Source organism: Ruegeria sp. CDSC021 (assembly GCF_059610845.1).
In genome coordinates this window covers 110,882-196,542 of record NZ_JBXWOK010000007.1, presented here as the reverse complement: position 1 = coordinate 196,542, position 85,661 = coordinate 110,882, and the positions used below count along the sequence as shown (strand labels likewise).

General features: G+C 55.3%; 88 protein-coding genes, 1 tRNA gene and 1 pseudogene (1 of these 90 cut by a window edge). 50 read left to right on the top strand and 40 right to left on the bottom strand.

Translation table 11 applies throughout. The features are described 5' to 3' along the window. Positions 1–218 precede the first annotated feature (218 nt). Positions 219–842 carry a protein-methionine-sulfoxide reductase heme-binding subunit MsrQ gene (gene msrQ, locus AC2FGB_RS13015; protein ID WP_271951856.1) on the bottom strand — a complete coding sequence of 208 codons (624 nt, stop codon included), beginning with the start codon at positions 840–842 and terminating at the stop codon, positions 219–221. 4 nt (positions 843–846) lie between these two features. Further along, positions 847–1,749 carry a protein-methionine-sulfoxide reductase catalytic subunit MsrP gene (msrP, locus tag AC2FGB_RS13010; RefSeq protein WP_496694129.1) on the bottom strand — a complete coding sequence of 301 codons (903 nt, stop codon included), beginning with the start codon at positions 1,747–1,749 and terminating at the stop codon, positions 847–849. Positions 1,750–2,004: 255 nt separating this feature from the next. Between msrP and AC2FGB_RS13005 the strand changes: the two genes are divergently transcribed. Further along, positions 2,005–2,820, top strand: a complete 816-nt coding sequence (locus AC2FGB_RS13005; protein ID WP_496694128.1) for a cyclase family protein — start codon at positions 2,005–2,007, stop codon at positions 2,818–2,820. A gap of 46 nt (positions 2,821–2,866) precedes the next feature. Next, positions 2,867–3,490 carry a class I SAM-dependent methyltransferase gene (locus tag AC2FGB_RS13000; RefSeq protein WP_496694127.1) on the top strand — a complete coding sequence of 208 codons (624 nt, stop codon included), beginning with the start codon at positions 2,867–2,869 and terminating at the stop codon, positions 3,488–3,490. A gap of 53 nt (positions 3,491–3,543) precedes the next feature. Here AC2FGB_RS13000 and clpB read toward each other — a convergent pair whose 3' ends face one another. Then, positions 3,544–6,162 carry an ATP-dependent chaperone ClpB gene (gene clpB, locus AC2FGB_RS12995; RefSeq protein WP_142639513.1) on the bottom strand — a complete coding sequence of 873 codons (2,619 nt, stop codon included), beginning with the start codon at positions 6,160–6,162 and terminating at the stop codon, positions 3,544–3,546. 125 nt (positions 6,163–6,287) lie between these two features. After that, positions 6,288–6,620: a hypothetical protein gene (locus tag AC2FGB_RS12990; RefSeq protein WP_142639515.1), complete on the bottom strand. Its 333-nt coding sequence runs from the start codon at positions 6,618–6,620 to the stop codon at positions 6,288–6,290. Positions 6,621–6,759: 139 nt separating this feature from the next. Here AC2FGB_RS12990 and pyrF point away from each other — a divergent pair, with 139 nt between their 5' ends. Beyond that, positions 6,760–7,464 carry an orotidine-5'-phosphate decarboxylase gene (pyrF, locus tag AC2FGB_RS12985; RefSeq protein ID WP_142639517.1) on the top strand — a complete coding sequence of 235 codons (705 nt, stop codon included), beginning with the start codon at positions 6,760–6,762 and terminating at the stop codon, positions 7,462–7,464. A 359-nt stretch (positions 7,465–7,823) separates the two neighbouring features. Beyond that, positions 7,824–9,077: a DNA polymerase IV gene (locus AC2FGB_RS12980; RefSeq protein WP_496694126.1), complete on the top strand. Its 1,254-nt coding sequence runs from the start codon at positions 7,824–7,826 to the stop codon at positions 9,075–9,077. Between the two features lie 2 nt (positions 9,078–9,079). Here the strand turns inward: AC2FGB_RS12980 and AC2FGB_RS12975 are convergent, their stop codons facing one another. Then, on the bottom strand, positions 9,080–9,940 hold the full coding sequence (locus tag AC2FGB_RS12975) for an N-formylglutamate amidohydrolase (protein WP_142639521.1): 861 nt from the start codon (positions 9,938–9,940) through the stop codon (positions 9,080–9,082). Positions 9,941–10,088: 148 nt separating this feature from the next. Here AC2FGB_RS12975 and AC2FGB_RS12970 point away from each other — a divergent pair. From AC2FGB_RS12970 to AC2FGB_RS12935, 8 genes are all read left to right on the top strand, one after another. Continuing rightward, positions 10,089–10,163, top strand: a tRNA-Val gene (locus tag AC2FGB_RS12970). A gap of 90 nt (positions 10,164–10,253) precedes the next feature. After that, positions 10,254–10,379 (top strand): type B 50S ribosomal protein L36, encoded by a 126-nt coding sequence (gene ykgO, locus AC2FGB_RS12965; RefSeq protein WP_008562923.1) that lies wholly within the window; start codon positions 10,254–10,256, stop codon positions 10,377–10,379. A gap of 184 nt (positions 10,380–10,563) precedes the next feature. After that, on the top strand, positions 10,564–10,950 hold the full coding sequence (locus AC2FGB_RS12960; protein WP_271951870.1) for a hypothetical protein: 387 nt from the start codon (positions 10,564–10,566) through the stop codon (positions 10,948–10,950). Beyond that, entirely contained in the window at positions 10,940–11,461 is a 522-nt protein-coding gene (locus AC2FGB_RS12955; protein WP_142639525.1) for a hypothetical protein, read from the top strand. The genes AC2FGB_RS12960 and AC2FGB_RS12955 overlap by 11 nt, the downstream gene beginning before the upstream one ends. A gap of 20 nt (positions 11,462–11,481) precedes the next feature. Further along, on the top strand, positions 11,482–12,048 hold the full coding sequence (locus AC2FGB_RS12950; RefSeq protein WP_271951874.1) for a hypothetical protein: 567 nt from the start codon (positions 11,482–11,484) through the stop codon (positions 12,046–12,048). A gap of 247 nt (positions 12,049–12,295) precedes the next feature. Further along, positions 12,296–13,312: a Fe(3+) ABC transporter substrate-binding protein gene (locus tag AC2FGB_RS12945; RefSeq protein ID WP_496694125.1), complete on the top strand. Its 1,017-nt coding sequence runs from the start codon at positions 12,296–12,298 to the stop codon at positions 13,310–13,312. Positions 13,313–13,424: 112 nt separating this feature from the next. Further along, positions 13,425–13,979 carry a helix-turn-helix domain-containing protein gene (locus tag AC2FGB_RS12940; RefSeq protein WP_271951877.1) on the top strand — a complete coding sequence of 185 codons (555 nt, stop codon included), beginning with the start codon at positions 13,425–13,427 and terminating at the stop codon, positions 13,977–13,979. Beyond that, on the top strand, positions 13,976–14,494 hold the full coding sequence (locus AC2FGB_RS12935; protein ID WP_281973692.1) for a GNAT family N-acetyltransferase: 519 nt from the start codon (positions 13,976–13,978) through the stop codon (positions 14,492–14,494). The genes AC2FGB_RS12940 and AC2FGB_RS12935 overlap by 4 nt, the downstream gene beginning before the upstream one ends. 8 nt (positions 14,495–14,502) lie before the next feature. On the opposite strand, the gene xylB is transcribed toward AC2FGB_RS12935, so the two are convergent. Further along, complete coding sequence (gene xylB / locus AC2FGB_RS12930) at positions 14,503–15,939, bottom strand: xylulokinase (RefSeq protein ID WP_496689816.1); 1,437 nt, start codon at positions 15,937–15,939, stop codon at positions 14,503–14,505. 113 nt (positions 15,940–16,052) lie between these two features. On the opposite strand from xylB, the gene AC2FGB_RS12925 reads away from it, so the two are divergent. The 7 genes from AC2FGB_RS12925 to AC2FGB_RS12895 all read left to right on the top strand — a co-directional run bounded on the left by AC2FGB_RS12925 (position 16,053) and on the right by AC2FGB_RS12895 (position 23,587). Then, a complete protein-coding gene (locus tag AC2FGB_RS12925; RefSeq protein ID WP_271951883.1) occupies positions 16,053–17,078 on the top strand; it encodes a LacI family DNA-binding transcriptional regulator in 1,026 nt (341 codons plus the stop codon). 92 nt (positions 17,079–17,170) lie between these two features. After that, entirely contained in the window at positions 17,171–18,472 is a 1,302-nt protein-coding gene (locus tag AC2FGB_RS12920) for an ABC transporter substrate-binding protein (RefSeq protein WP_142639538.1), read from the top strand. Between the two features lie 107 nt (positions 18,473–18,579). Beyond that, positions 18,580–19,446 (top strand): carbohydrate ABC transporter permease, encoded by an 867-nt coding sequence (locus AC2FGB_RS12915; protein WP_142639539.1) that lies wholly within the window; start codon positions 18,580–18,582, stop codon positions 19,444–19,446. Between the two features lie 12 nt (positions 19,447–19,458). Then, positions 19,459–20,289, top strand: a complete 831-nt coding sequence (locus AC2FGB_RS12910; protein ID WP_142639541.1) for a carbohydrate ABC transporter permease — start codon at positions 19,459–19,461, stop codon at positions 20,287–20,289. A 12-nt stretch (positions 20,290–20,301) separates the two neighbouring features. Beyond that, positions 20,302–21,306 (top strand): ABC transporter ATP-binding protein, encoded by a 1,005-nt coding sequence (locus AC2FGB_RS12905; protein WP_142639543.1) that lies wholly within the window; start codon positions 20,302–20,304, stop codon positions 21,304–21,306. Next, positions 21,303–22,076, top strand: coding sequence for an L-iditol 2-dehydrogenase (locus AC2FGB_RS12900; protein WP_496694124.1), 774 nt, complete (start codon positions 21,303–21,305; stop codon positions 22,074–22,076). The genes AC2FGB_RS12905 and AC2FGB_RS12900 overlap by 4 nt, the downstream gene beginning before the upstream one ends. Beyond that, a complete protein-coding gene (locus AC2FGB_RS12895) occupies positions 22,076–23,587 on the top strand; it encodes a mannitol dehydrogenase family protein (protein WP_496694123.1) in 1,512 nt (503 codons plus the stop codon). Before AC2FGB_RS12900 ends, AC2FGB_RS12895 begins: the two co-directional genes overlap by 1 nt. A gap of 471 nt (positions 23,588–24,058) precedes the next feature. Here AC2FGB_RS12895 and AC2FGB_RS12890 read toward each other — a convergent pair whose 3' ends face one another. Both AC2FGB_RS12890 and AC2FGB_RS12885 read right to left on the bottom strand, forming a co-directional pair. Next, complete coding sequence (locus AC2FGB_RS12890; protein ID WP_496694122.1) at positions 24,059–25,165, bottom strand: alkene reductase; 1,107 nt, start codon at positions 25,163–25,165, stop codon at positions 24,059–24,061. A 121-nt stretch (positions 25,166–25,286) separates the two neighbouring features. Then, entirely contained in the window at positions 25,287–25,883 is a 597-nt protein-coding gene (locus AC2FGB_RS12885) for a TetR/AcrR family transcriptional regulator (RefSeq protein ID WP_281995997.1), read from the bottom strand. Between the two features lie 621 nt (positions 25,884–26,504). Here AC2FGB_RS12885 and AC2FGB_RS12880 point away from each other — a divergent pair. Next, a complete protein-coding gene (locus AC2FGB_RS12880) occupies positions 26,505–26,873 on the top strand; it encodes a hypothetical protein (protein ID WP_142639554.1) in 369 nt (122 codons plus the stop codon). A 215-nt stretch (positions 26,874–27,088) separates the two neighbouring features. Beyond that, positions 27,089–27,747, top strand: a pseudogene (locus tag AC2FGB_RS12875) (transposase); the annotation flags it as partial. A 436-nt stretch (positions 27,748–28,183) separates the two neighbouring features. On the opposite strand, the gene otnC reads toward AC2FGB_RS12875, so the two are convergent. Genes otnC through AC2FGB_RS12840 form a run of 7 tightly spaced genes read right to left on the bottom strand, consistent with a single transcriptional unit; the run spans position 28,184 to position 34,507 of the window. Then, on the bottom strand, positions 28,184–28,825 hold the full coding sequence (gene otnC, locus AC2FGB_RS12870) for a 3-oxo-tetronate 4-phosphate decarboxylase (protein ID WP_496689821.1): 642 nt from the start codon (positions 28,823–28,825) through the stop codon (positions 28,184–28,186). Further along, positions 28,822–30,099, bottom strand: coding sequence for a 3-oxo-tetronate kinase (otnK, locus tag AC2FGB_RS12865; protein WP_271951899.1), 1,278 nt, complete (start codon positions 30,097–30,099; stop codon positions 28,822–28,824). The genes otnC and otnK overlap by 4 nt, the downstream gene beginning before the upstream one ends. Next, positions 30,096–30,893: an N-acyl homoserine lactonase family protein gene (locus AC2FGB_RS12860; protein ID WP_496694121.1), complete on the bottom strand. Its 798-nt coding sequence runs from the start codon at positions 30,891–30,893 to the stop codon at positions 30,096–30,098. Before AC2FGB_RS12860 ends, otnK begins: the two co-directional genes overlap by 4 nt. Continuing rightward, positions 30,890–31,177, bottom strand: coding sequence for a putative quinol monooxygenase (locus AC2FGB_RS12855; RefSeq protein ID WP_496694120.1), 288 nt, complete (start codon positions 31,175–31,177; stop codon positions 30,890–30,892). The genes AC2FGB_RS12860 and AC2FGB_RS12855 overlap by 4 nt, the downstream gene beginning before the upstream one ends. Next, positions 31,177–32,688, bottom strand: a complete 1,512-nt coding sequence (locus AC2FGB_RS12850) for a tripartite tricarboxylate transporter permease (RefSeq protein ID WP_271951903.1) — start codon at positions 32,686–32,688, stop codon at positions 31,177–31,179. The genes AC2FGB_RS12855 and AC2FGB_RS12850 overlap by 1 nt, the downstream gene beginning before the upstream one ends. A 4-nt stretch (positions 32,689–32,692) precedes the next feature. Beyond that, positions 32,693–33,442, bottom strand: a complete 750-nt coding sequence (locus AC2FGB_RS12845; RefSeq protein ID WP_281973682.1) for a hypothetical protein — start codon at positions 33,440–33,442, stop codon at positions 32,693–32,695. Between the two features lie 57 nt (positions 33,443–33,499). Further along, the gene (locus AC2FGB_RS12840; protein WP_496694119.1) at positions 33,500–34,507 is read right to left on the bottom strand and encodes a Bug family tripartite tricarboxylate transporter substrate binding protein; all 1,008 of its coding nucleotides are present in this window, start codon (positions 34,505–34,507) and stop codon (positions 33,500–33,502) included. A 135-nt stretch (positions 34,508–34,642) separates the two neighbouring features. On the opposite strand from AC2FGB_RS12840, the gene AC2FGB_RS12835 reads away from it, so the two are divergent. From AC2FGB_RS12835 to AC2FGB_RS12825, 3 genes are read left to right on the top strand one after another with little or no spacing between them, the layout of a single operon-like run. Beyond that, positions 34,643–35,731: an isocitrate/isopropylmalate dehydrogenase family protein gene (locus AC2FGB_RS12835; protein ID WP_496694118.1), complete on the top strand. Its 1,089-nt coding sequence runs from the start codon at positions 34,643–34,645 to the stop codon at positions 35,729–35,731. Next, entirely contained in the window at positions 35,728–36,759 is a 1,032-nt protein-coding gene (locus tag AC2FGB_RS12830; RefSeq protein WP_142639572.1) for a Gfo/Idh/MocA family protein, read from the top strand. The genes AC2FGB_RS12835 and AC2FGB_RS12830 overlap by 4 nt, the downstream gene beginning before the upstream one ends. Beyond that, positions 36,756–37,433, top strand: coding sequence for a GntR family transcriptional regulator (locus tag AC2FGB_RS12825; protein WP_496694117.1), 678 nt, complete (start codon positions 36,756–36,758; stop codon positions 37,431–37,433). The genes AC2FGB_RS12830 and AC2FGB_RS12825 overlap by 4 nt, the downstream gene beginning before the upstream one ends. A gap of 241 nt (positions 37,434–37,674) precedes the next feature. Here AC2FGB_RS12825 and AC2FGB_RS12820 read toward each other — a convergent pair whose 3' ends face one another. Further along, on the bottom strand, positions 37,675–37,869 hold the full coding sequence (locus AC2FGB_RS12820; RefSeq protein ID WP_496689825.1) for a DUF1059 domain-containing protein: 195 nt from the start codon (positions 37,867–37,869) through the stop codon (positions 37,675–37,677). 31 nt (positions 37,870–37,900) lie between these two features. Continuing rightward, complete coding sequence (locus AC2FGB_RS12815) at positions 37,901–38,311, bottom strand: GFA family protein (RefSeq protein ID WP_496694116.1); 411 nt, start codon at positions 38,309–38,311, stop codon at positions 37,901–37,903. 159 nt (positions 38,312–38,470) lie between these two features. Here AC2FGB_RS12815 and AC2FGB_RS12810 point away from each other — a divergent pair, with 159 nt between their 5' ends. Continuing rightward, entirely contained in the window at positions 38,471–39,367 is an 897-nt protein-coding gene (locus AC2FGB_RS12810; RefSeq protein ID WP_496694115.1) for a LysR family transcriptional regulator, read from the top strand. A 59-nt stretch (positions 39,368–39,426) separates the two neighbouring features. On the opposite strand, the gene AC2FGB_RS12805 is transcribed toward AC2FGB_RS12810, so the two are convergent. The 3 genes from AC2FGB_RS12805 to AC2FGB_RS12795 form a co-directional block, all read right to left on the bottom strand. Then, on the bottom strand, positions 39,427–39,822 hold the full coding sequence (locus tag AC2FGB_RS12805) for a rhodanese-like domain-containing protein (protein ID WP_496710124.1): 396 nt from the start codon (positions 39,820–39,822) through the stop codon (positions 39,427–39,429). A 186-nt stretch (positions 39,823–40,008) separates the two neighbouring features. Next, positions 40,009–41,655: a tetratricopeptide repeat protein gene (locus tag AC2FGB_RS12800; RefSeq protein WP_282027846.1), complete on the bottom strand. Its 1,647-nt coding sequence runs from the start codon at positions 41,653–41,655 to the stop codon at positions 40,009–40,011. A gap of 384 nt (positions 41,656–42,039) precedes the next feature. After that, positions 42,040–43,320: a tetratricopeptide repeat protein gene (locus tag AC2FGB_RS12795; protein WP_496694113.1), complete on the bottom strand. Its 1,281-nt coding sequence runs from the start codon at positions 43,318–43,320 to the stop codon at positions 42,040–42,042. A gap of 266 nt (positions 43,321–43,586) precedes the next feature. Between AC2FGB_RS12795 and AC2FGB_RS12790 the strand changes: the two genes are divergently transcribed. The 4 genes from AC2FGB_RS12790 to AC2FGB_RS12775 all read left to right on the top strand — a co-directional run bounded on the left by AC2FGB_RS12790 (position 43,587) and on the right by AC2FGB_RS12775 (position 45,939). After that, positions 43,587–44,507: a sulfurtransferase gene (locus tag AC2FGB_RS12790; RefSeq protein WP_496689829.1), complete on the top strand. Its 921-nt coding sequence runs from the start codon at positions 43,587–43,589 to the stop codon at positions 44,505–44,507. A gap of 64 nt (positions 44,508–44,571) precedes the next feature. Continuing rightward, a complete protein-coding gene (locus AC2FGB_RS12785) occupies positions 44,572–44,988 on the top strand; it encodes a class I SAM-dependent methyltransferase (protein WP_496694112.1) in 417 nt (138 codons plus the stop codon). A 222-nt stretch (positions 44,989–45,210) separates the two neighbouring features. Further along, positions 45,211–45,363, top strand: a complete 153-nt coding sequence (locus tag AC2FGB_RS12780) for a hypothetical protein (protein ID WP_496694111.1) — start codon at positions 45,211–45,213, stop codon at positions 45,361–45,363. A 66-nt stretch (positions 45,364–45,429) separates the two neighbouring features. Then, entirely contained in the window at positions 45,430–45,939 is a 510-nt protein-coding gene (locus AC2FGB_RS12775) for a MaoC family dehydratase (protein WP_496689831.1), read from the top strand. Between the two features lie 164 nt (positions 45,940–46,103). Here the strand turns inward: AC2FGB_RS12775 and AC2FGB_RS12770 are convergent, their stop codons facing one another. After that, positions 46,104–46,991 carry a LysR family transcriptional regulator gene (locus AC2FGB_RS12770; protein ID WP_496694110.1) on the bottom strand — a complete coding sequence of 296 codons (888 nt, stop codon included), beginning with the start codon at positions 46,989–46,991 and terminating at the stop codon, positions 46,104–46,106. Positions 46,992–47,088: 97 nt separating this feature from the next. Here AC2FGB_RS12770 and AC2FGB_RS12765 point away from each other — a divergent pair, with 97 nt between their 5' ends. Next, positions 47,089–47,310 carry a hypothetical protein gene (locus AC2FGB_RS12765; protein ID WP_271951927.1) on the top strand — a complete coding sequence of 74 codons (222 nt, stop codon included), beginning with the start codon at positions 47,089–47,091 and terminating at the stop codon, positions 47,308–47,310. A 329-nt stretch (positions 47,311–47,639) separates the two neighbouring features. On the opposite strand, the gene AC2FGB_RS12760 is transcribed toward AC2FGB_RS12765, so the two are convergent. The 5 genes from AC2FGB_RS12760 to AC2FGB_RS12740 form a co-directional block, all read right to left on the bottom strand. After that, positions 47,640–48,419 carry a methyltransferase domain-containing protein gene (locus AC2FGB_RS12760; protein WP_271951929.1) on the bottom strand — a complete coding sequence of 260 codons (780 nt, stop codon included), beginning with the start codon at positions 48,417–48,419 and terminating at the stop codon, positions 47,640–47,642. After that, positions 48,383–48,565, bottom strand: coding sequence for a hypothetical protein (locus AC2FGB_RS12755; RefSeq protein WP_496694109.1), 183 nt, complete (start codon positions 48,563–48,565; stop codon positions 48,383–48,385). Before AC2FGB_RS12755 ends, AC2FGB_RS12760 begins: the two co-directional genes overlap by 37 nt. 795 nt (positions 48,566–49,360) lie before the next feature. Further along, positions 49,361–49,720, bottom strand: a complete 360-nt coding sequence (locus AC2FGB_RS12750) for a YybH family protein (protein ID WP_496694108.1) — start codon at positions 49,718–49,720, stop codon at positions 49,361–49,363. A gap of 501 nt (positions 49,721–50,221) precedes the next feature. Further along, complete coding sequence (locus AC2FGB_RS12745) at positions 50,222–50,920, bottom strand: hypothetical protein (protein ID WP_281973611.1); 699 nt, start codon at positions 50,918–50,920, stop codon at positions 50,222–50,224. A 435-nt stretch (positions 50,921–51,355) separates the two neighbouring features. Further along, on the bottom strand, positions 51,356–52,201 hold the full coding sequence (locus tag AC2FGB_RS12740) for a LysR family transcriptional regulator (protein WP_281973610.1): 846 nt from the start codon (positions 52,199–52,201) through the stop codon (positions 51,356–51,358). An 86-nt stretch (positions 52,202–52,287) separates the two neighbouring features. Here AC2FGB_RS12740 and AC2FGB_RS12735 point away from each other — a divergent pair, with 86 nt between their 5' ends. The 4 genes from AC2FGB_RS12735 (at position 52,288) to AC2FGB_RS12720 (ending at position 55,635) form a co-directional block, all read left to right on the top strand. Next, on the top strand, positions 52,288–52,755 hold the full coding sequence (locus tag AC2FGB_RS12735; RefSeq protein ID WP_281973609.1) for a c-type cytochrome: 468 nt from the start codon (positions 52,288–52,290) through the stop codon (positions 52,753–52,755). A gap of 13 nt (positions 52,756–52,768) precedes the next feature. Beyond that, positions 52,769–53,677: a c-type cytochrome gene (locus tag AC2FGB_RS12730; protein WP_281973607.1), complete on the top strand. Its 909-nt coding sequence runs from the start codon at positions 52,769–52,771 to the stop codon at positions 53,675–53,677. Positions 53,678–53,889: 212 nt separating this feature from the next. Further along, positions 53,890–54,723, top strand: a complete 834-nt coding sequence (locus tag AC2FGB_RS12725) for a cation diffusion facilitator family transporter (protein ID WP_425595612.1) — start codon at positions 53,890–53,892, stop codon at positions 54,721–54,723. 159 nt (positions 54,724–54,882) lie between these two features. Then, entirely contained in the window at positions 54,883–55,635 is a 753-nt protein-coding gene (locus AC2FGB_RS12720) for a hypothetical protein (protein WP_281973606.1), read from the top strand. 74 nt (positions 55,636–55,709) lie between these two features. Here AC2FGB_RS12720 and AC2FGB_RS12715 read toward each other — a convergent pair whose 3' ends face one another. From AC2FGB_RS12715 to AC2FGB_RS12705, 3 genes are all read right to left on the bottom strand, one after another. Beyond that, positions 55,710–56,357, bottom strand: coding sequence for a response regulator (locus AC2FGB_RS12715; RefSeq protein ID WP_281973605.1), 648 nt, complete (start codon positions 56,355–56,357; stop codon positions 55,710–55,712). After that, positions 56,354–57,757, bottom strand: coding sequence for a sensor histidine kinase (locus AC2FGB_RS12710; protein WP_282022459.1), 1,404 nt, complete (start codon positions 57,755–57,757; stop codon positions 56,354–56,356). The genes AC2FGB_RS12715 and AC2FGB_RS12710 overlap by 4 nt, the downstream gene beginning before the upstream one ends. A gap of 103 nt (positions 57,758–57,860) precedes the next feature. Beyond that, entirely contained in the window at positions 57,861–58,259 is a 399-nt protein-coding gene (locus AC2FGB_RS12705; protein WP_281973603.1) for a MerR family transcriptional regulator, read from the bottom strand. Positions 58,260–58,358: 99 nt separating this feature from the next. Here AC2FGB_RS12705 and AC2FGB_RS12700 point away from each other — a divergent pair, with 99 nt between their 5' ends. The 4 genes from AC2FGB_RS12700 to AC2FGB_RS12685 all read left to right on the top strand — a co-directional run bounded on the left by AC2FGB_RS12700 (position 58,359) and on the right by AC2FGB_RS12685 (position 61,777). Then, on the top strand, positions 58,359–58,682 hold the full coding sequence (locus AC2FGB_RS12700) for a hypothetical protein (RefSeq protein ID WP_142635987.1): 324 nt from the start codon (positions 58,359–58,361) through the stop codon (positions 58,680–58,682). A gap of 4 nt (positions 58,683–58,686) precedes the next feature. After that, on the top strand, positions 58,687–58,905 hold the full coding sequence (locus AC2FGB_RS12695; protein WP_281973601.1) for a GDCCVxC domain-containing (seleno)protein: 219 nt from the start codon (positions 58,687–58,689) through the stop codon (positions 58,903–58,905). A 342-nt stretch (positions 58,906–59,247) separates the two neighbouring features. After that, on the top strand, positions 59,248–60,630 hold the full coding sequence (locus tag AC2FGB_RS12690) for an IS1182 family transposase (protein WP_281973996.1): 1,383 nt from the start codon (positions 59,248–59,250) through the stop codon (positions 60,628–60,630). Between the two features lie 247 nt (positions 60,631–60,877). Beyond that, the gene (locus AC2FGB_RS12685; RefSeq protein ID WP_496689894.1) at positions 60,878–61,777 is read left to right on the top strand and encodes a sterol desaturase family protein; all 900 of its coding nucleotides are present in this window, start codon (positions 60,878–60,880) and stop codon (positions 61,775–61,777) included. A 306-nt stretch (positions 61,778–62,083) separates the two neighbouring features. Here the strand turns inward: AC2FGB_RS12685 and AC2FGB_RS12680 are convergent, their stop codons facing one another. Beyond that, a complete protein-coding gene (locus AC2FGB_RS12680; protein WP_142639611.1) occupies positions 62,084–62,956 on the bottom strand; it encodes a bile acid:sodium symporter family protein in 873 nt (290 codons plus the stop codon). A gap of 227 nt (positions 62,957–63,183) precedes the next feature. On the opposite strand from AC2FGB_RS12680, the gene AC2FGB_RS12675 reads away from it, so the two are divergent. From AC2FGB_RS12675 to AC2FGB_RS12660, 4 genes are all read left to right on the top strand, one after another. Continuing rightward, complete coding sequence (locus AC2FGB_RS12675; RefSeq protein WP_246097325.1) at positions 63,184–64,161, top strand: AraC family transcriptional regulator; 978 nt, start codon at positions 63,184–63,186, stop codon at positions 64,159–64,161. 161 nt (positions 64,162–64,322) lie between these two features. Next, on the top strand, positions 64,323–65,189 hold the full coding sequence (locus AC2FGB_RS12670) for a cysteine hydrolase family protein (protein ID WP_058282012.1): 867 nt from the start codon (positions 64,323–64,325) through the stop codon (positions 65,187–65,189). 48 nt (positions 65,190–65,237) lie between these two features. Next, complete coding sequence (locus AC2FGB_RS12665) at positions 65,238–65,723, top strand: YHS domain-containing (seleno)protein (protein WP_142639615.1); 486 nt, start codon at positions 65,238–65,240, stop codon at positions 65,721–65,723. Positions 65,724–65,860: 137 nt separating this feature from the next. Next, positions 65,861–66,430, top strand: a complete 570-nt coding sequence (locus AC2FGB_RS12660; protein WP_142639617.1) for a carboxymuconolactone decarboxylase family protein — start codon at positions 65,861–65,863, stop codon at positions 66,428–66,430. Positions 66,431–66,449: 19 nt separating this feature from the next. On the opposite strand, the gene AC2FGB_RS12655 is transcribed toward AC2FGB_RS12660, so the two are convergent. After that, on the bottom strand, positions 66,450–67,415 hold the full coding sequence (locus tag AC2FGB_RS12655) for a LysR family transcriptional regulator (RefSeq protein WP_246097326.1): 966 nt from the start codon (positions 67,413–67,415) through the stop codon (positions 66,450–66,452). 82 nt (positions 67,416–67,497) lie between these two features. Between AC2FGB_RS12655 and AC2FGB_RS12650 the strand changes: the two genes are divergently transcribed. Genes AC2FGB_RS12650 through AC2FGB_RS12640 form a run of 3 tightly spaced genes read left to right on the top strand, consistent with a single transcriptional unit; the run spans position 67,498 to position 70,131 of the window. Next, positions 67,498–68,124 carry a pyridoxamine 5'-phosphate oxidase family protein gene (locus tag AC2FGB_RS12650; protein WP_496694107.1) on the top strand — a complete coding sequence of 209 codons (627 nt, stop codon included), beginning with the start codon at positions 67,498–67,500 and terminating at the stop codon, positions 68,122–68,124. 60 nt (positions 68,125–68,184) lie between these two features. Then, a complete protein-coding gene (locus AC2FGB_RS12645; protein WP_496694106.1) occupies positions 68,185–69,165 on the top strand; it encodes an alpha/beta fold hydrolase in 981 nt (326 codons plus the stop codon). Positions 69,166–69,183: 18 nt separating this feature from the next. Next, on the top strand, positions 69,184–70,131 hold the full coding sequence (locus tag AC2FGB_RS12640; protein ID WP_496694105.1) for a PhzF family phenazine biosynthesis protein: 948 nt from the start codon (positions 69,184–69,186) through the stop codon (positions 70,129–70,131). A 417-nt stretch (positions 70,132–70,548) separates the two neighbouring features. On the opposite strand, the gene gyrB is transcribed toward AC2FGB_RS12640, so the two are convergent. Together gyrB and AC2FGB_RS12630 are read right to left on the bottom strand one after the other, a co-directional pair. Further along, positions 70,549–72,966: a DNA topoisomerase (ATP-hydrolyzing) subunit B gene (gyrB, locus tag AC2FGB_RS12635; protein ID WP_142638216.1), complete on the bottom strand. Its 2,418-nt coding sequence runs from the start codon at positions 72,964–72,966 to the stop codon at positions 70,549–70,551. Between the two features lie 101 nt (positions 72,967–73,067). Next, positions 73,068–73,640: a TetR/AcrR family transcriptional regulator gene (locus AC2FGB_RS12630; RefSeq protein WP_496694132.1), complete on the bottom strand. Its 573-nt coding sequence runs from the start codon at positions 73,638–73,640 to the stop codon at positions 73,068–73,070. 99 nt (positions 73,641–73,739) lie between these two features. Here AC2FGB_RS12630 and AC2FGB_RS12625 point away from each other — a divergent pair, with 99 nt between their 5' ends. Continuing rightward, positions 73,740–74,306, top strand: coding sequence for a carboxymuconolactone decarboxylase family protein (locus AC2FGB_RS12625; RefSeq protein ID WP_496694104.1), 567 nt, complete (start codon positions 73,740–73,742; stop codon positions 74,304–74,306). Here AC2FGB_RS12625 and recF read toward each other — a convergent pair. From recF to mutM, 6 genes are all read right to left on the bottom strand, one after another. Continuing rightward, a complete protein-coding gene (gene recF, locus AC2FGB_RS12620; protein ID WP_496694103.1) occupies positions 74,303–75,397 on the bottom strand; it encodes a DNA replication/repair protein RecF in 1,095 nt (364 codons plus the stop codon). The two genes, AC2FGB_RS12625 and recF, sit on opposite strands and share 4 nt — an antisense overlap. Before the next feature lie 39 nt (positions 75,398–75,436). Beyond that, on the bottom strand, positions 75,437–76,558 hold the full coding sequence (gene dnaN, locus AC2FGB_RS12615; protein WP_271950744.1) for a DNA polymerase III subunit beta: 1,122 nt from the start codon (positions 76,556–76,558) through the stop codon (positions 75,437–75,439). Positions 76,559–76,785: 227 nt separating this feature from the next. Next, the gene (gene dnaA / locus AC2FGB_RS12610; RefSeq protein ID WP_142638224.1) at positions 76,786–78,171 is read right to left on the bottom strand and encodes a chromosomal replication initiator protein DnaA; all 1,386 of its coding nucleotides are present in this window, start codon (positions 78,169–78,171) and stop codon (positions 76,786–76,788) included. Positions 78,172–78,720: 549 nt separating this feature from the next. Then, positions 78,721–78,984: a 30S ribosomal protein S20 gene (rpsT, locus tag AC2FGB_RS12605; RefSeq protein WP_142638226.1), complete on the bottom strand. Its 264-nt coding sequence runs from the start codon at positions 78,982–78,984 to the stop codon at positions 78,721–78,723. Positions 78,985–79,211: 227 nt separating this feature from the next. After that, on the bottom strand, positions 79,212–79,988 hold the full coding sequence (acuK, locus tag AC2FGB_RS12600; protein ID WP_496689845.1) for an acryloyl-CoA hydratase: 777 nt from the start codon (positions 79,986–79,988) through the stop codon (positions 79,212–79,214). 65 nt (positions 79,989–80,053) lie between these two features. After that, positions 80,054–80,905 (bottom strand): bifunctional DNA-formamidopyrimidine glycosylase/DNA-(apurinic or apyrimidinic site) lyase, encoded by an 852-nt coding sequence (gene mutM, locus AC2FGB_RS12595; RefSeq protein ID WP_496694102.1) that lies wholly within the window; start codon positions 80,903–80,905, stop codon positions 80,054–80,056. Positions 80,906–80,991: 86 nt separating this feature from the next. On the opposite strand from mutM, the gene ubiE reads away from it, so the two are divergent. After that, positions 80,992–81,744, top strand: a complete 753-nt coding sequence (gene ubiE / locus AC2FGB_RS12590; protein WP_142638232.1) for a bifunctional demethylmenaquinone methyltransferase/2-methoxy-6-polyprenyl-1,4-benzoquinol methylase UbiE — start codon at positions 80,992–80,994, stop codon at positions 81,742–81,744. Next, positions 81,744–83,273: a 2-polyprenylphenol 6-hydroxylase gene (gene ubiB, locus AC2FGB_RS12585; protein WP_282022492.1), complete on the top strand. Its 1,530-nt coding sequence runs from the start codon at positions 81,744–81,746 to the stop codon at positions 83,271–83,273. The genes ubiE and ubiB overlap by 1 nt, the downstream gene beginning before the upstream one ends. 97 nt (positions 83,274–83,370) lie before the next feature. Here ubiB and AC2FGB_RS12580 read toward each other — a convergent pair whose 3' ends face one another. Further along, the gene (locus AC2FGB_RS12580; RefSeq protein ID WP_281973592.1) at positions 83,371–84,546 is read right to left on the bottom strand and encodes an acetyl-CoA C-acyltransferase family protein; all 1,176 of its coding nucleotides are present in this window, start codon (positions 84,544–84,546) and stop codon (positions 83,371–83,373) included. Positions 84,547–84,664: 118 nt separating this feature from the next. Between AC2FGB_RS12580 and AC2FGB_RS12575 the strand changes: the two genes are divergently transcribed. Further along, positions 84,665–85,228, top strand: coding sequence for a helix-turn-helix domain-containing protein (locus AC2FGB_RS12575; protein ID WP_271950762.1), 564 nt, complete (start codon positions 84,665–84,667; stop codon positions 85,226–85,228). A 110-nt stretch (positions 85,229–85,338) separates the two neighbouring features. Next, on the top strand, positions 85,339–85,661 hold the 5' portion of the coding sequence (locus AC2FGB_RS12570; RefSeq protein WP_281973591.1) for a glycine C-acetyltransferase. 862 nt of this gene lie beyond the right edge of the window; the window shows 323 of its 1,185 coding nt (coding positions 1–323); the start codon lies at positions 85,339–85,341; its stop codon lies beyond the right edge, outside the window.

Genomic DNA, 85,661 nt, shown 5'->3' with positions numbered 1-85,661 from the left:
CAGTGTGTCACAAGCGCCTCAGCAGCGCCGGTGAAGGGGGTTCTAAGCATTACAAACATACACCGCAAGCAGAAAATTCCCGAAACTCTCGAAAATCTTCAAAACAATTATTTACTGAAATAAAACAAATGCTTACAAATAGAACCGCGCCCAAATACGGCGACCAACCGCCAAGATGCGTACGGAAAATTGTGTTTCGCACAGGCTTGCTGGCAGACTCAGGCCGAGTCGGGCGGAATCGCACCTCGGAATCGGCTCATCAGGGTCGAGATCGGTAGGCGCAAAGCAAGCAAAGCCAAAATCACGGACAAATAGATCAAGGGTTCGATCTGAAATCCTTTGGCCTGCATTACATAATGCACGCCCCCCAGAACTGCTGCCGGATAGACCAAACGCTGAAGCGCGCGCCAGCCCGGGCCAAGCTGCCGTACTGAAAAGTTGTTCGACGTCACGGCCAGTGGCAGCGTCAGAACAAATGCCGCCATACCCACAGTTATATAGGGGCGCTTCAGGATGTCCGCCCAGATCTGCCCGGGGGCCTGCACATCCAATACCAGCCAAACCAAAAGATGCAGACTGATATATATAAATGTCAAAACGCCCAGCGCCCGCCTGAACTTGATCAGGTTCACGCCGACAAACCTGCGCAGGGGCGATATAGCCAGAACAACAATCAAAAACTGCAATGCCAGTTTGCCGTACTTATGCTCAAGAGCCTCAATCGGGTCGGCACCCAAACCTCCGGTCAGCCCTTGATAGAACAGCCAGGGTGCCGGCAGGACCCCCAGCAAATAGACGGCCCAAACAGGGATCCGACGGAATATCTGGTTCAGCGCGCTCATACTCTCAATAATGCTTGGACAGATCCATGCCTTCGTAAAGCCCGGCGACCTCGTCCTCGTAGCCATTGAACATGAGCGTCGGGATGCGCTTGGCAAACAGCCCACCGCCGATTTGGCGCTCCGAGGCCTGCGACCAGCGCGGGTGATCCACATTGGGGTTCACGTTACTATAGAAACCATATTCGCGCGGACCGGCCATGTTCCAGCTTGTCGGCGGCTCAACATCTGACACCGTAATGCGAACGATCGACTTGATGGATTTGAACCCGTATTTCCACGGAACCACCAGACGCAACGGTGCGCCGTTCTGGTTCGGGATCGGCCGGTCATAAATACCAGTGGCCATCAGGGTCAGCGGGTGCATAGCTTCGTCCAGCCGCAGACCTTCACGGTACGGCCAGTCCAGAACCGGATACTGAACACCCGGCATTTCATCTGGACGATAAGCGGTTTCAAAGGCCACGTATTTGGCGCCTTCCTGAACACCGGCCATGTTCAGCAGATCGGCCAGTTCAAACCCGTTCCAAGGGATCACCATCGACCATGCCTCGACACAGCGAAACCGGTATATCCGTTCTTCGACGGTCATTTCGGACAGGATGTCCTTGAAATTGTAATCGCCGGGCTTGTCCACCAGACCGTCAATCTTGATGCTCCACGGCTCAGTAACAAGAGTATAGGCGTATTTTGCAGGATCTTCTTTCCGCGTACCAAACTCGTAATAATTGTTATAACCGGTGATCTCTTCCCAGGTATTCGGCTCCAGCGCCTCTTGCGCGGCTGCCCCCTGCGCCAGCCCTGCCAATCCGACACCCGCCATCCCGGCCATCATCTGGCGCCGGTTCAGAAACGCCGCCCGGGGGGTGACGTCGGCATGTGTCAATGTGTTGGTCCAGCGATGCGCCATCTAAGTCTCCGTCTTCATACATCCTCTGAGGTGAGGTAGTCCGCTGATAGCACAGAGCCAAGGAAACAGGCCTCACGATTGAGCGACCAGTTTGTAACGTATCAGGGGGGGTGAGGCTGTTGTCGCGGCACCACCTGTGGTCACCACCTTTACAACGCAGGCCTCAAAAATGCAGGCTGGGCCGCAGGTATTACCAACAAGGGAAAAGATGGACGACCCATCCAACGATTGAAATCCACCAGTGGGAGAAGAAGAATGTGTGACATCTGCGTTATGAATGCCGTCAAAGACAGGATGCTGTCGCGGCGAAATTTCTTCAAGGCCGCTGCGGCCACGGGCGTTGCGGCAGCAACCACCGGAGCGATTGCCCCGGCAGCGTTGGCGGCAGGTCATGGCGGGGTCGAGGACATGACCCATACGCTCAGCCCAGACTTCCCCACCTGGGGAGGGGAGCCGGGCATTTCCGCCGAACAGGCGTTCAACTTCGCGGATCACGGCTTTAACCTGTTCAATCTGTCGATCAACGAACATACCGGCACGCATATAGATGCGCCTCTGCATTTTTCCGCGGATGGTATGTCGGTCGATGAGATACCGGTGACTGATCTGGTTACACCGCTTTGTGTCGTCAATATCGCCGCCCGCGCGGCCGAAGACGCCGACACCCGCGTTACCCCGGATGATCTGAAGGCGTGGATTGCGGCCAACGGAGACATCCCCGACGGCGCTTGCGTAGCGATGCATTCCGGTTGGTCTGGCAAGACCGCCACGGACGGGTTCCGCAATTTCGACGGTGAGGCGCAGCACTATCCCGGGTTTCACGTCGAAGCGGCGCAGATGTTAATGGAAGACACCGGCGCGCGGTCGATAGCGGTGGATACCCTGTCGCTGGATCACGGCATGTCTGCTGATTTCGCCACCCACTATGCCTGGCTGCCCTCGGGCCGGTTTGGCATCGAATGCCTTGCGGGCCTGGATCGGGTTCCGGCCGCAGGGGCCACGCTGGTCATCGGCGCACCGAAACATGCTGGCGGCACCGGAGGTCCGGCACGGATATTCGCCTTGGTCTAAAGCCACGATGCACTAGTGATACAGCATACCTTCAAAGCACGGACCGATGTCCAAACCCATTGCCGAAATCACGCATCGCTACGATACAGCCGCGCCCCGGTGGCGGGACAAGATGCGCGCGCTTGGGTACTATGATGGCTACCTAGAATTCCTGACCTCGGGATTGCCTGTCGCTGACGAAGTGACACATGTGGTCGATATTGGGGCTGGCACTGCGTCCTTCGCCGAGGCCTGGGTAGCGGTCCACGGAAAACCGGCCAGGATAACCTTACTTGAACCCAGCGCGGGGATGATCAGGCAAGGCCAAAAGGCTCTGCGGGCGCGGGGGGTCGAACCAGAACTAGCCCAAGGGGTGCTAGGTAATGTCAATCTAGACCCCGTAGGCGTAGCTCTTGCGGCCCATGTGATTGAACATTGCGCAGATCCGTCCCAAGCCTTGCAAGACATTCACAGACTGCTGCGCCCGGGGGGTCGCCTGTTTTTGGTGGTATCAAAGCCACATTGGTGTAACGCCATCATCTGGTTGCAATGGCGACATAAAACGTTTCAGCGCGCGGAGATCTTAGAGCTGCTAGATGAAGCAGGTTTTGATTGCGAAACGGTCTATTCTTTCCCATCTGGCCCACCCTCTCGGACAAGCCGGGGGTTAGTCGCAAAAAAACGCGGGTAAATTCAAGAATGGACCCACCAGTCAAGCGGGTCCATTCAACAATCAGTTTAGGTTCAATGCACCACGGCATCATCCGGTCGTGGTCGCTCAGACGTGCCCAGCCGATCGCCTATGATCAGGCCCTCGGCCCCGGCGGTGACCGGAATAGACTCACCATCCTTGATCTCACCCGCCAGCAGCGCCTCGGCCAGCGGGTTCTGCAAGGCGCGTTGGATCACGCGTTTCAGCGGGCGAGCACCGAAGACCGGGTCATAGCCCTCGTTGGCCAGCCATTCCTTAGCCCCGTCGTCCAGAACCAGCTCGATCTTCCGCGCGGCCAGACGTTTTTGCAGGCGTGCCATTTGGATATCGACAATGCCATCCATATCACCCCGCTTGAGGCGGTCGAAGATGATCGTTTCGTCCAGACGGTTCAGGAATTCGGGCCGGAAATGCGCCCGGACCGCGTCCATCACATCCCGCCGTGCCTGTGCACTGTCGGCACCGTCGGGCAACTGGCTGAGCGCCTGAGAGCCGAGGTTCGAGGTCAGGATGATCAGCGTCTGCTTGAAGTCCACCGTACGGCCCTGACCATCGGTCAGCACACCATCATCCAGTACCTGCAACAGCACGTTGAACACATCCGGATGCGCCTTTTCGACCTCATCGAACAGCACAACCTGATAGGGCCTGCGCCGCACGGCTTCGGTCAGCACACCGCCTTCGTCATAGCCGACATAGCCCGGAGGCGCCCCGATCAGACGGGCAACCGCGTGTTTCTCCATGAACTCGGACATGTCGATGCGCACCATCGCGTTGTCGTCGTCGAACAGGAAGTTCGCCACCGCCTTGGTCAGCTCGGTTTTCCCCACGCCGGTTGGTCCGAGGAACAGGAACGAACCCAACGGACGGCCTTCGTCGTTCAAACCTGCACGAGCACGGCGCACAGCGTTGGACACGGCGGTCACCGCTGCATCCTGACCGATCACGCGTGAATGCAGATCGTCTTCCATCCGCAGCAGCTTTTCGCGCTCACCTTCCAGCATTTTCGAGGTCGGGATTCCCGTCCAGCGTTCGACAACGCTTGCGATCTGTTCGGGGCGCACCGTTTCTTCGGCCATCATCTGGCTGCTTTCGGCGTTTTCGGCTTCGGTCAGCTTCTTCTCAAGCTCGGGGATGACGCCATAGGACAGCTCACCCGCCTTGGCGAGGTTGCCTTCGCGCTTGGCGATTTCCAGATCGGCCCGTGCCTTGTCGAGCTGTTCCTTCAGATCGCGCGCACCAGCCAGCTTGTCACGTTCGGCTTGCCACTGGGCAGTCATCTCGGCAGATTGCTCCTGCAGATCGGCCAGATCCTTTTGCAAGGTTTCCAGACGATCCTTCGATGCCGCATCATCTTCGAGCTTCAGCGCCTGTTCCTCGATCTGCATCTGCAGAATCTGGCGATCCAGCTGATCGAGTTCTTCGGGCTTGCTGTCCACTTCCATCCGCAAGCGAGCCGACGCTTCATCGACAAGGTCGATAGCTTTATCGGGCAGGAAGCGATCAGTGATGTAGCGATGCGACAGGGTCGCTGCCGACACCAAAGCCGAGTCCGAGATACGCACACCATGGTGCAACTCGTACTTTTCCTTGATACCGCGCAGGATGCTGATCGTGTCCTCGACAGTCGGTTCCTGAACCACAACCGGCTGGAACCGGCGCGCCAAAGCCGCGTCTTTTTCCACGTATTTACGATACTCATCCAGCGTGGTGGCACCGATACAATGCAGCTCACCCCGGGCAAGCGCAGGCTTGATCAGGTTGGCAGCATCCATCGCGCCGTCGGATTTGCCCGCACCCACTAGCGTGTGCATCTCATCAATGAACAAGATGATTTCACCGGCGGCTTCGGTCACTTCGGTCAAAACCGCCTTGAGGCGTTCTTCGAACTCACCACGGTATTTCGCACCTGCGATCAGCGCACCCATGTCGAGCGCGAGCAGCTTTTTATCCTTTAGCGATTCCGGCACATCCCCATTGATGATGCGCAGGGCCATACCTTCGGCAATCGCGGTTTTACCCACGCCGGGCTCGCCGATTAGAACGGGGTTGTTCTTGGTGCGGCGCGACAGAACCTGCATCGAGCGGCGGATTTCCTCATCCCGCCCGATAATCGGGTCGATCTTGCCCTCAGCCGCCGCTTCGGTCAGGTCACGCGCGTATTTCTTGAGCGCATCATAGCCCTCTTCCGCCGATGCGGTGTCAGCAGTGCGGCCCTTGCGGATGTCATTGATGGCTTCGTTCAGTTTCTGCGCCGTCACCGCGCCATCTTCCAAAGCATCCTTGGCTTTGGATTTCACCATGCAAAGCGCCATCAGAATACGTTCAACCGGCACGAAACTATCGCCTGCCTTGGTGGCGATCTTTTCAGCTTCATCCAGAACTTTGGCGGTCTGACCATCCAGATAAACCTGGCCCGCATCGCCACTGACCTTGGGAATTTTGGCCATGGACGCATCCAGTGCGTTAACGACACGGCTGGGCGCTCCGCCTGCGCGGGTGATCAGATTGCTGGCCAGCCCCTGATCATCGTCCATCAAGGCTTTGAGTATATGTTCAGGGGTCAACCTCTGGTGCCCCTCGCGCATCGCAATCGTTTGCGCTGCCTGCACGAAACCTCGTGCCCGCTCGGTGAACTTGTTCAAGTCCATATTTTGCTCCTTCTCTAAGCGCCCGGTTTTGACGCGCCCGCCTGGCAGCGCGCGTCGGTCTGGGCCTCACATTCAATCTGGGAAATATCTTGCGCGGTTCAAGGGGTCTGCCAACAGAATCCAACCTACCGACGCGGCACAGAATAAACTGTATACCCCCCAGTTTTCGCCACAGAACGCGCACCGTACATATCGACAAGCGATTGCGCCGCATCGCTGCCTGTCGGGCAGGAAACCAGATCGGCGGCGTCATCCAGAAAATCCACGGTAAAGGCGGATTCCCCTGTAACCTGACAGTCATCATCCATCGAACGATAACCACCAATCAGCCGGAGGTTGTCGTTTGTCGGAGACCTCAGGACTGTATCAGCAGCCTCTTTTTCCAGCGCCATGTCCTGACACCCGGCCAGCATCAGCCCCGCGCAGATTGCGATAGTGGGTTTCGTAAACTGTCTCATTCCGAATTCCGTCCCAGTTGCACAACGCGATAATAGCACAGTTGGAAACCTCTGCCGTGATCTGAATCACGCAAGGCGCGCATGGACAGAAGCGCACGAAACCGTTAGGACGCAGACGTTTGCCAAAAAGGAGCCCCCAATGTCCGATGACCGCCTGATTGTAGCCCTTGATGTCCCCAACGCCCTGGACGGTCTGGCCTTGGCCGAGAGGTTGGGGGACAGTGTCTCATTCTACAAGATCGGTCTGGGAATGCTGACAGGGGGCGGGCTAGCCCTGGCGAACGAGTTAAAGCAGGATCAGGGCAAGCGCATCTTTCTGGACATGAAACTGTTCGACATCGGTAATACGGTGGAAAATGCGGTGCGCGGTCTGGCACAGTTCGATTTGGATTTCCTGACCGTACATGGTGACCCGCACGTGGTGCGGGCCGCCAAAGAGGGTGCGTCTGGCAAAGACCTCAAGATACTGGCCGTGACCATCCTGACCTCGTTGAACCGGGATGATCTGGATGCCAGCCTGCTGAAGTCGGGCGATGTCCGGGACCTGGTTGTCGAACGCGCAGCCAAAGCGTTGGAGGCGGGTGCCGATGGCGTCATCGCCAGCCCGCAAGAGGCCGCGCTGATCCGTGCTCTGCCCCAAGCCGAAAACCGCTTGATCGTGACACCCGGCGTTCGGCCCGCCGGTGCCGCTCTGGGAGATCAGAAACGGGTCGCAACCCCGGCAAATGCCATCGGTGATGGTGCCGATCACATCGTCGTCGGGCGCCCAATCTATCAGGCGCAAGACCCTAAAGCCGCCGCAGAGGCGGTGCTTGCAGAGTTAAATTCCTTATCCCGACACTAGGGCAATCCGGCTAAATCAGGCTAAATTTTCGCAAGAACAACCCGCAAACAGTTGACCTTAGGTCACTTTTCACCTGATCCGCGCCAAATCGTCCCTGTGCCCCAAAACACACATGCAAAACACGAGTTTCCACTGTGTGAACTGGGTTCTATCGAAAAATTCGATTTTGAGAGAATCTAAGTAGGTGATACTCCCCGCGGACCATCTCTTCCTGAGGTCCGTCACCTCCCCCCGCCACTTTGCGGGGGGCCTTCTTTTGGCAGATCTGGTTCCTACCCTCACTGTGCGGGTTTTGCCCGTGGCATGCGAATGATATAGTCACCGAACCTTACGGACCGCATGGAAGACGGGAAAAGAAAATGCCCGGCCTCTGCCGAGATTGCCTGACAGAACTGACCAAGGAACGCCGCTGCCCGGTCTGCGGCAGCCCGCGCGTCAAAACGCATCCTGAATTGTTTGACCTGTCCATCGCACATATGGATTGCGATGCCTTCTACGCCTCTGTCGAAAAACGGGACAATCCGGAGCTGGCCGACAAACCCGTCATTATCGGGGGCGGCAAGCGCGGTGTTGTTTCTACGGCTTGTTATGTAGCCCGGATTCGCGGCGTCCGTTCGGCAATGCCGATGTTCAAAGCGTTGCAACTATGCCCCGACGCTGTCGTGATCAAACCGCGCATGTCGGTCTATGCCGAGGCTTCGCGCCAAATCAGGTCGATGATGGACGAGCTGACGCCGATTGTTGAACCGCTGTCCCTGGACGAAGCGTTCATGGACCTATCCGGCACGCAACGTCTGCACGGCGCTCCACCCGCCGTCATGCTTGCACGATTGGTCAAGCGGATGAAGGCCGAGTTGGGGCTGACCGGGTCAATCGGGCTGTCACATAACAAGTTTCTGGCCAAGGTCGCATCCGATCTGGACAAGCCGCGCGGATTTTCGGTGATCGGCAAGGAAGAGACATCCGCGTTTCTGAACGACAAGCCAGTGCGCCTGATCTGGGGCATAGGCCCTGCGGCGCAGGAATCGCTGGACCGCGCAGGCATACGCTTGTTCTCGGACCTGTTGCGCTGGGACCAAGAGGATCTGACCGCGCGGTTTGGCTCCATGGGCTACCGGCTGTGGCATCTGGCCCGCGGTCAGGACAAGCGCCGGGTTTCGGCACATGAACCGATGAAGTCCATCAGCAACGAAACGACCTTTTTTGAGGATACGGCCAATGCCGACATTCTGGATGGGCACCTTTGGCGGATGGCGGAAAAAGTCTCGGATCGGGCCAAGGCCAAGGGGCTGGCCGGGCGGGTTGTGACGCTCAAACTGAAAAGAGCCAATCACAAACTCATTACGCGACGCGTTTCTCTTCGCGATGCCACACAGATTGCCGATCGGATCTATCGCACAGCACGGGCGCTGTTCGATCAGGTTGGTGATCAGGGCCCCTATCGGCTGTTGGGGTGTGGCCTGTCGGATCTGTGCCCCGAGGATCAGGCGGATATTTCAGGGGATCTGCTGGATCCGGATGCCTCGCGCAGGTCGCAGGCCGAACGCGCCACGGATGAGATTCGCCGCCGTTTTGGGACGGATGCCATCGTCAAAGGACGTGCCCTGCGCTGAGGTTATTCGGCTGCGAGCTGCAGCGGCTCAGGTCCGATCCGCGCAATATCCATGATGATTTCGCCCAGGGTCTCTTTGAAGGCAGCGAAATTGTCATTCGGCTCGATCCTGCTTTCATCCATATACAGGGATCTGTCGATCTCGATCTGTACAGCATGCTGGTGGCGGCTGGGGCGTCCATAGGTCTGGGTCACATAGGCCCCGGCAAACGGCGTATTTCGGGCCACACTCAGACCCGCCGAGACGAAAGCGGCCTCTATCTGTTCGACGACCTCTGGCGCTGCAGAGGCACCGAACCGATCCCCCAGCACGATCTCGGGACGTCTGGAATTGACTGTTGACGCAAGGGCCACGGCTTCGTGCGGCATCGAATGACAGTCGATCAGAATCGCCTGCCCGAATTCCTGATGCGACTCTGCCAACAACGATTTGATCCGGGCATGATAGGGACGCCAACAGGTATCGATTCGCAGACGCGCCTCATCCATGGTCAGCTTACCGCGATAGATTTCTCGACCATTGGCGACCACACGCGGAATCACCCCCAGCCCGGACGCTACCCGCGGGTTATGGCCTTGGCGGCGCGCGCCCTGAATAAGGGCTGGATCCAGCTCTTCTGCGCTGCGGTTCAGATCGACATAGGCGCGTGGCATCATCGCCGAAATCAGTGGCGCACCATGGTCCGCCGCTGATGAAAACAACTGATCCACAAAAGCATCCTCGGAAGATCGAATCACATCTTGGCTGAGAATCGATCGCTTCATCAGCCCATTTGGATAGTTTCGACCGCTATGCGGAGAGGAAAAAACCACACAGGACGTGCGCTTGGCAGGCATATCCAGTAGGTAAGCAGCGTTTTGCATGGCGACTCCTTGTTCGCACCAAACATAGACCGGAAAATAGTTCTACCAAACCCCTTGAACCCTTTTGCGACTCCTTTTATAGACCCCGCTACCGGCGCGGGGTTCCGCGCCCCATTTCGTTATGGGGTTGGCCACGCGACGGTTTCATGGGCGGTTAGCTCAGCGGTAGAGCACTTCGTTGACATCGAAGGGGTCACAAGTTCGATCCTTGTACCGCCCACCATGAACTCACTGCTTCGGATTTCCGGGGCACCCGCAAACCCAGGCGCTGGCCACGTCCTTGATGAAGGCGCCGCAGATTGGAGACAGACCCATGAAGGTCAAGAACTCGCTCCGCTCGCTCAAGAACCGGCACCGTGATTGCCGGGTTGTGCGTCGCAAAGGCCGCGTCTACGTGATCAACAAGACGCAGCGTCGGTTCAAAGCTCGTCAGGGCTAAGAACTGCACATACTGAATTCAAAGAACCGCGCCTTCGGGTGCGGTTTTTTTGTCCGGCATTTCAACCAGATATAATGCGGACGGAACTGCAGGAATTCGCTCAGAAAGTTCGGTTCTAAGATTCAACGTTGTGATAGGGCGATCTCGTGCTACGCTTTCCGTGATTTTATGACGGGAGGTCGGATTGGCCAACGATGATCTGGACAAGATATTCGGAACAACTCTGACCGACATGGTAGCCGATATAGGCCGCAGTGTGGCCCAGGCGGCCGAACAGCTTAGCATTGATCAGCTGAAAGCGCTGAAGAACTACCCCCAGGAACTGCGCGATCTTGGCATCCCGCCGGTCTTTTATCACATGCAGGATGTCGATGTGGAACTGAAGGTCGTCATGGAGATGAGCAGTTCCACCGAAGAAGGCCAACGCAGCAGGATTGGCACCTTTATTTTTGGCCCGAAGCTGACTCAGACAGACACGCTCGATTCCAAAAGCGCGTCCACGATGCGAATGCGTTTCGCGCCCGGTCCCGTAGATGAGAGCAGATCTTTGGATGGCAATGATGGCAACTAAGAAAGTCAAAGCCCCCAAAAGAGCGCCCATAGATGTCCGCGTCACCGAGATGCCCGAGGCATTCACCACTCTGCTTCAGTCACTTGAAAACCGCATGACGGCAATGGAGGCGCGCGAAGTCGCGCTGCTCGAGACGATCAACGACCTCCAAGAACGGATCGACGATCTGGAAGAAGGCAGCGGCGGCATGTTGATGGGCGCGGGTAACCCGGTGATGAACCCGATGGCCGAGGGCCGCGCGGCAATGGGAGCGGACGATCCTGACACACAGGTCGTCAACGCGCAGGAATTCTCGCAAGCCCTGGGTGAACAGATCCTCGCCGGGTCTGATGGGAGCAGTGATTTCACCATCGACAACGTCAAAGTCGAAGCGGTTGTTGGGTTGGGTCAGGACGGCACCAAAGCCCAAATCGCGACGAATGCCCGAAAACAGGCGATCAGCCAGAACGCTTCCAAGGTCACTTTTTCCGTCAGGAGGCGGACCGCCACGCAAATTATTGAGAAAGACTGAATTAACAGAGGAGATTGGAAATGAGTATCGGGCAGGAACTGCTAAACGTCCCGTTTGCGGAAATGGTTCAAAAGCTTGCGCTTTCCGTTGCCGAGTCGCAGACCGAGTTGGATCGACATTCTACAGATGTCGCCAAATATATGGCCGATCAGAAGATCCAGCTTCCGGACCTGTCCAATCCCAATGGCCCCCCCAAAGAATTCAGTTTGGTTTCCATGGGCTTTCTACCCGCATTCTACGCGGTGCAAGAAGCCGAAATTGAGGTCAAAATGGCGATCTCAATGACTAAGCAAACCGAAAAAGCGGGCAGCGCTTCGGTCAAAGGTGGTTGGGGCCCTGTCGCAGCGCAGGTCAATGCCAGCTATTCCTCGCGCTATGCTTACAGCCAAGAAGGCGCAAGCAGGCTGACCATCAAACTGGCCCCGGCCGATCCGCCGGTCCTGCTGCAGAAATACATGGAAGCTGTCACACAGGTCATGCTGAAAAAAGAACCGGTGTTGACCGACGACCCGGACCCTGAGCCGGCCCCCGCACCTGTCCCGGACCCGTCTCCACCTGAACCTGAAAAAAGACAGAGAAAGCGCTAAGCAGCGTCTCTCGATCTTTCAGTTTTTAAATCAACACGACTAGGCCAGCCATGACGGCGTAGCCAGGATGGGCTTTGCCGACCCTAAGGCCCCGCTGTGCTGCACCACTTGGTCGGAGCCAGCGACATGTTGGCGGTGATTTGACCAACTAATTTTGTCGGAATTTCTTGCATCCCCCTGAGAATCGTTTAATTGACCATTTCAGTCGGGTTATTACCCGCGCCGATTTTCAATGTTGGGACACATGATGCTGAAATCCTCTACCTGCGTTGCCGCCGCCCTGACGGCCCTGATCGCGACCTCTGCCGCTGCCGAGGGCGAACTGAACCTTTATTCTTCGCGCCACTACGACACTGACGAACGCCTCTATTCCGATTTCGAAGAGGCCACCGGTATCACCATCAACCGCATCGAAGGCAAAGCGGACGAGCTGATTGCTCGGATGGAGGCCGAGGGCGCGAACTCACCCGCAGATATCTTGCTGACCGTTGATACCTCGCGTCTGGCGCGCGCCAAGAACGCAGGTATCCTGCAGCCGGTCGAAAGCGCGGTTCTGGAAGAACGTATTCCCGCCAACCTGCAGGACGAAGACAACCAGTGGTACGGCTTTTCGCAGCGCGCGCGGATCATCTTCTTTGACAAGGCCGATGTGACCAACCCGCCCGCGTCTTATCTGGATCTGGCCAAGCCCGAATACAAAGGTCTGGTCTGCATCCGGTCGTCCAGCAACACCTATAACCAGACCCTGCTGGCCTCGATCATCACAAACCACGGCGCGGAAACCGCCAAGACCTGGGCCGAAGGCATGGTCGCGAACATGGCGCGCGAACCGCAAGGCGGCGACACTGACCAGCTGCGCGGCATTGTTTCGGGTGAATGCGAGATCGCCGTTTCGAACTCCTATTACTTTGCCCGTGCAATGCGTAAAGACGTCAAAGGCCTGAGCGCTGAGATTGACATGATCGGCGTCCAGTTCCCGGCACAAGACGCCGAAGGCGCACATATGAACTTGTCCGGTGCTGGCGTTGCCGCAAATGCCCCGAACAAGGACAACGCGATCAAGTTTCTGGAATACCTCGCCAGCGATCAGGCACAGGTTTATTTCTCGAATGGCAATGACGAATTCCCGGCGGTCGAAGGCGTCGCCCTTGCGGATAACGTGGCAGCGCTGGGTGAGTTCAAAGCCGACGAGATCAACCTGTCCGAGGTTGCCAAGAACATCCCCGAGGCACAGAAGATCTTTAACGAGGCCGGCTGGAAGTAATCTTTCATTCTATCGAGCAGAAGGGCGCAGTTTTCTGCGCCCTTTTTCTATTGTGAAGTTATGTTTTCTGGTCAATAATCTCATATACGGAAATGTTTCCCATATACGAGCTATGCCTGATACCCTATCCGACCGCCTTGCAAACCACCTGAATCATCTTCGCCAAACGCGGAGATGGTCGCTGGATCAGTTGGCGGAACACAGCGGTGTCAGCCGAGCCACCCTGTCGCGTATGGAAAAGGGGGATGTCAGCCCCACCGCGGAAACTCTGGGCCGGTTATGTGCCGCCTATGGGCTGCCGATGTCGCGCCTATTGATGATGGTCGAGGACAGTTTCGCCCCGCGCGTTCCCTTCGAAAATCAACCCGAATGGCGCGACCCCGAAACCGGCTTTACCCGCCGGTCCGTCTCCCCTCCGGCCGCGGGCCTGAGCGGAGAGGTCATGGAAGGCCATCTGCCCCCTGGCGTTGTGATCACCTATGACACGCCGCCAAAACACGGGCAGGAGCATCACCTGATCATGCTGGACGGTGGCCTGACCCTGACCGTGGATGGAACCGCGCATCATCTGACCAGCGGGGATTGCCTGCGCTATCACCTGTCTGGCCCGACACGTTTCGAAACCCACGCCGAGCGCGGTGCGCGGTATTTGATGGTGCTGATATGATATCGCGACTGACAGCCAATGACCTGAACAACGCTCTGGATGACCTGACAGAGATACTGCACGCCTGCGTGCATGACGGGGCGAGTATCGGGTTCATTCAGCCATTTCCGTCGGACGACGCGCAGCGCTATTGGCAGTCCCATGTCTGGCCAAACATCCAGACCGGCGCGGCCGAGATATTCGTCTATCGTGATGGCGAACGGATTGTCGGCACCGCACAGCTGGTGCCTGCCGCGATGCCCAACCAAGCGCATCGCGCCGACGTATCCAAGCTGCTTGTTCATCCCCGCGCGCGACGGCGGGGCATTGGGCGGGCGCTTATGGCGGCGGTTGAGGCGCGGGCACGCGAACTGGGGCGGTCCCTTTTGGTGCTGGACACGCGCAGCACGGACCCGTCGCTCCTCCTCTATCAAAGCCTTGGGTTTGAAATTGCCGGAGAGATTCCGAACTACTGCCGCAGCCCGGAAAATGATCGGCTGGAACCAACAACCTTCATGTTCAAAGACCTTAGCTGAGAGGGCGATCAGTCCACGGTGCTAACGGCAGTATAAAGCCGCCGAAACCGCCCCAGGCGTTCAAATAACGCATACATTTCAACAGGCTCGAACCTGTCCGTCGTCGCAGGTTGCTCGGCCAGATCAGCTATGGTCAGCGCACCGTCAGCACAGGCCGCCAGCCGGGCGGCACCATAGGCCGGGCCGGATTCCGCCCCCACTGATCGCACTATGGGCTTCTCGGTTACGGCTGAAATCAGACCCAGCAACAGATCAGATCGACTGCCCCCGCCAATCGCTGCAAGCTCTGGCAAACTGCCAATGGTGTCGCCAAAACTCTGTGCCGCATCAGCAAAACAAAAGGCAATTGCCTCGACCACCGAGCGGCAGATCTCGGCACGCGTTGTGGCGTCCTCAAGGCCAAAGAAACAGGCTCGGATATGCGGGTCCCCCAGGGGGCTGCGCTCACCTGTCAGGTAGGGCAGAAATATGGGCACGCGATCACCACTGACGGTTTCTGCAAGCCCGACAATCTCTGCAGCAGACAGCCCCAGCTGATCACCAATCCACGAAATGGGCCTTGCCCCGTTCAGCATCGCCGCCATTTGATACCAGCGGTCGGGCAATGTATGCGCAAACGCATGGACATAGCGTTCGGGGTTGGGCTTGTATTTACGATCCGCAACAAACAACTGACCGGATGTCCCCAACGAGATAAACCCACGTCCAGGTTCGGTTGCGCCCAATGACACCGCACCGGTTGCCGCATCCCCTCCCCCGGCCACGACAGGCACGCCGGAGTTCAATCCGGTCTCAGCTGCAGCCCGAACTGTTACCGTGCCAACGACATTGTGGCCGTCGAACATCTGCGGCAGCCAGTCAACAGCGACATCCGTGGCTTCCGCCATTCCGGTATGCCAGCGGCGTGAAGCCTGATCGAGCCACATTGTTCCTGCGGCATCGGAAGTATCGGTTGCCAGCTCTCCATGCAGACGCAGGCCGATATAATCCTTGGGCAGCAGGATATGGGAGAGTCGGGCATAATTGTGCGGTTCATGCCGTTTCAGCCAGGCAATCTTGGGGGCCGTAAAGCCGGGCAAAGGCAGGACGCCTGCGATGTGACCAACCTGTGGCTGTGCCGCGCGAATGTCGTCGCATTCGCGGACCGCGCGGCTGTCATTCCACAGAATTGCCGGACGGATGGGGCATTGGTCGCGGTCCAACAGCACGGCCCCGTGCATCTGCCCCGACAATCCGACTGCTTTCACATCCGACAGGGAGATTTCGCCAGCAAGCAGGCCCAACGCATCGCGGGTCGCCTGCCACCAAATCTCCGGGTTCTGCTCGGACCAGCCGGGCTGTGGCGACGACGTCCCGATCCCCACGGAAGAGGTCGCAAGAATTCGCCCCGCATCCGCGCAGACCAGCTTGACCGCTGAGGTTCCGATGTCGATCCCGAGATACATTTACACCCCTTGCCCTGTATAATTCTGGTGTCACCGGCCAGGCTATTGATTTTTTTGCGCGCGCAAAGAATATGTAAAACTATGATAAGATCAAGGCGGACGAACAGACTGGCATGACGAAGATCAGGAACATGGAAGAGTTTGCGGCCCTCAGCGGCATCTCTCGGCCTACCGTATCGAAGTATTTTCAGGATCCGGACAGCGTTCGACCCACAACACGGCTCCGCATCGAAGAGGCGCTTGAGCGCTTCGACTATCGCCCCAACATCTATGCGGTGAACCAGAACCGAAAGCTGACCAAGAATATCGGCATCGTGGTTCCCTATCTTGCCGATCCGTTCTTTGCCGAAATCGCGCGCTATCTGGAACAAAGCTGTATTGCTGCGGGGTATCGCCCGTCGCTGTTCAGCTCGCATGGTGATCCCAAGCTGGAAATCGAAATTCTCGACGGCCTGAAATCCATGAAGCCTGCTGGAGTGCTGCTGGCGCCCTTGGGGCGCACCTCGGATCGGTCAGCGATCGAGAAGTTTTGCGCCAATGTGCCGACCGTCCTGTTTGACAGTAATCTCGAAGGCCTGGGCGCGGCCTTTATCGGGTCGGACAATTTCAGTTTCGTCTCACAAACCGTCGAATACATGACCCGCACCGGCGAACCGCCGTCATTTTTTGAGATGCGAACGCCAGCGAACCCCAATGCTAATAAGCGGCGCCACGCCTATATTGAAGTGATGGAACAGCTCGGCTTTGAACCACATGTCATTAGTATCGACGGCCAGGGTTGGGCATTTGAAGAGATTGGCAAACATGGAGCCGCCGGAGTTCTGGAGCGGCAAGAGCTGAAAACGGATTCGGTTTTATGCAGCAACGACCGCCTGGCAATCGGGTTTCTTTCGGCATGTTACGAACAAGGGATTCGGGTCGGTCGCAAGAAAGACTGCGCGTTGCGGGTCGCTTCAAACGATGACCATCCCTTCTCAAGGTTTACCTGCCCGTCTTTGACAACGGCCGCCCATGACTACGACAATGTAGCGGGGCGCAGCGTCGAAACTCTCTTTGAACTCATTGAAAATGGAGGGAAATTTAACGAGAGGACGGAAACACTGTTTCCTGCACGACTTGTTTTGAGAGACTCCGCATGATCAAAAATTAACGCGCGTAAAGTTTTTATTGACGCCGCGACAATTTTCCCCTTACCCTGTCCAAACAACATCCAAGCTCAGGGAGGACAGGGATGTATCTCAAGAACGCACTTCGTGCGGCGACAGCAATGACTTTCGTCGCCACGGCAGCAGCCCAAGCGGATACCTTAACAATAGCGACCGTGAACAACGGCGACATGATCCGGATGCAGGGCTATACCGATAAATTCACCGAAGCGACCGGCATCGATGTCGAGTGGGTTACGTTGGAAGAAAACGTGCTGCGCCAGCGCGTGACAACGGATATCACCACCAAAGGTGGCCAATTCGACATCATGACCATCGGTATGTACGAGACGCCGATCTGGGGCGCGAACGGCTGGTTGGTTCCCCTAGACGGGCTGTCGGATGAATACGACGTAGGTGACATCCTGCCCGCCATGTCAGGCGGCCTTAGCCATGATGGAACGCTCTACGCGGCTCCGTTCTACGGCGAAAGCTCGATGATCATGTATCGCACTGACCTGATGGAAAAAGCGGGTATGGAAATGCCGGATGCTCCGACTTGGGAGTTCATCCGCGAAGCGGCTGCTGCGATGACCGATCGCGACGCTGATATCAACGGTATCTGCCTGCGCGGCAAGGCTGGTTGGGGCGAAGGCGGTGCTTTCATCACAGCGATGTCCAATTCCTTTGGTGCGCGCTGGTTTGATGAAGATTGGAAGCCGCAGTTCGATCAGCCTGAATGGGCTGACACGTTGAACTTCTACGTAGGTATGATGAACGAGTCCGGCCCCGCAGGTTACGCCACTAACGGATTTAACGAAAACCTGTCGTTGTTCCAGCAGGGCAAATGCGGCATGTGGATCGACGCAACGGTTGCGGCCTCTTTCGTGACCAACCCGACAGACTCGACAGTCGCGGATAGCGTCAGCTTTGCACTTGCACCCGACACGGGGCTTGGCAAGCGCTCGAATTGGTTGTGGGCGTGGGCTCTGGCAATTCCGGCTGGTACGGAACAGGCAGACTCGGCCAAACAGTTCATCGAGTGGGCAACATCCAAAGACTACATCGAACTCGTAGCCGAAAACGAAGGCTGGGCCAACGTGCCTCCGGGTGCACGTACGTCGCTGTACGAAAATCCGGACTATCAGGCGGTTCCGTTCGCCAAGATGACATTGGACTCGATCCTGTCGGCTGATCCGAACAATCCAACTGTAAAGCCAGTGCCTTACGTTGGTATTCAGTTTGCAGCGATCCCGGAATTCGCAGGTATCGCCACGCAGGTGAGCCAGGAGTTCTCAGCAGTTTATGCCGGGCAGCAAACGGTAGAAGAAGCTCTTGCCAAAGCGCAAGCCTTCACTGCCGAAGAAATGGAAGCCGCAGGCTACTAAGGCCTCCTTCCCAGCGGGTGGACAGAGGTCTGTCCCCCGCTTCACCCTTCCACAACTCGCGTTTTTCTCGCAGGCTGAGCTATGCCTGAACAGAGAGGTTTTGCGTCATGGCTACTCAACATTCCCGATCAGTTGCACGCCTGATGATGGCACCTGCAGTGATCCTGCTTCTTGGCTGGATGCTCGTGCCTCTGACGATGACGCTGTATTTTTCCTTCAAGAAATACCTGCCCCTGCGCGGCGGTGATCTGGGATGGGTCGGCTTGGACAACTACGTCCGGTTCGTCTCCTCCAGTTCCTTCTGGCCCGCGGTTCAGGCCACGCTGATGATCGTCGGCGGCGTGCTTGCCATCACGGTTGTTCTGGGCATCCTTCTGGCAATGCTGCTGGATCAGCCGATGTGGGGCCAAGGCGTTGTCCGCATCCTAGTGATCGCACCGTTCTTTGTGATGCCGACCGTTTCCGCATTGGTCTGGAAAAACATGTTCATGGACCCGGTCAACGGGTTGCTGGCTCATCTGTGGCGCTTTTTCGGGGCTGAGCCAGTTTCCTGGCTATCCGAGGCGTCGATGACGTCAATCATCATGATCGTATCGTGGCAATGGCTGCCGTTTGCGACGCTGATCCTGCTGACTGCGATCCAGTCGCTGGACAGTGAACAGTTGGAGGCCGCGGAAATGGACGGCGCGCCGCCGCTCAAGCGCTTTTACCATATCATCCTGCCGCATCTAAGCCGCGCGATCACCATTGTGATCCTGATCCAGACGATTTTCCTGTTGTCGATCTTCGCCGAAATCTTCGTGACCACCGGCGGCGCCTTCGGCACCCGTACACTCACCTACCTGATCTTCCAGCGCGTGCTAGAGGGCCAGAACGTCGGCCTTGGATCAGCCGGAGGTGTCTATGCAATCATCCTTGCCAATATCGTTGCGATCTTCCTGATGCGCATCGTCGGCAAGAACCTGGACGCGTGAGGAGGTAACGATATGAGCCGCTCAGTTACACCCCGTCGCAAGTCGCTTAACACCGCCCTGGCATGGGCCGTTGGTCTGCTGATCTTTTTCCCGATCCTCTGGACCATCCTGACCAGCTTCAAAACCGAAGCACAGGCCATCGCCAGCCCGCCGCTGTTTCTGAACTTTGACTGGACGCTGGAAAACTATGCCATCGTTCAGGAACGCTCGGACTATATGCGGTTCCTGTGGAATTCGGTCATCATCGCGGGTGGTTCGACCATATTGGGCGTGATCATCGCGGTGCCCGCCGCCTGGGCGATGGCCTTTGTGCCATCAAAACGCACCAAGGACATCCTGCTGTGGATGTTGTCCACCAAGATGCTGCCTGCGGTCGGTGTTCTATACCCGATCTACCTGCTGTTCATCCGGCTTGGGCTTTTGGACAGTCGCGCAGGTCTGGTTGTGGTTCTGATGCTGATCAACCTGCCGATCATTGTCTGGATGCTCTACACCTATTTCCGCGAAATCCCCGGCGAGATCCTGGAAGCCGCCCGCATGGACGGGGCAACGCTGAAAGAGGAAATCCTCTATGTGCTGACGCCGATGGCGGTGCCCGGTATCGCCTCGACCATCCTGTTGAACTTTATCCTCGCCTGGAACGAGGCGTTCTGGACCCTCAACCTGACCGCGGTTGACGCGGCACCGCTGACGGCCTTCATCGCCAGCTACTCCAGCCCCGAGGGCCTGTTCTTTGCCAAACTAAGCGCGGCATCGACCATGGCAATCGCACCAATCCTGATCCTTGGCTGGTTCAGCCAGAAACAACTTGTCCGCGGCCTGACCTTCGGCGCCGTGAAATAAGGAAAACTCCGCATGGGACGCATTCAACTCAAATCCGTGACCAAGAAATTTGGCGACGTTGAAGTCATTCCGCCGCTGGACCTGACCATTCAAGATGGCGAGTTCACTGTCTTCGTCGGCCCCTCGGGCTGCGGCAAGTCCACCTTGTTGCGGCTGATTGCCGGGCTGGAGGATATCACCTCGGGCAATATCGACATTGACGGGGCGGATGCCACCGATGTGCCGCCCGCAAAGCGCGGTCTGGCGATGGTGTTCCAGTCCTACGCGCTGTACCCGCATATGACGGTGCGCAAGAACATCGCGTTCCCGCTACGCATGGCCAAGCTGGACCAGGCCGAGATTGACCGCCGCGTAGAAGGCGCTGCTGATGTTCTGAACCTGACCGATTACCTGGATCGCCGACCGGGCCAACTGTCCGGCGGTCAACGCCAGCGCGTTGCCATTGGCCGCGCCATCGTACGTGAGCCTGCGGCGTTTCTGTTTGACGAGCCACTCTCGAACCTCGACGCCGCCTTGCGCGTTGGAATGCGGCTTGAAATCAGCGAGCTACACAAGCGTCTTGCAACCACGATGATCTATGTGACCCATGATCAGGTCGAGGCGATGACGATGGCCGACAAGATCGTCGTGCTGCAGGCCGGTGTGATCGAACAGGTGGGCAGCCCGCTCGAGCTGTATAAGACTCCGCGAAACCTGTTTGTCGCGGGCTTTATCGGCTCACCCAAAATGAACTTCATTGCGGGCGAAGAGGCCGCGAAACATGACGCCCATACGATCGGGGTCCGCCCCGAGCATCTGGAGGTATCCGACAGTTCCGGCACCTGGTCCGGGGTGGTTGGGGTTTCCGAACATCTGGGCTCGGACACGTTCTTCCACATTCACGAAACCGGCCTTGCGGACACGATCACCGTACGAGCGGGGGGTGAAGTTGGCTTCAACCACGGCGACCGTATCTATCTGACGCCACGCGCGGATGTGATCCATCGGTTTGACGCAAAGGGCCTGCGGATCGAATGACACGTCTGGTCGGTAAAACCGCCCTGATCACCGGGGCCGCGCGTGGCATCGGACTGGCCTTTGCCAAAGCCTATGTTGCCGAAGGGGCCCGTGTCGCGCTGGCCGACATTGACGGCGCGCGCGTGCAAGCCGCGGCCGCCGAAATCGGTGAGGCCGCTTTGGCTATCGAGATGGATGTGACCAACCAGCAGAGCATCGATGCCGCGGTGGCAAAGACGGCTTCACATTTCGGTCCCATCGACATTCTGATCAATAACGCTGCCATCTTTACCGCAGCACCCATCATCGAAATCGAGCGCACCGACTACAACCGAGTTTTCGACATCAATGTCTCAGGCGCCCTGTTCACGATGCAGGCCGTCGCGCGCCACATGATCGAACACGGGACCAAAGGCCGGATCATCAACATGGCATCGCAAGCCGGACGACGGGGCGAGCCTCTGGTCGCCGTCTATTGCGCAAGCAAAGCCGCTATCATTTCGCTTACCCAATCTGCAGGGCTGAACCTGATCCAACACGGCATCAACGTGAATGCCATCGCTCCGGGTGTTGTCGATGGCGAACACTGGGATGGTGTGGACGCCTTTTTTGCAAAGCATGAGGGTAAAGAGCCCGGGCAGAAGAAACGCGAAGTAGCCGCAGCGGTGCCGCACGGACGGATGGGCCGTGCCGAGGACCTGACCGGAATGGCCGTGTTTCTGGCCTCAGATGAGGCGCAGTATATCGTCGCGCAAACCTACAATGTCGACGGCGGGAACTGGATGAGCTGATGGATCCTGTGGCAAACGCAAAACCCCCGGTGCGGCTGCGGCGCGACAGCCTTGCAGATATGCCTGCGACTGTCAGGACACCGAATTACCTGCCCACAGACCTGAAACCCGGCATCGTCCATATCGGGCTGGGCAATTTTCACCGCGCGCATCAGGCCTGGTATATCCACCAGTTGATGCAACAGGGCCAAGCACTGGACTGGGCGATCATCGGGGCCGGTGTCCGCAGCTATGATGCCGAAATGCGAGAGAGGTTGCTGGCGCAGGACTGTCTGACAACACTGATCGAGCTGGACCCAAAGGGAATATCCGCCGAAATTGTCGGAGCCATGATCGACTACCTGCCAATCGAAGAGGGCAATGCGACGCTGATCCGACAGATGGCCGATCCGTCCATCCGGATTGTGTCGCTTACAGTGACCGAGGGCGGCTATTTTCTGGACGCCAATACCGGCGCGTTCAACGCCGATCACGAAGACATTCGATACGATGCCGCCCATCCAGACCAGCCGCGAACCGCGTTTGGCGCCATTGTTGCAGCTCTTCGACAGCGCAAGAAGGAGGGTTTGAAACCCTTTACCACACTCAGCTGCGACAACCTTCAGGGCAACGGGGTGATCCTGCGAAACTGCATTGTTGGTTTGGCGCGTATGTCTGACCCGAATCTAGCCACATGGATCGACCAATATGGCGCATTTCCCAATTCGATGGTGGATTGCATTGTACCCGCTACGACAGAGCAGGTTGTTTCGCAATGCCACGGACTTGGAATCGATGACCGCGTCCCTGTCTCACATGAAAACTTTCGCCAATGGGTGATCGAGGACAATTTTTGCGCAGGGCGTCCGCCGCTCGAACAAGTCGGCGCCACACTGACCCACGATGTTCATAGCTATGAGACGATGAAACTGCGTATTTTGAACGGCGGTCATCAGCTGCTTGCGAATGTCGGAGAAATCCTGAACGTCCCGACGATTTCACGATGCATGCAGGACTCTGATATCCTGGCGTTTTTCGCTAAAGTTCAGGCAGAAGAAATCCTCCCGCATGTCGCTGCTGTCCCCGGCGCTAAACCAAGTGAATATCTTGATCTGGTCGAAAAGCGATTTGCAAACACCGCCATCCATGACACCACGCGCCGTGTCGCGTTTGACGGATCCTCACGGCATCCCGGGTTCTTGCTGCCTTCGCTGCGTGACGCAGTTGCCTCGGGCCCTGCCCCCAGCGGGCTGGCCCTGGCCGAGGCATTCTGGTGCCGGATGTGTGCAGGCAGGCGCGAGGATGGGTCTGAAATTGCGCCAAACGACCCCCATTGGGACGCTCTTCAGCACATCGCGCTGGCGTCCAGAGATGATCCGAAACTGTGGATCGAGCAGGATCAATATTACGGCGAGATTGGCCGTGAAACCCGCTTTGGTCAGGACTTTTCTTTTTGGCTGACCAAGATCTGGAGACATGGCAGCCGCGCTGCGATAGCAGACTACGTCGCGCAGACGTCCACGTCAGAATAACCGGTCAAAACACATGGAGATCAGTCGCGGGCCAAGACCGCGCAGTTCCGTGGCGTATCACGTGCAAACGCGGCGCAGGGGTTCTGACACTGCAAATTGGCGCGCACCCATAAAAATTGTAGGTGTTCTCATAACGCTGCATCGCCGCCATCGATTTTACTCACAAAAATTGAAGACTTTTGCGCACAAGTTTGCACGATTTGCCCATAACATTGCGCGGTTCGAGAAACGCGCTCAATTGATCGTAGTCACCACACATCTTCTTCAACTAAAGCCGGGCGTTTCTCAATCAAGAGTAAATTCTTATTGGAAATATTCGACCCTGATCATAGGGAAGCAGTTCTTTCGAGGGCTTGTGATAGATCCTCGCTTCAAGAATGGATATCTCCGTAATTGCCAAGTGAGCGCGTCCAAACCGACGCGCTCACTTTGCTTGGTATTGCTTGTCACTACGGAGTTAAGAGCGATGTATCACTCTGCAGCAACAGCTTCCTCTTCCAGTGCCGGGTAGTCGGTGTACCCTTTTTCATTGCCGCCGTAGAGCGTGGTTGGATCGAGCTCATTCAGAGCGGCGCCTTTCTCCAACCGGTTGACAAGATCAGGATTGGAAATAAACGGCCGGCCAAAGGCCACCAGATCGACGGCTCCGGTTTCAACCGCTTCAATCGCCATGTCTCGGTCATAAGCGTTGTTGCCCATTTTCGCACCGTCAAACAACTCATAGAGCGCCTTCAGATCGCCACCTTCCGGAATTTCGCGGGGGCCGCCGGTCTGCCCCTCCACAAGATGGAGATAGGCCAGCCCATACCCATTCAGCAATTTGACCGCATGAGTGAATGTCGCCTGCGGGTCGCTGTCGGAGATGTTGTTGGCGTCCGAGAACGGGCTTAGGCGGACACCAACACGGTCGGCGCCCCACACGTCAACAACTGCGTCCATGACCTCTTTCAGAAACCGTGCTCTGTTCTCGACAGGACCGCCGTATTCGTCTTCACGCTTGTTGGATTCGCCCCGCAGGAACTGATCGATAAGGTATCCGTTGGCTGCATGGACCTCGACACCGTCGAAACCGGCCTCCTTGGCGTTTTCCGCGGCCCTCCGGTAGTCAGCAACAATGCCAGCAATTTCTTCGACGGCCAGAGCCCGCGGCTCGGATGTTTCGACGAACTGCTCACCATCAAAGGTCTTGGCCTTAGCGCCGATCGCAGATGGTGCAACAGGGGCACCACCATCCGGCTGTAAGCTGGTATGCGAAATCCGGCCCACATGCCAAAGCTGGATCACGATCTTGCCGCCCTCAGCATGGACGGCCTCAGTCACTTTTCTCCAGCCGTCGATCTGTGCTTCGGAATAAATGCCAGGTGTCCAGGCATAGCCTTTGCCTTGGGGCGAGATTTGCGAAGCTTCCGTGATGATCAATCCAGCACCCGCCCGTTGCACGTAGTACTTGGTCTGCAATTCATGGACGCTGTCATCTTCGGCTCTTGCCCGGTTGCGGGTCAGTGGCGCCATGACAACGCGGTTTTTCAGCTCGATTGCACCAGCTTTGATGCCGGAGAACAGTTTTTCATCAGCCATTGCAGCTTCCTTCTTGGTAAACTTCGTTCAGATATTATTGGACCAATCAGTCCAATATTAGGGTCACTGTCTCTTGATTGAGTTTGTGTTAGGTTTCATTTCCTTGTTGTGGCGGGAGGCCTTATGGCGAAATCACCAACCGGGCTTGTTTCAGGGTTTGCGAAATCTGCTCAGAGGGAATGCCCGCCTTGCGCAAGGCTAGCGTGCCAATTGCAAGGGAGGCAAAGGCGCGTGCCTTGTCGAGTACCTGTCCCGGATCCGAAGGCTCAAGCGCTCTCGCAATAATCTCGTCAATACTCTCCAAATGGTGCCGCCCGAGAGCCGCTACTTCATCATCCTGCGGAGCAAGTTCCGTCAGGCAGTTGATAAGCATGCAGCCGTCACGACCTCCTTGCGGGTTCGCCAAAGCTTCCATTATCGCACCAACGGGATCATCCCCGCCCGCGTCCGCGACGTCGCGCAGAGTATTCAAACCACGCCTGGAATAGTGGCTGAGGGCTTTGTGAAATAAAGTCTGCTTGTTGACGAACGTTCCATAGAAGCTGGACCGGCTCAAACCCATGGCCTTGGTCAGATCATCCACAGATGCGGCCTCGTAGCCCTTGTGCCAAAAAACGCACAAGGCTTTTTCCAAAGCCTCAGCTTCGTCAAAGGCGCGAGGCCTACCCGGGCCTGCGGGTGATTTGATGTCGCCAACTGCGAGAGTTTCTTTGCTCATGAGCAAGATGTGGAATGGTTGGCCCAGAAATTCAAGGTGGCGGTAGGGAATTTTTGGAATGGTCAGTCCGTATTGTGACCAGAGAAAGGAATTTAGGTCCGTGGAAATGCAAAACCTCCCCGGCGCGCTTTGTGTCACGCTAATCTTAGGATCAGGACTGTTAGTCTTCTTGCGGGAGTGTCAGACGAAGAGGATCGTGTTCGTAGAAAAGAGAGGCCACGCTCGGTACTCGTTTCCAACACTTGACAGAGTGACTGGCGGCTTTGTCCAATACGTAGATGTTGATCACTCACAAACCAGAGATTGGTTCGGTAGATCCATGGCCAATGCCCTCAAATTGTGAGGATTACTACCCCAATGAGTAACAAAGCCACGAATTCAGAACTGGTTTTATGAGCATCAGTACGGCGGGCCGTTGTAAGCAAACCAACAATAATTTCAGCGCGCTAGGTTAAAATAGCGAGGTTAGCTGAAGTTTAATTCGCCCAATGTGAACTTCTTAACTTTGGCTAGAACGATTTCTTGTCAGTATCGTTTCATGAGTTGTTAGTGAGTTCGGTGAGTAAGTAGATGTATTTGCATAGTTTCGAGGGACATTGTAGCGCAGTCAATGACATCCGGATGGATGATTTTGCGCTTGAGTATCCGTTGTTGGACGATGCCGGCGTGCACGCACAATGGCAAAATGGCTCCTGGCAAATCACGCGGATAGCCGATATCTGGACAAGAACCGGGAAGGTACTTTCTTTGCCTTACAAAGGGGCCAACGCCTATCCATCTTTCCAGTTTGCTGAGGATGGAACCCCGCTTCCTTTGATGGAAAAAGTGTTGAAAGCCCTGCCACGTGAAATGACGCCGTGGCAATGCGCGTTCTGGTTAACCTCACCCAAATTGGAACTCGGAGGGGAAAGTCCGGCAATTCGCATTCAGACCGGCGATGACTGCATAGTCGATATCGCAGGCGAAGCTGGTTGTCTGATGGCAGCTTAGTTTTAGCTTTTGGTCACTCATACGTCGTACAACATCTGGCAAATTCGTGACTCCCCTGCTTTTTCTGCCACCGGCAAGAAAAGCAAGATCAGGGCACTCAACGCAGCACTCTTTAGCGTACTTAACTGAGTGTCTGACGTCAGCGCCAATGGGACAGTTTAGGTTGATTTGATAAGAGAGGGTTTCTGGCTCATCGTAACCGCCAAGGAGTGGAGATGGGAAAGAAACCCGGAACCAAGCAGAGCCACGGCGAGAAGGTTGTTAAAGACATCCGCCGCGCGACGCACAAACAGTATTCTGCCGAAGAGAAGTTCAGGGTCGTTCTGGATGGCCTGAAGGGCGAGGACAGCATTGCAGAGCTATGTCGTCGCGAAGGCATTGCTCAGAGCCTGTATTTCAGCTGGTCCAAGGAGTTCCCGGAAGCCGGAAAGAAACGTTTGGCTGGCGACACGGCACGTGCTGCGACATCAACCGAGGTCAAGGATCTGCGCCGTGAGGCGCGCGATCTGAAGGAGGTTGTTGTTGAACAGGCCCTTGAGCTGCGGCTTCTCAAAAAAAGCATGATCGCGGATGGGGACGACGACGAATGAGATACCCCGCATCTGAGAAGCTGGAGATCATCCAGCTGGTCGAACAATCCCATCTGCCGACCAAACGCACTTTGGAAAAGCTGGGTATCCCGATGACTACATTCTAACGCTGGTACGACCAATATCTTTCCGGTGGTCCTGAGGCGCTTGAAGACCGCTGCCCCCGGCCGTCACGGGTCTGGAACCGCATTCCCACGCCAGTGCGCGAGAAGATCAGGGATCTGGCCCTGAAGGAAAGTGAGCTTTCCCCGCGTGAGTTGGCTGTTCGCTTCGACGGGCCGCGCTGCACCATTCCGATAGAAGGGTGAATGTCCGGTAAGGGCCGTGAAACACCAGTTCGGCAGATTGCCACGAACGGCAGAAAAGTCTGCATCTCGGAAACTGCAAAGACTAGTTTTGGATGTCCGCTTCGGGCTAGTAGCGGCTATCCGAAAATCTTCCCCGGTACTACGACTATGCTGCGAAACCAGCCAAGAATGAGACCCGAAGATATCGAACCTCAAACCAAAAAAGTTGTAGGTTAATGCGCCCAAGGTTTTGGGCGAGTTGCAAAGCTATGGGCGCACAAAAAAAATTGTAGGGACGCGCATAACGCTGCGCTTCTGCTATTGATTTCAATCATTAAATTCAGATGTTCTTGCCCATAACTTTGCGTGGTATTTGCGCATAATTTTGCACGATTTACCCAAAAGTTTGCACACTCTCCCTATCTGTGTCCAACTACATCCTTCCGAAAGCCTCTTTGAGTTCTGCGACTTGTTCTACATCCAACATCCGGGTTCGCATACCCTGCAGTGCCACGAGCAGCTTGGCTGTTTCTTCCAACTCTTCCGCTGCACAGACCGCTGAAAAGAGATCCTCTCCTGATACGACGGGACCGTGGTTGGCCAGCAGAACAGCACTATACTTGCCGCCCAGTTCGCGGATCAAATCACCGGATTTTGGATCACCCGGCTTAATGTATGGAACCAGTTTAACCGTGCCTACGCGCATGACCACGTATGGTGTAAGCGGCGGAATACAGTCATTGGGATCGGTGTCTTCCAGACACGACAGCGCGGTCGCCCAGGTCGAGTGCAGATGAACCACGGCGCCCACTTCAGGTCGCGTCTCATAGAAGGCTTGGTGCAGAAAGATCTCCTTGGTCGGCTTGTCACCGGACAGGTGGTTGCCATCCAAATCAATCTTGGCAATTCGCTCGGGGTCAACATTGCCCAAAGTCGAATTCGTTGGCGTCATGAGAATCCCGTCCGGTAAACGCGCAGAGACATTGCCCGCGGTGCCAACGGAAAAGCCACGCACAAACAGCGAGGCGCACAGCTCGGACATCTGCCGTCGCAGTGCCTGTTCTTCAGAACTCATTTGCCTGCCTCCATCATTCTCAGTGCCTTCGAGAAGAAATCTGGAGCGCCAAAGTTGCCGGATTTCAAAGCCATTGCAATGGGTTCAGTTTTTCCAACGCTCAGGACAGGTACGCCCGGGTCAATCTCTGGCCCGATTGACATAGCCGGTGACCCCAGTGCCTCAGAGACAGCCTGGGCGACAGCTCCCGACGTCTCACCTCCAGCTACAACCAACCGCTTGTAGCCCTTTTGGACAAGTTCTCGCGCGGTATCTTCAAAGAGATTGTCCAGCTTTTCCGCTACGGCTTCCTGACCAAACTGACCTTGGATCGCACGCACATCATCCGGGCTCCCCGATGAATACGCGAGCGGCGCCTGACCCGAATGCTCTTCAAAGAAATCCAGAAGCGTTTGCGTGGTCACATCCCCGAACATAACACCCGAAACATCAATTGCGAAAGTCGGATGGGACTTCGCGTGAATTTCAATCTGCCTGCGGGTCGCACCTGAACAAGAACCCGCAAGGATCGCGGCAGGCCCTGCGATACCAGTGAACACAGTGCCAGCACTTTTGGATGAAGTCTCTCTCAGGAAGTTTCTTGGTAGTCCCAGTGCTATACCCGATCCCCCAGTAATGAGCTTGGCATCCTTTAGAGCTTCTCCCCAGGCCAACAAATCTTCATCCGAAATCGCATCGCCAATTACAAATCGTTCGCCGGCCTTCTGCAAAGCATCAGCAATCGCCTCTGATCCTTGCTCCACGGCGTCAATTGACACCAACCCGACCGCTTCTTGGGTCTGATACTGCAACCATCGCCTGATGTTAGCATCCGTCATCGGAGTAAGAGGGTGATTTTCCATCCCCGACTCGTGCAACAGCTTACCTTGCACAAATAGGTGACCGTGATAGACGGTGCGCCCGGTTGTCGGAAAGGCCGGGCAGAAAACCACCTTTTGCGCGTCCAGCTCGTCGGCAAGCGCTTTCGCAACTGGGCCGATATTTCCTTCCGTCGTGGAATCGAAGGTCGAACAATACTTGAAGATGAACTGCTGGCATCCTTGATCCGCGAGCCACCGCAAAGCACTCAGACTGTCTGCAATGGCTTCTTCAACCGGTGCAGTGCGGCTTTTGAGTGAGATCACACCCGCTTCGATCTCTTCGTCGACCGGGATATTAGGAACACCCGGAAACTGCGCGGTTCGTATCCCACCTTCTGGCTCCATGCCCTTCGCCAAGGTGTTCGCAATATCACTCGCACCAGTAAAATCATCCGCTATGACACCTATTTTCATAGTTCGATGTCCCTCGTCGGCCCTGGGTCTAGCCTATAGATATGCGGCGCTGCACCGACTGGAAAAACCTCACGCACAAGTGGATCATGGCCGGGCACGATAAGTCGAGGATGCGAGGCCAACCTCTCGAGTGTCTCGAAACCATCCATCATGTCCTGTAGGTCGACGACAATGGGAAAGGCTTTGCGCGCCACGAAATTCTCATAGTAATGCGAGGCATCAGAGGCGAGCACCATCCACCCGGCTTCCGTCCTTACGCGAACGCATTGCAACCCTCGCGAATGCCCACCAATGCAGTGCACCGTGACCCCATCTATAATCTCGGCTTCTCCATCGTAGAACACGACGTTCCCTGAATAGAGACGCTTTACGACCTCGCAAATATGGCTAGCCGTGAAAGGTGCGCGCAGATGGTCGTGGCACATGCAGGGGCCTGTGGCGAAGGCCATCTCCGCCGATTGCATATGCAACTTCGCGTTCGGGAACATATGCAGCCCCCCCGCGTGATCATAATGAAGATGGGTCACGATAACCTCGGTTACCGCTTCCGGTGAAATGCCTAGGGGCCGCAGAGCCTCGCGAGGATCCATCGCAATGGGACGACCACGGGCGGCGGCCTCATCGGAGTCGTAGCCAGTATCGACCAGAATGACTTTGTTGCCGCGTTTGAGCACCCAAACGAAGTAATCCATCGCATGAGGCGCGCTGTGATTATCATCGATGATGAAACTATCTGCTCGCGTCCGCGCATTTCGATCCGCGTATTTCACGGCGTGGATTTCCCAATCGTTCATCGGATGACCTCGGAGTACTGGTGAACTACCTTGGTAGCGATCATATCAGCCGCTGCCGTATCGAAGGCCTGAAAATGCGCGCTTTCCAGGTGGGCGGAGAACGCAGCGCCGTCATCATAAACCTCATAGAGAAAAACTGTATCGGGATTGCCGCCGAGGCAAACGTCAAACTGCTGGCATCCGGCTTCTTCACACAAAGAGGTCGAAGCGTTTTCGACCATCAGCGGCAAAAAGATGTCTCTCGTACCGGGCTTGAGAGTGAAGGTGACAGTAACCACAAACATCAGACGGAAAGTCCTTTCAGACGTGAGAAAGCGCGCTTCGCAACGGGCAGTTGGCTGAGGATCAGGCCAATGTTGAGCACCAGCAGAATGGCCGCACCCGGGCGTGAAAAGAAGACCGAAAGATCCCCGTCCGACAAGAACAGCGACCGGCGGAAGGTTTCGTCAAACAGGCTGCCCAGAATAACCCCGATAACCAATGGCGCGATTGGGTATTTCATCAGGTTCATGAAATAGGCAACGGCGCCGACGCCAAGCATCAGGTAAAGATCATTGATGCCACCACCGACGCTGAAAGACCCAATTGTTGTTAGAACCATCACAACCGGCAAGAAGATAGTCTGCGGGATGGCGAGTATTCTGATGAAAACCCGAGCAGTGAACAAGCCCATCAGGAACATTGTCAGGGAGGCCAACACAAGTATTGCAACCACGCGCAGAATGATCTCGGGGTCTATCGTCGGACCTGGGATCACGTTGTTGATCTTGAAAGCCCCCATCAAAGCCGCGGCGGGTGGTGAACCGGGAATGCCCAACACCAAAAGCGGGATTAGTGCGCCCCCAATGCAGGCGTTGTTTGCCGTTTCAGAGCACAGCAGACCTTCCAATGACCCTTTTCCAAACTTATCGCCCTCAGCAGATACGGTCTTACCGACACCGTAGCTGACCCAACCGGCGACATCTTCGCCGACGCCGGGAAGTGCTCCTACCCCTGTCCCGATCACCCCTGACCGGCCAATGGTGGGCAGGTAGCGTCGGATGGAGCGTAGATTCGGAAGGATGCGACCTTTCAGGGCCAGAGCTTTCCCGGCCTCAACGTGCCTTAAACCGTCGATGATTTGGGGAATGGCAAATGCCCCCATCAAAACCGGCACGACCTGAAACCCGCTCATCAAGTAAGACCAGCCGAAGGTATAGCGCGGTTCAGACAACAGAGGGTCAAGCCCCACCATGGACATCGCAAGGCCGATCAGACCGGCGATCCATCCCTTGATCACCAGGTCTTCGCTCATCAAAGTGCCAGAAAGCAGAATGCCGAACAGGGCCAGCAGTGCTTTCTCCGGGCTTGCGATGTTTTTTGAAACCAAAAGCAACGCCCAGACAAAGATCAAAAGCGTGATGGTCCCGATAACTGTACCAATGAAACTGGCCGTTGTGGTCAGCCCTAGTGCTTCGCCCCCTCGACCCGCTTTAGCCAGAGGGTATCCATCCATGGCCGTCGCCGCACTGGCCGCCGTGCCCGGAATGTTCAGCAGGATTGACGGATAAGAGCCACCGTAAATCGCGCCGACATAGGCCCCGAGCAAAGCGATCAGCGAATAGTCCAATGGGATCTTGTTGCCGAAGAAACCCGTCAGGATCGTCACTGCCAGCGTTGCGGTCAGGCCGGGCAATGCGCCAAACGTTATACCCAGGAACACGGATGCAATCAAATACAGATAGGTCAGCGGGTCTACTGCCAGGCCCACGAATGTGGTCCCAAATCCAGCCAGTTGCGAAAGGATAAAGTCCATCCGGTCAATCTTTCCATAGCGGACGAAGCGTCACGTAGTAGTGGTACTCGATTTGCTTGAAGATCAGCCCGCCGCGCGCGGGCACGTTCTGTCGGAAAACAAAGGCCATCGCACAAACGAGGATGAGCGGGGCAAGTATTGCCACCAACGGAACGAACCGCAAAACGTGTTCGGAAGCCGCCTTGCTCAACACCAAAAGTGTAAGCGAGACCCATAGAGCCAGTGTAAACCAATCATCACTGAGTGCGTTCCAGTCCGCCTGCGCGGGGAAAACAGCAAACGCAAATAGCCCGGCAGAGACAACCGCGCTACAGGCCACCAAAGCACGCCGCGCATGACCCCCGTAGTAGCCGTAAGTCAAAGCTGTAATCAGCAACCCAGAACACAGAATGAAGTCCACTCTGGGAACCAGTCCGACGACATATGCAAGAAGGATCAGGCCTATTGTTGAAGCTCGATAGGCTTCCGACTTATCCCATCCGATGCCCAAAGCACTAAGCGCGTTTTGGGCACCACCTGAGCGGATTGAAATAGCAAGCAAAACGAAGGACAAGCCAAGCAATCCACCGAAGATGAACAGCGGTACAATTGCAGCCGAGTTGTACCAATCCGATCCACTTACACCTGCGCGGTTTTCGCCCCAAAGTGGAATGTCCGATGTCTTCCAAAGAAAAAAGACAGACACTGTTATAAGAACAATTGCTGCCCAAAAGTCGCGCGACCGCATGACCAGTGTTTCGTCAGGTTTGTCCATTGCCTGCCTCCTGAGGGAAAGGGCGCGATCAAGCGCGCCCCTTCAAAATTGATCGGATTAGGGCTGCTCGATACCCAGCGAGGCCGGATCCACTGTGGCAGCGCCAAGGTCTTGCAAGGTATAGGCAAAAGTAGCCTCGAGGTTCGCAAACAGTTCTTGAGCTTCTTCACCGTGTTGACCACCGACATCATAATTGTTTGCAGAGGCCCATTCGGCGACGGTGTCGGAGGCAATAGCTTGCTCGAAGGCATCACCAAGCGCGGCCTTTACATCGTCCCCGGCTGAACTGTGAACTGCAAACCCGATGGCCTGTTTGAGCGGCAAATACTGATCAAGACCGTCATAGATGCCAAAGGCAGAAGGCACTGATGCCCCTGCAATCTGCGCATCTTCGGGCGTCAACATCGCGAGCGGTTTAAGTTGACCGCCTTCAATCAACGGAGCCTGTTCAGCCAGTGACGTCACAACCAACGCGACTTCGCCCGCTATCGCAGCTTCCTGACCGGGCGCTGAGCCTTTGTATGGAACAAACTTGAATTCTGCACCGGCCCCTTTTTCGATTGCCAGAAGATTCAAGTGGTGGATCGAACCTGCGCCGGAAGCCGCCGCAGGAATAGTGCCAGGAGCTGCTTTCGCTGCGTCGACTAGTTCTTCCAGAGTATTGTAAGGGCTGTCCGCCGGGACCGAGATCAGATCAGGTGATCCACCAACAATGAACGGATACCAAAAATCAAATTTCTTATCCCAACCACCCTGCACAGCAGCGGTGACGTTCGACTCTGACAAACCGACCAATGTATAGCCATCGTCTGGTTGGTTCATCACGTAAACCATACCGTTGGAGCCTGCGACACCACCTGTTTGATTGATCACATTGATCGAGACCGGAAGATGTTTTTCCATCTCGGCCATGATCATTCGGTTGATCGTGTCCGTGCCACCACCGGCCCCCCAGACCACAGCTGTGGTGATATCACGATAGGGATAATCCTGCGCAGCAGCTGCCCCTGTAATCCCGGTCGCCATCACGGCTGCGGCCGCCAACCGCCCTAGCTTTAGTTTCATTTCCAAGTCCTCCCAAACAACTTTGCGTTTATTATTGCATTTATTTGCGTATACATTAAAGAATGCGTTGTCAACGGACTGTAGTGAGAGCTGAAATCGCGCTATGAATGCGAAACGGGAAGGAAGCGGGCTAAGATGAAGAAAAATTATGATGTGGCAGTGTTCCAAGGGGACGGAATCGGCCCGGAAATCATGGCCCCTACGCTTGAAATTCTGCGCCAGCTTTCGCGCGGCAGTCCTTCCTACGAACTGGCGTTTACAGACGCACCAGCAGGCGCAGGCCACTACGCCAAAACTGGAGAATCGTTTCCGGCTGGGTCACTCGAAACTGCACGCAACGCCGACGCGATTCTGCTATCTGCAATGGGTTTGCCGGATGTGCGATATCCTGACGGAACCGAAATTTCACCGCAAATTGATCTGCGAAAGCAACTGGGACTTTTCGCTGGTGTGCGTCCTGTAAAAGTAAGCAGCGGACAAATGACCCCCTTGACGCTGCCCCCCGGAAAAGAGATCGACTTTGTCTTGATACGCGAAAGCACAGAAGGACTGTTCTTCACCCAAGGCGCTGGCGAAGTTACGGAACACGAAGCACGTGAAACTCTGCTGATCACTCGTGAGGTGTCCGAAAAACTGTTCCGTTTCGCGTTTGAACTCGCCAAGAACCGCAAGGCATCCGGTCGCGGCCAAGGACGGGTTACATGTGTCGACAAAGCCAATGTTTTCAGGGCCTTTGCATTCTTCAGATCTATCTTTGACTTGGAGGCCGCACGCCATCCCGATTTGAAAGCTGACCATGCCTATGTTGATGCCACCGCTCTATGGATGGTTCAAAAGCCTTGGGAATTTGACGTTTTGGTCACTGAGAACATGTTCGGAGACATCCTCTCAGACCTTGGTGCGGGTCTCATGGGTGGTCTAGGACTGGCGCCATCAGCGGATATCGGGTTGAATCACGCTGTATTCCAACCTTGCCATGGTTCCGCCCCGGACATTGCGGGACAGGGTATTGCAAACCCTTTTGCGATGATCCTGTCCGCAGCAATGATGCTTGAATGGTTGGGGTTCACCCATGATCATCCAGACCTGTCCAGCGACGGCGAACGATTGCGTGAAGCCGTGGAAAAGGTGACGGCGAACGGACAGAACCTGACCCGTGACCTAGGTGGAACGGCCGGAACGAAGGGTGCCGCCGCATCGGTATTGGAAGCAATGCGGGCATGAATACTCAACAAGCCATCAGTGTCGCGTGTGTGGGTGCGGGGTATTTCAGCAGGTTCCACTACGAAAGCTGGTCCCGAATGCCCGGTGCGGTTCCGATTGCATCCTGCAACCGTGATATCAACAAGGCGAAAGAAACAGGACTGGCCGCTTACGATGATCTGTCAAGAATGTTGGAGGCGGAAAAACCAGATCTCGTGGACATCATCCTTCCGCCTGTGGCGCAGGCCGAGGCAATCCGCTCGGCATTGCGGTTTGGTATCAAGTGGCTGATCTGCCAAAAGCCATTTTGCTTATCTCTGGATGAAGCTGAGAAGATTGTTTCAGAGGCTGAGGCGGTAGGTGCAACTATTGTCGTGCATGAGAATTTTCGCTTTCAGCCCTGGTATCGTGCGATCAAGGTGGCGATGACCGAGGGTCGAATTGGTACACCTCTCCAAGCTACTTTCCGGCTTCGGCCCGGCGACGGACAGGGACCACGAGCCTACCTAGACCGGCAGCCGTACTTTCAGGAAATGCCGCGTTTCCTGGTTCATGAAACAGCGGTTCACTGGGTAGACACGTTCCGGTTTCTATTCGATGCGCCAAGCGCCGTTTATGCGGACTTGCGCCAAATTAACCCCGTTATCGCGGGCGAGGATGCAGGTTTCATCCTGTTTGACCACCCAAACGGTTTGAATGCTCTGTTCGATGGCAACAGATGCCTTGACCACAGCGCCAAAAACCTGCGTCAGACCATGGGCGAAGCGCTCATCGAAGGAACGGAAGGATCACTGGTTCTTAATGGCGATGGTTCAGTAGAACTCCGCGGTTTTGGAAAACAGGAGCGACAGCAGATTCTACCTCCAAGCGATCATGATGGATTTGGAGGAGACTGCGTCCACGCCTTGCAAAGTCACGTCATTTCGGGCCTTCTACGGGGCACGCCGCTGGAAAACACGGCCCGAGAATATTTGGATGTGATCCGCATTGAAGAGAATATCTATCTCTCAGCTGCGGAAGGACGAAAAATCAACCTGGAGACCCCGTGAAGGATCAGGACGCAAAAACTCTTTCTAATACACAACGCGCTGTCAGGGATTTGCGACAGATGATCCTGTCCGGCGAACTTGCGGCCGGAACTGATCATCTGGAATCGGAACTCGCCGAAACCCTTGGCATGTCCCGCACCCCGATACGGGAAGCTGCGCTGATGTTGGAAAGTAAAGGGTTGCTTGAAATGCGGCCCCGAAAGGGCGTTCGGATACTGCCTGTTTCATCAGATGATATGCGCGAAATCTACGACATCCTAACGGAACTCGAGAGTCTCGCAGCACAGCGCGCTGCCGAAGCGGGCTACTGCGAAGATGAACTGGCGGTACTTGCCGGATCAATTGCAAAGATGGACCAAGCCATCGAAGCCGAAAACCTTGAAGCCTGGGCCGAGGCCGACGAGTTGTTTCACCAGGAGCTCGTTCGGTTAGGCGGCAACAAACGAGTCGAAGCGATTGTCGCCATGATGAGCGACCAGGTACGTCGCGCGCGCGCAACGACGTTGTTCATCAGGCCCCTGCCCGTTAAATCTAATGAAGATCACCGGGTTGTTTTTCAAGCGATCAGTGAAGGTCGTCCAGATGCCGCCCGTGAACGTCATCGAGAACACAGGCTGCAAGCACAGGCTATGCTTTGCGGGATACTCGAAAAGCATCGGCTCAACAGCCTCTGATCTTCTCGTATCCGGTCGTTAATCACCTAAAATAACTGCCTATTTTCGGCATTAAAGGCGCTCCGAATACTTGTCTTCAACGGCAGTCCGCAGGTGCGTCCGGCTGCAGCCCTAAGGTATATGCTGATCTTGTGGCGTATTGCACGCGCGACACCTGGGCAATGGTCGCAATTCATCAGGAATTGCTGGCGATGTGAACTGTGGCGCGTATCCGCAGGAATTTGAAGCCTAATTTATTTGATCACGCGGGCTTTATCAGTGTTTCCAGATATTCTCGAGTATCGGCGTCCCACGAACTAGGATCTTCTCCATGGGCGACTACCGCGTGCAGTTCCATGAGTTTCCATACTTCGTCCTTAGTCGCTGCAACCACTTTGCCTGGGCAGGCCTCCATGCCCTCGCAATCCTTGCAGGCATATGAGTATGCAGTGATCATCGCTTTCTCCTCCGTGCGCTCGGAAAGTTGGTTAGAACTCAAGAAACGTCGGCAGACCGTCGTCGAGTTTTATCCATGGCTGCTGATGTGACACGAAGACGTGGGCCTTGGGTTTCGCAATCGATGGGTCGTCCAACGTTACAGCAGAAAACCAAGCGTCAGCGCTCCAGTCTTGGCCCTCAATTTCATTTAGGGCGGCATAGGTCAACGTCGTTCCACAGTCCCGACAAAACCCGCGGCGAATACCCGGAGTTTTCTCAATGTGTTGGATTTCGCCTTTGATAACGGCGAAGTCTTCGGCGGCTACCTTAGCCCAAGTTACAAAGGCGCCGCCAAGGGCCATTTGGCATGAACGACAATGGCAATGTCCCGACCAGACAGGTGGTGTCGCGATCTGATATCGAACCGCACCACAGTAGCATCCACCTTGAAGTTTTTCCATCGTATGAAGATCTCCTGGCATGCGGCTAGGCTGACATCCATGATGATGCCTATACCTATTTTTCTTGGAGCTTATAAACAGATTTCGATATGAATATTGTCAAGAAAACCGATATCATGCGACTCAAATAGTTTAACCAAGCATTAGAAAATCTACAGTATGGATTGGTTGCACCTTCCCCCGATGAACGCTTTGCGCGCTTTCTCAGCAGTTGCGGAAGCAGGGAGTTACACCGTGGCGGCTGAACGCTTGAACGTGACCCAAGCGGCTGTCAGCCAGCAGGTGAAATCGTTGGAAAGACATTTGGGTGTAGCTCTCGTTGCCAGACGTGGGCGCAGCATTGAATTGACAGAGCCAGGCATCATTCTTTCACGTGAACTGGGTATCGGCTTTGAAATTATCGGAAGGGGTGTCGAACGACTGGCGGAACATGCAGCACACCGTCCCGTTCAAGTGACCATGTCACCAGCATTCGCGGTGGAGTGGCTATTGCCGAGAATGGCAGAGTTTCAACAACAACATCCAGAGATCACTTTGATGCTGAACCCAACTTCTGAACTGGTTCAGATAAAGCCAGGTGGTATCGATGTCGCCATTCGGTATCACGATAGACGCATGCCAAGAAAAGAAGAGGATACTGTCCTTGTATCCGACATGGTCGTGATCGGCGCACCTTCACTGGTGGAAGGCCAAGATCTGCGTGACCCGGCCTCTTTAACGAAACTGCCCTGGTTGCAGGAACTAGGCACAAACGAGGCGGCTGACTGGTTCACCTATCACGGGGTTGTTCCTGCCGAGCCATTGACCATAAATCACATGCCTGGGAACCTGATCATGACTGCGGTTCGCCGGGGTGACGGTATCACGTATTCTGCCAGAGCTTTTTTTGAGGACGATCTGTCATCTGGTCGGATGATTGAGTTGTTCTCTGAGCCACTCTTCGGCGTCTATTACATCCAGACTCAAGCAGAATTTCAGCGTCCCGAGGCTAAGGTGTTCGTCAACTGGCTTATATCTCAGTCGCAAGTCGTATCGAGACACAACTCTGGAAGCTGAGACGTATCTAATTCCCCCCCCCTGCTCTGTTTGCTCAAGACCGTTGGTTTCGCCGTTTCTTAAGGCTGCTCTGTGGAGGAGCCAGCAGCGATCAGAGCCGCCATCCCTCCATCGATGAACTGCACGTTTTGAAAACCCATAGCAGCCAATACATTTGCCGCTGCCGCGCCTCGGTAGCTTGGAGTTCCGCCACAAGTGGTGAAAATTCGCCTTCCACGATCCTGTAACTCTTGAGATCTGTATTCACTTTCAAGGACTGCCATCCAAGCGACGGCTCGACCTGGAGCCGGAATGGCTCTGGGGCTGATACCTGTAGCCGCCATTTCAGCGCTATCCCTCACGTCCACTACAAGTGCGTTGGGGTCTTCGATCAGTACTGCCAGCGCGTCAGTTGCTGAAATCGGATTTGCTTTGGATATTTCCTGAGCTTCCATTTGTGCGAATGTTAAGACCATATTGCCCCCCGACTGCAAATCCTGCGCTATGCTACCATGCGGCTGATTTACCGCAAATCGGCACCGAAGCGATGCTTGGCAGTCTTATCGTCGTCCAGACTGTTGCCATCAACGAAGTTAAATAAGTCCCGGTCAACGGCAGAAGCGGGCCTCGCAAATACCCCGGCCATTGCTGTTGATCAGTGATTACTGGGCGGCCAAAGCCTTCTGCCTGCAATAACACGATGCCTTGATCGGCACCTCGGCGCGAGCAGTGGCCTTGTCCAGTTGTGGCTTAATGTGGGCGGCTTCGACCGTTTCACCGCGCCGGGTGAGACATTCGTGCAAGCCATGCAGGCTCCAGACGTTGCCCGGATGCTGACAGGCCCGGCTAAGCGTTGCATCCAGGCCAAGGTCTGCACGGTAAACAGCTTCGGCTTCCTCCATCTGGCCCTGCTCAAGAAGAAGAGCACCCAGCGCATGACGGGTGGGTTGCATCCAGCCCCAGGGCTCGTCGTATGGCAAGTTGTCGTCGATCTCGACTGACTTTCGCAGGTGGTCAAAGGCCGTTTCGTGCTCTCCTGCGTGATAGGCCAACTCACCCAGCATCATTTGCTCAGCGACCTTCAGAATGTCCCGGCATGTGTTGTTGAACAGCATTCGGGTCTCAGGAACTCTGGCCAGAGCATCATAGAACTTGGCTTTTTCACTCTCGGCTTCGGCGACCCTGTGTAGGTTGGCCAAGGCAACCGTCCTTGCATACCGCATCATGGCAATGGTCACGCTGTAAAGCTCTTCATCCTCTGGCAGATCCTGATCGAGAATATCCTGCCAGAGACCAAACCTGATCAGCACATGTTGCTTCATTGGAATGAAGCCTTCAAACCAGTCCGCCATAGGCCGAAGAGTGTCTGACGGCAAGGTGTCGATCAGCTCATCGGCAGCTTCGATTGCTGCCGATGGTTGCCCCAAGAACATCGCACCGTATATTTTAAAGTGATAGTTGTGGCACCGATAGACGGAATAGAAATTGTCAGGGCCTTCGCGCTTCAGAAACTTGCGATCTGCCAATATGGCTTTGTGATTGCGCAGTACCACGTTCATATAGTCTCCGCACAACACGTCGATATGGGTCGGCATGTGCAACAAATGCCCGGCCTCGGGCACCAGCGTGCTGAGCACATCGCCCTGACGCAGTGCCCGTTCGGGGTGGGGCGACATTTCCATAAGGTGAATGTACATGTGCAATAGTCCTGCGTGCTCCCATGCTCCGGAAAGTGTATCGAACGCATTTTCGAGCACGGATATTGCCTCGAGCGTATCGGCCCCTTCGGCGGGCTTTCCGGTCGGCAAATCCCAAAGCTGCCAGGGTGTCCGGTTCATGAGCGACTCGGCCAGAATCGCAGACACGTCCAGGTCCTGATCGAATTCGGTGTGAACCTTTCGCATCGCATCAGCGAAGGCGTCATTCCACGGGCTGAAATCCTCAATATCCGACGAGGATGGATAACGCTCTGGAATGGCATCGATTAGCGCGCGTTCAACAGGCGTCAGCCGGTCCTTTAACGACGCAGCAGCCTCGATTGACGCTTTCGCCAAGGCGATACAGTCAGGCTTCTCGTCTTCTTCGAATGTTTCCCAGGGCTTGTTGTAGTTCGGCCCAATACAATACGCGATGCCCCAGTGCGCCATTGCGCAATTTGGATCCGCAGCCACGGCATTCTGAAAGCATACAATCGCTTCTTCGTGGTTGTACGCGTAAGTCCAAGCCAAACCACGATCAAACCAAAGCTGGGCTTCGTCCGACGAGGTTGTGATCTTTCGGCTGTAGCGACCGAGATCATAGTATTCCATCACAATAACCCCCTAATTAAAGGGAGAAGTTTACCACAATGGGCTGTTTCTCGATACTGGCTACATCAAAGCCGACCTAAGGCATAGACCCGACTTATATGAGCCCCATTTGATCGAAGCACTCTTCTTGGCAACTGATAAACTTGTCGGCCGCGTGAGTGACGGACGGTCCAATCCCTCCACAGTAGCCCGCCGACAAGACCACAATCACCGCTTGCACACCTAAGACGGGCATTTGAGAAAGCTGATGTCAGCAGTCAGATTGTTCTTTTCCGCCAACTAACACTTTTGGGACCTAGTAGCGTCGTGCGACAGCTTCCGTTCAAAGTGGCGTTGAAAACCTGTAATTTGCGCTCATTGCGGGCGTCAAAAATACGGGGGACCCTATTCTTCGAGCGTGGCAACTGCATGGTCGTGAGAGGTATGCGGTCGATGCATGTTGAGAATGCGTTGAGCTTCATTCGATTGTCCCGAAATTGCCAGCGCATGCGCCAATGAAAACTCAATAATGTCGCGTTGCGCCCGGCTACCACCAAGGCGTTCGTGCTCAGACATGACACTTACGAACTTCTCAATCGCTTCATCCGCATTTCCATCCGCCAACGCACGGAATGCGCCTGCGACAGAAACAACGGTGGGGCCTGCGGGTCCCTTTGCGCCGTCAATGGTTGATTCCAGACGCTCTCTGTTTCCAGCCATCGCATGCGCAAGAGCAGCGTGAACATCCGCAAAAGCCAAGCCAGGTGAAGGAAAGAACTCAACAGCATAGTCGCTGAGTTGTTGCCAACGCTCCTGGGGAATTTGCTCGCCAGCCAAAAAGGCGCGGTGAACAATTGCCACACTATCAGTCAGAACGTTCAGTGGTGGCGCAGGAGGTCGGTCGGGGGAAACATAATCATCGAACAGCTTCCACATACCCGCCACATCGCCGCTCTCAAGCGCCCACAGAGCGACGTGCCAACTGAGATGGCAGTGCAGATACGCTGTGGAGGGATAGTCTTGCCAAAACTCGCGCAGATAAGCGTAGCCAGCGTCCGTCTCACCGTTCTCATAGTAGAGATGGGCCCTGACATGTGCAGTGTGTGCGCTGTCTGGCTTCAACTCAAGTGCGCACTCGATGTTTTCCGCGGCCGGGCCAATCTGTCCGGCCTCCATCTGGGCAAATGCATGCTGACAGAGAAACCACCAGTCGTCGCCATAGTGTGGCTTTAACATGGTCGTGTACGCAAGCTGCTCCGCCTCGCGTCCAGCCTGACCTGAAAACCCTATTAAGCCAAATACGCTGGTACAGGTCTGAGCAAGCAAAATATCTCGTGGATTGTCAGCGACGTGATCCCGGATGCGCCTGTAAGCCTGTGGTGCACGCCCCTCGATGAGATCGCTGATAATGTCGATCTGGGCGGCTTCGCGCGAGCTGACGCCATGCGACAGTTCCTTTGCGACGGCTATTTCACGCTTTGCATCTTGTCCACGCCCGACGGTAACAAGGTATCGCGCAAGCCCAACATGGGGCATGGCAAAACTATCATCTGCCTGCATTGCAGAACGGTAAGCTTCTTCAACATCATCAAAAGCACCCAGAAAACGATCGATGCCTTCAACGTAGGCGTCTCGCGCAGCTTGTGATGTGGTCGTTAGCGGGCTTCCGTACCGATCTTCAAGCATCCAAACCTTCCACTATCTGTACCAAACCTGTCCGTCAGTGAGCTATATGAGCATGCCTAGCCATAAACGAGTCAAAGGAAATCGACGTTGCGAGGCGCCCTGATTTCAGCATCCGTTTCTTTCAGAAGTCTCATGAAATCATCGAAATGCCAATCAAACCATAGTTGCTTCATCAAATCCCAATTTCCTAAAATTGGACTCCGAAAGCAATTTTGGGGATTATTCCATACGGCCCGGCCCGCGTCCGGTTAGAGGAGAACGTAGGTATGACAACCCAAACTCGCCCGCTCATTGATACGGCTTGGTTGGCAGATAACCTGACTGACCCGAAACTACGCATCATTGATGTTCGCTGGAAGTTTAGGGAGGAAAACGGCAAAGGCTTGGCCTATGACGATAGGAGCGAGTTCCAAGCCGAGCACATTCCCGGCGCCGTGTATGTAGGCATGTCGACGGAGCTTGCAGACAGCAATCAGAACGTTCCCGATATGATGCTCGGGCCAGAGGATTTTGGGAAAAAGATGCGCGAGTTGGGTGTTTCCAACGACAGTCATGTCTTGGTCTACGATGATTCCGGGCTTCCGTTGGCTTCAGCGCGTCTTTGGTGGGCACTTTCGCACTATGGCCATAAAAACGCGCAGGTCTTGGACGGCGGCTTGCAGCAATGGAAACTCGAAGGTCGACCCACTGAAACTGGCGATCCATCCGTTGAGCCTGGCGACTTCGCTCCCAAGGTGCAGAGCAATTGGATTGCCAGCAAAACTGACGTTCTGGACGCGATAGGAAGGCCTGAGGTCAGAGTTGTGGACTTTCTGCCAAACGACCTCTTCCGAGGCGACGGTGTTCACACATGGGGAGGTCGCTCGGGACATATCCCCGGTGCAGTTAACATACCGGCGATATCGAACATCGATCCGGATTTGGCACACACACCCATTGCTGAGCGGGCAGCGAAACTAAAGGAACGAGGCTCATTCAGGTTGGCGGATCGCCTCCGCCTCCTTCAGCACTATCAGGACAAGGGAATTCAAACCGACGACGAGGTTATCGCGTATTGCGGTCGCGGTATTGCCGCCTCTTGCGGTCTCCTTGCGCTTCGCCACATGGGGTTCGACAAGTCGCGCCTCTATGATGGTTCCTGGGCTGAATGGAGCGCCGATGAGAGCCTTCCGGTTGAAACCTCGTGAGACTACGATTTTGGGTCACTTTGGGTGATCCAATTATTGACGCGTTGCTAGGAGGATATTTTTGATGACGGACAATTTCCGGCTGACCAAAGAAGCTGCGCAGAAGTACAACAACCATAGTGTGCCTGCGATGTTCGGCCCATTGGCTGAAGCAACAATGCAGGAGGTTCAGCTTCGAAGCGGCACTTGTGTTATCGACATTGCATGCGGCACCGGGGCTTTGACGCGAGAGATTGCAAGGAAACTGACGGGCGAAGGCCGGGTTGTTGGCGTAGATCTGAACGAAACCATGATTGAGGTCGCGCAGTCCAATCAGCTGGATTGTCGTCATGTGCTCGAGTGGTATGCAGCAGATGTAACCGAGTTACCTTTCGGAGACGCTACGTTTGACTATGCCTTCATACAACAGGGGCTTCAGTTCTTCCCCGACAAATCCGCCGCGTTGAAAGAAGTTCATAGGATCTTGCGCAATGACGGTTAGCTATTTTTGACATGTTGGCGCGCTGTGTCGCCCTTCAATGGAGCACTTGCAAAAGCTCTCGAACAGCATGTTGGAACAGATGCCGCAGTCAAGGCCAGAGCGCCTTTTTCGTTTCGAGATGGGGACCTCATTTCGAACTTGTTGGTCGATGCAGGCTTTAAGATAGCTCGTCACGAGCCATTGGTACTAGAGCGAAGATTTATTGACCTTCGTGCGCAAATCATGGCGCTGCCAATCGAAACTGATCTTAGGGATGCAGGTGATGACGTCACCAACAAGGTCGTGGAAGAGGTTGCAGACGTTTTGTCTAGATATGACAATGAAGGCGTATTGCACGTACCGCAAGAAGCGCACCTTTTTGTCGCCGCGGCATAGGTCAACGACCACTGGCTCAGTTCTCAATTACGATCTTTGCCATAGTCGAATGACAATGCGGCATTAGTGGCTGCCGAGCGTGGCTCCGCGTTGACGGTAGAGTGTGCATCAAACTATACTTTTGCCATGGCCAGCGGAAAATACATCGACGATTTGTCGGTTGGCGAAACTTTCGAAACCGGTGGCGTTACGCTGACCGAGGGAGCGATTGTTGACTTCGCACTGGTTCATGACCCGCAGCCCTTCCACGTTAACAAAGTGGCTGCCGCAAAGTCGATTTTCGGCGGTCTCATCGCCAGTGGATTTCAAACAATAGCGCTTACTTTCAGGTTGTTCCGCGACACTGGTGTACTTACCGGCACCAATCTGGGTGGACATGGTATGGACGAGGTACGGTGGCTGGCTCCGGTGTATTCCGGTGACACGATCAGCGTGCGCGTCACGGTTGAGGCAATTACACCATCACGTTCGAAGCCAGACCGGGGAACGGTCAAATTCCGATACCAGACATTTAACCAGAACGATGTTGAAGTTCTTAACCTGGTCATGCACCATGTGATGGCATGTCGGAGTTAAGGCGGTTTGCAGCGACTTGGGCGCGGCGATCAATTCGACCTCCCTTTGTCATCTTCAAGAGTATCCTTGGGCTCGCCACATAAGGCTTCTATTCGCAATTGCGGTCGTGGCGTACATGCAAACTAGCTTGTTCGCGTGTTCTCAATCCTTTTTTGCCTAAATAACTACTTGTAGATTGCCGCATAGCGAGGTGCGAAGAACTTAACGAAGGCTCTAACCTCTGGCCGACGATAGGCTTCCGGCGAAATGAGCATTAGGTGCGGCACCGCAAGTTCGGGGATTTCGTCGAAACATCGGATAAAAGACATGTCTGTTTCCACCAGCTTGACATTGCTGATCCCAAGGCCTTGCCCTGACCTGATCGCCGCATGCATTAGCTCCAGTTCAGTGAAAGACATGACGATCTGGTCCGGCTCCACGTGATTGGTCAACCATTCGTGGAATACATTTGGTACATCGTCCCGCTGAAAGGTAACAAACTGATGCCCGGCCAGATCATTCGTTGACCCCGGTAAGCCAAATTTGTCCGCGTAATTTCTGCTGCCGAACAAAGACCAGCGGGCCGTGCTGATCTTACGACAGATCAGGTCAGGATCAGGTTCAGTTCTTGCAAGGCGCAAAGCAATGTCGGCCTCGCCCGCCATCAGCTCCAGCGCCCGAACGCTGGACAAAAACTCGAATGCGACATCCTGATTGTCGGCGGAAAACTCGTTTACGATTTCAATCATGCGTGCAGAGAAGTTTGCTGAGTAAGCGGTGATACGGATGGGTTGTGTCGACGTCAATTCTTTCGCGCAATCGGCAAATTCAAGGACTGAAGTCTCGATTGCTTCGGCGAGGGGAACGAGGCGAAGGGCTTCTGGGGTCGGTTTGAACCCGTGCGTACCGCGCTCAAAAAGCGTCAAGCCTGTTTCTCTTTCGAGAACATCAATGCGTCGGGCAACCGTTGGTTGGGAGACCTTTAGCTTTCTAGAGGCCGCAAGCGTCGACCCTTCTCTGAAGACAGAGAGGAACACACGAATATCCGACCAATTTCGGAACCCGTTCTTCATTTTTGTAGAACAGCACAATTTTGTGCCGGATACCAGAAAAACGGGAGAACAGTTACTGTTGTTGCGACAGCGCAATTAACTCGGAAAGGACCATGAGATGGCTTCCCATACAATGTCACCCAGCCTCTGGGCCGTATTTGGTGGACTGTTCGGTTGGACCAAAAGAGCCTTCCCCGAAACCCGGAAGCTGCGGCCTACAGCCAACGATCTTCACGCGGAACGCGACTATATTAATGACGTGATCTGGAGTAATCCCGATGCGTTTTCGAGTGAGCTTGACGTGCAGAACATGATGAACCTGTATCCAGGAAAGTTCTGACAACACTTGGTGACAATCGGCCGAATAAGGCGATTAGATCGCACCAAAATGCAGCTGCAAGCTGGAAGTGACAGCCACGCACCTGTGTTGTCGCCATAGAGTAAGTAGCAACACGAGACCTTCTGTCATCACACCTATCACTGCGGTCGTTCGAACGTCTGATCAATGCCTGCACGTCTGGCACTTCCTTGGGGCATCACCGACGACAATTAAGTATGGACAAAAGATTTGCAGCACCAATTGGGGCGACTGTGACACCAATGGGGGTCTCTTCAACCGCGACTTTCAGGAAGCCTGCGGAAGAACCTAGGCCGAGTTACTTCGCTCGATCACCCTTTTCTACGCGCCACGACGACAAATTGGGTCATCGAAAAGAAGAAGCGTCCAACTTTTGCAAGGCTGAACTGTTCGTCAAACCACGATTGCGCAACTGCGGGATCAACATAGTCATTTGCGACAGCGTATTGCTTCATGAGGTGCATCATCATGATTGCGAGGCCATCAGGCTTTAGCTGGTGATCTGTCATAGTGAACGACAAGACATCTTCCACATGGTCGCCGCGAGCCTTTATCAGTGCGGGCAGTCTTTCCGGGAGGGAACCACTCACAAAGTGCTGGTTCCAGGAAGTCAGCATCTTTTGCATTCTGTCGGGCTCATCGCTGAACCAAATCAAGCTACCAAAGTGCAGATCACTGATGACAAGCCGCCCGCCGGGTTTGACGCACCGCAGCGTGTCAGCCAACGCACCGTCTACGTCTTCGATGTACTCAAAGACTTGTACCGAGACCGCTTTGTCAGCACTCTCATCCTCAATGGGCAAGCTATTTGCGGCACCAGCACGAAACTCCACGTTTGCGTAGTCGCTGCATCGTTCTTTAGCGGCCGCTGTCATGTCAGTGCTTGGGTCGATCCCGATGACACAGCCATCCGAGCCAACTGCGCGAGCCAACTCTGCTGTCAACAGCCCGTTGCCACATCCGATGTCCAAAATAGTTTCACCGGGAGAAGGGCACAGCGCATCAAATGACACCTGTCGTCGCCGCGTCAATTCGGCTCCCTGATAGGCGGTTTCTAGTAATTTCGTTGTTTCAGCGTCAAACTTAAGCAACTCTCCACCCTTACAAAGCCCACCAGTCCCCGAAACTCTAGTCCGAAATGGCCCACAACATGGGGGCTAGACAGCTTCTTGGCAAGTTCGAGGTTCAGTAGGATGCGGCCTGTGGCAGGTTTACAGCTCCCCCACCGGGTTTTCATCTTTTGAGAATCCTAGTTTCCGTGGGTACAACGCCCAAGCGTGCTGCCCATCCGTCGTTGTGATCAGACACAAACTGCTTCAGGTGCGCACGGTAGAATTTAGCCATTGCATTGGACCTAGTTGCCAAATCAGACCCAGGTCGTGCAGTCATCCGAAGCCGACCGTTGACTGCCAAAGGGTCACCTCAGGGTTCGATAGGTACAGCGCCCAACTGGCCGCGGTGATTTGTTGCCGCGATCAGTGGGCCTATTGGAGATTTCAAATCAGAGGATGCCGCAGCCGCCACGCATTCGCTATCGCCTAAAAGTTGAGTTCGCACTCAAGAAACTAAAAATTTCAACTCTTGATTGCATCGCCAATAGAACTTTGGGCAATTTAGTCAGAGCTTTGGGTCAAAACAGGAATTTGGGCGATCCTACACAAAAATTGTAGGGACGCGCATAACGCTGCATTCTTATCATTGATTTTATTCAGAAAATCTGGGTGTCTTCGCCCATAATTTTGCACAGCATTTGCGCATAGGTTTGCACGATTTTCCCATAAGATTGCACGGTTCACTATACGCGCTCAATTTTCGATTGTCGTACAGTGGCTTGATCAACTTGAACGCACCATAACTCAGCCAAAAGTGCGTTATTCTTGGAACAATTCAACCCAAAACCGAACAAAACAACTCAATTGCGAGGCTATGGTAGATTCCTTTCAATTTAGCTCGGCTCGGTTGGTTTAGATAAAAACTATTTAACATCGGCAATTCGACGCATGGGAACAGACGGCAGCAAGCTGTTTAAATTCTAGGGATGCGTCTCATTAAGACTGCATAGGGTGATTAGCCATCGACCATCTGGTTGTCGCTCAAGCACATTCAGCGAAACGCCTTCACCTGTCGTGCCTTCGCTAAATTCTGCAAGACACCAGCCGAGTTCGCCGTCTCGACCTGCACTAGAGACATTGATTTTTTTGTCTTCTCCACCTACCGCGACCCACTCTGCATGTGTGTCTTCAATAGCTTGCCTTCCAATGGAAGGTGGGCCGAAGGGAGAGTACATCTCTGCTTGCGCTGCAAACACGGAAGCGCATCCATTGGCGTCCCCTTGTCGGTAGCAGGCGACATAGTGGTCGAATACCTCCTGGCACTGTTGTTTGAAGGACATACAAACACTCCTAATTTCGCTGTCCTAGCATCAGGTTCTGCAATTCTACTGTCAAATCAACCTCGATCAGATTGTTTGCGTCGCTTCTACCTAGGACAAACCCGTCTTTGGTTTTGCGCCTGGGAACTGACATCTAAGCAAGATGCAGCATTTGACTCTTTGGGCTCAAGTAGACAATCGCTGTACAAGGCATAAATGACTGCTATGCGGACAAAGCAGCCTTATGCAACCGCTGCTATTGCTGACGCAGCATCGGTGAGCAGCTGCTGCACGCGCATCGCTGCGGTGCAACTTATTTCGTCAAACCGGCCATTCAAGGCAAGATCATAGTCCGAATTTCGAACGGAGCTTTCGGTGCATCCAGATCGGACAATCTGGACGCATGAAACAGCGCTCATTGCTTACGATGGCGACAACGAGCGCTTCCAGAATGCGCCCCGAAAAATTGACCTGGTGAATACTAGCGGCAATGCGGGTGGCACACGCAACAGCGCTGTCTGATCAGTCCGTTGAGAAGCAATAAAACAGACCCGCCCCGCCAGAACGTGGCAGATGTTCTTCTCCACAACCACGCGAGCCGTGCGACGAGTTCCAAGACACCATGTTTCGCGCATCATTGAGACCCACACGGTCATGATGTCCGACAATCGCGGACCCGTCTTCACTATTCGAAGTCCAGTTGCTGCATGTCGTATCGCCACCTGCCGTCGAGAAATGTCCGGCAGAATCGGAGCCAGTCAAAATGTCATGTTTGTTCGGCTGACTACCACGCCCATTTACAGGGTTACCGTTTTCATCGAGTGCGGTCAGAATACTAATGTTCACGCTGTCGCTGTGTAGGTCTTCTACATTGTTGGCGATGAGTTCTCCCTTGGCATTGTACCATGGACCCGCCCCGATCCGGTCGCGTGCCGAAATACCGTTGGTTATTGTCATCGGGTCGGTGCTGCGATCAATGGACATTGACGTGCTCAGATAGGCCGAAAAAGTTTTGGAAGAACCGACCGCAGAAGCAAGTGCATTACAATGAGCATCGGCGCCGTCGAGGCCGCCTAGATTGGCACCGTCTCCTTTGCCTACACTAGTGATGAAGAACGACATCTCATCGCCTGCCGATTGTGCCTGAACGATTGCCGCGAAACAGCAGATTACGAGTGCAGCAACCCCATGGACAGCTGTTCTGTTGGTGAACTTCGACATGTGATTCTCCCTTCTTGCTGTTTGATCTCCGATGCTAGCCGTATGCATTGCTTGGGTCCACGATTAGCGCACAGGGATTAGAGAACATGACAGTTCAGCCTTCGAAACATATCTTGACGGAATATTGGTCGGCACAGACGTTATGGCCGACTTTCGTCACCATTGTGGCAAACCCAAAATGGGGTTCGCACGAAACTTTCGCCGCGAGTATTGCGAACACCCGGTCTGACAGACGTACTCCACCACCGTGCTGTGATCGATTGCCTCAGATGCTGGACAAAGCAGCTTTCCGACTTGACCGCGGCAATGTCCGTAGTCAGCCCAAAGCCGCTATTGCGTTGAATGCCTTGCATCGGAAAGTCGGCCTTTGAAACACTGAACTCGTAATGCTGCTCTGCAAATAATGCGACTGCTTACAACTGTTTTTGGGTGATTTCAGTTGGCTAGAGCTTTGGCTATGCGTTCAACCAAGGCCCGTTGCACGAGAGCAAACCTTGGTGTCTGCGCGATTTCCTCTAGTGTTGCGACCCAGAGCGGAACTTCGATTTGGGGATTCATGCCGGGCGATCTATGAAGGCGGGGGTCAGCATCGCCGATGAGTTCAGGTAAAAATGTCTTGCCCGCTCCGGAAGCGGCCATCTGCTGAAGCACCAAAAAACTGTCTGCTCCGTTGGTAGTTTGTTCGGTTTTCGCGTTTTCTGCTAGCCACTTGGCAGGCCGAGAGCGGCTCAACGCGCCGTCAAGCCTCATCCATTTACGATTTGGGGAACCATCATCATAGACCCCAAACGACAATGTACCTGATCGTTCTCCGACCAGGCCGTCCTCAAGTTTAATCGATGGGCGCACAGCGATATCCGCAGTCAGCCGGGATAGATCACGGTGGCTGTTGCTACTCAACAAAGTCAGTTCCAACCCTGGGTACTCTTTGGAAATTTCATTCAAAATTTGAGGCAAAACCATCTGGCAAAGACTGTCAGTGGACGTGATGCGAACGTGACCAACAGGAGAGCGGTTCGCGCCTACGATTGCCCTCTCTACTGAAAGCACCGCATCTTCAACGTTTTCCATAGCCGAGAGAATTGTTCTGGCCTCAGGCAGCGCGGAATATCCAGAAGGGCTCTTCCGAAAAATCGCACAGCCACTTCTCTGTTCAAAGGCAACCACTCTGCGCAGGACTGTCGCATGCGTTACCCCCAAAGCTTCCGCCGCCGAGTTCAGCGAACCGTATCTATCAACGGCAAGCACATATCGAATGTCATCCCAATTATCGTTGTTCATAAATTAACAGGAGGCGGCGAATAACAAACAATTACAAGTAAATTCGTTCAAGCTAACATTCGAAGTATTGAACAGGGAGAGACATCATGATGAAGAAGTTCTCAATTTTGGCGGCAGGCATTTTGTCTGTAGCGGCCATTGGCGCAGCCATCGCCCATGAAAGCGAAAATCCGGCTGTGAAAGCTCGGACCTCAATCATGCAGCTCTATTCCTTCAATCTTGGTACACTTGGCGGCATGGCCAAAGGCGAGGTGGGCTATGATGCCGAGGCCGCAACACGGGCTGCAAACAACCTTGTTGTACTAACGCAGATCGACCAATCCGCGATGTGGCCCGCAGGATCCGACAATGTATCCGATCCGTCCACCCGAGCGCTGCCTGCGATCTGGGAAAACTTCGCTGACGTTGGTGCGAAAGGGCAGGCTATGGCAGATGCCGCTGTTGCGATGCAGGCTGCGGCAGGGCAAGATGTTGATGCCCTGAAAGCGGCTATGGGCGATTTGGGTGGAAGCTGTTCGGCATGTCACAAAGCGTACAGAGCGCCAAAAGACTAATTGGTAGATAGCTGTGAAGCGGTTTTTCCTTTTCACCGCTTTCGTTGCACTCTTGATTGGGTTGGCAGGTTTGGTGCTGACCCGACCACAAAGAACGGATCAATCTAAACTCGACGGTTTGCATCCGGATCTCACCAGAGGCGAAATCGTGTTCCACGCCTCAGGATGCGCATCTTGTCATTCAGCGCCGGATGCGGTTGGTGAGGACAAGCTCATGCTCTCCGGTGGTCGCCGGTTTGAGACGGAATTCGGCACGTTCATTGCCCCCAACATTTCCAGTGACCCAGAAGTTGGTATTGGGTCCTGGTCTGCCCTGGATCTGGCCAATGCCTTGATCCATGGGACCGGACCCGAAGGGCAGCACTATTTTCCAGCGTTTCCCTATACATCTTACGCCAACATTACGGCCGAAGACGTTATTTCGCTCCTTGCATTCCTCAGAACCCTGCCAGCGTCCAAAGCCGAAAGCGTTTCTCATGAAGTCGGTTTTCCTTTCAATGTTCGTCGTGGATTGGGGGGATGGAAACTGTTGTTCATGACACCAGGCTGGGTAGTCGAAGGTGATTTGACCGACCAACAAAGACATGGCAGGTATTTAGTGGAGGCGTTGGGTCACTGCGCCGAATGCCATACGCCGCGAAATGGCTTAGGTGGTCTGAAACGAGACCTTTGGCTGACAGGTGCACCAAATCCAAACGGGAAGGGTCGCGTCCCGGGCCTTACCTCAGACCAGCTTGATTGGTCCGAGGCCGACATTTCCGAGTACCTCAAATCTGGCTTTACACCGGACTATGACAGCGCTGGTGGTGAGATGGTAGAGGTCATCGAGAACACAACTCGCCTCACCGATGAGGACCGTTTGGCGATTGCCGCCTATCTCAAGGCGGTTCCTGTTTCGTCGGCGGTGCTTCCATCAGAGTAACAGTCGTTTGGCGCCATGCAGGGGGACCAGATGCTGTCGTCGATCGCCGGTAGGAAGCCGCAGGGCCTATTCCCTTTTCACCAACCACCTGTTTTACGTTTTGAACGTCGGAGCTCAGCAATACCCCGAGATTCTGTTCATGATTGATTGAGCGTTGTGGTCAAATGACACAAATAATCGCTCTTTAATCCATTCCAATATCCATTGCGGTAGTGGCTCTGAAACTGTTGGCTTGGTTGCTGACAGGCTCGGTGGCGTTGTTGTCGGACGCAATGGAATCTACCGTGAATGTCGTTGCGGCGTTGCTGGCATACTTTGCGGTTCGGGTTGCCAATAAACCCCCTGATGAAAACCACCCCTTTAGTCACAAAAAAGCTGAGTATCTTTCCGCTGTCGTCGAGGGCGTACTGATTGTTCTGGCGGCGTTCTTGATCATCGGAGAAGCTGTACTGGCACTCCCAAACCCGCATCTTGAGGATGCGCCTCTTTTTGGAACCGCCGTCAGTGTCATTGCAACGGGCGTGAATGGCGCATGGGCTTACCTATTGCTCAAAATCGGCAGTCGCGAGGGTTCGCCTGCATTGGAGGCGAGCTCCCGGCACATTTTCACAGATGTCATGACCTCAGTTGGTGTCATCGCAGGTCTGATACTTGCACTTGTCACCGGCTGGCTGATCCTCGATCCGATCCTGGCAATTCTTGTTGCACTGAACATCTTGTGGGAGGGCTGGAAAGTTATTCGGGCGTCTGTCGATGGACTGATTGATGTGACCCTTTCGGATCATGACTTGCAGACCGTTACTAATGCAATCGAAGCAAATCTCGGCGCAGCCTTGGAGTACCACGACCTCAAAGGGCGTAGATCCGCAAACGTCATCTTTGTGGAGTTTCATCTTGTTGTGGACGGCACAATGCCAGTCAGCGCGGCGCATGATATATGCAATGACATCAAGGAAGAATTGGATCGTTTGTATCCGGGTTCTGTCTTTGTCATTCACCTCGAACCTGATGACGAGCTGAAGGGTGACCGGGTTAGTTCCCGCTAAACTGGTCACATGGCTCAGCAAAAACTCAATTGGTTTGACTGATCTGACTAAGACGTTCGGCTTGAAATTCGTCAGACCTAAGCCCGATGTGGGGAAGCCGAACAAGAAGTAACCTGCCTCCAACGTCACGAAGCGTGATGCTCAAAATTGGAGGCGAAAATGAAAATTCAAAGAAAGCTGGGTCAACTTCTTAGTACCGCGGCGTTGGCTTCGTTGATCGCGGCAACACCTTATGTGCCAGCGTTTGATGCCGATGGTCGCCTACATTTTGAACCATCATATGCCTTTGCCAAGAGCGGCAGGGGAAGCGACGGGGATGGTCGCGATGATGATCGGGATGACGACAGAGATGATGACCGCGACGACGACCGGGATGATGATCGTGACGACAATTCGGGATCAGGCAAAGGTGGTCGCGACGATGATGATGACGATGACGACTCCAAACGCTCCAATAAGGGCAGCGGAAAGAAGGATCGGTCTCAAGCAGGTGGTAAACCCTTGGGTTCGGCCGGTGTAACAAAGGTCGAAACAAACGCTAACGGCATTGAAGTGCGTTACGCCGACGGAACCAAGGAGGAGATCGAAAACGGGCGGTATGAGAGAAAGAATGCTCAGAACCGAACTGTTGAGGAACGCCCTGCGACCGGTGCTGACGTCTCAAGGCTTCGGTCTTTGGCGAATGGTATCTCAATCGACAACGTGCTCTCTTCTGGGCAAGGCGGCACTGCTGGAAGTCGACCTACGAAAATTGAACGCCAGGGCAAAAATATCGAAGTGAACTATGCCAATGGTTGGAAAGAGGAGATCGAGTTTGGGCGCTACGAGCTGAAAGACCCATACAACCGGACTGTTGTTGAGAGAAACGCAACGGCTTCCGATCGCCGAAGGTTGCAGTCGGTTGCCAACTGAGCAGCAACTCCAGTAGATAACCCGTTGGTGGCTTCTTGTAGAGGGGGCCGCCATCTTCGTACTAGAGACCGCTGTTAGTCTCCCTTGTTCCAAACATCATGGGCAATGAGCGCGGCCTCTACTCGGTTTCGCGCGTGAAGCTTGGACAGTATTGCCGTCATGTAGTGCTTCACGGTCTTTTCCTGAAGGTCTAACTCGTCAGCGATTTCACGATTACTCAGTCCTTTGGCTACACGTCGAAGTATTTCTTCCTCACGATGCGTAAGGTCATCGAGAATGCTGCTGTTCTTAGAGGTGCCGGTGTCAGCGTTGATTTGAAGCAGTACCCGCGAGGCCAAGCCCGGAGAAACGAACCCTTCACCTGAGGCGATGCTGCTTAAGGAAGCGGTCAATTCGCTCGCGGTTACTCCCTTCACGATGTACCCTATCGCGCCCGCCTCCAACGCGTCCGCGACGTCGCTGCTGTTCTCTGAGACCGTCAAGATTGCAATGAAAGGCGGATTTGCCATTGCCGCAATTTTACGTGTTGCGCTTATCCCGCCACCGGGCATCGAGAGGTCAAGAATGGCTATGTCCGGCTGATGCATGACGACCAGCGATACTGCATCATCAGCGCTGGACCCGGCAGCTAAAACTTCAAAACCATCAGCTTCATCCAGCGTGCGTTGCAAACCATCCCTGAATATCGGGTGATCATCAGCTATTACGACAGATGTAGTCATGATGTGCCTAACTTTCTGGGAAAGAGTGTCATAGAAACTGTGGTGCCCTCACCCGGTCTCGATGCGACTTCGAACCTGCCGCCAATACTCTCGACCCGATCCCGCAAGCCCATAAGCCCCTGGCCACCATCGTCTCGCAACGCGGTTTCTTCTGACCTGTCAAAACCAGGCCCGTCGTCTTTGACCTTTATAATTATGCGGTCGTTCTGCGCCTCAGAGATAACGGTGCACTTGGAAGCTGGAGCATATCTCGCGGCATTGGAAAGCGTCTCCTGAAGGAACCGAAAAACGCACAGCTTGTCGGACAATGACAACTCTGGGGCCTGGCTACCCAAAAGTGAAATATCCGGTCGCAACGGGCTGTGTTCGACGTGATCCTCTACGGCTCTCTTCACAACATCGACGAGTGACAAGCTGTCGATATCTGGCGCAGAAAGCCCTCGCGATATTGCACGAATTTCAGCCAGAGATTTTTGCAAAGACTGCTGAATTTCCTCTGCCTCTTTAGAACTTTCGGACTCTTTGGAAAACGCCGCCTCCAGTCTAAGGGCGGCGAGCGACAGGTATTGCGCAGGACCATCATGTAGCTCGGCACCGAGATTTTTGAGGAACCGATCTGTTTGCGTGGCATATCTTTCTGACGCATCTACTACACGCGACCGCAGCCGGGCATTCTGCTCGGCCATCCTCTCACTTTCTGTCAGGCGCTGTTTAAGAAGAGCCCCCTGTCGTCGAATAGTTTTGTCGCCAATTGCGACAATGGAATACAGAACAATAGTACTTGCCAGAAATGCGGAACCGACGACCAACCAACTTGTTCGCCTGGCCTTGGCTAAATCTAACTCAAGCTGATCAGCTCTTTCGTAGAACTCCGCAACTGCGATGATTTCGCCGGACCAAAGTTCGCGGATGGGGCTGTAAACTTCAAGTAGTGGTATCCCCAAAGCCGCCTCGGCGGCGCTCTCGGCATGATCAAGCTCTTTGAAAGAGCCGGAGATGTCACCGCTCCACGCCCGCCTTAAGTCATCCGTTGGATTGAAACGGTTTCCAATGATGTCTGTATCAGAGGCATGTACAATCACACCGCCTTGCTTCCAGAATTTGTAGGAGACAATGCGGTCACGCATTGGCTGGGTCATGAAAATCTCGTCCAGCGCCAGGCTCGCCTGCTCAGAAAGATGGTTGCCATGTGCCAATTCCTGGCTGAGCGGGGATACTACGCTTTCCATATATAGCGCAGCGGAATTGGCGGAGTTTTGCACGACTGCGTTCTGGATTCGATTTGACACCCAGACCCCGACGATTGCGGTAGCAGTACCCATCACGAAAATGCTGGCCGCAAGAAAGACTCGCGACAGCGACCAATTGCCAATCGTCAGGTCAGTTACTTTCGCTCTCATCGTGAAATCGACTATGAACTACAATCTGTTATCGCACCACAGACCTTGGTCTGACGTGATCTGGCTAAATCTCAGATCCTGCGCTTCCGTCCAGTGGCCAGAGTCAGATATCGTCCATCGTTCTCAGTCTTTGCAGCATCGGGCATTGAACGTTTCCGCTATCACAATTGGCCGTAAGCTCACTCAAGGCGTGCTCCAGGCGTCTGAGCTCACTAATCTTGCTTTGAACGCTGGCAATGTGTGCCTCGGCCAGTTCTTTCACTGATCGGCAGTCTTCGGCACTTCCTTCTGACAGCTCCAAAAGCGCCTTTGCGTCAGATAGAGGAAACCCCAGGTCACGGCACTTCTTCAAAAATCGAAGTCTTCCAACATCGCTTGCCGAATAGAGGCGACGATTGTTCAGAGCTCGTGCGGGTCTTGGTACGATACCTTCGCGTTCGTAATAGCGGATAGTTTCTATGCCGACCCCGCATTGCCGGGAAGCCTCGCCTATCGCAATCATGTGAAGTGCCTCCACTTGATCCTATAGTTACTACAGGAGTTATACGCATTGAATGCTAGTGCCTCAACACAATCAAATCGCCTACCCAGGGAGCGAAAGATGAAAAAATATTTGACCCTCAGCCACCTGGGATCGGTTTCCGCTCTGGGGGTCGCGACATGCTGTGTTCTTCCAATGGCCATGATGTTGCTCGGCTTGGGTGGCAGTTGGTTGGCGATATTCGGAAAAATAGCGGCAGCAAGCTACTATGTTCTCGCCATCTCAACAGTGCTGGTCGCAGTTTCGTGGTTCGTAGCGCATCGAAACGGGACGTTGGCAAATCTGAAATGGTGGCTTGTCGGAAACACGGCGACTACCGCGTTGGCATGGGTCATCGTGTTCAATGAGGCTCAAATCAACGATTATCTAATCATGCAGATGTGAGACAATGACAAAACAAACTGTGGTGCTGGATAGCACTTTGACCTGCCCTCGGTGTGGGCACGTTGAAACCGAGAAAATGCCAACTGACTCGTGCCAGTGGTTTTATGAATGCAAATCATGCAAGGTAGTCTTGAAACCGTTAGAAGGCGATTGCTGTGTTTTTTGTTCCTACGCAACTGTCCCGTGCCCGCCAATTCAGTCAGGTGACTGCTGTTGTGGATAAGCGGGCCGCAACCGCAACATCCGAGAAAGGTTTTGATTGTCCGCATTGGCTCGTCGGCCAAAGTTTGCAAAGTCTGGTTTCTGCGCATCGCGACCATCAAACTCGCACAACTCTGCGCCATGGCTAACGGTAGCAAAGTCCGCGTCTCGCGAATTGCCTGACAAAACCTCGCTGCGCCCGGCACCAATAGCCGCTCTTTACGCCGCACTGCCGTGTTCAAGATGATGCCCGCGCAGCAAGAAAATCAAATTCACAGATTGGGGCTGATTTCGTTGAAAAACTCCTGCTTGATCGGCGGCCCACCGGCTGATTCAATTCTCGAGACGAGCAGGAGGATTGGCGATGATGGGACCAAGGCAAGAGGCGCAGGCCGCTTTGTTCTACGAGTTCTCGCTTGAGGATCACGTTCCCCATAATCACTTGGTGCGGTCGATTGATCGGTTTGTTGATCTGACCAGCGTCCGCGCGCATTTGGCCGACTTCTACAGCCACACGGGTCGCCCCTCCATTGACCCGGAACTTCTGATCCGAATGCTTTTGATCGGATATTGCTTTGGCATCCGGTCGGAGCGGCGGCTTTGCGAAGAGGTGCATTTGAACCTAGCTTACCGCTGGTTTTGCCGCCTCGATCTCGCGGATCGCATCCCGGACCACTCGAGCTTTTCCAAAAACCGTCATGGTCGGTTCCGCGAAAGCAATCTGCTGCGCCATGTGTTCGAGACGACTGTTGCCCGTTGCATGAAGGAAGGTTTGGTTGGCGGTCAGGGCTTCGCGGTCGACGCCAGCCTGATCAGCGCGGATGTTCAGAAGCAGAACTCCAGTAACCCCGAAGGTTGGGCAGCCCGCGAGATTAATCCCGATGATGCGCCACGCGCTGTACGCGAATATCTCGACACGCTGGACGACGAGGCCTTCGGAGCAGCTACCACCGCAAAGCCCAAGTTCACTGCCCATGCCGACCCTGCCAGCCAATGGACGGCGGCGCGGAAAGGTCCTGCTTTCTTTGCCTATTCCAACAATTATCTGATCGACACGGACCACGGCATCATCATGGACGTAGACGCAAGCCGGTCGAACAAAACCGCTGAGGTTGGCGCGATGCGCAAGATGCTCGACCGCATCGAAGAACGCTTTGGCGTGAAACCCGATTGGATCGCGGCAGATACGGCATACGGGTCTTCGGATAATCTAGTGTGGTTGGCATTGAAGCGACAGATCCTTCCCTTCATCCCAGTCTTCGACAAGGGCGAGCGGACCGATGGCACGTTCTCTCGCTCTGACTTCACTTGGGACGATGAAAACGACCGCTATATCTGCCCCGGCGGCAAAGAGATGCGGCATACATGGCGGACCTATTCTGATCCAAAACGGAATGCGCCAGTTTGGAAATCCAGAAACTATCGGGCACTGAAATCAGACTGCACAGGATGCGAGCTGAAGGCAAAGTGCTGCCCCAACGCTGAAACGCGTTCGGTCCATCGCGATAAATATGAGATCGTCAGAGACTTTGCTCGCCAATGCACCACCTCAGACTTCAATCCCGAGGCTCAGGCGCGACGAAAAAAGGTCGAGATGCTCTTTGCCCACCTCAAACGCATCCTCGGACTGGGACGGCTCCGATTACGGGGCCCTTGCGGCGTTCAAGACGAATTTACCCTCGCCGCCACCGCCCAAAACCTTCGGAAACTGGCCAAACTCAAGCCAATGCCGCTCGCCACTGGTTGAAGCGGCGGTTACGCCTTAGACATCTGAACGAAATCAAACCGATACCTCAAACAAGCCTGCCGAAATCAACGACTTTTTCAACGAAATGGACTCGAAGCAGACGTTCGGTTAATTCCGCTGAATGTCCGCCTTGCGGACCAAGCCGCCCTCAGATGGTATCGCTTGCATGTCTGCGTTACATTGGAACGGTCGTCGCCTAGAACAGCTTGCAATTCTATCGCGACGGAAACCCGAATAGTGGATGTCCATGTCCGACACAATCCTAGCTGCTGAACCAACTATCCGCATTATTGCCTTCCTATCCGTCCTGGCGGCGATGGCACTTTGGGAAGTGGCCGCACCCCGGCGAAGTCGGGATATTCCGCGCGTTATCCGATGGACAAACAACCTTGCGCTCGTGGTGCTCGACACCGCCATCCTGCGGCTGACCTTTCCAATCCTCGCAGTTGGTCTCGCAGCCATGGCCGAGGATCGCGGATGGGGGCTCTTCAATAACATCGAGGCGCCGGTTTGGGTTGCCATCGTGGTCTCCATGCTGCTTCTAGATCTCGCAATTTATCTTCAGCATGTGATGTTCCACGCCGTACCGGGGCTTTGGCGTCTGCACCGGATGCATCACGCCGACCTTGATTTTGACGCGACTACTGGCTTGCGTTTCCATCCGGTAGAAATCCTCATCTCGATGGGGATCAAGCTAGCGGTCGTAGCAACCTTGGGGCCGCCCGCTGTCGCCGTGCTCCTTTTCGAGGTGACCCTGAACGCTACCGCGCTCTTCAATCACGCAAACATTGAATTGCCGCGTCCGGTGGATCGAATTCTCAGATGGATCGTCGTCACTCCAGACATGCACCGAGTCCACCATTCAGTCGATCCAAGCGAGACCAACTCGAACTTTGGCTTTAATCTACCGTGGTGGGACCGACTTCTAGGCACTTACGTTGCGCAACCCAAGAAGGGGCACAAAAGCATGGAAATCGGCATCAAGCAGTTTCGCACACGCCGAGACCTCTGGCTCGACCGAATGCTGATTCAGCCGCTGCGCGGCCCGGCGAGCGGAGGTGCCCTCGACGCCGCGGGCCAACAGATGCGATCTTCATCTGTCTCGTCCGGGCAAACCAAGCTTGGCAATGACCAAATAGACCAATAGCGCTGATGCGGCCATTCTCCGCGGCTTGCATGTTTGGCAGGTCCAGCCCAATCCGGACACTTAATCCAAGACTTTGCAATTCCGACTTGCGGACAAAACTGACCTTGGCGTCTACACCTTCGCTGACGCAGGATCCACCGCACTGGCAACAACAGCTCTTCCCTTCAACAGGGAAAATCGCCAAGGCGGCCGTTCCACAACGGGCTTTGGAGCTCCTTGGTCGCTCTTTGACCAGACGGCGCTCTGGCATGGAAACAAAGGGGCTTGGCTCAGCGCATAACCAAAGCTAGCGAATAGGCGTCAGGATCATGAAATTGGGCTTCTTCGCGCAAGGAGGGCGAAGACAGGCAACATTGTTACGATCCAGACCACGCTATAAATTGCGGATGGTATGGCATATTCGCTTAACCCATTGGTGTTAGGCAACAGCAAAGTAGCAATTGCGATTCCCAAAGCTCCGTTTTGAACGCCGGTCTCAATTGAAATCGTCTTCGCCTCGATGTCTGTGCATCCGAGCATCCCTGAACTCATGATGCCAATAAACGTGAGTGACGCACCTACAACAAAAAGTGCGGGTCCAAGCCTAAGGTAGTTATCCGCGACCACCACCCAGTTTGAAATGATAGCGCCTCCGATGACCATCGCAAAAAGTAGCATAGAGACCTTGCTAAAGATTGGTTCGACCGCAGCTACAATTCGCGGCGCCAAGGATCGCGCGATCACCCCGGCTAGGATCGGTGAAGCTGTTAAAAAAAACATTGCTAAAGCCGTCGAAGAAATGTCGATAGCGGGCGCAGTTGCCCCCATGAACATCTGCATCGAAAACCCCAGGATGAGCGGTACGGTAACGACACAAGTCAGACTGAAGACTGCTGTAAGAGTAACGGACAAAGCGACATCCCAATTCGAAAGCTTGGTCACGATGTTACTGATCACCCCGCCCGGACAGGCCGCTAAAATCATGATGCCAACGGCTGCCTCAGCGGAAATCCCAAAGATAAAAGTCACCATCAAAGCGATGCAAGGCAGCAAAATGATCTGGTTGAGAGCGCCGACGCAAAAGGCCCGTGGACGTCGTCCGATGCGTTGAAAGTCAGCCGCTGTGAGTCCGAGGCCAAGGCAGAACATGATGACAACAACTGCGAGCGGCAGCAGCACAGATATGAAAATTTCGCCCATCTACCATGACCTCTATGGCTGCATGCTTCCGCACGCTTTCGGACGATACCGTTCAGAAAACCTGATGACGAGTGTTATCAGTTTGGCGCATTTATCCTCAAGCGCCCGAAGATCGAGGCTGTCTCTATTTATTATACCTATCACAGGGTTGGACGATCTGGCGTGAAAGAGCTTTCCAGTGCTAATCTCACTGTATGGCAAGTGTAACTTACGCATTCGCCCGCGCGATGGCCAACGCCGCCGGGATGACGCTAAACGACGATGGCGCCCTGATTTCAAATGGCGCTGTCGTGCTGCGTCTACCAGAAGCTCAAGACGGCCAATTGGCGGATGATGCGTATTTCGATCTGATCGATTGGATTCGTACGCAACAAGCGGACGAGGCCGCGTTGGTTGAGGCCTATGCGAACGCGATTGCGACCGATGATCTCGGCGTCCTTGGCCTAGCCGTAAAGACAGCTCCGACCTTGCGGCAATCTTTGCAACGGATCGAGCGTTATTTTCGTCTCGTAACGGACACCGCAGTTTACAGACTTGATGAAACCGGCGATCCTGTCCTTTGGATTTTTGAGGGACAAACATCACATCGCGCTGCCTTGGAGCTGCGCAACGAATGCGCGCTTGCGGCCTTTGCGAGGAACATGCATCGGTTTGTGGGTGATGGGTTGTCGCTCGCATATGTCACGTTTCAGCATCCATGCAGACAAGAACCAGAGCGTTACGCCGAATATTTCGGGTGCCCGGTTCGATTTGGGAGCGCCCACAACGCCATTGCTATGCGCCCTGCTATGCTGGAAAGCGAAAATCGTCTTGGCGATCCGGGCTTGTCAGATTTCATGACGAAGCACCTGGATGAGGAGTTCAACTCTCGCGATGACGACACCTCACTGAGCCAAGCAATTGTCCACCGGCTTACACCGGCCCTGAGTAACGGCGCGCCGCAAGCCGCGCATGTCGCACAAGAGATGGGAATGAGCGAGCGCACGCTTTACCGCAGGTTGGCCGAGGAAGGGCTGACCTATCGCGACGTTCTTGGTCAGGCACAAGTTGCACTTGCTCGTGACCTGCTCCGTGACGGTAAGGCTTCCATAGCCGAGATCGCCTTTATGACCGGGTTTTCGGAACAGAGCACGTTCAGCCGCGCCTTCAAGCGCTGGGTTGGCCAGGCTCCGGCACGATTCAGGCAGCAAGCGACCTCCGACTAGGCACACACCTCAAGACCACATGGCAGGTTCGGCCAAAACCTTGGCAGGGCGAGCCGATACCTCAATCGATGTGGTGCATAACTTCTTCTTTGTCAGATCCACCTGGGGCGCTGCCGAGTAAAGCAAACCCATTTGCCCCTCTCAGACAAAGGAAATTTGCAATGAGCAATCATGACCACAAACATGGAGCAAGCTGCGCTTGCGACGTCACGCCCGAACGCGTTGATATGGCGCGCCGGCGACTCTTGCAACAAGCCGCCGGTGCGGCCGCGGCAGGTACAACAATAGTGGCTGGCGGGCAGGCCCTTGCCGCGACCGACGAAGCACGCGCCTACTATGCTGACCCGGAAAATCCAGGCCTTCCCCAAATCGACATGACCATCGAGCCGGGGCGTACTGCGCTTGTGGTGACCGACCCCCAGATTGATTTTTTGTCAGAGGACGGTGTGACGTGGGGCGTCGTTGGCGAAAGCGTGACCGAACAGGGCACGGTCGACAATATCGAACGGCTTTTCATTGCCGCCAAGGCTGCGGGGATGCCGGTCTTCATCTCGCCCCACTATTACTACCCACATGACCACAAATGGGAGTTCGAGGGCACTCTGGAAGCGACGATGCACAGCATCGGCATGTTTGACCGCCTGGGACCGCTCAATTTGGACAACTTCGAGGGCTCAGGTGCCGACTGGATGCCGCAATACAAGAAGTACATCGAGGATGGCGAAACCATCATTTGCTCGCCACACAAGGTTTACAGCCCTGCTCAGAATGACCTGAACCTGCAATTGCGTAAACGCAAGATCGACAAGGTGATCCTCGCGGGGATGTCGGCGAACCTGTGTACGCAGGCGCATCTCTACGAGCTGCTGGAGCTGGGCTACGAAGTCGCTGTCGTTCGCGATGCCACAGCCGGGGCCAAGGTGCCTGAAGGTGACGGGTATCTCGCCGCCATCATCAACTTCCGCATGGTCGCCAACGGCGTCTGGTGGACCGACGACGCGGTTGAGCGCATTGGCCAATCGGCCTGACCCAAATCGATCTTCAAATTTGATCCTAGCATCCTGAAAGGACATATCATGACACGCATCTTTACATTTCCCACGCTTACAACAGCGTTGACTCTCGCCCTGGCGGCGGCGGCATTGGCTGACGATGAATACAACGTTTCGAACAGTCTTACCTTGACTGGGCAGCCCCTCGGCATGCATGGCGTCGATCCTGTATCGATGTTTGAAGCCGAAATACCCGAAATGGGCAACGCCACTTTTACATCGGCCCATGATGGAGTGGACTACTATTTTGCGTCGCAGGCAGCGAAAGCCACATTCGAGGCGGATCCGACGGCACATCTGCCTCAATTCGGCGGGTTCTGCGCCTTTGGCGTCTATGTAGGCAAGAAGCTTGATGGCGATGTTCGGTATGCCGATATCGTGGACGACAAGCTCTATCTCTTTGTGAATGAAGAAATCTTCAAGAAGTACCTTGAGGACAAAGAGACCGTGATCCAAGGCGCCCATGCCAAGTGGGCAGACATCCACCACACGCCTGTCGGCAGCCTTTGATCGAGGAATTTGGTGGCTTTTGCCGGTCGGAGCCACCGCTGCCTCTCCCCTCCCCAAAAGGCCGGCATTTCTCCAAGACACCCTGTCCGCAATGACAATTCGCGTGTGTCGAAAACTCTTCCCAAAGGAAACCAGACATGACTGATTTTGAGACATATACAATCGCCTCAGCCCCTGATGCCGCGAAACCAATTCTGGAAGCATCGCTGAAAGGATATGGTTTTGTACCCAACCTTTATGCGGCCATGGCCGAAGCGCCCGCAATTTTGGAAGGCTATACGACACTTTCCAGCATCTTTGGAAAGACCAGCCTGTCAGAGACTGAGCGCCAGATCATCCTTATGACTAACAACCGGTTGAACGGGTGCAAGTACTGCATGGCCGCCCATACCACTCTTTCACAGATGGCCGGTGTCCCCGAAGACGTGATCGCAGCGTTACGCGATGGCAGCCCTATCGCCGACCCCAAATTGGAAGCACTGCGCAAATTCGCCATCGTGATCAACGAAAGCCGAGGCTGGCCCAGCGACGCACAGGTCGAAGCGTTTCTGACGGCTGGTTACACACGCCGATCTATGCTGGAAGTCATCCTCGGCACAGCGTTGAAAACCCTGTCGAACTATACGAACCATGTGGCGGAAACCGCGTTGGATGATGCCTTTGTGCCAAATGCATGGATCGCCTCGGTCGCGGCAGTGGCTGAATAGCGCGACGCCCGCCCATTTGTTAATCTTGCTTTTGGACCTGTGTTTGATTCCCGACAAGAAGGGGATCTGATTTTAGACGTCCGACAGCAAAGTCAACAAAGGTGCGCACCTTCGCAGACACGGTTCGTCCCTCTTGATGCACAAGATGGATGGGGACTTCGGGTGGTTCATACGACTTTAGAACAGTCTTGAGCCGCCCATCTGCAATGTAGGGTGCGACTTGATAGGACAGAAGCCGCCCGACACCATGACCTTGCAAGGCCAACTCGATCACAGCGTCATTTGTGTTCATGCTGATGCGTGGGCTCATGCGTTTGGTGACAGTCTTTCTGCCCCGTTGAAAATGCCATTGGGCCGATGCATTCAAGGCAGTTGAATTAATGATTGCATGGCAGGATAAATCATCGGGCGTATCTGGTTCGCCATATTGGTCAAGATATTTACGGGAAGCAAACGCGACCTGCCTCACCGTACCACACCTGACAGCCATCAAACTGGAATCAGCGAGGTTGCCAATTCTGATCCCGACGTCGAGACCCTCATCAATCAGATTGACCACTCGGTCCACATAGAGCGTGCGCGCTGAGAGCTTTGGATACAGATCCAGAAATTCGCCCAAAATTGGAGTGACGAACATACGGCCAAACAGGACTGATGCAGTAACACTAATTTCCCCGGTCGGTTCGGCATAGGAACCGACAGCGGCGCGCTCGGCCTCTTCAAGGTCAGCCAGAATACGTCTGGCATCCTCAAAAAACCTTTGCCCGCTATCAGTCAGCATCACTGAGCGCGTTGTGCGTACAAAAAGACGTAGCCCGAGGCTGTCCTCAAGCATAGAAACCATTCGGGTCACTGTCGGTGGTGACATGTTGAGGTCGCGGGCCGCAGCAGCGAAACCTTTTAGTTCGGCGACCTTCACAAAGACTTTTAACGCGTGAAATCTGTCCAAGATATTATTCCATATTTTTGAATAATATATTGCCAAGTATCCAAATTCCGCAACTTGAAAGCTCCAATTAACTTCACCTCAGTCCCAGGGCATCGCCCAGGCCGAGATGGAGAATTCAATGGCACGACCCTTTGCAGAGATCAGCTTCACGCCCTCCGTTCGCGAAACGCAGGCCAAAAACGGGTCAGCTAACGGCTACGCGAAGTTTCTGGACGGCACGCGTCAGGAGGACTCAATCAGCCCGGTCGAGGCCAGGTTCATCGGGCAAAGAGACGGCTTCTATCAGGCAACAGTCTCGGAAACCGGCTGGCCCTATGTACAATTTCGCGGTGGACCAGCGGGTTTTCTGAAAGTGTTGGATGAACGGACACTTGCCTACGCCGATTTCCTCGGCAACCGGCAATATCTCAGCACTGGGAATCTGCTGGGCAATGACCGAATCTCGCTGATCCTGATGGATTATCCCAATCAGCGACGCCTCAAGATCTGGAGTCGGGCGAAACTCATTGATGCCAATGCCGATCCGGCGCTGATGCAACGCCTGAGTGAGCCGGGCTATCGCGCTCATCCTGAGCGGGCGATTGTGATCAAGCTTGAGGCGATGGACTGGAACTGCCCGCAGCACATCCCCCAACGCCTGACCCTTGAAGAATTTGAAGATTACCTCGTCCCGCTTCGCACTGAGCTGGAAGCACTGAAAGCTCGAAACGCAAGGCTCGAAGAGGCACTGGGTCAGCAAAACTGACCGATATCAAGCCCCGCGCGTTCAAGCACGCACGCCGTAACCTGAAGAAAGGAAATATCCATGTCGCGCAATCTGAAATCCGTCCTGAGCGCCAGCATTCTCGCACTTTCCATTGCTGCGCCATTTACACCGGCGCCAGCAATCGCCGCAGAGACTGGAATTGAAGCTACGCAGGCTGTCAGCTTCCGCACGGAAGAAATCGGCGACATCGCTATCGCCTATCGTGAAGCAGGAGATCCAAACAGACCTACTGTCCTGCTGCTTCACGGCTTTCCGACCTCATCACATATGTTCCGCAACCTTATCCCTGAACTGGCCAAGCACTACCACGTGATCGCACCCGATTTTCCCGGATTTGGAGCGTCGGAGATGCCAAAGGCCGAAGGCTTCGAGTATTCCTTCGCGAATATCTCCGAAATGATGACATCGCTGCTCGATCGGAAGGGAGTCGAACAGTACTCGGTCTATTTGATGGACTATGGTGCCCCGGTTGGTTTCCGAATGTTTGCGGAACAGCCCGAGCGGGTAACCGGCTTCATCATTCAAAACGGGAATGCTTACGAGGAAGGGCTGCGCGAGTTCTGGGATCCAATCAAAGCCTATTGGGCCGAGCCATCGCAAGAGAACGGCGACCAGCTTCGTGGATTCCTCACTCTGGATGCAACCAAATGGCAGTTCACCCACGGAGTTCAAAAACCCGAGTTGATCAGCCCGGATAACTATTGGCACGTCCAATACCTGCTTGACCGCGATGGCAATCAAGAGGTGCAACTTGAACTCTTTCTGGATTACGGCACCAACGTTGCCGAGTACCCAAAATGGCAAGCGCTGTTTCGCGAACATCAACCCCCGACGCTGCTGATGTGGGGCAAAAATGATCACATCTTTCCGGTCGAAGGCGCCTATCCCTATCAACGCGATCTGAATGATCTCGAGTTTCATCTGCTCGATACGGGACACTTTGCACTCGAAGAGTACGGGCCCGAGATTGCAGCGCAGATGACCGCCTTTCTGAACCGCATCACCACCGCTAGCAACTGACGTGGAACTGGCCGCACCATGCTCAAAGGTGCGGCCGACGCATGGAGAAAACCAATGAATACGCAAGCAAATACTGTCAGACAGGTAACGGTTGAAATCGTACACGGCTTTGTCGACGGTGGCGCCGGTGGAAATCCCGCAGGCGTCGTCCTGGATGCTGATGAATTGGGCGAACAGGATATGCAAACCGTCGCGGCAAGGGTTGGATTGTCCGAAACGGCCTTTGTGTCGCAGTCCAAGACAGAGGGCTTCAAACTGGATTTCTTCACACCGAACAGGCGCATCGCTCATTGCGGTCATGCAACAATTGCCGCCTTCTCTCACCTTGACGCGCTGGGCCGGATTCCCAATCCCAACACCTCGAAGGAGACAGTTGATGGGCCAAGGCGCATACTAATGAAAGAGGGTGCCGCCTATATGGAACAGCTGGCCCCAAAATACGCGATACCAGAGGAATGGGTGGAAAAAGATGTAAGCATCGACGATGTGCTGAACTCCCTTGGGATCAACAGACATCATCTTGATCAGGAAATACCACCGGTTTTAGTCAATACCGGTAACAGTTTCATTGTCATCGGCCTCGCTGATGCCGATGGTCTTGCCAATGTGAAACCAGATTTTGCCAAAATCACGCAAATCAGCGAACGACTGGATTTGATCGGCTACTACGTCTTCACAAGAGACCCATCGGCGACCGACCGAGACGCTACAACCCGCATGTTTGCGCCCCGATACGCGATTGAGGAAGAAGCCGCGACGGGGATGGCTGCGGGGCCCTTAGCATGTGTATTGCACGACTTTGTCGTATCATCTCAACGATCATTTCAAATCGAACAAGGGGTGTTTATGAACCCGGCGAGTCCGAGCCTGATAAAAGTCGATCTGGAAATCGACAATGGAACAATCTCCGGCCTCTTGGCAGGTGGTTTCGGCAAGGTCATGTGCTCGCGTCGAATTAGTTTCTAGCGTTGCGCTCGCGGCGAATGGCTGGCTTGGCGGGCTGCACCGCAGCAACGACGCCCATCGGGCCACGTCCGAATTGGGCCGTCCGCTGAATTTTGCAAAGTCCGGATTCCTGCGCATCGCTGACCTTAAGCAATAGCACCCGCTTATCTTGTAGCCTACAGCCGCCATCTGAGAAAACTACGGCGGAAGTCCGCATTCCGCTCTTGACGTAGATCATTCTTGTCCACTTTGGGTTGGAAGCGGCAAACTTCAAGCTTCACGGAGGCCACGTCTATGGCATGGGACCAACCAAAATTTGCGCTGTGCGCAATTAGCTTTGAATTCTAAATTCTGTGCGTGGCTTTTGCGCCCAATGTTTTGGGCCAAAGATGCAAATCTTTAGGCGAAATGCAAAGCTTTGGGCGCACCTACAAAAATTCAGAAGTCTAGATTTTCGACGCTCAGAGCATTTTTCTGTATAAATTCACGGCGCGGTTCCACGACATCGCCCATCAATTTAGTAAACAGGTCATCAGCTTCGAGCATATCATTCACCCGCACCTGCAACAGCGTCCGTGCATCCGGGTCCAACGTGGTTTCCCACAGCTGATCTGGGTTCATCTCGCCCAGTCCCTTATAGCGCTGCAGGGACAGGCCCTTTTCACCCTCTTCCAGAATGGCACGCAACAGGTCCAGCGGACCGTGGATGGCCTGCGACCGGTCGCGGCGGATCAGGGTTGCGGATGTGTTATAGATCTCCTGCAGGCTTTGGGTAAAGCTGCCGGTCTTGCGCGCTTCGCCCGAGCGCAGCATCGGGCCGTCCAGCGTACGCACCTCTTCAACGCCGCGCAGAATACGAGCCAGGCGGATGCCGTGATCCTGCGTGATCCGACCCTGCCAGCCACGTTCGTATTCCAATGCGATCAGGTCAAGACGGGCTGCGACTTTGTCGGCCACGCCTTGCAGATCGGCATCAACCGCACCGGGGACAAAGGCACCGGCCACGGCGGCCTGTTCCAGAATGTGGCGCGGATAGTGCGTCGGGAATGCATCCAGAACGCGTTTCAGCTGGCGCGCTTCGTCAACCACGCGCGCCAAGTCCTGGCCGGACAATTCCTCGCCCGAACCCAGTTTCAGCACCGCACCCTCGACGCCCTGATTGATCAGGTAGTCATCCAATGCCGCCTGATCTTTCAGATACACCTCGGACTTACCGCGCGCGACCTTATAAAGCGGCGGCTGCGCGATATACAGGTATCCGCCCTCGATCAGCTCTGGCATCTGCCGGAAGAAGAAGGTCAACAACAGCGTCCGGATATGTGCACCATCCACATCCGCATCCGTCATGATAACGATCTTGTGGTAACGCAGCTTTTCGATATTGAACTCATCGCGGCCAATGCCCGTGCCCAGCGCCATTACCAGATTACCGATTTCCTGGCTCGACAGCATCCGGTCGAACCGTGCACGCTCCACGTTCAGGATTTTCCCACGCAGCGGCAACACGGCCTGTGTCAAACGATCCCGACCTGTCTGAGCCGAGCCGCCAGCCGAGTCCCCCTCGACCAGGAAAACTTCGGTCTTTGACGGGTCCTTCTCGGAACAATCCTTCAGCTTGCCGGCCAGATAGTTCACATCCATCGCCGTTTTGCGGCGGGTCAGTTCACGGGCTTTTCGTGCGGCTTCACGGGCCAGAGCAGCCTCGATGATTTTGCCCACGATGATTTTGGCTTCATTTGGGTTTTCCTCAAACCATTCAGCCAGCTTCTCGTTCACCATTCCTTCGACCGCCGGGCGGACCTCGGAACTGACCAGCTTGTCTTTGGTCTGTGAGGAAAACTTTGGATCCGGTACTTTGACCGACAACACGCAGGTCAGACCCTCGCGCGCGTCATCGCCCGTAAAGCTGACCTTTTCCCTTTTCGCAATGCCGCTAGATTGGGCATAGTTGTTGATCGTGCGGGTCAGCGCACCCCGGAAACCCGCAATATGAGTACCGCCATCGCGCTGAGGGATGTTGTTGGTAAAGGGAAGAACTGACTCGTGATAGCTGTCATTCCACCACATCGCGATTTCGACACCGATATCGTCCCGCTCACCCTTGATATAGATCGGCTCGGGCATGGCAGACGACTTTGATCGGTCGAGGTATTTGACGAATTCCTTCACGCCGCCCTCATAAAACAGCTCAGTTTCCAGCCGTTCTGCGGGGCGTTCGTCGACCAGGATGATCCGCACACCCGAATTCAGGAAGGCAAGCTCGCGCAGGCGCTTTTCCAGCGTCTCGAACGAGTATTCGAGGTTCGAGAACGTATCGGTCGAGGCCAGAAAGCGCACCTCGGTCCCCGTACGGTCGCCACATTCGCCGACCACTTTCAGATGCTCGACGGTTTCGCCCCCTTCGAACCGGGCGACATGTTCTTTTCCGTTGCGCCAGACGCGCAGTTCCAACCAGTTGGACAGCGCATTCACAACCGAAACGCCCACGCCGTGCAGACCACCAGACACTTTGTACGAGTTGCTGTCGAACTTACCGCCCGCATGCAGCTGGGTCATGATGACCTCGGCGGCGGACACGCCTTCTTCGTGATGGATATCCACCGGAATACCACGACCGTTGTCGCTGACTGAGACGCTGGAATCGGCGTGAATTTTCACTGTCACATGGTCGGCATGACCGGCCAGAGCTTCGTCAATTCCGTTGTCGACAACCTCATACACCATATGGTGCAGACCCGAGCCGTCATCGGTGTCGCCGATATACATGCCTGGGCGCTTTCGAACTGCCTCTAAGCCTTTGAGAACCTTGATTGAATCCGCGCCGTATTCTTGCGGTGCCTGTGCGTCTTCGGACATGCCGTTAGTACCTATATTATTTTGGTAACTTATACGTTCTCTGGTGGGGAATGTCACGCGATCCCCCAATATTTTGTGCCAGAGTTTGGATTTTCAGCCGATCAAAGCTGATCGAGGTCTGCGGCGATATCTGCGGCGATTTCCTTGGCGTCGACGTCGCTGCGTTCAGCGGACAATCGCAGGCCCAATAGGTCGGATTGATAGCGCGCCGCAAGCCGCTCTGGATCGTGGTGAGGACCGATCTCTCGGGCCTGTTGCGCCTGTCTAAACAGCGTTGCAAAACATTGCTTCATCTCAGCCATATGCCGGCTGGCTTTCTGCGCTAGCTGGTGATCCCTGGCCTGCAATTCGGCAAAGGTCTTGGCGAGCATACAGGCCTGCACCGGCGTTTGGCTGGAATCGATCACAATCTGCGGCTGCGTCTTTAACGCGGCCAGTGGCCCGATGTCTTCTGCCAGCGCTGTCAGCCGCGCTACACCGTCCTGCGTGTAACGTTCCAGCGCCAGCGCATAAAGCGCGTCTTTTGACCCAAAGGCCGCATAGAAACTGCCTGGCTTCAACTTCAGCTCGCGCTCCAGATCCTTCAACGACGTCCCAGCCCAGCCGTAGCGCCAGAATATGTCGCAGGCCCGGGCGACCAGCGCGTCTCGGTCATAGGTAGGTTTGCGGGGCATCGACATCACCAATTCTTGAACGGTCACTCAAATATATACTTGAGTGATCGCTCAAGAAAGACTATTTCCGACTCAGACATCAAAAAATGGAGCATCCACATGGCCGATTTCCCATCCCACGACCTGACCACCGCCCCCGAAGGGTCCAAACCTCTGTTGGAAAAATCTCAGGCCGCGTTTGGCCGCTTGCCCGGCCTGCATAAGGTGATGGCCGAAAGCCCACAGCATCTGGAAGGCTACCAGGTTCTACATGGCCTCTTCATGCAGACCGATTTCGACAATGACGAAAAAACCGTCGTCTGGCAGACCATCAATGTCGAGAACGAGTGCCACTATTGCGTGCCCGCCCATACCGGCATCGCCAAGATGATGAAGGTGACGGATGACATCACCGAAGCGCTGCGCAACGAAACCGCGCTGCCCAATGCCAAGCTCGAGGCGCTGCGGACATTTACGCTGCAGATGATGCAGACCCGTGGCAATCCCACCGAGGCGCAGCTGCAAGCCTTCTTTGACGCTGGTTATTCGCACCGCGCCGTGTTGGACGTGGTGCTGGGCCTGGCGCAGAAAACCATGTCGAATTACGTCAACCACATGGCACAGACCCCAGTCGACGAAGTAATGCGCGGCTTCTTGTGGGAACGTAAGGTCAGCGAACCGGCCTAATCGACGATCGAGCCCTCATCACCTTCGGTGACAACCAGGGTCTGGGCCCGGTCCCCCAATTCTGCAAACAGTTCAGGCCCGGTGCCCGTCATCCAGGCCTGAGCCCCCAACGCGCAAATCTCTTCATAAAGCGCGGCGCGGCGCCCGGCATCCAGATGGGCGGCAACCTCATCCAGCAACACAATCGGCGGTGCCCCGATCATCCCGGCCAAAGCGCGCGCGTTGGACAGGATCAGCGAGACCAGCAGCGCCTTTTGCTCACCGGTCGAGCAATCCTTGGCCGGAACGCCCTTGGCGGCAAAGACGCCGTACAGGTCAGACCGGTGTGGCCCGACCAGTGTGCGCCCCGCCGCCAGATCGCGAAAGCGGCTTTCATTCAGCCCCTCACGCAGATCATCCGCCGTTTCCGGCATGGCACCTTCGGTTTGAACCAGCTCAAAATCAGCCGATGGAAAACCCGTTTCGGCCTGATCCTGTGCTGTGCGCAGATGATCCAGAGCGGCCATGCGCGCCACATGGATGCGATGCCCGGTTTCGGCCATCTGCCCCTCGAGCGCGGCGTACCAATGGGCATCGCGCACCTGTTCTTTCAGCAGCCGGTTGCGTTCGCGCATGGATTTTTCATAAATCAGCGAGGCTTCGGCGTGGGCAGGATCAAAGCTGAGCGCGATGCGATCCAGAAACCGCCGCCGCCCCTCGGCGCCTTCAATCCACAGCCGGTCCATCGACGGGATCAGCCAGACGACCCGCGCCAGCTTGCCCAGATCGATCTGACTGGCGGATTTGCCATCTATCCGAACCTGCCGCGCTGCGCCAGCTTCGGACCAAGTCTCGATCTCATAGCTCTGGCCCTGCGCTTGCAGCAGGCCAGACAGCTTCCAGCCCAGCGCCTCGGGGCGACGCGTCATCTCGGCCGCACTGGCCCGGCGCATACCGCGACCGGGTGAAAACATCGAAACAGCTTCTAGGATATTGGTCTTACCCGCGCCGTTGGGTCCGTGAATGGCAACCGGGCGGCCATCCAGCGACAGACGCGCCAGTTTGTGAGAGCGAAAATGCGAGACCGTCAGTTCGGTCAGGGCCAAGGTCATGACCCCTCTCTTTCCTCAGCGATCAGCCCCCAAAGCCAATCAGACACGCATCGGCATGACCACATAGACCGCGCTCAGGTCATTGCCTTCGCGCATCAGGGTCGGATCACCGGCGGAGTTGAACAGGAACACCGCGTTTTCGCGATCTACCTGAGAAGCAATTTCCAGCAGGTATTTTGCGTTGAAACCGATCTCGAGCCGTTCATCTGAATATGCGACGGCCAATTCTTCCTCGGCTGCACCGCTGTCCGGTGCATTGACAGAAAGAACCAGTTTATCCGTATCCAGCTGCAGCTTTACCGCGCGCGAACGTTCCGACGATACCGTCGCAACCCGGTCGACGGCCTGCGCAAACTCAGCCGCATCCACTTCCAGTTGCCGCGTGTTGCCCTGCGGGATGACCCGTGTGTAGTCGGGGAATGTGCCGTCGATCACCTTCGAGGTCAGCGTGATATCCGGCGTTGCGAAACGCACTTTAGTCTCGCTGACGGAAACGGCGATATCCATCTCGTCATCGTCCAACAGCTTGCGCATTTCACCCACGGTTTTGCGCGGCACGATCACGCCGGGCATGTCCGCAGCCCCATCAGGAAGATCTGCGTCAATGCGCGCCAGACGGTGACCATCGGTGGCCACACAGCGCAGCACCTTGCCGCCTTCGGAGCCATCTGAAACATGCATATAGACGCCATTCAGATAGTACCGCGTCTCTTCGGTTGAGATGGCGAATTTCGATTTGTCGAACAAACGGCGCAGCAATGCTGCCGAAGCCGTAAAGTTCGACTGGTATTCTGATGAGGCCATAACCGGGAAATCTTCTTTCGGCAGAGTCGCCAGAGAGAAGTTCGATCGCCCGGCTTCAACCGTCAGGCGACCCGCCGCACTGTCGGCGGTCAGGGTGACCAACGCGCCATCGGGCAGTTTGCGCACAATTTCGTGCAGGGTTGTGGCGGCAACCGTGGTGGCGCCGGCCTTTTCCACCTGCGCAGGGGCCTTGTCGACCACTTCGATATCCAGATCGGTGGCGCGGAACATGGCCTGATCGCCTTCGGCCTCGATTAGAACATTAGCAAGTATAGGGATCGTGTTGCGTCGTTCGACGACTGATTGGGCCTGGGAAACGGCCTTGAGAAGGGTGCCGCGTTCGATGCTGATCTTCATACCCTTAATTCCTCTGACTTGCGTGCCGAAAATGGGCGGGACTGGCACGTTAGCGCCTCCGCCCTGAGGCACAAGGATTTTTTATGGATTTCTGAGTCGGTTTGCCCGCAGGGTCAAGAGGCGCGTGACCCTGCGGTCACAGTTCATAGCCAACCGTGGACTATTGCGCACAAAAAAACGCCCCGGCCATCAGGATCCGGGGCGCCTGTTTAATGCCTAGAAGATACTCAGGCTTCCAGCGCGCGACGCAGCATTTCCACGTCTTCGGCGATTTGGCCATCGGTTGTCTTCAGTTCTTCGATGCGTTTGACGCCATGCATGACCGTGGTGTGATCGCGTCCGCCAAACCGACGGCCAATCTCGGGCAAAGAGCGGCTGGTCAGCTGTTTGCACAGATACATCGCCACCTGACGCGGGCGCGCATAGGAGCGCAACCGCTTGGGGCCTATAATGTCGCTAAGGCGGATATTGTAATATTCTGACACTTTGCGCTGAATCTCTTCGACGGTAATCTTGCGTTCTGACGCGCGCAGCACGTCCGCCAGGCAATCCTGCGTCAGCTCCATGTCGATCTCGCGCCCGACAAGCGAGGCAAAGGCAAACAGCCGGGTCAAGGCCCCTTCCAAAACACGCACATTGGTCGAGATGCGATGGGCCAGGAATTCCAGCACCCCATCTACGATAGTCACGTCAGGATAGGTGCGGCTGTATTGCTGAACCTTGGTTTGCAGGATGCCCAGACGCAGTTCGTAATCAGTGGGATGCAGATCGACGACCAGACCACATTGCAGGCGTGATTTCACACGGTCCTCCAGGTCCTTGATCTCGCCCGGGGCGCGGTCGGCTGAGATGATGATCTGTTTGTTCTGGTCTACCAGCGCGTTGAACGTGTGAAAGAACTCTTCCTGAGTCGAATCCTTTCCAGCGATAAACTGGACGTCATCAACCATCAGCACATCGACCGAACGGAACAGGTGTTTGAAGTCCATCATCCGGCGTTCCCGCAGCGCCTGCACAAAGCGGTACATGAACTGTTCCGCCGACAGGTACAGAACATTCAATTCGGGATGTTTAGTCTTTAGTTCCCAGGCGATGGCATGCATCAGGTGGGTTTTACCCAAGCCGACACCGCCATACAGAACCAGCGGGTTAAAAGTCACGGGGCCACCTTCGGACACACGACGCGCGGCGGCATGGGCCAGCTCGTTGGGTTTGCCGACCACAAAGCTGTCAAACGTGAAACGAGAATCCAACGGCGCCGCCTGCAGGGATTCCAACGCATCATTCGCGGTCGCGGATAAAGTCTGCGTTTGCGCTTCCTGAACGCGGGCAGGCGCAGTTGCCACGTCGTTCGAAGGACGTACCGGAGAGTTCGCTGCCACTCGGAACGCGAGGCGCTGTACAGATTCTCCGGCGGTGTTCATCTCATACAGGATAAGATCCGCAAAATTCTGGCTCACATAATTGCCCATAAAGTTCGTCGGAACCGAGAACACCGCTACACCGTCCTGCAGCTCTTGGAATTCAAGAGGCTCGATCCAGGTGGTATAGTTGTTCTTTCCGATCGCCTTGAGCAGTTTGTTACGCAGTAGTCCCCATTTCTCTTGTGTCATTAAGCGCCTCACGCATCCCATTCTTTATTGGCCTGTCGGCCTTATTACTAAGCCCCGGTCGCCCGGATCACGATGTCACTCGCAAAAGGATACCCTGCGCCAAACCGCAGAAGTTTGGCGGGTTTGTCCCTGAAAGTCAGCACAATCCAAACTCGTGACATCCAGCACCTGAATATCCCGAAAAGCGGCCTGCGCTTCGCAATCTTATCTTTAGACAGGGCTCGGATCCTCGGTTACCCCAAGACCCTCAGCAGATCAGCAAACCGGTTTATCCGGATGCCAACATTCGTTCCTCGACCGCTCTGATGCCCGTCAGTACAATCGTAGGAACAGCCTGTCCCCCCAAGCGAGTGAATCGCTGTATCAGTGGTAACAAGAGGCCGACGTCTGCGGCAACGAAACTCTGATATTGACTCGGGTCTTTGTGCGAAAGAATCTCTCGGCAACGTGAAGACGCGGTATTCTGGCAACAGCAAAAGGGCGCCGCGATATGCGACGCCCTTCGGAATAGTTCAGCCATGCTTACGTGACCCTAGGTCACATAAAGACTCAGCCCAGCGCTTTGACGCGGGCCGACAGACGGGACATTTTGCGGGAGGCTGTGTTCTTGTGGAAGACGCCTTTGGTGACGCCGCGCATCAGTTCGGGCTGAGCTGCGCGCAGAGCGGCAGTTGCTGCGTCCTTGTCACCGGATGCGATTGCTTCTTCTACTTTGCGCAGATAGGTGCGGATACGCGAACGACGCGCTTTGTTAACGGCGAAACGCTTTTCGTTCTGACGAGCGCGTTTTTTTGCCTGGGGCGAATTTGCCATGTGTCTCTGACCTTTGTTCGGTACGGTTATGTAGAATGCGCGCCGCGGATATCCGCACCGGATCAGAATCACGAGTGTGAGTCGGGCCAAGCGGGCCGCACGCGCATGTATAGCGGCGGTGCATAGACAAGTTTTGAGGCTTTGCCAAGCCGATTCTGTACTGCTGAACCGCGGGCAAGAAAAAGGCGGGCTCAGCCCGCCTGTTCGATACATATTTCGTGGCCGGTTTACTTGTCCCGGAACTGAGCCGAGCGTTTTTCCAGAAAGGCTGCCATGCCTTCTTTCTGGTCCTCGGTGGCGAACATCGAATGGAACACCCGGCGCTCGAACAACATACCTTCGCTCAACGGCACTTCATAGCTGCGGTTGACCGCCTCTTTTGCCGCCATGGTCGACAGTTGCGATTTCTCGGCAATTTTCTGGGCCACGCCAATGGCTTCTTCGATCAACTTCTTGGCCGGTACAATCCGGCTGACAAGACCAGAACGTTCAGCCTCTTCCGCGTCCATGAAGCGGCCGGTCAGATTCATGTCCATCGATTTTGACTTGCCGACGAACCGGGTCAGACGTTGGCTGCCGCCCAGCCCTGCAATAACGCCCAGATTGATTTCAGGCTGGCCAAACTTGGCAGTATCGGCGGCAATGATGAAATCGCACAGCATCGCCAATTCACAGCCACCGCCCAGCGCATAACCCGCAACTGCTGCAATGATAGGTTTGCGGATGGCCGAGATACGATCGTTGGCCTCGGCAAACAGGTTGACAGTGAAGACGTCAACAAAGCTCATCTCGGACATTTCTTTGATGTCCGCACCTGCGGCAAAGGCCTTGTCCGAGCCTGTGATGACGACGCAGCGTACCTTGTCGTTTCCATCCGCCTCTTCCAACGCGGTGCACAATTCACCCAGCAACTGAGTGTTCAGCGCATTCATCGCATCGGGGCGGTCGAGTTTGATGAGGGCGACGTGGTCTTCGATTTCGACGATGATCGTCTCAAAAGCCATGAGTTAAAGCTTCCGGTTGTTCCGTTCAGGTACGATTCCTTACCACGCGAAAAACTTGGATCAAGCTATCTTTGGCATTGCACACAATAGAAGGATGAGCGACCGGACTGGGTGATTCTCTTGATTTCTGCCCCGCAACCCCCTGTCCGGCAGGGCGCACCCTCGCGCCCGTAGACATCAAAGCTGTGCTGAAAATATCCAAGTTCTCCATCGGCTTGCCGGAAATCCCGCAGCGACGATCCACCTGCCTCGATCGCTTCCTGCAGCACTTGACGGATGATAGTAACCAACCCGGCAACGCGGGTAGAAGAAATCTGTCCCGCTTTGCGACGTGGCGACACTCGACCCCGATACAGCGCTTCGCAGACGTAGATATTGCCCAGTCCTGCAACGATTCCCTGATCCAACAGCGCTGATTTGACCGGTGTGTTCTTGCCTTTGAACGCTTCGATCAGATGCTGTTCATGAAAATCATTGCCCAAAGGCTCCGGTCCCAGGACCGATAACAGCTTATGATGCTCGGCGGTTGCCGTAGGTAGCAGGTCCATCGCACCAAACCGACGTGGGTCATTGAAGGTGATCCGAGCACCATTGGCCATGTGAAACACCACATGGTCATGTTTCTCGGGCATGGGATGGGTATGCGCAAATTGGCCCAGTGGATCACCCGAGACCGTCATTCGCCCGGACATGCCCAGATGAATCAGTAACGTTTCGCCACTGCTAAGATCAGCTAGAATGTACTTGGACCGCCGCCGCAACCGATCGACCCGCTGGCCGGTCAACCGTTCGGCCATCCGGTCAGGAAACGGCCAGCGCAAATCGGGGCGATTTACATCCGCCTGTTCGATCACGATACCTTCCATCGCCGGGGACAGGCCGCGTCTTACTGTCTCGACCTCGGGCAATTCGGGCATTTCCTGGCTCCTATTCCAAAGGGCCGCATTGTGCCCGGTTCTTATCGCCCTATAACAGAGGCGAAATTCGACAAACGGCAAGGCAAATGTCCGACAACAGCGACAAGACCACTCATTTCGGGTTCGAAACCGTGCGCGAGGCCGACAAGGCCGGGCGCGTGCAGGGCGTGTTCAACTCGGTCGCCTCAAAATACGATGTGATGAACGATGTCATGTCGATGGGCATTCACCGGATCTGGAAAGACGCAATGATGGACTGGTTGGCCCCGCGCCCAGGTCAGCGCCTGCTGGATGTGGCGGGCGGTACCGGCGATATCTCGTTCCGGTTCCTGAAACGCGCAGGCCGTGGCCATGCCACCGTTTTGGACCTGACCGAGCCGATGCTGATCGAAGGCCGACAGCGGGCCGAGGCGGATCAGATGTCGGACAGTCTGAATTGGGTGGTGGGCGATGCGATGGCCCTGCCGTTCGAGGATAACACCTTTGACGTCTACACGATCTCCTTCGGCATCCGAAACGTGACCCGTCCGCAAGAGGCATTGAACGAGGCCTACCGCGTATTGAAACCCGGTGGCCGCTTGATGGTTTTGGAGTTCAGTCAGTTGCCCAATGACGGGCTGCAGAAACTCTATGACCTCTACAGTTTCAATGTCATCCCGCGCATGGGGAAGCTGATCGCCAATGATTATGACAGCTATCAGTATCTGGTCGAATCGATCCGTAATTTCCCGGATCAGGATACTTTCCTGAACATGGTCCGCACCGCCGGGTTCGACAACGCGAAATACCGTAACCTGACCATGGGCATTGCCGCGCTGCATTCCGGCTGGAAAATCTGATGCGCGGCCCTCACAATATCATCCGCTTGATCCGGACCGGCGCGACGCTGGAACGGACAGGTGCCATGAATGTCGTTCTGGACGCGTTCGAAGCACCACGCGCCCTGCGCGTTCTGGCCCACACCCTGGGCAAACCCTTTCAATGGCTGGGTTACAAAGGCGATCCGTCGATGCCCCCAGCCACCCGTGCCCTCACCGCCCTGGGACCTGCCTATATCAAGTTCGGTCAGGTTCTGTCCACGCGGCCCGACGTGGTTGGAGACGAACTGGCCGAACAGCTACGCGTGCTGCAGGACAAACTGCCCCCGTTCTCCAAGGCCGAGGCCATGGCCGAGGTCGAGAAAGAGCTTGGTCAACCCGTCGTAGAGATATTCGATGAGTTCAGCGAACCGATTGCGGCCGCCTCAATCGCCCAGGTCCATAAGGCCAAGTTGGTCAGCACAGGCGAGGATGTCGCCGTCAAGGTTTTGCGGCCGGGGATCGAACGTGCCTTCCGCAAGGATGTTGATGCGTTCTATTTCGCTGCCCGAATCGTGCAACTCTTCGCCCCCGGCGCGCGCCGCCTGCGCCCGATGGAAGTGATCGAACATTTCGACGGCGTCGTGCGTGGCGAGCTGGACTTGCGTCTGGAAAGCTCGGCTGCCTCGGAATATGCCGCAAACACCAAGGACGATGCCGGATTCTGGTTGCCCCCCGTGGTCTGGTCCCTGTCGGCGCGTCGGGTAATGACACTCAGCTGGGCAGATGGCATCCCGCTGGGCGACAATGGCGCACTTGATGCAGCCGGTCATGACCGCCGCGATCTGGCCGAACGCGTGCTGCGCCTGTTCCTGCTGCATGCTCTGCGCGACGGCTATTTCCACGCTGACATGCACCAGGGTAACCTGAAGGTCGCGGCAAATAGCGATATCATTGCCTATGACTATGGCATCATGGGCCATATCGACGAATACACGCGCCGGGTCTATGCCGAGATTCTCTTTGGCTTTATCCGCCGCGACTACAAGCGCGTGGCCGAGGTGCATTTCGAGGCCGGATATGTCCCTGCCAATCAGGATGTCGATGAATTCGCCCGTGCTCTGCGCGCGGTTGGAGAGCCGATCTTTGGTATGAACGCCACCCATATCTCAATGGGACGGTTGCTCAGCTATCTGTTCGAAGTCACTGAACGCTTCGGCATGGAAACCCGTACCGAGCTGATCCTGCTTCAGCGTACAATGGTTGTGGTCGAAGGCGTCGCGCGCTCACTCGACCCGCAAATGAACATCTGGGAAGTCGCCCGGCCCGTGGTCGAAGACTACATCAAACAATCCATCGGCCCCCGCGCCGCACTTCGCGATCTTGGCAAAACAGCAATGGTTCTGGCCCGGTTTGGTCCGCGGCTTCCAGCACTGGTAGAAAACGCATTGATTTCCCAAACCCAAAAGGATGAGCCGACCCGGTCGCGCCTATGGTCCGTTGCCTTGCCCGCCACCATTGGTGCCGCTACCGGCGCGGCCCTCGTCCTATTGCTGACAAGCTTCAGCTAAACCCAATCCCGCCCGCTTCATCCGACCAAAAATACCTTCGGGGGAATTGCGCCACAGGCGCGATGGGGGCCAGACAGCCCCCCTGCTTGGTTCGGTTTCAGAGCAGCTCAAAGGCAATGGCAATGCCCTGACCGCCACCGATGCACATGGTGACCAAACCCTTGGACCCGCCCGTGCGCTCCAGCTCATATAGGGCTTTCAGCGTTATAATCGCACCGGTTGCTCCCACCGGATGGCCCAGCGCAATCGCCCCGCCATTCGGGTTTACCTTGGCGGCATCCAAGCCCAGCTCTTTGTTCACGGCCAACGCTTGCGCGGCAAAGGCTTCGTTGCTTTCGATCACATCGAAATCACCCAGCGTCAGGCCCGTCCGCGCCATCAGGTTTTGCACCGCAGGAACCGGACCAATGCCCATCACCTCGGGGCGTACGCCTGCGTGGCCATAGCCCAGAATGCGTGCCTTGGGTTTCAAGCCGGCCTTTTCGGCCGCCTCCGCCGTGGCCAGTACCATCGCCGCCGCACCATCGTTGATGCCCGACGCGTTGCCCGCCGTCACCCGGCCATCCTTGCGGAAGGCAGGACGCAGCCCGGCCAGCGCCTCGGCGGATGTCTGTTTGGGATGTTCGTCGACCATGAAATCGACCATGTCGCGCTTGACCTTGACCTGAACCGGCGTGATCTGGCTTTGGAAATACCCCGCCTCCAGCGCAGCCGCCGCACGGGTTTGGCTGGCCATCGCGAATTCATCCATCTGCTCACGGGTGATCTGGTGCTCATCAGCAACGTTTTCGGCCGTAATGCCCATATGGCCAGTGCCAAACGGGCAGTTCAACGCGCCCAGCATCATATCCATCGAGGTGACATCGCCCATCTTCGCTCCCCAGCGCGCCTGTGGCACGATATACGGACTCCGCGACATGCTTTCGGCGCCACCAGCTACAGCGAATTCGGCGTCGCCCAGCATCAGGGACTGTACCGCCGACACAATCGCCTGCGCACCGGACCCGCACAGACGGTTTACGTTCATCGCGGGCGTTTCAACGGGGATACCGGCCTGCTTGGCCGCGGCGCGTGACAGGTACATGTCGCGTGGTTCGGTATTAATGACATGACCGAACACCACATTGCCGATTTGCTCGGGCGCAACTCCAGATCGCTCCATCGCCGCTTCAGTCACAACGGTCGCCAGATCAATCGGCGCAGTTGAAGCCAAGGCGCCACCAAATGTGCCAATCGCGGTGCGCGCACCATCAAGAATGACGATATCTTTCATGTCTCTTCTCCTCGTGGATTTGCGGGCACTATGCATCCAGCCATTGGAACTGTCCCATAGGACGTACCGTCACAAGCGGAATTGACATGAGGCCACCAAACGCGCATGAGATTCCGTCATGACGGAAAATTCAGACGATATCCTGACGCGCCTGCCCGCCCGCCTGAAAGAGGCCCGCCGCGCCAAAGGCCTGTCGCTGGAAGCTGTGGCCAATCTCAGCGGCGTGTCCCGATCCATGGTCAGCCAGATCGAACGCGGTGAAAGCAGCCCGACGATCTCGACCCTGTGGAACCTGACCCGCGCCCTGCAGGTGGACTTCGCTGGCCTGCTGGAAGAGGCCAATAACGCCGATCAGATCGAAACCCTGCGCAGCGACGAAGTGCCCAGCATCGACAATATGGGCCAGAATTGCCGCATCCGCATCCTCTCCCCGCCCGAAGAGGCCGGTGGCCACGAGGTCTACGATATCCGCTTTGACAGTGATGGCGCGCTGAACAGCCAACCACACGCCCGCGGCGCGCATGAACAGTTGACGGTACTTGAAGGTGCGGTGCGCGTCACCTCGGGCAGTGCCGTCAGCGAACTGAACCAGGGCGACACCGCGCGATACGCGGCCGACGTTCTGCACTCAATTACTGCCAAGAAGCCAGCAAGGGTGTTCCTGATCGTCAAAAACGCCTGACACCGGCGCATTTCCGCCTTTACGGAAATTTTTCCTTCATACTGTAATTCCCCTATTTGGGAATTTCATCCGTTATGTTAGACATGCGACTCAGTTGAACGGAGATCGCCATGTCAGATGCATTCCTGTCCCATGTCACCGACACCCTCGTGCAGATCGAAGCGGAGGGTCTGTACAAGCGTGAACGAATGATCACCTCGCCCCAGGGCGGCGAGATTACTGTGGGCGACAGGCAGGTCATCAATCTGTGCGCCAACAATTATCTGGGTCTGGCCGATCATCCGGCACTGATCGCCGCCGCCAAAGACGCGATGGAACCCAAAGGGTTCGGCATGGCCTCGGTCCGGTTTATTTGTGGCACACAGGACATTCACCGTGAGCTGGAACAGAAGCTGGCACAATTCCTGAATAAGGACGATGCGATCCTGTTTGC

What these genes read in the sequence shown, in the direction of transcription:
- AC2FGB_RS12990 (WP_142639515.1), bottom strand. Translation starts at nt 6,620, where the DNA reads ATGAGACAGTTTACGAAACCCACTATCGCAATCTGCGCGGGGCTGATG.
- AC2FGB_RS12840 (WP_496694119.1), bottom strand. Translation starts at nt 34,507, where the DNA reads ATGAAACTAAAGCTAGGGCGGTTGGCGGCCGCAGCCGTGATGGCGACC.
- AC2FGB_RS12750 (WP_496694108.1), bottom strand. Translation starts at nt 49,720, where the DNA reads ATGTCCTTCAAACAACAGTGCCAGGAGGTATTCGACCACTATGTCGCC.
- AC2FGB_RS12830 (WP_142639572.1), top strand. Translation starts at nt 35,728, where the DNA reads ATGAATACTCAACAAGCCATCAGTGTCGCGTGTGTGGGTGCGGGGTAT.
- AC2FGB_RS12800 (WP_282027846.1), bottom strand. Translation starts at nt 41,655, where the DNA reads ATGGAATACTATGATCTCGGTCGCTACAGCCGAAAGATCACAACCTCG.
- AC2FGB_RS12900 (WP_496694124.1), top strand. Translation starts at nt 21,303, where the DNA reads ATGACACGTCTGGTCGGTAAAACCGCCCTGATCACCGGGGCCGCGCGT.
- AC2FGB_RS12795 (WP_496694113.1), bottom strand. Translation starts at nt 43,320, where the DNA reads ATGCTTGAAGATCGGTACGGAAGCCCGCTAACGACCACATCACAAGCT.
- AC2FGB_RS12790 (WP_496689829.1), top strand. Translation starts at nt 43,587, where the DNA reads ATGACAACCCAAACTCGCCCGCTCATTGATACGGCTTGGTTGGCAGAT.
- AC2FGB_RS12905 (WP_142639543.1), top strand. Translation starts at nt 20,302, where the DNA reads ATGGGACGCATTCAACTCAAATCCGTGACCAAGAAATTTGGCGACGTT.
- AC2FGB_RS12810 (WP_496694115.1), top strand. Translation starts at nt 38,471, where the DNA reads ATGGATTGGTTGCACCTTCCCCCGATGAACGCTTTGCGCGCTTTCTCA.
- AC2FGB_RS12955 (WP_142639525.1), top strand. Translation starts at nt 10,940, where the DNA reads ATGGCAACTAAGAAAGTCAAAGCCCCCAAAAGAGCGCCCATAGATGTC.
- AC2FGB_RS12935 (WP_281973692.1), top strand. Translation starts at nt 13,976, where the DNA reads ATGATATCGCGACTGACAGCCAATGACCTGAACAACGCTCTGGATGAC.
- AC2FGB_RS12950 (WP_271951874.1), top strand. Translation starts at nt 11,482, where the DNA reads ATGAGTATCGGGCAGGAACTGCTAAACGTCCCGTTTGCGGAAATGGTT.
- ubiB (WP_282022492.1), top strand. Translation starts at nt 81,744, where the DNA reads ATGCGCGGCCCTCACAATATCATCCGCTTGATCCGGACCGGCGCGACG.
- AC2FGB_RS12975 (WP_142639521.1), bottom strand. Translation starts at nt 9,940, where the DNA reads ATGCAAAACGCTGCTTACCTACTGGATATGCCTGCCAAGCGCACGTCC.
- AC2FGB_RS12890 (WP_496694122.1), bottom strand. Translation starts at nt 25,165, where the DNA reads ATGGCTGATGAAAAACTGTTCTCCGGCATCAAAGCTGGTGCAATCGAG.
- rpsT (WP_142638226.1), bottom strand. Translation starts at nt 78,984, where the DNA reads ATGGCAAATTCGCCCCAGGCAAAAAAACGCGCTCGTCAGAACGAAAAG.
- AC2FGB_RS12715 (WP_281973605.1), bottom strand. Translation starts at nt 56,357, where the DNA reads ATGACTACATCTGTCGTAATAGCTGATGATCACCCGATATTCAGGGAT.
- AC2FGB_RS12625 (WP_496694104.1), top strand. Translation starts at nt 73,740, where the DNA reads ATGGCCGATTTCCCATCCCACGACCTGACCACCGCCCCCGAAGGGTCC.
- AC2FGB_RS12745 (WP_281973611.1), bottom strand. Translation starts at nt 50,920, where the DNA reads ATGTCGAAGTTCACCAACAGAACAGCTGTCCATGGGGTTGCTGCACTC.
- AC2FGB_RS12650 (WP_496694107.1), top strand. Translation starts at nt 67,498, where the DNA reads ATGGCACGACCCTTTGCAGAGATCAGCTTCACGCCCTCCGTTCGCGAA.
- AC2FGB_RS12880 (WP_142639554.1), top strand. Translation starts at nt 26,505, where the DNA reads ATGGATGATTTTGCGCTTGAGTATCCGTTGTTGGACGATGCCGGCGTG.
- AC2FGB_RS12805 (WP_496710124.1), bottom strand. Translation starts at nt 39,822, where the DNA reads ATGGTCTTAACATTCGCACAAATGGAAGCTCAGGAAATATCCAAAGCA.
- AC2FGB_RS13005 (WP_496694128.1), top strand. Translation starts at nt 2,005, where the DNA reads ATGTGTGACATCTGCGTTATGAATGCCGTCAAAGACAGGATGCTGTCG.
- AC2FGB_RS12910 (WP_142639541.1), top strand. Translation starts at nt 19,459, where the DNA reads ATGAGCCGCTCAGTTACACCCCGTCGCAAGTCGCTTAACACCGCCCTG.
- AC2FGB_RS12675 (WP_246097325.1), top strand. Translation starts at nt 63,184, where the DNA reads ATGGCCAACGCCGCCGGGATGACGCTAAACGACGATGGCGCCCTGATT.
- AC2FGB_RS12695 (WP_281973601.1), top strand. Translation starts at nt 58,687, where the DNA reads ATGACAAAACAAACTGTGGTGCTGGATAGCACTTTGACCTGCCCTCGG.
- AC2FGB_RS12940 (WP_271951877.1), top strand. Translation starts at nt 13,425, where the DNA reads ATGCCTGATACCCTATCCGACCGCCTTGCAAACCACCTGAATCATCTT.
- AC2FGB_RS12835 (WP_496694118.1), top strand. Translation starts at nt 34,643, where the DNA reads ATGAAGAAAAATTATGATGTGGCAGTGTTCCAAGGGGACGGAATCGGC.
- AC2FGB_RS12685 (WP_496689894.1), top strand. Translation starts at nt 60,878, where the DNA reads ATGTCCGACACAATCCTAGCTGCTGAACCAACTATCCGCATTATTGCC.
- msrQ (WP_271951856.1), bottom strand. Translation starts at nt 842, where the DNA reads ATGAGCGCGCTGAACCAGATATTCCGTCGGATCCCTGTTTGGGCCGTC.
- AC2FGB_RS12580 (WP_281973592.1), bottom strand. Translation starts at nt 84,546, where the DNA reads ATGAAAGATATCGTCATTCTTGATGGTGCGCGCACCGCGATTGGCACA.
- AC2FGB_RS12670 (WP_058282012.1), top strand. Translation starts at nt 64,323, where the DNA reads ATGAGCAATCATGACCACAAACATGGAGCAAGCTGCGCTTGCGACGTC.
- clpB (WP_142639513.1), bottom strand. Translation starts at nt 6,162, where the DNA reads ATGGACTTGAACAAGTTCACCGAGCGGGCACGAGGTTTCGTGCAGGCA.
- AC2FGB_RS12705 (WP_281973603.1), bottom strand. Translation starts at nt 58,259, where the DNA reads ATGATTGCGATAGGCGAGGCTTCCCGGCAATGCGGGGTCGGCATAGAA.
- AC2FGB_RS12640 (WP_496694105.1), top strand. Translation starts at nt 69,184, where the DNA reads ATGCTCAAAGGTGCGGCCGACGCATGGAGAAAACCAATGAATACGCAA.
- AC2FGB_RS12925 (WP_271951883.1), top strand. Translation starts at nt 16,053, where the DNA reads ATGACGAAGATCAGGAACATGGAAGAGTTTGCGGCCCTCAGCGGCATC.
- AC2FGB_RS12740 (WP_281973610.1), bottom strand. Translation starts at nt 52,201, where the DNA reads ATGAACAACGATAATTGGGATGACATTCGATATGTGCTTGCCGTTGAT.
- AC2FGB_RS12680 (WP_142639611.1), bottom strand. Translation starts at nt 62,956, where the DNA reads ATGGGCGAAATTTTCATATCTGTGCTGCTGCCGCTCGCAGTTGTTGTC.
- xylB (WP_496689816.1), bottom strand. Translation starts at nt 15,939, where the DNA reads ATGTATCTCGGGATCGACATCGGAACCTCAGCGGTCAAGCTGGTCTGC.
- AC2FGB_RS12665 (WP_142639615.1), top strand. Translation starts at nt 65,238, where the DNA reads ATGACACGCATCTTTACATTTCCCACGCTTACAACAGCGTTGACTCTC.
- AC2FGB_RS12815 (WP_496694116.1), bottom strand. Translation starts at nt 38,311, where the DNA reads ATGGAAAAACTTCAAGGTGGATGCTACTGTGGTGCGGTTCGATATCAG.
- AC2FGB_RS12945 (WP_496694125.1), top strand. Translation starts at nt 12,296, where the DNA reads ATGCTGAAATCCTCTACCTGCGTTGCCGCCGCCCTGACGGCCCTGATC.
- ubiE (WP_142638232.1), top strand. Translation starts at nt 80,992, where the DNA reads ATGTCCGACAACAGCGACAAGACCACTCATTTCGGGTTCGAAACCGTG.
- AC2FGB_RS12645 (WP_496694106.1), top strand. Translation starts at nt 68,185, where the DNA reads ATGTCGCGCAATCTGAAATCCGTCCTGAGCGCCAGCATTCTCGCACTT.
- gyrB (WP_142638216.1), bottom strand. Translation starts at nt 72,966, where the DNA reads ATGTCCGAAGACGCACAGGCACCGCAAGAATACGGCGCGGATTCAATC.
- AC2FGB_RS12855 (WP_496694120.1), bottom strand. Translation starts at nt 31,177, where the DNA reads ATGTTTGTGGTTACTGTCACCTTCACTCTCAAGCCCGGTACGAGAGAC.
- AC2FGB_RS12895 (WP_496694123.1), top strand. Translation starts at nt 22,076, where the DNA reads ATGGATCCTGTGGCAAACGCAAAACCCCCGGTGCGGCTGCGGCGCGAC.
- AC2FGB_RS12860 (WP_496694121.1), bottom strand. Translation starts at nt 30,893, where the DNA reads ATGAACGATTGGGAAATCCACGCCGTGAAATACGCGGATCGAAATGCG.
- AC2FGB_RS12755 (WP_496694109.1), bottom strand. Translation starts at nt 48,565, where the DNA reads ATGAAAACCCGGTGGGGGAGCTGTAAACCTGCCACAGGCCGCATCCTA.
- AC2FGB_RS12885 (WP_281995997.1), bottom strand. Translation starts at nt 25,883, where the DNA reads ATGAGCAAAGAAACTCTCGCAGTTGGCGACATCAAATCACCCGCAGGC.
- AC2FGB_RS12660 (WP_142639617.1), top strand. Translation starts at nt 65,861, where the DNA reads ATGACTGATTTTGAGACATATACAATCGCCTCAGCCCCTGATGCCGCG.
- msrP (WP_496694129.1), bottom strand. Translation starts at nt 1,749, where the DNA reads ATGGCGCATCGCTGGACCAACACATTGACACATGCCGACGTCACCCCC.
- AC2FGB_RS12920 (WP_142639538.1), top strand. Translation starts at nt 17,171, where the DNA reads ATGTATCTCAAGAACGCACTTCGTGCGGCGACAGCAATGACTTTCGTC.
- recF (WP_496694103.1), bottom strand. Translation starts at nt 75,397, where the DNA reads ATGACCTTGGCCCTGACCGAACTGACGGTCTCGCATTTTCGCTCTCAC.
- AC2FGB_RS12785 (WP_496694112.1), top strand. Translation starts at nt 44,572, where the DNA reads ATGACGGACAATTTCCGGCTGACCAAAGAAGCTGCGCAGAAGTACAAC.
- AC2FGB_RS12915 (WP_142639539.1), top strand. Translation starts at nt 18,580, where the DNA reads ATGGCTACTCAACATTCCCGATCAGTTGCACGCCTGATGATGGCACCT.
- dnaA (WP_142638224.1), bottom strand. Translation starts at nt 78,171, where the DNA reads ATGACACAAGAGAAATGGGGACTACTGCGTAACAAACTGCTCAAGGCG.
- AC2FGB_RS12780 (WP_496694111.1), top strand. Translation starts at nt 45,211, where the DNA reads ATGGCGCTGCCAATCGAAACTGATCTTAGGGATGCAGGTGATGACGTC.
- AC2FGB_RS12575 (WP_271950762.1), top strand. Translation starts at nt 84,665, where the DNA reads ATGACGGAAAATTCAGACGATATCCTGACGCGCCTGCCCGCCCGCCTG.
- otnK (WP_271951899.1), bottom strand. Translation starts at nt 30,099, where the DNA reads ATGAAAATAGGTGTCATAGCGGATGATTTTACTGGTGCGAGTGATATT.
- AC2FGB_RS12710 (WP_282022459.1), bottom strand. Translation starts at nt 57,757, where the DNA reads ATGAGAGCGAAAGTAACTGACCTGACGATTGGCAATTGGTCGCTGTCG.
- AC2FGB_RS12735 (WP_281973609.1), top strand. Translation starts at nt 52,288, where the DNA reads ATGATGAAGAAGTTCTCAATTTTGGCGGCAGGCATTTTGTCTGTAGCG.
- AC2FGB_RS12770 (WP_496694110.1), bottom strand. Translation starts at nt 46,991, where the DNA reads ATGAAGAACGGGTTCCGAAATTGGTCGGATATTCGTGTGTTCCTCTCT.
- AC2FGB_RS12630 (WP_496694132.1), bottom strand. Translation starts at nt 73,640, where the DNA reads ATGCCCCGCAAACCTACCTATGACCGAGACGCGCTGGTCGCCCGGGCC.
- acuK (WP_496689845.1), bottom strand. Translation starts at nt 79,988, where the DNA reads ATGGCTTTTGAGACGATCATCGTCGAAATCGAAGACCACGTCGCCCTC.
- AC2FGB_RS12850 (WP_271951903.1), bottom strand. Translation starts at nt 32,688, where the DNA reads ATGGACTTTATCCTTTCGCAACTGGCTGGATTTGGGACCACATTCGTG.
- AC2FGB_RS12690 (WP_281973996.1), top strand. Translation starts at nt 59,248, where the DNA reads ATGATGGGACCAAGGCAAGAGGCGCAGGCCGCTTTGTTCTACGAGTTC.
- pyrF (WP_142639517.1), top strand. Translation starts at nt 6,760, where the DNA reads ATGTCCGATGACCGCCTGATTGTAGCCCTTGATGTCCCCAACGCCCTG.
- mutM (WP_496694102.1), bottom strand. Translation starts at nt 80,905, where the DNA reads ATGCCCGAATTGCCCGAGGTCGAGACAGTAAGACGCGGCCTGTCCCCG.
- AC2FGB_RS12845 (WP_281973682.1), bottom strand. Translation starts at nt 33,442, where the DNA reads ATGGACAAACCTGACGAAACACTGGTCATGCGGTCGCGCGACTTTTGG.
- AC2FGB_RS12980 (WP_496694126.1), top strand. Translation starts at nt 7,824, where the DNA reads ATGCCCGGCCTCTGCCGAGATTGCCTGACAGAACTGACCAAGGAACGC.
- AC2FGB_RS12720 (WP_281973606.1), top strand. Translation starts at nt 54,883, where the DNA reads ATGAAAATTCAAAGAAAGCTGGGTCAACTTCTTAGTACCGCGGCGTTG.
- AC2FGB_RS12765 (WP_271951927.1), top strand. Translation starts at nt 47,089, where the DNA reads ATGGCTTCCCATACAATGTCACCCAGCCTCTGGGCCGTATTTGGTGGA.
- AC2FGB_RS13000 (WP_496694127.1), top strand. Translation starts at nt 2,867, where the DNA reads ATGTCCAAACCCATTGCCGAAATCACGCATCGCTACGATACAGCCGCG.
- ykgO (WP_008562923.1), top strand. Translation starts at nt 10,254, where the DNA reads ATGAAGGTCAAGAACTCGCTCCGCTCGCTCAAGAACCGGCACCGTGAT.
- AC2FGB_RS12700 (WP_142635987.1), top strand. Translation starts at nt 58,359, where the DNA reads ATGAAAAAATATTTGACCCTCAGCCACCTGGGATCGGTTTCCGCTCTG.
- AC2FGB_RS12820 (WP_496689825.1), bottom strand. Translation starts at nt 37,869, where the DNA reads ATGATCACTGCATACTCATATGCCTGCAAGGATTGCGAGGGCATGGAG.
- otnC (WP_496689821.1), bottom strand. Translation starts at nt 28,825, where the DNA reads ATGAGTTCTGAAGAACAGGCACTGCGACGGCAGATGTCCGAGCTGTGC.
- dnaN (WP_271950744.1), bottom strand. Translation starts at nt 76,558, where the DNA reads ATGAAGATCAGCATCGAACGCGGCACCCTTCTCAAGGCCGTTTCCCAG.